Genomic DNA, 112321 nt, shown 5'->3' with positions numbered 1-112321 from the left:
CCGGCACGACGGCTCATCACCTGGGGCCTGACACTCGCCTTCGGTGGTCAGGCGTTCTCGTACTACGCCCTCACCGCGTGGATCCCGACGCTGCTGCACGACGAGATCGGGTTCTCGAAGGCGTCGTCGGGCGCGAGCTCGTCGGTGTTCCAGATCCTGGCCGTCGTCGGGGCGCTCGGTGTCCCGCTGCTCGCGACCCGGTGGCGTCCGGCGGCGATCATCGCCCTGGTCGGCACCCTGTGGCTGGCGATGCCGCTCGGGCTGCTGTTCGCCCCGCAGCTCTGGTTGCTGTGGTCGGTGCTCGGCGGTGCGGCCCAGGGCGGTGGCATCACCGTGATCTTCATCGTCATCGTGCGGATCGTCTCGAGCGACGCCGACGCCCGCCGGATGTCCGCGTTCGTGCAGGGCGGCGGGTACCTGCTCGGGTCGGCCGGGCCGCTCGTCGCCGGTGCCCTGCACGGTGCGACGGGGAACTGGACGGCACCGCTGCTCGTCGTGCTCGTCGCGGTGCTCACCCTCGGCGTCGTCGGGACGTTCGCCGCGCGACGGGTGTCCTGACCCCGAACCCGAACGCCGGCTGAGACCCCGCTCCGGCTCGACCCCCGAGGCGCTGACCGACGGGGGCCGCACCCGCACGACCCCTCAGCGCGCGGACCGGCTTCGCGGCCAGCTGGCGGCACGGTCCCGGCCGGTCGTCATCCCGGACGGCCAAGGTCCGGAGAGTGGACATCCGACGACCCGCCCGCTGGCGGGACCAGCCGCTCGCGGCACGGCTCACCCTGCTCGTGATCGCGGGCGGTACGACCGTGCTGCTCGCCTGGAACCTGGGCCGTGGCGGGGACTTCAGCTTCTACCAGGCGTCGGCGCAGTCGATGTCCGAGTCGTGGCCGGCGCTGTTCTCGGGCGCGTTCGACCCCTCGGCGACGGTGACGCTCGACAAGCTCAGCGGCTTCGCCGTCCCGCAGGCGCTGAGCCTCCGGCTGTTCGGGCACTCCACCGCCGCGCTCGCGTTCCCCCAGGTCGTCGAGGGCCTCGTCACCCTGTGGGCCTGCTCCCTGGTCGGACTCCGCTGGGCCGGCGTCGGGACGGGCCTCGTCGCCGCCGCAGCAGCCGGGTCGACGCCGGTCTTCGTGTCGATGTTCGCGCACCCGATGGAGGACGGCATGGTCACCGCCGCGCTGGCCGTCGCCCTGCTGTGCTGGCAGCACGCGGCACTGACCGGGCGCTGGTGGCCGCTCGTCACCGCGGGCCTGGCGGTCGGCGTCGGGTTCCAGGCGAAGATGGTGCAGGCCTGGTTCGTGCTGCCGGCACTGCTGCTCGGCACCCTGCTGGCCTCGGCCCGGCACGACGACGGCTCCTTCCGCTTCGGCACCCGGGTGATCCGCGCCGGGGTGCTCGGGATCGTCGCAGTCCTGGCGTCGGTGTCGTGGGTCACCGCGCTGGCACTCACCCCGTCGGGTTCGCGGCCGTGGGCGGACGGCTCCACCGACGACAGTCCGCTCGCGATGGTGTTCGGGTACAACGGCATCGACCGGTTCCTGCCCGGCGCGGTGCCCGGGTCCGTCCGGTCGTTCACGGTGCCGTTCGGCCCGCACACCTGGCGCGGTGGTCCGGCCGGGTTCGGCAAGCTGCTCGGACCGCACCTGGCGTCACAGGTGGCCTGGCTCCTGCCCGCGGCGGTGTTCGGCGTGGTGGTCGCGGCCGTGGTGCTCGTCCGCCGCCGTGCGGAGCGGCCCGGTGCCCTCGGCTCCCCGTTCGGGCACGCGTTCGACACCCGCGCCGGATCAGCCACCCTGGCCGTCCTGGTGGTCTGGTTCGGCACCGCGGCGGCCGTGCTCTCGGTGGCCGCCGTGCCGCACACCGCCTACGTCGCCGCGATCGGCGTGCAGCTCGCCCTGCTCGCAGCCCTCGGGTGGCGCGGTGCGGTCGGGCTCGTCCGGGCGCAGTCTCGAGGGCTCCGGGCGCTCCCGGTCGTCCTCGCCGCGGCACAGCTCGGCTGGGTGGTGTTCCTCGCCCGGGGAACGGCGATGCCGAGCGTGCTCGCCGTGCCCGCGATCGCCGTCTCGACGGTCGCCGTCGTCGCGACGCTGGTGGCGGTGTGGCGGCGACCCCGCTGGGAGGCGACGCGCGGACCGGACCGGCACCGGGCCTCCCGGACGGTCATCGCGCTGGCAGCCGGGCTCGCGCTCGTCGCCGGACCCGCCGCGTTCTCACTGCAGGCCCTCGACGCGACCCGCGACGGCAGCGGCGTCGACGCGTCGGTCGGGCCGTGGCCCGCGCGCTGGCCGATCCCGGTCGGCAGTCCGGACGTCTTCCACGTGTCGCGCCCGGACCCGTGGGGCGGGTCGACGCCCTACCCGCGTGCCCTCAGCCGACTCGTCGCGACCGCGCGACGCCTGGAGGGGTACCGGCACGACGAACCGCTCTTCATGACGGACACGTGGCACATCTCCGCACCCGTGATCGACGCGACCGGACTCCCCGTGCTGACGGACGGCGGGTTCTCGGGCACCGTGCCCGTCTTCACGACGCACCAGATCCGCCGGAGGATCGCCGACGGCCTGCGCGTCCTCGTCGTCGAGGCCCACGCGCCCCGCACCGACCCGGTCCTGCGCGCCGCACTGGCCGGAGGCTGCCGAGCACTCACCAGCGGCACCCGGCACGCACGCCTGCCGATGCAGCCGCGCCGGGCGGACGGCATCGCCTGGACCGTCTGGCACTGCGGGCTGCCCGGGCCGTCCGTCGGACCCGGAGCGCGTCGCCACCACGGGTCAGCTCGCGGCGAGCACCTCGCGCAGGGACATCGGCGGACGCCCGGTGATGCGTTCGACGTCGCCGGACACGTGCGCGAGCGCCCCCTCGGCGATGGCCGTGTAGGTGCTCACCCAGGCGTCCGCCTGCCACGGCTCCGGGTTCCACTGCGCACGTGATGCGTACGCCTCGTCGAGGGTCTCCGGGTGGTAGCTGACCGTGCGGCCGCGGACCTCGGACACGATCGCCGCCGCCTGGGCCAGGGTGATCGCCTCGGGGCCGGTCAGCTCGTAGGTCTGGTCGCGGTGCGCGTCCGGGTCGTGCAGCACCGCGGTCGCGACGCGGGCGACGTCGGCACGGGCCACCGCGGCCATGGCGCCGTCGCCGGCCGGTCCGCGGATCACGCCGTCCTCGCCGACCAGGTCCTCGACGAAGTCCAGGTAGAAGCTGTCGCGCAGGAACGTGAACGCCATCCCGCTCTCGCGGATCGCCTGCTCCGTTGCCCAGTGGTCGCGTCCGAGCGTGAAGGTCGCATCGGGAGCCGCGCCGAGGAACGACGTGTAGACGACGTGCCGCACGCCCGCGTCGGCAGCCGCGGCGACGAACGCCCGGTGCTGGTCGAGGCGGTCCTGGGCCTCGGCCGCCGAGACCATGAGCAGCACCTCGACGCCCTGCAGCGCCGCTCGGCTCGCGTCGGCGTCGGCGAAGGTCGCGACGGCGACCTCGGTGCCGGGCAGCTCCGGCGCACGCGAGGCGTCGCGCACGAGCATCCGGAACGGCACGGCGTCCGCGGCGAGCGCCGCGCTCACGGCGCCCCCGATGTTGCCGGTCGCTCCGGTGATGGCGATGGTCATGGTCGCTCCTCGTGTCGGTGTCGCGTGGTCGTCATCGGGGGTCACGTCGTTGTCGGGGTCGCCTGGTGGTCGTCGACGGTCGCGTCGGTCGGTGGTCACGTCCACACCGTCCTGGAGGCCCGGATCACCGTGGGCGCGACCCTCGCGGCGTTCACGCCGTCCACCTCCACCGCCCACGCGCGGGCGGCGTCGTGGTCGCGGCCGTGCCGCATGTGCCGGCCGACCAGGCGGTCGAGCCGCACGTCGTCGGCGACGGCGCAGAACCAGGTCTCGGTGAAGAGCGCCGGCAGCGCGGTCCACGGTGCGGTGTCGTCGAGCAGGTAGTTGCCCTCGGACACCACGAGTCGGGCTGCGCGAGGCACCGCGATGCTGCCGGCCACGGGTTCGTCGACGCGACGGTCGAAGTCCGGCGCCCACACCACGTCCTCGTCGGCGGCGACGAGTCGGCGGACGAGCGCGACGTACCCGTCGGCGTCGAAGGTGTCCGCCGCGCCCTTGCGGTCGTGCCGGCCGAGGGCGTCGAGCGCCGCGTTCGACAGGTGGAAGCCGTCCATCGGGACCTGCACCGCCGTGCCGGCACCCAGGCGGTCGTCGACGGCGGTGACGATGCGACGGGCGAGCGTGGACTTGCCGGCACCCGGTGCTCCGGCGATCCCGAGCACCGTGCGCTCGCTCGAACGGGCCAGTTCGACGGCGCGCTCGACGGCCTGGTCGACGGTCGTGCCGGAGTCGCTCACGGCTTCATCCTCGCAGAGCGCACCGACGCCGGGCCGCGGTGGTTCACTTGCCGCATGGTCGATGCGACGAAGGCGTTCAGCGGGTTCTCGGTGCGCGACGTGCCCGAGGCGAAGGCGTTCTACCAGGACGTCCTGGGGGTCGAGGTCACCGAGGACCACGGCATGCTCTTCCTGCAGCTCGGCGCTGGACACCAGGTGCTCGTCTACCCGAAGGGCCCGGGTCACGAACCGGCGGCCTTCACGGTGCTGAACTTCCCGGTGCCGGACATCGACGCCGCGGTCGACGAGCTCACCACGAAGGGCGTCGTGTTCCTGCAGTACGAGGGGATGACCGACGACCGGGGTGTGAACCGGAAGGGCGGGCCGCTCATCGCCTGGTTCACCGACCCGTCGGGCAACGTCCTCAGCGTCATCGAGGAGTGAAAATGTTGTATTCCGAAAGCTCGCGTCGGCGCTGCTGATCGTCCTACCGTCCTCTCACCGACGAGAGGACGGCCATGACGAAGGTGCTGGGACGGCAATGGACCCGCGGGGAACTCCTCGCCGAGCGCGAACGAGTCCGCGCAGAGTGGAACCTGGACGAGCGGGAGTTCGCGCCGACCGAGCAGTGGCGCGACCTGTTCACCGACGAGTACCTCACGCAGAACTGGCTCGACAGCATCTCCGCCCTGCTGGGTGAGCGATGAACGAGCAGGCCGCGTCGGCGGCGCGGCACCAGGCGACGATCGCGCAAGCGCTCCTGGACGGAGCCCTGCCCGAGCACGGTGCGTCGATCGACTACGCCCTCGACGAGCGCAGTGGAACCTTCATCATGCAGTCAGTCGCCGCGACCGGAAGGGGTACCCCGGTCCGTTTGACCGTGGGCGATGTCCACACCGCGGACCTTGCCCCGTGGATGCGGTTCCGATGGGTTGATCACCTCGATGCTCTCGTGGTCAGCGAGAGCAGGTACGCCGTTCTGCTCGCGGACGAACGGCAACCACTCGTCCGCTTCGAGTTCCAGGAGGCGTTGACGGCCACGCCCCAGTCGCACTGGCACTTGCACGCCGAGCGCGGAGCGTTCAGTTCACTGCTCGCCCGAGCGCGCGATCATGGCTCGGGCCGACGGGATGCGGCACGGTTGTCCTCGTTGCACTTCCCGCTCGGCGGCCCGCACTTCCGGCCGAGCCTCGCCGACCTGGTCGAGTTCGTCATCGTCGAGTGCGGCGTGGACGCACTGCCGACGTGGCGGGACGCGGTGCAGGGGTTCCGCAGTCGTTGGCGCCGCGCAGAAGCCGAGGCAACCGCTCGGCAGTTCCCGGCAGAGACCGCGCAGTCGCTCCGCAACCTCGGGTGGGGTGTCCAGCCCCCGGAACCCACCGCGGTCCCACCGCAGTTCGCGGTGCTGCGCGTGGGATGACGCCAGCCGTCAGCGGGACAGGGCGCCCGCCCAGCCGAGGGCGATCGGCACGAGCAGGCCGTGGCGGTGGTGCGGGAGCTCCGTGACGGGGATCCACCGCGACTCGTCGGTCGAGCCGTCGAGCTCGTGCCGCAGGGCTCCCCCGGTGATCGTCGCCCGGAACACCACCTGCACGGCCTTCATCGGGCGACCGTTGGCGTGGATGCGGCGTTCGGCGGGGACGATGTGGTGCCGGACCCCGAGCAGGGCACCGGCCTGGGCCTCGTACCCGGTCTCCTCGCGGATCTCCCGCACGACGGCCTGTTCGACGGTCTCGTCGAACTCGACCCCGCCGCCCGGCAACGTCCACGTGCCCGCGTCGGGGTGGCGCAGCTTCGCCAGGAGCACGCGGTCACCGTCCGTGATCACGCCGTAGGCGGCGAGCCGGGTGTCGTAGTCCGTGTACTCCATGGGCCGACCATGCCAGGTGGGTGCACCGACGTCTGCCAGCCGCGCCGGGCCTCCAGGCCGTGGACCGGGGTGGTGCGGACGCTCCACCAGCCCGCCACCGGTCACGACCCCCCGCGGCCCGCACTCCGAGCGGTCACAGACCGTCGGCCCCGCCGCCCGCAAACGACGGAACGTGACCACGCGACGCAGCACGTGCGGTGTGTCGCGACCGCTCGCCGCGCAAGGCCCCGGACCCGACGTGGTCGCCCGACCCGGATCAGGCGTCGACGCGTGCCGCTGCCCAGCCGACCCGCATCCGGGCGACCGCCCGGTCGAAGGCGCTGAGCGGTTCCCCGTCGTCGCGGATCACGGACTGCAGCTGGAGCCCCTCGTACAGCGCCATGAGCTGCTCGGCGGCGTGCCGGGGCGAGGCGCCACGGGATTCCCGGCCGGCGACGACGTCGCGGACCAGGGCGAGGGTGACGTCCTCGAACGCCCGCGTGTACTGCGTGCGGAACCACCCGGCGGCGGGGTGGTCGGGGTTCGAAGCGGCGCTGAGCACGGCGACCCGGAGGCGCACGAGGGCCGGATCCTCCACGCCCGCGGCGAGCCGGGCACGCAGGTAGGCGACCGTGCCGTCCCGCTCCGCGATCGGCCAGAGCTCGCGCCGGCTGCCGTTGTTCCACTTGTCCATGACCGCGACCACCAGCAGTTCCCACATCGGGTACGCCCGGTGGAACTCGTCGGCGGTGACCCCGGCGTGCTCGGCGACCTCGTCGGGCCCGACGCGGTGGAAGTCCCCGGCTCGGTAGGCACTGATCGCCCCGGCGACGATGCGTGCACGGAGGTCGACGTCGGTCGTGGGCATGCTGACGATTGTGCGGGGCCGGTCAGCGGCCCGCGACCGCCAGTTCAGGGGGCGCGGCCACCGTCGCCGGCTCCCGGTCAGCCGCGGTCGAACGTCAGTGTCTCGTCGTCGGGCGCCCGGACCTCGCCGGTGCGGGCGAAGTCGGCCCAGATCGCCCGGAAGGCCCGACCGCGGCGCTCGACCTCGGGCCAGTCGCGTTCGGGGACGAACCGGGTGCCGGCCCAGGCCTCGCGGCCTCCCAACAGCAGCGGCAGGTCGCTCATGTGCACGGCTCCGGTCGGGGCGCTCGTGACACCGCGGTGCAGTCGGTACGAGGTCGCCCGGCCGCCGGCGCGTCGGTGCCGTTCGGTGAACCGTCGGGCATCGCGGCCGTAGATGACGTCGGACAGCGGACGCACGACCCACCACCGCAGGGCCGACCGCAGCACCCGTGACCGGGTGACCCGACGCAGCCCGGGCACGAGCGGCACGTACATGCCGGCCTCGTCCGAACCGGCCCCGATCAGCACGTCCACGTCGAGGGCGACCCGGCTCCACGCGGTGTCGAGGTCACGCTCGGCGGGCAGCGGCGCGAAGCCGTACTGGGTGCCGAACGGCATGCCGGCGGCGAGCCCGTACGGCGCGGCGGCCCGGGTTCCGAGTGCCTGCCGGTCGAGCAGGTCCTCGAGCGGGGTATCGGCGTGCACGGCGCCGACCGCCCGGACCATCGCGCGGTTCATCCGTGCCCGACGGCGGGACAGCCCGAGCGGAGCGCTCTGGATGATCGCGCGGCGGAACAGCCCTTCGGCGCCGGCGCTGATCATCAGGTGCGCGGCCGCGTCCCCGCCGGCCGACTGCCCGAAGACGGTGACCAGGTCGGGGTCGCCGCCGAACGAAGCGATGTTCGCGCGCACCCAGCGCAGCGACTCGACCAGGTCGAGGAGCCCGAGGTTCGCCGGGATCGTCTCGCCGTCACCGAGGAACCCGAGCACGCCGAGCCGGAACGTGACCGACACCACGATCACGCGCTGCTCGGTCACCAGGTCGCGGGCGTCGTAGATCGGCAGGTCGCCGCCGCCGATGACGTACGAGCCACCGTGGATCCAGACCATCACGGGCAGCTGCTCGTCCGGCCGCACGTCGGCGGGCAGCGTGATCGAGAGCCGCTGGCAGTGCTCGTCGACCTCGATGCCCTGGATCGGGTTGAGCAGCAGGTCGACGAACTCCTCGTGCGGCTGCGGTGCGACCGGCGACGGGGTGGACGCGTGCAGCTCGCCACCGAACGGTGGCATCGGCTGCGGCGGGGCGAACCGTTCGGCCTGCGCGTACGGGATCCCGAGCACCCGCACCACGTCGCCGTCGAGCGTCCCGACGATGCGGCCGGCGGGGGTGTCGAACGGGGCAGGGGCGGCGGCGAGCATGTGGATCACGCTATCGGGGCCGGCTGACGCGACCAGGCAGACGGACGGGAGGCCCGTGGCGGCGTCGCCACGGGCCTCCAGACCGTCTGTTTGTCGCGTTGCGCGACGGGCGCTACCGCACCCGCTTGATGGGGATCACGACGAGTGCGCCGATGAGGGCGATCGCCCCGGCGGCCCAGCACATGAGCTCGTAGTTGTCGGCGGCTCCGTCGGACCCGACCTTCAGGAAGAACAGGGCGATCGCCGGCGCGAGTGACTGCGGCAGCGCGTTCGCGATGTTGATGACACCGAGGTCCTTGCCGGGCCGGTCGGCGTTCGGCAGCACGTCGACGACGAGCGCCGTGTCGATGGCCGAGTAGATGCCGTAGGCGAAGCCCATGATGACCTCGGCGACGTAGAAGCCGGTGACCGTGTCGGCGTGCGCGAGCGCGACGAGCCCGACCGCGAACATCGCCGTCGACCCGCCGACGAACACCTTGCGGCGACCGAGCTTGTCCGACGCCCAGCCGGACAGGGCCGCGCTGACCAGCAGCGCGATCGTGTAGAGCAGGACGCCGAAGGCGACGGCGGCCGTGGCGTCCTTCGGCTTCTCGATGCCGATGTGCTCCTGCATGTAGAGCAGGCGGTACGTCGTGAACATGAACGTCGCGAGGATGATGAGGAAGCGCGACCACCAGGCGAACGCGAAGTCCGGGTTCTTGACCGGGTTCGTCCAGAACGACGCGACGAGGTTCAGGAACGTGAACTTCTTGAGCGTGTAGGTCGGCAGGTCGTCCCGCGCGACGACGGCGTACACGGCGACCAGGATGATCGCCAGGATGCCGGGCGCGATGAAGAGCACGGGCAGGTTCGCGACGAAGAAGACCGACAGGTAGGTGCCGGCGAGCACGGCGATGTTCTGCGCGAGCGCGATGATGCTCGAGGACCGGCCGCGCTGCAGCTGCGGCACGTTGTCGGCGAAGCTCGCGAGCAGGGTGGCGAGCGTGGCGTTCGCGGCGAGCTGGGCGAGCAGCCAGGCCAGCGTCAGGTTGAGGACGTCGGGCGAGTAGGCGATCCAGGCGAGGGCGATCGCGAAGACCACGACACCGCTGAGCAGCCAGGGGCGACGACGGCCCCAGCGCGTGCGGGTGCGGTCGGACAGGGCGCCCGCGAGGGGGTTCATGATGAGCGCACCGAACGCGCCGATCGGCAGCACCGAGCCGATGACGTTCGCAGCGTCGTCGCCGACCAGGGCCTGCGCCTTGAGCTGCATGCTCACGTAGACGGGCGCCATGAGCGCGACGAAGAGGCCGAACTGCCCGAGGAACAGGGCGATCTGGTAGCCGATGCCCACCTTCACCGTGCTGACGGGCTGGGTGATGCCCTCTTCCGGGTTGAGCAGTGCCGGGCTGCCGGGTTCGGGTGTGCTCATGACGCCTCCTTGAGTCGATGAAAACCTTGCCTGACAAGGTTTTTCCGACGCGAGCATACATCGACACGTGTTGTCCGCAACACCGGGGTCGTCACACGGGGCAGCAAAAACTACACACCGGGTGGTTTTTGGGGTAGCGTCATCATCGATCTCGCCGCGGAGCATCGCTCCTCGACGGGCCGCGACACCCAGACAGGATCGAAGGAGCCTCTGCAATGCCCACCACTTCTGTGCAGCTGTACTCGCTGCGCGACGCCATCGCCGAAGACCTCGACAAGGCCATCGCCCGTGTCGCCGAGATCGGGTACGAGAACGTCGAGCCCTACGCGTTCGTCGAGCGCGCCACCGACCTCGAGCGTGCGTTCGCGGCCACCGGCCTCAAGGCTCCGTCCGGCCACGTCGCCGTGATCGACGCCGAGGACACCGCGCCGATCTGGGACGCCGCCGAGCGCCTCGGCATCCGCACCGTCATCGACCCGTTCATCCCGACCGACCGCTGGCAGACCGCCGACGACGTCGCGAAGATCGCCGAGCGCGTCAACGAGCTGACCGCCGAGGCCGCCGGCCGTGGCCTGCAGTTCGGGTACCACAACCACCAGTGGGAGTTCACGAACAAGGTCGACGGCCGCACCGTCTACGACCTGTTCGTGTCGCAGCTGTCGCCGGAGACCGTCCTCGAGGTCGACACCTTCTGGGCGACCGTCGGCGGCGCCGACGCTCCCGCCGTGCTCAAGGGCCTGGGCGACCGCGTCGTCGCCATCCACGTCAAGGACGGCAAGGTCGACGGTGACATCCGCACCGCGCTGCCCTCGTCCGAGAGCGCCCTCATCGTGCCCGAGGCACTGCAGCGCGCCTTCGAGAACCAGACGCCGGCCGGTCAGGGCGACGTCGACGTGACCGCGATCCTCGCCGCCGCACCGCAGGCGATCCGCGTGGTCGAGTTCGACGCGTACAAGGGTGACGTCTTCGAGGGCATCACCGAGTCCCTCACCTGGCTCAAGGACAACGACAAGTGAGCCGTGTCGGGATCGGCATCATCGGTGCCGGCAACATCTCCACCCAGTACCTCGAGAACCTGACCAAGTTCGCCGACGTCGAGGTCCGCTTCGTCGCCGACGTGCTGCTCGAGCGGGCCGCTGAGCAGGCGGCCACGTACGGGGTCGCCTCGTCGGGATCGGTCGAGGAACTCCTCGCCCGCGACGACATCTCGATCGTGATCAACCTGACGATCCCGGCCGCGCACGCCGAGGTCGACCAGCAGATCATCGACGCCGGCAAGCACGTGTGGAGCGAGAAGCCGATCGCGACCGACCACGCGTCGGCCGCCGCGGTGCTCGAGTCGGCGAAGGCCAAGGGCCTGCGCGTCGCGACCGCTCCGGACACCGTGCTCGGTGCGGGCATCCAGACGGCGCTCCGGGCGATCGCCCGCGGTGACATCGGCGAGCCGCTCTCCGCGACGACGCTGTTCCACGTCCCCGGGCCCGAGGCGTGGCACCCGAACCCGGACTTCCTGTTCGCCACCGGTGCCGGCCCCCTGTTCGACATGGGCCCGTACTACGTGACGACCCTGGTGCACGCGTTCGGCACCGCCTCGCGCGTGCAGGCCGTCTCGTCGAAGTCGCTCGACCGTCGCACGATCGCGTCCGGCCCCCGCGCCGGCGAGACGTTCCCGGTCGAGGTCCCGACGCACCACGCGGCCCTGATCGAGTTCGCCGGCGGGCAGTCCGCCCAGTCGACGTTCTCGTTCCAGCACGCCCTGCCGCGCATGGGCTTCGTCGAGATCAACGGCACGCTCGGCACGATCTCGCTGCCGGACCCGAACACGTTCGAGGGCTCGTCGCAGCTCTGGCGCTACGGGCAGGACGAGCCTGAGACGCTCGAGGCGGTCGGCTCCACCTGGGGTCGTGGCACCGGTGTCGTCGAGCTCGCCCGCGCCATCGCCGAGGACCGCCCCGAGCGTGCCTCCGGCGCCGTCGCGCTGCACGTGCTCGACGTGCTGCTCGGCATCCGTGACGCCGCCGAGTCGGGTTCCGCCGTCGACATCACGTCGACCGTGGACGCTGTCCCGCCGCTGCCCGAGGACTTCGACCCCGCGGCAGCCGTGCTGACCGCGGGCGCGAACGCCTAGGAGCGCCGCGAGCACCACGCGCACCACTTCGTGAGCAGCAATGGTCGGGTCCCGAACGGGGACCCGACCATTGCTGCTCACCACGGTGTGTGAGCGCCCGACCCTGCGCTCCGTGGACCGGACCGCGCGGTTCGGCCAACGGATCCGCGCTCGTCGACCATCTGGAACGGCCCGAAGTCGCACCCTCCTTCACTCGGGTGATGAGAACCATGGGTGTGGAAGAGGAGCTGCTCCTCATCGACCGGTCGACGGGTGTGCCCGTACCGGTCGCCGACGGTGTGCTGGCCGGCGCGAAGGCGACCCGGGTGCCCGATCCTGGCGGGGTCGTGGGTGAGATGCAGCGCGAGATGATCGAGGTCACCACCCGCCCGCACACCTCCCTGGCGGCGCTCGGCGGGCAGGTGCTCGACAACCGGGCACTCGTCGAACAGGTCGCGAACGGCTTCGGTGCACACGCCGCCCCGCTGGCGACGTCGCCGACTCCGGTGACCCCGCACGTGAGCGACGGCGACCGGTACCGCCGGATGATGCAGCGCTACGGGTCCATCCCCCGGCAGGGGCTGACCTGCGGCCTGCACGTCCACGTCGCGATCGACTCCCCCGCCGAGGGTGTCGCCGTGCTCGACCGGATCCGCACGTGGACACCGGTGCTCATCGCCCTGAGCGCGAACTCCCCCTTCCACGCCGGGGTCGACACGGGTCATGCGAGTTACCGTTCGATCGCGTGGAGCCAGTGGCCGTCGGCCGGCCCGATGGAGCGGTTCGGGTCGGAGGAGCGCTACCGCGCCGTCACCGAGGGCATGCTCCGCACCGGCGCCCTGCTCGACGCGGGGATGCTCTACCTCGACGCGCGGCTGTCCCGAGCGCACCCGACCGTCGAGGTGCGCGTGGCCGACGTCCCGCTCGACCCCGGTGTGACCGTGACCATCGCAGGACTCGTCCGGGCGATGGTCGACACCGCCGCGGAGGAGCGGCGCTCGGGATCGCTCGAGCGGGACACCCCCGCCTGCAGCGTCCGGCTCGCGAACTGGCGCGCTGCGCTCGAAGGCCTGGACGGCGACCTGGTCGACCCGTTGACGGGCCGCGCCGCACCCGCGCGCGAGGTCGTCACGCTCCTGCTCGCCCACGTGCTGCCGGCGCTCGTCGCGAACGGCGACGACCAGCTCGTCGAACGCGGCCTGGCCGACCTGTTCGCGCGGGGCACCGGCGCGTCGAGGCAACGTGCGGCCTACGCGGCGACCGGGGATCTCGGGCAGGTCGCGCTCGCCGCCGCGATGACGAACATGCGAGCCCGCACCGGTCGAGTCGCCGCAGGCCTGCGCTCCGCAGACACCGGGTCGGTCATCGGGGGGCACCTCCCTGCCTCCGACGTCAGCGGTGCGGCCGACTGATGGGGACCAGCTGGCAGCCGCGCCCCCGGATCGCACGTCGACACCGGGGCGTCATCGCGCTCGTGAACTCGATCTCGAACGCCTCGGCCCACCCGGTGTTCGCCGATTCGACGTCGAGCAGGAACTCGACGGGGGTCCACTCCGGGTCGTCGCAGCCGACGGGTCGGACGGGCAGGACCCGGGTGGAGAAGCCGGCCACCCAGGCACGGCGCAGCACCCCGGGCACGCTCTTCGCCCGGACCTCCCGGGGCAACACGACCCGTATCCACATCTCGCTGCCTTCCACCCGTTCCTTCGGACACTCTGCGCACCCGTTGGACAGAATCAACGCGACCGCACATCACGGTCACATCAGCCTCGCGCTTTCCGAACGATCCGATGGGAGCACCCCGTGACCGACCTCGAGAACCCGCCCGTCCTCGGCGAACACCCGGCGGACGTCGGCCCCGGACGTCCGGTGAAGCTCGGCGCGCGGTTCGTGCACTGGCACACCACCACCGACCACAAGACGATCGGCAACCTGTACCTGGTGACGTCGTTCGGGTACTTCTGTCTGGCCGGGGTGATGGCGGTGGTGATGCGGACGGAGCTCTTCACCCCCGGACTCGACGTGCTCGAGACGCGTGAGGAGTACAACCAGCTGCTCACCATGCACGGCACGGTCATGCTGCTGTTGTTCGCGACCCCGCTGTTCTCCGGGTTCGCCAACGCGATCATGCCGCTGCAGATCGGTGCCCCGGACGTCGCGTTCCCCCGGCTCAACGCGTTCTCGTACTGGCTGTACGCGATGGGCAGCCTGGTGACGATGGGCGGGTTCCTGACACCGGGCGGAGCGGCCGCGTTCGGGTGGACGGCCTACGCACCACTGTCGGACACCACCTTCGAACCGGGCATCGGCGGGCACCTCTGGGTCGCCGGCCTGAGCATGACCGGCTTCAGCACGATCCTCGGCGCCGTGAACTTCATCACGACCGTCATCACCATGCGCGCCCCGGGCATGACGATGTTCCGGATGCCGATCTTCACGTGGAACGTGCTGATCACGTCGATCCTCGTGCTGATGGCGTTCCCGGTGCTGGCGGTGGCGCTGTTCGGCCTGCTGCTCGACCGGGTCTTCGACGCGCAGATCTTCAACCCGGCCAACGGTGGCCCCCTGCTGTGGCAGCACCTGTTCTGGTTCTTCGGACACCCCGAGGTCTACGTGATCGCCCTGCCGTTCTTCGGCATCGTGTCCGAGGTGTTCCCGGCCTTCAGCCGGAAGCCGATCTTCGGCTACAAGACACTCGTGTACGCCACGATCTCGATCGCGGCGCTGTCCGTTTCGGTGTGGGCGCACCACATGTTCGCGACGGGTGGCGTCCTGCTGCCGTGGTTCTCACTCATGACGATGCTGATCGCCGTGCCGACAGGCGTGAAGATCTTCAACTGGGTCGGCACGATGTGGCGGGGGTCGGTGACCTTCGAGACGCCGATCCTGTGGGCGATCGGGTTCCTCGTGACCTTCACGTTCGGCGGGCTGACCGGCGTGATCCTGGCGTCGCCGCCGCTCGACTTCCACGTCCACGACACCTACTTCGTCGTGGCGCACTTCCACTACGTCGTCTTCGGAACCGTCGTCTTCGCGATGTTCTCGGGCTTCTACTTCTGGTGGCCGAAGTTCACGGGCAAGATGCTCGGCGAACGGCTCGGCAAGGTGCACTTCTGGATGCTGTTCATCGGGTTCCACATGACGTTCCTGATCCAGCACTGGCTCGGCGTCATCGCGATGCCCCGCCGCTACGCGAGCTACCTGCCCGAGGACGACATCACCTGGCTGCACCAGGTCTCCACGGTCGGAGCGGTCCTGACGGCGGCGTCGATGATCCCGTTCTTCCTGAACATCGTGCAGACGATGCGGAAGGGCCGCAAGGTGCTCGTCAACGACCCGTGGGGCTACGGCCGGTCACTCGAGTGGGCGACGAGCTGCCCGCCGCCCCGGCACAACTTCACCTCGGTACCGCGGATCCGGTCGGAGTCGCCGGCGTTCGACCTGAACCACCCCGAGGCCGGTGTCCCGGTCGGGGTGGGCCCGGCGATGGACGCCCCGGACGCGGCCACCCACGACCAGGCGACGGGCAAGACCCGGCACCCGAAGGAGACCGATCAGAAGTTCTGACGGCGCAGCCCCCGAACCCGTCAGACCAGCGCGGTGAAGGACGCGTCGCGCACGAGCAGCGTCGCCGCGTCGCCCTCCACGGCCTGGTCGGGGTCGCTCGACAGCCCGAGGGACCAGCTGCCCCCACCCGGCCGCTCCGGCAGCGTGAACTCCACCGTGGTGTCCGACGCGTTCAGCAGCACGGCCACGGTGTCGTCGCCCTGGTGCAGCACGAGCGTCACGGCCCGGTTGCCGCCGTCCGCCCAGTCGCCGTCCTCGAACCCGGCGGCGTCGGCACGGAGCACGGTCACCGTCGACTCCGAGTCACCCGGCGCGGTGCGGAACCACTCCGGACGCAGCGCCTGGTGCTGCCGACGGAACGCGATGGCGGCCGTGGTGAAGGCCAGAAGGTCCTGGTCGGCGGCGGCCCAATCGAACCACGAGATCTCGTCATCCTGGCAGTACGCGTTGTTGTTGCCGCCCTGTGACCGCGCGAGCTCGTCGCCACCCAGGATCATCGGCACGCCGGCGGAGAGCAGCAGGGTGCCGAGGAAGTTGCGGCGCTGCCGGTCTCGGTAGTCGTTCACCGCACCGTCGTCGGTCGGGCCCTCGATGCCGCCGTTGAACGAGGTGTTGTCGCTCTCGCCGTCGTTGTTGTCCTCGCCGTTCGCCTCGTTGTGCTTGTCGGCGTACATCGTCAGGTCGGCCAGGGTGAAACCGTCGTGGGCGGTCACGAAGTCGATCGAGCACAGCGGGGAACGCCGGCTGCCCTCGTAGACGTCCGGGCTGCCCAGGACCCGCTGCACGGCGTCGCCGAGCGCGCCCTCGTCGCCGCGCCAGAACGCGCGCAGGTCGTCGCGGAACTTGCCGTTCCACTCGGACCAGTCGGCCGGGAACCCGCCCACCTGGTAGCCGGCGGTGTCCCACGGCTCGGCGATCATCTTGATCTCGCGCAGCACGGGGTCCTGGTGGATGATGTCGAGGAACGCCGAGTGCTTCTCGGCCTCGCCGTCCTGGCGGGTGAGCGTCGTGGCCAGGTCGAACCGGAAGCCGTCGACGTGCATCTCCTCGACCCAGTAGCGGAGCGAGTCCATGATGAGTCCGAGGGCCGCCGGGTGCCCGACGTTCAGGCTGTTGCCGGTGCCGGTGGTGTCGAAGTAGTTCGCCTCGTCACCCTCGACCAGCCGGTAGTACGACTGGTTGTCGATCCCCTTGAACGACAGCGTCGGGCCCATGTGGTTGCCCTCGGCGGTGTGGTTGTAGACGACGTCCATGATGACCTCGAGCCCCGCGGCGTGCAGGGCCTTCACCATCTCCTTGAACTCGGCGACCTGCTGCCCGGCGGTACCGGAGGACGAGTACTCGTCGTGCGGCGCGAAGAAGCCGATGCTGTTGTAGCCCCAGTAGTTGCGGAGGCCCTTGTCGAGGAGCGTCGAGTCCTGCACGAACTGGTGCGTCGGCAGCAGCTCCACCGCGGTGACGCCGAGGTCGGTGAGGTGCTTGATCGCCGCCGGGTGGGCCATGCCGGCGTAGGTGCCGCGGATCTCCTCGGGGACGTCCGGGTGCTGCTTCGTGAAGCCCTTGACGTGCACCTCGTACACGACGGTGTCGGCGAGCGGGGTCCGCAGCAGGGTGTCACCGTCCCAGTCGAAGGACCGGTCGGCGACGACCGACTTGGGCATCGCGCTGGCCGAGTCGGTCTCATCGATCTGCTCGGGCTCGTCCATGTCGTGACCGAAGAGCGCCTGGCCCCACTCGTAGGTGCCGTCGACGGCGGTGGCGTACGGGTCGAGCAGGAGCTTCGCGCCGTTGTGGCGGAGGCCGTTCGCCGGGTCCCACGCACCGTGCACGCGGAAGCCGTAGCGGGTGCCGACCCTCACGCCGGGGACGACGTCGTGGAAGGTGTAGCCGGTGCGGTTGCGGAGCTCGGTGCGGTGCTCGGTGCCGTCGTCGTCGAAGGTGCAGAACTCGACCCGCTCGGCGGTGCTCGAGAACAGGGCGACGTTGGCGCCCCCGTCGACGAGCGTGACGCCGAGCGGGGTGCGCGTGGAAGTGGTCATGCTGCCCTTCTACCGGCCGGTCGCTGTGCCACCGGCAGCGAGGCGTACCCCGTGGCCGCTCAGCGCACCGGCGGGACCAGTTGCTCGAGCAGCCGCAGCACCCGCTCGCCGTCGACGGCGTCCGGGTCGAGCAGCCACTGGACCTGCAGTCCGTCGGATGCCGCGATGCTCAGGCTCGCCAGGTCGACCGGGTCCAGGTCGGCGCGGATCCGGCCACTCGCCTGGTCCGCCTCGATCAGCACGGCGAGTTCGGCGCGAAGGCGGGCGAAGCGTTCGCGCATGAAGTCGCGCGTGGCCGGGTGGCCCTCCTGCACGGCGTCGGCCGCGAGGGTCGTGTACAGCTGCACCAGCCCCGGCACGGCCCGGTTGCGCGATGCGCTCTCGCGCATGTCGCCGATCGCCGACTTCATCCGGTCGGGCGCGCCCTGCTCGCGGACCTCGTGCTCCCGGTACACGGCGAGCAGCAGTTCGTCGCGGCTCGGGAAGTAGTGGCGGAGCGCCGCGTGCGTGATCCCGAGAGCCTCGGCCACCGAGCGGAGCGACGACGCGTCGACCCCCTGCTCCGCGACCATGCGGATCATCTCGTCGAGGATCTGCGTGCGCCGCTCGGCGCCCTTGCGGTACCCGCCGCGGCGCGGCTGGGCCGCGTCGGCGTCGTCCGCGGGGTGGGTCATGCACCCAACTTACCGCTGGAAGGTTTTCTCGCCACCGTCCGGTCTGGAGGCCCGTGGCGGACGCACCACGGGCCTCCAGTCCGTATCGGGGTCGCGTCGCACCCGCCGGGTCGCGTCAGCCGCGCGCGCTCGCGTCAGTCCTGGTCGTCGACCGTGTACTCGTCGACCGGCGCGGGCGTGCCCGCGGCGAGCGCGTCGACGATCTTCGTGAGCGAGTCGGCGAGGACGGCGTTGTCCGCGTCGGGGAGTTGCTCGAGCACCTCGACGACGGCCGCGTGGAAGCGCGCGTACGAGGCGTCGATCTTGTCGGCGGCCCGGTCGGTCGGGGCGAGCACCTGCGCACGACGGTCGGTGGGGTGCGCCGTGCGCGACAGCAGACCCTTCTGCACGAGCCCGTCGACGATCTTGGTGACCGAGGCGTTCGAGACGGCGAGCATCACGGCGAGGTCCTTCGGGCCCATCGTGCGGCCGTCCCGGTGCGCCTGGAGCATGTACCGGACGGCGAGGAACTCGTTCTTCGACAGGCCGCTCTCGATGCGGGCGGACTCGATCTGCTGGTCCTCGGCGTGCTGCAGGCGGAGCAGCGCGTCGACAGCGGTCTTCGCGACCCCGGACTCGGGTTCGCGGGCGTAGAGGTGGACGTGCTCTCGACGGACGACGGTCAACGGCATGGGGTCATGCGCTCCTTGCTAAACGGCAGGCGTGCTGAAGAAGTCCGCGTAGGACGGTTCGGAACGACCGGCGAGCAGCGAGGGGTCCTGGATGCGACGCTCGACGTACGCGTCGATGATCGCCGGGTCGGTGAGACCGACGCGGGTGTGGCTGCCACCGATCCGTGCCGTCCGAGGCATCCCGGAGTACGTGCTGTGCATGTCGTGTCCCGCCCTTCTTGCTTGCCGTGTGTCCCCTGCGGACGGCTGAACTCTTTCACAAAGTGAACGGTCAGTTCAACGAACCATTCGCGCTGTGTACGTTTTGCGCGCCGAAGGGTTCAGCGGCATCCGTCAGGGTCGTGAGGAGCTGCAGGAGCGCCGCCCGTCGCGGCTCGTCGAGCGGTGCGAACAGGGAGTCGAGCACCCCCTCGGCGATGCGGTGCCCCTCGTCGAGCACCCGCCGACCGTCCTCGGTGATCGCGTGCTCGATCCGCCGACCCCGACCGGCGGTCCGGGTGATGAGCCCGCGGTCGAGCATCCGGTTCGCCAGGGTGCCGAAGGCCTGGTCGCTCTGGAACGTCGCGACGGCGAGGTCGTGTCCCGATGCGCGGGGCATCCGGTCGATCGCGCGCAGGGCGTCCCACTGCACGAGCGTCACGCCGAGGCCGCGCAGTGCGGCGTCCATCGTGCGGTGGTTGCGGTACTGCGCCCGCTTGACGGCGTGGCCCAGGGCTTCGAGGTCGGTCGGCATGGTGCTACGGTATCAACACTCGTACATAAGCATGTTGATATGGAGCACCCATGACCGACACCCGCACCCGCACCGCGCTCGTCCTGCACGGTGGCGGCGGCCCCCGGACCGTCTCACCGATCGTCGCGCACCTCGCACCCGCCTTCCACGTCGTCGCCCCGACGCACCCCGGGTGGGACGGCACCCCGCGCCCGGACGGCATCGACTCCGTCCCGGCCCTGGCGGCCGCGTACCTCGAGCAGCTCCTCGCCGCCGGGGAGCAGGACGTCGTGGTGGTCGGGTCCTCCATCGGCGGCTGGATCGCCCTCGAGATGGCCGTGCAGGCAGCTGCCGACGACCGGTTCGCCGGGGTCGTCGGTGCCGTCGTCGACATCGACGGCGTGGGTGCGGTGGTCGAGGGTGAACCGATCGCCGACTTCTTCGCCCTCGATGCCCGCGGGCTGGCCGAGGTCGCCTGGCACGATCCCGCGCGGGGCTACCAGGACCCGGCGTCCGTCACCGAGGAACAGCGGGCGGTGCAGCGCTCGAACGGGCAGACCATGGCGGTCGTCGCCGGCCGGTCGATGAGCGACCCGACGTTGCTCGATCGACTCGGGGCCGTGCGGGTGCCGACGCTCGTCGTGTTCGGCGCCAGCGACCGGGTCGCGACCCCGGCGTACGGTCGCGCGGTGGCGGCGGCCGTGCCGGGTGCGGTGTTCGCCGAGGTCCCGGCCGCAGGACACCTGCCCCACCTCGAGGCCCCCGACGCGACGTGGGCGGTCATCGATCCGTTCCTGGCGCCCCTGCTCGGCTGAGTTCTCGGCGTCCTCCGAGCGATCTCTTGGCACTCACCAGGGTCGAGTGCTAAAACGGTGACAGTTGAGTCGAGGGGACTCAACGAGAACCACGAAGGAGTTGATTTCGATGACGATGAACTTCGACCCGTTCCGCGAGCTCGACCGACTCGCGGGTTCGCTCCTCGGCACCGCAGCCGGTCCGCGCTCGATGCCGATGGACCTGTACCGCACCGGGGACCACTACGTCCTCGACGTCGACCTGCCCGGCATCGACCCGGGCTCCGTCGACATCGACGTGGACGGCTCCGTCCTGACCATCCGCGCCGAGCGCACCCTGGGCGCACCAGAGGGCTCGCAGTGGCTCACCCGTGAGCGCCAGCCCGGCACGTTCGTCCGGCAGCTGACGCTCGGCGACGGTCTGGACGCCGAGCGCATCACCGCCGGGTACGACAACGGCGTGCTGAGCGTCACGATCCCCGTCAAGGAGTCCGCGAAGCCGCGCAAGATCGCCGTCACCGTCGGTGGCGCGTCCGAGCAGCTCGCGGTCGGTTCCGGCGCAGCCGGTTCCGGCGCAGCCGGTTCCGGCGCAGCCGAGTGAGGAGTTGAGCGATGACGTCCGTCCTGCTGAACGCGGTGGTCGCGGTCCTCGTCGTCACCGCGGCGCTCGCGCTGACGAGCCTGGACCGGCGCACCGCCGTGCTCCTCGGGGCGACCGGCAGCCTGACCGGCACGTTCCTGACCTGGGTCGCCGCGCCCCGGCTGTTCGAGCAGTCGCTCCTGGCGCCCTGGGTCGCGGCGGTCCTCGGCACGGCCCTGCTGATCGCGGGGTGGAGCGCGGTCCGCGCCTACTCGGGCATCTTCGAGGCACCGCGCGACGAAGAACCCGAGACGGGGGCGCTGATGACCGTGGGCGGGTCCGCCCCGTCGGTGCGGTGACCACCTGACGGACAGGAGGCCCGGTGCACGTCGTGCGCCGGGCCTCCTGTCGTTCCGTCGGTCGCGTGGGCGACCGTCGGGACTACTCCTTGTTCAGCTTGTCCTGCACCAGGCCGGCCGTCTTCTCGACGACGTTCGGCAGCTCGGTGGTGCCGTAGAGCCGGACGTCGGGGTGCGTGGGCGGGGGCATCGGGACCGAGGTGGTCGGGCCGTCGTGGTACGAGTACTCGCCCTTGCCGTCGAACGAGGGGCCACTCGCCCACGGGCCGTTCTTCGCCTCGGCACCGTCGGAGAAGTTGAGGTACTGGTAGTTGACCTCCTGGTTCTCCTTCGACTGCGGGAAGTTGCTCGGCACGGGGAAGCCCTCGACGCCCTTCTCGCGCAGCTCGGCGGCAGCGGTCGCCCACATGTTCTGGTGCATGGTGTCGCGGGCGATGAGGAACGACAGCAGGTCCCGCACGCCGTGGTCGTCGGTCATGTGGTAGAGCCGGGCGGCCTGCACACGACCCTGCATCTCGGCGTTCTCGTTCGCCGTGAAGTCGGCGAGCAGGTTGCCGCTGGCGGTGATGTACGAGCCCTGCCAGGGGTTGCCGTTGCTGTCCACCGGGCGGGCACCCGCACCGGCGACGATCGCGTGCTGGACATCGGTGCCGCCGACGATCGCGGCGACCGTGGGGTCGTCCTGCAGCGCGTCCTCGGTGATGCCGAGCGGGGACTTCTCGAGCAGCTGCGCGATCATCGTCGCGAGCATCTCGACGTGGCCCATCTCCTCGGCGCCGATGCCGAACACCATGTCGCGGTACTTGCCGGGGATGTGCATGTTCCACGCCTGGAACTGGTACTGCATGGCGACGGAGATCTCTCCGTACTGGCCACCGAGCACCTCCTGCAGCTTGCGGGCGTAGATCGCGTCGGGCTTGTCGGGCGTTGCCTTGAACTGGAGTTCCTGCTTGTGGAAGTACAAATCGTGCTCCTTCGTCTCGATCGAGCGATTGCACGGTCGATGGTTCGCCGGGGGCACTGAGCGGCCGTCCAAGGTGGCCGGATCACGCAGAGGGTGTCCCGGATGCGCCGTTCCACGGTTCCGGTTCCACCGTCGGCTTCACCCGGCAGGACGAGGCCCTTCGGTCCCCCGCCCGATGCCGTCGGCCGTCCGGTTGCCCAGGCTGGGAGCATGCAGACCTCGACCAAGCACACGATCGCCACCCTGCTGCTCTGCGCGGCGATCGTGGTCGCCACCGTCATCGCACTCATGGCCATGGCCCCGCCCGCGTGACGCCGGTACGGCATGGGAGGATCGCTCTCGTGACCGAACGGGGCAGGTTCCTCCGGCCGCTCGCCACCCGGTCGATCGTCATCGACGTGGCCTGGGCGGTCCTGGCGGCGTTCGTCTTCCTGCTGCCCATCGACCTCGAGCTCGAGCACGCGAGCCTCGCCGCGGTCCTGTCGGCCTCGGTGGCGATCGCCCTGCGCCGCATCTCCCCGTCCGCCGCGATGGCCATGGTCGTCGTCCTCGGGGTGATCCAGGTCGGCGGCGGCGAGCGCCCGTCGCTGGTGGACCTCGCGCTGTTCGTCGTGATCGGCACCGCCGCGGTCGTGGGCACCCGCACCGAGGTCGTCGTCTCCGGCGTGCTCGCGGTCGTCGCCGGAGCGGGGGCCACGGTCTACCTGGCGTCGACCGGCTTCCGGTTCCTCGTGCTCATCAACGGCCCACGCGACCAGGCGTTCCTGGCGATGGCCGCCCCGGTGACCGCGCTGCTCGGGGTCTGGGCGGGCGGGGTCGCCGTCCGGGCCTTCCGCTCCCGCGACCGCGAGTCGGAGCGCCGTGCCGATGCCGAGGCCGCAGCCTCACGTGCCGAGGCCGTCGCCACCGAGGCCGAGGCCACCGCCACCCGCGCGATCGACGTCGCCGAGTCCGAACGCATCCGCGCGGACATCGCCCGCGACGTGCACGACGTCGTCGGCCACTCGCTCGCGGTCATCATCGCGCAGGCCGACTCGGTGCCGTTCCTCGACGACGAGGCGCGCATCCGAGCGGTCAGCGCCACCATCGCGAGCACCGCCCGCAGCTCCCTGGTCGAGGTCCGACAGGTCCTCGGGCACATCGACGGCTCCGCCGAGGCGACCGGCCCGGGTTCGCTCGAGGAGATCGTGCAGGGCATCCGCGACGCCGGGGTCGACGTCGACCGCACGGTGCGCGGGGTCCCGCTGGCCCTGCGCCCGGACACCGGCACCGCCGCCCGCCGCGTGCTGCAGGAGATGCTCACCAACGCCCTGCGCCACGGCGCCCCCGGCAACCCGGTCGTCGTGCGGGAGACGTGGCGGAACGCCGACCTGGTGCTCGAGGTCGAGAACGTCGCCGGCGACGGCACCACCGCCGGCTCGGGCCGCGGGATCGACGGCATGGACTCGCGCCTCGGCGCCCTCGGTGGGTCGTTCGACGCCGCCGTGCTGGACGACGTGTTCACGGCACGCGCCCGCATCCCGTTCGACGTCCAAGGGGGACCCGTCCGATGACCGAACCGATCAGGATCCTGCTCACCGACGACCAGGCGCTGTTCCGCGCCGGGCTCCGGGTGGTGCTCGACGCCCAGGACGACATGCGGGTGGTCGGTGAGGCCTCCGACGGTGCCGAAGCGCTCGCGCTCATCCCCGAGGTGCGGCCCGACGTGGTGCTGCTCGACATGCGGATGGCCGGCATGGACGGCGTGGAGACCGTCCGGCAGCTCTACTCCGGTGCCGTCGCGGGCCCGCTCCCCCGCGTCGTCGTGCTCACCACCTTCGGGCTCGACCCGGCGGCGGCGACCGCGATCCGGCTCGGCGCCAGCGGGTTCCTGCTCAAGGACACCACGCCGCCGTTCCTGTTCGCCGCGGTACGGGCCGTGCACGAGGGCAGCTCGGTCATCGCACCGAACGACCTCGCGCAGCTGTTCGGCACCGACGTGGCGCGGGCCCCGGCACCGCAGCCGCCGGAGTTCGCGACCCTGACCGAGCGGGAGCGCGTCGTGTTCGGGTGGGCGTCCCGCGGCCTTTCGAACGCCGAGATCGCCACCAGGGAGTACGTCACCGAGTCGACGGTGAAGACCCAGATCTCGAGCATCCTGGGCAAGTTGTCACTGCGCGACCGGGTGCAGCTCGTCGTCTACGCACACGACCACGGGCTGGCGGGCACCCGCGAGGACTAGTCCGCGGCGATCCGGTCGAGCCACTCCGCGAGTATCGTCCGCTCGGCTGCCGAAAGCCGATCGAGCCGGGGCGCTGCGGCACGGAGCGTGATCGCGGCGCTCGTCACGGCGTCACTCCCCCGACCGTGACCACCCGGGGCCGCGCCGCCGTCGTCCCTCGTCGGCCCGCTCGGCACGAGGATCCGCCCGAGCACGGCGTCGAGGACGTCATCGGCGAGCGACGGGTCCCGCTCGTCCGCCGGAGCAGCAAGGATCGCGAGCACCGCACCGGTGCCGGCCGCGTGCACGAGCTCGACCGCGCGGCGCTCCGGCACGGCCAGTCGTCCGGCCTCGGCCACCCGCCGGATGCGTTCGGCGAGCAGCGCGGTGCCGGCGCGGGCGGCTGCCGACCGACGGCCGCGCTCCGGGTCGCTCAACAGCACGAACAGGTCGGGGTTCGCCAGCCCGAAGCCGATCGTCATCGACCAACCGGCGCGGAGGTCCTCGATGGGGTCGGTCGCCTCGTCACGAGCAGCCCGCACGGCGTCGGCCTTCATCGCCGAGAACGTCGCCATCGCGTGCTCGGCGACCGCTTCGAGCAGACCGTCCTTGTCGCCGAACAGCCGGTAGATGGTCGGTGCCTGGACGCCTGCGCCGTCCGCGACCGCCCGCGTGGTCACCGCCGCGGCACCGCGTTCACGCAGCATGGTGCCGGCGACCTCGACGATGCGCGAACGCGTCTCGTCGCGCTGGCTTCCCTGCTCGATCACGGAACAACGATAACGGATCTGTGCTATCACTGTGTTACCAGCGCTACCGAAGCGCTGTTTCCACCGATACGGAGAAGTCATGATCGTCATCACCGGGGCCACCGGAGCCCTCAACGGCGCCACCGCCGACCACCTGCTCGAGCACCTTGCGCCGTCCGACCTGGCGGTGGTGACCCGTGATCCTGCCCGAGCACAGCGGTTCGCCGACCGCGGCGTCGAGGTCCGCCGCGGCGACTACGCCGAACCGGAGACCCTGCCGGCAGCCTTCGCGGGCGCCGATCAGCTCCTGCTCGTCTCCTCGAGCGACCCAGCCGCCGACGCCGTCGCGCTGCACCGTGCTGCGGTCGAGGCAGCCGTGGACGCCGGCGTCGGCCGGGTCCTGTACACGAGCCACCAGGGCGCCGCGCACGGTTCGCCCTTCGTGCCCGCCGCGCACCACGCCGCCACCGAGGACCTGCTCCGCGACTCCGGGCTGCCGTGGACGAGCCTGCGGAACGGCTTCTACGCGCACAGCGCCGCCTGGATGACGGGCCCGTGGCAGGAGACCGGCACGGTGTCCGTCCCCGTCGACGGCCCGGTGTCGTGGACCGCCCGCGAGGACGCCGCCGAGGCAGCCGCCGCGATCCTGCTCTCCGATCAGCCGTTCGACGGGCCGGTGACGCTCACCGCTCCGGACGCGCCGACCTTCGCCGACCTGGCTCGGCAGGCGTCCGAGGTGTCCGGTCGGACGATCGGGTTCGAGGCCCTGGGCGAGGACGAGTGGCGTGCCCGTGCGCTGGCCGCGGGGCAGGACCCGCACATGGTCGGGTTCCTGCTCGGCATGTACCAGGCCGCCGAGCGGGGCCTGTTCGCCGGCACCGATCCGCTGCTCGGCGAACTGCTCGGTCGCGCCCCACGGCCGGTGCGCGACCAGCTCAGCTGAGCGCCGCGACCTCGTCGAGGATCGCCTCGACCGCTGCGGGGTCGTGCGCGAACCGACCGAGGAACAGCCCGCCGATCCGCCCCTGCCCCCGGGTGAGCAGACCCGGTCCGGCGCTGCCCCCGTAGAGGACGGTGCTGCCGCGCAGCTCGGGCCGGGTGGCGAGGCGCTGCTCGATCCCGGCGAGCACCGCCACGATGTGGTCGTCCGGCGCGGGTGCCGGTGCGCCGATCGCCCACACCGGTTCGTAGGCGACGGTCAGGGGTCCGGCGAGACCGTCCGCGACGGCGGTCGAGACGGCCCGGTCGAGCTGCGCGGTCACCGCCGCCACCGCTTCCGTCGGATCGGAGGCCCGGTCCGGCTCCCCGACGCACACAAGCGGACGCAGGTGATTCCGGAAGGCCGCGTGCACCTTCCCCGCGATCGTCGCGTCGTCCTCGTGGAACAGGGAGCGCCGTTCGGCGTGCCCGATCTCGACCAGGTCGACACCGATCTCCCGCAGTTCGGCGCCGGAGACCTCGCCGGTGAACGCACCCGCGTCGGCCCACGACAGGTCCTGCGAGGCGAGGAGCACTCCCGACCCGGAGAGCAGGTCGCGGACGGGCACGAGCGCCGGGAACGTCGGCGCCACGAAGAGCGACGCCGCACCCGAGCGCACCGCGGGGTGTCGCCGGGCGATGTCCGCGACCTCGGCCGCCCACGACAGCGTCCGGGCGTGCGAGAAGTACGTCTTCAGCGACACCCCGACGGTGATCACGGGGCGACCGTCTCCACGACGAGGGCGAAGGACAGCGCACCGGGGTCCGCGGTGCCGACGGCCTGGTCGGCATGGGTGCGCGCCCGGCCCATCTTCGGCACGAGGGACTCCGTGGCGTCGGCGGCTTCGCGGGCGGCACGGACGGCGTCGCCCCAGGCCTCGGCGAGCGCCGCCCCGGCGTCGAGCCGGGTGCGGAGCACCTCGTCGAACGGCACCAGGGCGTCCACCATCGTCTTGTCACCGACGGTGGCGCCGAACGCGAGCACGGCCTCGGTGGCCGCGCGGACCCCCTGCGCGACGGTGGCACCCGACGGACGCGAGTCGTCCCCGACCACGCGACCCAGTGCCTCCAGGGCGGCACCCCAGATCGCACCGGACGTGCCGCCGGCCTTGTCGGACCAGGCATCCGCGGCGACCAGCAGGACGGTGCCGGCACCGGCACCGCGGCTGACCGCGTCGGCGGCTGCGACGTCGGCGGCGTGCGATCCGCGCTGCATCCCGATGCCGTGGTCACCGTCGCCGGCCACGGCGTCGATGCGCCCGAGTTCGTCGGCGTGCTCGTCGAGGACGGCGCGGACCGCGGCGAACCCGGCGGCGACCTGCTCGGCGACCGCACGGGACTCGTCGGTCGCCGGGCCGATGCCGACGCCCTCGGCGTCCGCCGCCACGGTCGACGGGTCGACCCGCTGTTCGGCGACGGCACCGCCCTTGCGGTAGGCGGGGGTGTCCGCGGGTGCTGCCCAGAGGTCCTCGAGCTCGTCGTCGAGCCAGAACAGCGTCAGGGAGACCCCGGCCATGTCGAAGCTCGTGACGAGTTCGCCGACCTCGGGCTCCACGATGACGACGCCGGCGTCCGCCAGGCGCCGCTGCACCGAGCGGTAGACGACGAAGAGCTCCTCGTACTTGACCGAACCCAGGCCGTTCAGGATGGGGACCACCCGCTGGCCCTCGAGCGTCACGCCGTCGGGCAGTTCGTCCAGCAGCCGGGACACCAGCAGCTCGGCCAGCCCGTCGGCGGTGGGCACGTCCGTCTCGTCGATGCCACGCTCGCCGTGGATGCCCATGCCGACCGCCATCCGGCCCTCGGGCACCGTGAACAGGGGTTCCTCGGCGCCCGGCAGCGAGCACCCGGAGAACGCGACGCCGAAGCTGCGTGTCCGGTCGTTCGCCCGTTCGGCGACGGCGGTGACCGTGTCGAGGTCGTCCCCGCGCTCTGCGGCGGCGCCGGCGACCTTGAAGACGCAGAGGTCACCCGCGATGCCGCGGCGCATCGCGCGGTCGTCGGCAGGGGCGCTCGTCACGTCGTCGGTGACGCGGACCGTCCGGACCGGGATGCCGTCGGCCTCGAGCGTGCGCGCCGCGGCGTCGAAGTTCAGGACGTCACCGGCGTAGTTGCCGTAGCTGAGCAGCACACCGCCACCGTGCTCCGCGGCCTTCGCGACCCCGGTGACCTGCTGGGCGCTGGGGCTGGCGAACAGGTTGCCCATCGCGGCACCAGCGGCCAAGCCGTGGCCGACCAGCCCGCCGAACGCGGGGTAGTGACCCGAGCCCCCGCCGATCACGACCGCGACCGTGCCGTCGGGGCTCGTGGTGGAGCGGGCGACCCCGCCGTGCACCTTCCGCACCCACCGCTCGTTCGCGGCGACGAAGCCGTCGGTCGCCTCGTCGGCGAAGTCCGCCGGGTCGTTGAACAGTCTGGTCATCGCTTGCTGCCCTTCGGGTCGGTGGTGCGGACGTGCGAGGTGTCGAGCAGTTCGTCGGCCTTGGCCCCGCGGAAGAACTTGGTGCAGAAGATCATCACCGCGGCGACGAACGCCAGGACGCCGAGCGAGACGATGCCGAACGCACCGCTGTCGGTGGGCACCACCTCGTTGATCGCGGTGCGCATGATCGGGGCGACGAACCCGCCGAGGTTGCCGAGCGAGTTGATCAGGCCGATGCCCGCGGCGGCTGCGGCACCGGTCAGGAACGCCGTCGGGTACGCCCAGGTGATCGGGCCGACGGCCAGGAAGCTCGCGACGGCCAGGGTGATGAACAGGATGCCGAGCACGGGCTGCCCGTTCGCACCCGCCCACGCCGAGCCGAGGATCGACAGGCCGGTCGTGACGTAGAACAGGGTGCCCCAGCGACGACGGCGTCCGACGGAGTCCGCACGCGACCCGATCAGGTAGCAGGCGACGAGTCCGACGAGCCACGGGATCGCGGACACCAGACCGACCTGCCAACCGACGTCCTGCCCGAGCAGCGAGGACACCTGCTGCGGCAGGTAGAACGTCGTGCCGTAGACGGCGACCTGCAGGCAGAAGTAGATGATCGTGAAGTACCAGACGCGCCCGCTCGCCATCGCGCGCCAGATGCCCTTCGGGCCGTCCTCGCTGCGGGCGGTGTCCTCGCGCTCCATGGCCGCGGTGAGCGACGCCTTCTCGCCCGGTTCGAGCCACTTCGCCTGCTGCGGACTGTTCGTCAGGAACACCAGGGCCGCGATGCCCGCCAGCACCGCGAGGATCCCCTCGCCAGCGAACATGACCTGCCAGCCGTGGAACGGGGTGACCTGGTCACCGACGCTGATGAGGCCGCCGGACAGCGGGGCGCCGATCATCTGCGAGAACGGCTGCGCCAGGTAGAAGATCGCGAACATGCGCACGCGCACCTTGTTCGGGAACCACTCGGACAGGTACATGATCACGCCCGGGAACAACCCGGCCTCGGTCACACCCAGGATGAACCGCAGGATGATGAACATCGTGTCGTTCGTCGTGAAGGCGAACAGCGCGGCGACGATGCCCCACGTGACGGCGATGCGGGCGAGCCAGAAGCGCGCACCGAACCGCTTGAGCAGCAGGTTCGACGGGATCTCGAAGATCGCGTAGCCGATGAAGAAGATGCCGGCGCCCAGGGCGAAGGCGGCGTCCGAGATGCCGCGGTCGACGCGCAGGGCCTCTTCGGCGAAGCCGACGTTCGTGCGGTCGAGGAACGCGACGAAGTACAGGATGACGAGCATCGGCATGAGGTGCTTCGTCGCCTTGCCGATGGCGGACTTCAGGCCGGGGTCGTTCGTCGACCCGAGCGCGGGGGCAGGGGGTAGTGACACGGGTTCGCTCCTTTGCGAGCACGGTGCGGTCGTTCTGGCGTCCGGCGGTCGGTTCGGTCGTCCGGACGGGAGGCACGGAGCGCGTCGCCCGGTCGGCGCGCGTTCCGTGGGCGGCTGGCCCTAGTGCATGTACAGGCCGCCGTCGACGTTGAGCGTCTGGCCCGTGACGAACCCGGCGTCCTCGCTGATCAGGTAGGCGATCGCTGCAGCGATGTCCCGCGGGGTGCCGATGCGCGGCAGCACGCCGTCGGCGGCCATCTCGGCCTTCCGCTCCTCGGACAGGGTGCCGCCCATGATGTCGGTGTCGATCGGACCGGGGGCGATCGCGTTGACCGTGACGCCGCGCGGGCCGAGCTCGCGCGCCAGGCCACGGGTCAGGCCGATCACGCCGGCCTTCGCCACCGTGTACGGGGTCTTGCTGAAGGTGCCGCCGCCGCGCTGGGCGGAGACCGACGACAGGTTCACGATGCGCCCGTAGCCGGACCGCACCATCGACTCCGCCGCCCGCAGGCTGGCGAAGTGCACGCCGTCGAGGTTGATCGACAGCACACGGTGCCACTCCCCCTCGGGCAGGTCGAGGTAGGCGTGCGCGGACGACACCCCGGCCAGGTTCACGAGTGCGGTGATCGGCCGGAGTTCGGCCTCGATCGTGTCGAAGGCCGCACGGACGGCGGACTCGTCGGCGACGTTCGCACCGACGCCGACGGCCCGCACGCCGTGCTGTTCCCGGATCTCGGCGGCGACCTGCTCGCTCGCCGTCTGGTCGAGGTCGATGATCCCGACGTCCCACCCGGCCTCGGCCAGGTGGTGGGCGGTGGCGCGGCCGATGCCCCGCGGTGAGGCGGCACCGGTGAGGACGACGGTGCGGTCTCGGTACTGGCCGGCTGACTGGTTCTGGTCGCTCATGGTGTCCCTCCCGCCTCAGTGGATCGGTGCCGGGCCGAGCTCGTCGAGGAGCTTCTGCATCGCCACGTACGCCTTGTTCCGGTAGGCCACGAGCTCGGGCGTGCGGTCGGCCGGCACCTCGAGGTACCCGGCGCCGGACTTCGTGCCGAGCTCACCGGCGTCGACGTGCTGCTGCAGCGACGGCGGGGTGGCGAAGCGCTCGGGCCAGCGGGTCTGCAGCGACTCGAAGCAGAACGCGTAGACGTCGAGCCCGGCCATGTCGGCGATCGCGAACGGGCCGAAGAACGGCAGGCGGAACCCGAACGTGGTCCGCACGATGGTGTCGATGTCGTCGGGGCTCGCGATGCCCTCGTCGGCGATCTTCGTGGCCTCCTCGAACAGCGCGTACTGCAGGCGGTTCAGGACGAACCCCGTGGAGTCCTTCACCCGCGCCGACTGCTTGCCGGTCGCGGCGACGACGGTCTCGCCGACCTCGATCGCGTGCTCGTTCGTGGTCGGGTGCGGGATGAGCTCGACGCCGGGGATGAACGGTGCCGGGTTCGAGAAGTGCACGCCGAGGAACCGCTCCGGGCCCACGACCGCCTCGGCCAGCGACTCGATCAGGATCGTCGAGGTGTTCGAGCCGATCACGGCGTCGGGGCGGGCGGCCTCGCTGATGCGGCGCAGCGTCGCGTGCTTGATCTCGAGCTTCTCGGGCACGGCCTCCTCGATGAAGTCCGCGTCGGCGACGGCGGCCTCGATCGACTCGGCAGCGCTCAGGTGTGCGCGGACCCGTTCGACGGCGTCCTCGGGGAACAGCCCGTCGGCGACGAACTGTGCGGTCTCGCCGAGCAGCCGTTCCAGGTTCTGCTCGGCGATCTCGGCCGAGACGTCGGCGATCCGGACGGTGTGGCCGGCGAGGGCGAGGACCTGGGCGATCCCGCCGCCCATGTAGCCGGACCCGACGACGGCGATGTCGAGGGTGCTCATCGGATTGCTCCTTCGGTGCTGGTTGCTGCAGTCGGGGTCGCCGTCGCGTCGAGCTTCGTCGTCGCGAGGACGGATCGGATGTACTGCTGGTTGGTGGCGCAGACGCCGAGGCTGTCCCCGCCGTACTGCTCGGTCATGACGATCCCGCGGAACCCGTCGGCGACGGCGTCGCGCAGGACCTGGCGGTAGTTGATGAGGCCCGTCTCCATGGTGCTCGGCGCACTCGTCGCCCAGCTGCCGTCGCCGGCCTCGTCACGCGTGTAGTTCTTCACGTGCAGGTAGTTGGTGTGCGGCATGGTCTTCGCGAAGAGCTCCCGCCAGTCCTCGACCGGACGGTGCAGGCGGATGAGGTTCGCGACGTCCGCGTTCAGGCCGACGTTGTCGAGCCCGATCTCCTCGACCAGGCGAACGGCGCTGTCGGCGGTGCCGAGGTACGTGTCCTCGTACAGCTCGAGCGCCATCGGCAGCCCGACGCTCGCAGCGTGCTCGCCGAGCTCCCGCAGGCGCTTCACCGCGGCGTTCCAGACCTCCGGGTCGTCGGGGTCCTTCGGCCCCGGTGCCGTCCAGAACCACAGCGCCCGCTTCTGGGCCTCGGTGAACGGCTGGTGCAGCCCGGTCGAGAAGACCTGCATGCCCCACTCGGCCGCCGCGTCGATGGTGCGGTGGGCGTAGGCCAGGTTCTCGTCCTCGTGCCCGGGCTGGATGACGCTCTTGCGCTGCAGGTGCACCGAGGGAATCCCGATGCCGTGCGCCTTCGCGACGGCGAACAGCTCGTCGCGGCGCGAGGCTTCGAGGTCTGCGGGCCGGATGTGACTGTCGGCGAGTTCGGCGAGCGAGAAGCCGACGGCCTCGATCTGCCCGAACACCTCGTCCCACACCTCGGCGGGGGCGTCGTGGAAGGCCGTCCCGTCGCGGGTGACCTGCGCGAACCCGTGCAGGCACGCGGCGATCGGCCAGGTCCCCGACGTCCAGGTGGTGGGGTCCCAATCCTGGTCGACCCAGTCCTGTGGAGTGGTCACGGAATGCTCCCTTGCATGTCGTGGTGGTTCAGCCTTGAACCTCTTTCCTATAGGAAAGATACTCGCACGACGACGGAACGCAACCCCTCCGCCTCAGCTCGTGTGGGACGCGTCCGCGCGCGAACGCAACCGGACGGCGTCGATGTGGAGCCGCATCGCGGCGACGGCCGACGTCGGGTCCGCAGCCAGCGCCTCCAGGATGGCCCGGTGTTCCTGGACCGCACGATCCGTGTCGTCCCCGCCACCCTCGACGATCTGCCGCATGCGGTGCACGCGCGTCGTGATGATCTCGGACATCTCCTCGAGGAACGGGTTCCGTGTCGCGTCGAAGATCAGCTGGTGGAACTGCCAGTCGCTGCGGAAGAAGCGGGCCATCAGCTCTTCCGGAGCGTGCGCAGCACCGACGGACGCGACCTCGGCGGCCACCGCAGCCTGCTCGTCGAGCGCTGCCGCCAGTCGCTCACGCAGGCCGTCGACGTCGCCGCGGGCCGCGAGCTCGACGGCACCGCTCTCCACGATGAGCCGGGCGTCGAACAGGGCCTCGAGCTGGTCGCCGGCCAGGGGCGGGGAGACCCGGTAGCCCTTGTTCGCTTCACGGGTGACGAGGCCGGTGCGTTCGAGTTGCACCAGGGCTTCGCGGACCGGGGTCGGCGAGACCCCGAGGGAGCGGGCCAGTCCGTCGATCGACAGCCGCATGCCCGGTTCGACGTCGTGGCCCATCAGGACCTCGAGCACCCGGTCGTAGACGCGGTCGCGCAGGCCGAGCTGCGTGATGCGCTCCGTCCCGAAGCCGGGCATGGTCGTGGACATGGGTCGATCCTAGAGAATCCACGACTCGGGCTCGGTGGGAGGGCTCCGAGCCGGTCCCGGCGCTGAAGTTCTGCGCTCGCGGGGCTCAGTTGAAGAGCGACGCTGCGCCAGGCTTCGCTGCCGAGCACTCCTCAACGGACACCGTCGTACTTCGACTACTACGCAACGCCCGACCCGCTTGTTGCGATTCCGGTCAGGACCGCGGCGGCGGCGAGCAAGAACCCTACGACCATCACGGCAATCTGCCACTTCCGCGGTAGGAATTCCCGACCCGGTCGGAAGTTGATCCCGCAGTAGATGACACCAGCCGCGAACGGCACTGCGCCCGCGGCAAACATCACTATGAGCAAGGTTTTCATGCGACTGCCAAACCTGTAGTCGCGCAGATATTCATTTGCGACGACCACGGAAGACTGCGAGAGCGCCACCCACTGCAACCAACGCGATCACAATGACAATCCAGACGCCAAACGGCATCCCTCCACCCGGGTTCATAATTGCGTCGTAGTGAACGATCAATTGCCGCATGTTGCTTCCGTTCGTGTCAGGTCAGCTGCCAGCTGGCGGTACCCGCCACGCTACAGTTCCCGCGAGATCGCCTCGGGCGCACGACGAGCTTCGATGACGGCAGACCGAAAGCGACGCGCCCTGATTTCGTCAGGAAACCCCGGAGCTGCAGGGATGCAGGGTCGGCAAGCTCGGCAGCTCGGGCTCGGCGTTCGAGAACCCCGACGAACGAGGCAAGGATGCCGAAGTACATACCGAGGAAAACGAGCGCGCCACCGAGCGGCCAGAGGAGGCCGGCCACACCGCCGCTGGGACTCAGCGCGCCGGTAACACCGAGTCCGATCCCTGTGAGGGCCAGGACGAGTTCCGTCGGGAATCTACGTCGATGCGTACTCAGATCTACGGACACTAGTGCTCGCCGCTCGGGTTCGAGAGACGACGAGACTTCAGGAGACGCAGCGCCGCCAGACTGAAAGTGTCCGTGAGTCGACGGCCGATTGGACGTTCTGGTTGATGACCTCCGACATCGCCCGCAGCGAAGTGAGGCCTACGGACCCGGCCCGGCTCGAACGGGCAGCCACCCTCGCCATGCTGCGGGCAGGACGCATCCTTACCGGGTAGATGCGCCTTGGGCGGGTTCACGTCGAGAATATCGCCGCAGCGCCCTAGCTCGGGTCTCGTCAGCCGATCGGTCATCGAGACGCCACCAGCGTTAGGTTGGCTCGGTGGACGTGATGAGCGCGAAGGTGTTGGGGTCGATCGCTCTCGCCTTCGGACTGGTGTTCATCACGACGTCGATTGTCCGCTTCATCCGCCCAGACCTTGACGTGGTGCTAGCGGTCCTGAACACAGTGCTTGGCATCGTTTGGCTCGGAGCGGGCATCGGGTTGTGGCGCTTCGCACTTCGGAAGGCGAAGCGCGGCCAGTAGAGGATCGGCTAGCGGGACACGATCTGCGGCATGCTTCAGGCATGGCCCAAGTGAAAGCACCTGCTCCAAGAGGTTTGGCGCTCGTTCAAGTCCTTGCAGTGTGCGCGCCGCTCGTTGGGGCGGCAGCAGTAATCTCGGGCATCGCGCAAGCTCGATCCGGAGACACCATCGGCTACCTACTTGTCGCGCTGGGCGCCCTAATGTTCCTGCCCACGTACTACTTCATCCGGATCACCCGGATCACCCGGATCGCTCGCCGCTGAGCCATCTTCAATCGAGTCTCACCACTCCCCCGGCACGGTGCATGATGGGGCCGTGAGTGAAGAACCTGACGAGAAGCCATCGTGGTCTCGTGGCACCACGATTCTCGTCGGGTCCTTGCTCGTTCTGTCTCAAGTACTCACGATCACGTCTCGCGTTCTCAACGGCGATAGCTTCCTCAGCCCGTGGGTCATTACCAGCGCCGCTCTCGCCGTCATCGGCGCCATCTTCGCCGGGATCGCATTGACCAGGACGAAGCGATCGCATTGATCGCTGGTGCCGCTCGCTGACGTCCGGTAGCCGATCCCCTATCGGACGCGCGTCAGGCTCCACCAACGACGCATAGGGGCTGGTGCAGTCCGCCGAGCGGTCTGAGCAGGCCCCGAGTGGTCTGAGGCTGTGTCACCGACGTGTCAGAGGGAGCAAGACCCAACTGAGACTCCGGCGTTCACAGCCGTAGAACAGAGCAGGCCCACACCAAGAAAGGCGCCACCCATGAAGAAGAAGAAGGTCTACGCGTTCAGCGTGGAGACAACCATCACCGGAACGCCGGGCCCCCGGCGGAGCCCGGCTGTATCGAGTCAGCTCGTCGCGGTCGCCGGCATCGTTACGACGCTGGCCGGCATCGCCACCACCGTGGCCGTGCCGCTGCTTATGCGCTGACTAACGGGGTACTCAACTGCACCCGGCCGTGGAGTTGAGTGTTCTGTCCACAGGCCGGCCGTGACATGCATGAGGCCCGGCCACCAACGGTGGCCGGGCCTCATCGCGAAAGGATGCTCGGGTCAGCCCTTCACGTTCTCGGGGTCGTTGCCCGGCGCGATCGTGTCCTTCGCTCGCACCTGTCCCTCCCGGTTGTGGATGGAGAGTTCACCGCCACCCTGGTTGCTGATGATCGTCCGCGCGCGGTCGATCGCCTCAGCCTGGGTTTCGGTGTGTGCGGAGGCTCGGCTTCCGCCGCCTCGCACGTCCCACCCGCCGTTCGCGTTGGGCACCACGTTCCTGTTGCTACTCATGTCACCTCCCTCGTCACGGACAACGTAACCCCGCACTCCGACATCCACATATGACACACAGCGTGTCGGAGTTACAGATCGGTCAGGCCGGGACTAGTCGTCGGGCCGGCTGGTAGCTCGGATGCCGGAGAAGGAGCGCGGCAGCTCGATGCCCGCCGCGCGTCGGGCATCGGTGCGTGCGCGGTCGCGAGCGCCGTCGGGCCCATATACGGTGCCGCACTCCGAGCATGATGTGCCGCCGGCGGGATCATCGTCGATCGGTTCGAACCAGATCACGGATTGATCGAAGCCGCAGCCCTCGCACGCACGCCCGAACACCATGCCGCTGTCGTAGTCGGTCATGTCGCCCCTCTCGTTGCGGGGACGGTACCGATGGGCGCCGACAATCGGGTACCTGCTCGAGCATCCGGTGCGAACCCGCGGTGAGTGGCCACCTCCAGGCGCGACCGACAAACCGAGCCGTGCGCTCAACTGGCTTGGCGATGAGGCTGTCACAAACGACCGTTTGTGGCACGTCTCTCGCGCCACCCTTCGAACTGCGGGGCGCGCGGATGCATTTTGTGACGAAACACAGTGCCGGTATCTATGTGCCGTTTCTATCTGCCGATGACGGGTTCCGTTTCACTTGAGCTATGGGTGAGCTCCTTGGGTATGCGCGAGTGTCGACGACGGACCAGGATGCGGCGCTGCAGCTCGACGCCTTGAATGCGGCCGGCTGTTACCGGGTGTGGGTCGACACGATTTCCGGGTCTCTTGAGCATCGTCCGGAGCTGACGAAGTTGCTTGATCAGCTTCGCCCGGGTGACACGCTCGTGGTGTGGCGACTCGACCGGCTCGGTCGATCGATCGATCAGGCATCTGATCGATCAGCTCCAAGCATTGGGGGAGCGGGGTGTTGTTTTTCGGTCGCTACAGGAGACGATCGACACCACCTCGCCAGGTGGTCGGCTTGTTTTCCATGTGTTTGCGGCGTTGGCAGAGTTCGAACGTGATCTCATCCGTGAGCGCACCCACGCGGGGCTCGCGGCTGCGCGCGCTCGTGGGCGCACCGGTGGGCGCACGCCGCGATTGTCGGCGGACCAGGTGCGGACCGCTCGTCGGTTGTATGAGCAGCAGGACATGACGGTGGCGCAGATCGGTGACGTGCTTGGTGTGAGTCGGACGACGGTGTATCGAGCGCTCCGACGCGAGAGCGAACCAATCGCTGGGAGGCGGCGGAAGCCTCCTGAGTGACTGTGTGCTGGCAACTGCGTCCGGGTCACCTCGCTCCGAGGCTGAGTGCTGCGGTGCTGAATCTGATGCTGCCAAGCGCGTTTGCCGATCGGCCTGTACCCGCCCCGTCGGAGTCCGCGAAGCTTCACTGGCTGAAGATGCATTAAGACCGCTGCGGTACTACCGCTGCTCATCTGGGGTTCTTCCGGAGACCCCCAAATGGGTGGGGGTATACGTGTTCAGCTTCCTCATATGCTTCGGGCGCTGACAGCAATTGGTGCCGTCACTCTGAACTAGGGGGTTTCGTGCGCTCATTGCTGCACGCTCCGCGCACGAGGGGGCGCAGCATCGCTGCTGCCGCCTTGGGCGCGCTCGCACTTGTTGGATCACTGCTGGTCGCCACGCCGGCGCAGGCAATCAACGACACCGGCACCGGTGGTGTGTTCGTCCCCGCATCGGGCCGTGTCCTGGACACCAAAGTTGGTACGGGCGGGTTCAGCACGCCGATGGAAGCCGGGAAGTACCGGACGATCAAGATCACCGGCACCGCGGGGATCCCCGATGACGGTACCGTCGGCGCTGTGTCGCTGAACGCGACCGTCAGCGGCTCGCCGGACAACGGCATCCTCTACGGCCGGCCTGATGCGGACACGTCGCGCACGACGATGCTGATCTACAACGACAACGCGGGTGAGTACGTCTCCAACACTGCGATCGTCGCCGTGAGTGCGGCTGGCACCATTCAGGTGTCGACCGAGACGGCTGCGCGGCTGATCCTCGACGTGCAGGGCTACTACACCGCCAATACCGACGGTACCGCCGCTGGCGGGTTTGTCCCCGTCGCGGGCAAGCGCATCGTCGACACCCGCTCCGGGCTCGGCGCTCCAAAGGCGCTCCTCGCGCCGGGGACGAGCGTCGACATTCAGGTCACCGGCGCCAATGGTGTCCCGGACGGGGCGTCCGGCGCGGTCGTGAACCTCATCCCGATCAACTCCACTGCCTCGGACGGCTACCTCACCCCGTATGCCACCGGTGCCACCCGTCCCAGCAACGCGCTGCACTACGCCCCGTCGGTGAACACCTCGATCCAGGCGCAGGTACAGCTGTCATCGAGCGGCAAGATGACGATCTACAACGGCTCGTCGACCATCAGCCTCGTCATCGACCTGCAGGGCTACTTCACCGCCGCCGGCACCACTGGCGCGACCTTCACCCCCGGTGTCGGTCGGGTGTTCGACTCCCGAGCATCGGGTAGCAGCATCCTCTCCAAGAACGAGACCCGCGCGATCCCGGTCGCCGGCCAGGCCGGCGTCCCCGTTACGGGCTCCGGCATCACCGCGGTCGTCCTCACGCTGACCGCCGTGCATGGTGGCAGCGATGGCCGCGCGTCCGTGTGGGCCGGCGGAACGACGCAGCCGGACACGACATCGATCAACTTCCAGACCGACGAGATCCGTACCAACACCGTAACCGTTGCCCTTGGCGCGAACGGCGATATCAATCTCAATAACGTTGCCGCCCCCACGAACTACGTCATCGATATCCAGGGTTGGTACATCAATCTCGTCAGGCCGACGATCACTTGTCCGTACACGAATGGCAGTACGGATCTCACGATCCCCGAAAGTGACTTCCAGTGCGACGTGTCCGCACCGCCCAGCGGTGGGACCGGCCAGGAGTTGCGTGTCACTGCGGACGGTGACGAAACTTCTCAAGTCCTCAAATCCTCAGCGTCGGGCACGAATGCGAAGGTCACTGTTCCGGCCCGTGGCGGCGACCATCAGGTGGACGCCGAGATCGTTGACAGCGCGGGCAACGTTGTTGCTGGCTCGTCCTTGGGCTTCCACCTGGGTGGCGATTGGGCCAACGAGGCAATGACTGTACTTCCGTCACAGGATGCTTACGCCTCGGTAGGTACGTGGCTTGCTGTTGAGTCCGAACGCGATATCTTCCCCGAAGACACGACGCAGGTTTATACCATCAGCGCCAACCCAGACGGGGTCTCGACTCCTCTGGCTGTTAGCGAACCTATCAATGGGTCGTACTTGGTTCCGTCCGGAATTCTCCAGGACGGACAGCGGTATTATTGGACAGCAACTACCACAGGAACGTCAGCGGGGGCCGCGGCAACTGTTCGGACGCCGGTGCACGCTTTCACCGCAACAACAGCGAAGATCAACAACAGATGCGCGGCGGCGCTCCAAGGAGTCGCAGAGGCCTCTTCGCTCTCGCGGGCGGACTATGAATCCACGTGTCAGGGCGATGACTCGCAAGACCCTGGCGTTGTAGCCGACACCGATGACCTCGGGGTTGACTTCAGTGATGACACAGCAGCTACCGCAAGCCTTGCTGTGGCACGATCGGCAGGTGCCATTCATTCCACCTACGGAACAGCTACCGGGCACGCTCCGGCCTACAACTGGAAGAGCGTGATGCGGGGTAAGTTCTACTACGATGGAACGAGTGCTTGGTCCAAAAAGAAGCACCGCGGCAAAGTTGGCTATCAGCGCTGTGACGATGACGGATCGTACGGATTGGGCGTCGCCGTGGGTGTCAAGGCCTGCGGGAATTATTCGCCAAAGGGCAAGGATATTCTGTACGAAACTGTGAAAGTGGACTACGTATTCAGAGGCTCACCAGTTTCCTATACACAATCATTCCACCTTACCGTTACAAAGTCCGGCAAGAAAACGGGCGGAAAGGGGGTCGGTTTCTAATGGAAATGGCATTTAAGCGAAATCAACTTGTGGTTCGAATATCGGTTTCGGTAATTATTGTTGTGGTTGTGTTGCTCGCAACGGCTATATTTCCGGGGCTTGGGACGATCGTTGCAATGGTGGCGCTTCTCATTGCGCCACTTCGGCGCGATAAGGTCCTCCTGCGCGTGACAATCGCTGCAGGTATCTTTGCGCTTGTAATTAGTTTGTTCGTGCTCTATTCAGTGTTTGCTCCAATGGGAGTTAGTTATACATTCAACTGAGTAGGAAACTAAGAGGGAGGGGCTTGCCCCTCCCTCTTAGTTTGCAGCCGCAGGCGAGCTGAATTGGCTAGTTTTGAAAAAGTGGGTGCTGTGCCATCGTGAGAATGTGTACGTGGACAGTGACGTTTGGCATCGGGCTTGCGGCACACGAAGAACCCGCGTCTCCCGCCGAACTCGGAGCGGTCAGCGGGTGAATTCGATGATGAAGTTACGTTCGTCCGCCCCGCTGCAGGTGAGTGGAGCGGGTTCCTGGAAGCCAAGTTCGTCGACTGCAGGGCAACTGGCATAAGAGTCCAGTATCGGCGCGAATGAGAACAGCCGGCCACCTCGAGGGGTGGCCGGCTGTTCTGCGTGGGGGAGTGGCGTCAGTGCGCGGCGTCGTACGCTTCGCGGACTGCCTGGCTGATGCGGCCGCGGGAGGAGACCTCGTGGCCGTTCGCCCTGGCCCACTCGCGGATCTTCGCGAGCTCTTCGGAGTCCCCACGCTTCGGCGCGCCCCCGGAGCTGGTACGCCCGGCGCGGCCGCTGACCTTCCGCGCGGCAGCGATGTAGTCAGAGAATGCCTCGCGGAGCGCGTCAGCGTTGTCATCGGTGAGATCGATCTCGTAGTGCCCGCCATCGAAGGAGAAGGACACCGTGCGCCCCTTGCCTTCCTCGATGGTGTCGCCGGTGAGGTCATCGACCAGGTGAGTGGTGACTTTCTGCGACATGGGATATACCTTTCGATTGGGAGCTGCCTCTACTGTGTCAGATATCTCGTCGGGCGCGCGTCTTTGCAGACTCAGGGCGAAGTCAGATTCGGGTGAGCCGGGGACAGGGCTGCTGGACCGGGCGCCTAACCCATGCTCGTTGTCACGCTGTCTGCAGTTGGGTGAGGCCGCTCAATCGTCCAGGCACGGTAGCCGAGACCGCGTCGGATCCCGAGGCTCTCGTCCTTGTACGTGCCGAGGTTCACTCGTCGGAGCTCAGCGCCGATCGATGCTGCAAAACGCTCGCTCATGCGTCGCGCTGCCAGATTGTCGTCCTGGGTGGCGAAGGCAATCGTCCGGCACCTGGTCTGCTCTGCCACGGCGTTCATCAGTGCAGTGCCGATGCCACGTCCACGTACTGCCCCCACCACCCCCACGAGCTGGACGAATACCGGATCCAATCCGGTGGTTCCGGACATCGACACGCAGAACCCGACAGCTGTCTCCTCGATCATCGCGAAGAGCACCCGCTGGGCAGCGATCGTTTTGTCGTTGCTGGCTGCTGATTGGACCGTGATTCGTTCGCAGGCGCCCTGCAGATATTTCATCCAACGAGCGTCCCCGGAATCTGCTGTTGCCTGCCGGATTGTGAACTCGGATGAGGTGAGTTCCTCCAGCGAAGTGAGCCACGCCGCGAGGTCGGGGTCGAAGGCTGGATGCAACGGGTAGCTGTCAGATCGGATATCGTCCACGGCTTCACGCTACGGCTGGCGTGCTTGAACGTGGGTCGCTGTGGCTCTTGGAGGTTTCAATATTCCCAAGGGTGGCCTCGTCCTGCAGGACCCGGCAGCCGTGCCCGAATGGTCCACCGCTACGCCCGTTCGGCGTGCGCTCGAAGGCGCTACCCAGCGCAGGTCACGAACCGTTGAGGAGAAGCTGGAACTCGTCGCCGGCGGTGCCGGCATCGCGATCCTGCCGCTATCAACGGCCCGGTTCTACCGCCGCCCAGACGTGGCGTTCTGCGTCATCACCGACCTGGCACCCACCGCCGTGCACATCCTGGGAAGCTAGCCGCTTCTCGGAGCGCATCACGGCATTCGTCGACGGCGCACAGTCCATCGCTGCTCAACGCTGACGTCAGGCATCGCAAAGTCTGCCCGCTTGAGAATCGGCTACCGGACGCTCGGCTGCGTGGAGCAGGGGCGCGAGGTGCCTTGTCCGCGAGGGACGACCGTTCCGGACGAGGACGGGCCAGCGTCGAACTGTGGCAAAAGGTCCGGCGGCGCGGACTCACCCCCTCGACATCACCGCGTACCTCACGGCAGAAGAAGAAGGCGATGGGGCCGACCACCGGCCCCGCGCTCAACTCGATGCCGGACCGCCCTGTTGAACGTCGAAGCAGCGCGCACAAGTGCAGGTCGAGCAGCGCGGCGGAAAGCTGGCGGTAGGGGGAGGCGGTATGCCGTCGCCTCACGGCGCGTACCTGCCTGAGTGCGGAGTAATGTTCATTTGCCGCTCTACCCGGGAGCGTGCTCCGGGACAGAACGGACTACGCAATGCGGCGCATCGCCCGCTCAGCAGCCATCGGTGCTGTTGCACTTCTCACCGCAGGACTCTTCACCACCGTCGGCACGTCGGAGGCGAACGCTGCCACGGCGAGCGGGGGCGTCTTGCAGATCTTGTCCCCGTGGTACCAGACGAAGGGCGAACCCGAGTTCGCTGACGGGGACAGCGTCGTCCTGACCGACGCCGACACCACTCGAGGGATCAACGCTCGCACGACCGGCACGGGTCGCGGTTCGTTCACGCTGAGCCCTCCAGAAGGGAAGCCACTGACGACGGGGGTTTACTGGCTCGACGGCAACCACCCGCACAGCGAGAAGCAGCCGACGCTCGAGATCGACGGAACGTACATCTACGGCGAGTTCTCGATCCTCGACCTCGCGTCCGACCCGACGAACGGTCAGATCACCAGGTTCGACGCGGTCGTCCCGGGCGTCGGCGAATTCCGGTTCGGCGAGGACGCTGCCGGCTCTGTGATCCTGGGCGCACGGAACGTCGTGTTCACGAAGACGTTCATCGGGTTGCCGAAGACAACCCAGGTCGAGACTGTGCACAACACCGGCGCAGCACCGGTCACTATGGGGAAGCCGGCTGTCACGGGGGTGAACGCGAGGTCGTTCTCGGTCAGCAACAGCACCTGCGAAGCCACCCTCGCAGCCGACGCGACCTGCACGTTCAACATCAACTTCCGACCGAGGACCGCTGGTCCCGCCACCGCTGTGGTGAACGTGCCGGTCGGCGGAGCAACGCAGACGGTGGCGTTGACCGGTTCGGCGTTCCTCGGGAAGACGATGATCACCTCCTCCGGGAAGGACATGGTCAACAAGGGCAAGACGACGAAGGCAACCTCCGGCTCAACGGCGATGTCGATCTCGTACAGCGCACTCGCTTGGTGGTTCAAGGCGGATGACCTCGACGGCAGCGGCGGCATCGTCAGCGTCCGCCTCGAAGGCCCGTACGGCAAGGTGTTTCCCCTCGGTACGACGAAGACGACGATCAGTGGGAAGTACTCGATCGTCACAACCGTCGACGGGTACGGATGCGACACCAACGGCACGATGACGGTGAAGCAGTTCAAGCTCGACCCCGTCAGCGGGTTGCCGGACACGGTCGACATGTCGTTCACGCAGTACTGCGTCGACAAGATCGCACAGCACGGCACGCTGCAGTGGCAAGCACGGTCCGACGTCACGGCACCGGCAGCCCCGACCGGGATCCGGGTCGGTTCAGCAACACCGACGAAGGTGAAGTGGACGTCGTCCACATCGAAGGACGCAACGTCGGTCGTCGCTCGTCTCGTGCAGGGCGACGGTGCTGGCGCGACCGTCCAGAGCGGTGTGCCGCTGGTGGTCACCGGCGCTTCCGCGGCGGTGCCGCGGCTCCCGACCGGCCAGCGGTACACCATCGCGGTGTTCGCCGTAGACGCAACGGGAAACGTCAGCAAGGCGGGAACGACGTCCTTCGGGACCGCGCCGATGACCGTGATGGCTCCAGGGCGTCCCACCATCACCGGGACGACGACCGGGCCCGGTTCCGTCACCGTGTCGTTCGACGCGCCAGCAAGTGATGGGGGCCTGCCCATCACGAGCTACATCCTCTCCGATTACCGAGACAGTGTGACTGGAACGTCGAGCCCTCTGACGCTCACAGGGTTGTCCGCCGGGAGCAACATGGTCTCCGTCACCCCGGTGAACGCAGCAGGCAAGGGCATGCCGTCGTACAGCAGGCAGGTCACCATCGGATAGCAGTGTCGATGGCTCACTGAAACGGGGACTACGGCCGTCCGATCCCGACTGCCGCGACGGCAAGGTGCGGCGATCTACGTGTTCGTCGCCGCCTTGAGGATGACGACGGCGAGCGCGGTCAGCAGGAGCGCGCCGCCGAGGCCGGCGAGCGGGTACCAGACGCCGCCGGCGCGGTGGTGGCGGCGGAGGCCGAACGCTCCGCCGGTGATGACTGCCGCGAAACCGCCGAAGAAGGTGAGGCCCATGCTGCTGTACCAGCCGGCATCCCCGCAGGAAACGGTGCGGGCGGCGCAAGTGCTGTACGAGATGAGGCTCTCGTTCAGGATGTAGCCGACGCAGCCGATCGCGGCGAGCAGCCCGACGACGATGACGACCCAGATGAGGACGAGGTTCCACAGCGCGCCGCGGTCGCCGAGCGGTGCGCGTTGGATGCGGGACGCCATCGGGCTCCTGTTCTGGTCCGTCTCTCGGATGTCATCAGAGTGCCATGCGGGCGGCGAGGATCGATGCCGTCGCCGCTGGCCACAGCGCATCCAGCCGCGGTCCCCATGGTTCTGCCATCACCCCACTCTGGCGAAGCGCTGTCACCTCCGACAGGGAGACCCAGCGCCAATCCATCACCTCGGTCGGATCCGCTAGCACCGCTGAACCACTCGGCTCCTGCACGACGAAGAGGTCCACGAGCGCCGTGTCCTCGGTGAAGCGGCCGACGCGGCGCAGAGTTTCGGGCTCGACTGTGACGTTAGTCTCCTCGAGCAGCTCTCGGCACGCAGCTGCAGGACCAGTCTCGCCTGCCAACGCGCTCCCACCGGGGAACTCCCACCCGAAGGCGAACTCCTTCGTCGGAGCCCGCTGCGTGAGCAGGACGGTTCCGTCGGCTCGGTAGACGCACACCGTGACCACCAGATGGAACGCCCCACCCGGCCAACCCGCGTCACCGTCCCGGAACGTCCCACCCATCGGCGCCCCGGCCGCGTCAACAAGATCCCACCACTCGTCCACACCGCCAGCGTAGGACGAACCGGCACGCGGAACGTCAACATGCGGTGGCAGCGGATCGGCGGCCGAGACGTGGTCGAGGGGTTCCAGTGGTCGGAGCAGGACGGTAACGTGCCGCCATGCACTGGGGGGACACCGGACTCGACGACGAGCAGATCGCGTTCGTGCAGCAGACACTCCCCGATGCCGTCATCGTGGCCGATGACTCCTGGGGGCTCCTCGACACGAAGGTCCTGCACGTCCGCGCTGGCGACGACGGCTTCACCGTGAAGGCCTCCGGCCCGACCAACACGCACTTCCCCCGCGAGCTCGACGCTCACCGCACCGCCACCGCTGCACTCCGAGCCAGCGGGGACGCCGGTGCCCTCGTCGCCGCGAACGAGGAGCACCGCGTCCTCGTGCTGGAACGCGTCCCCGGGCACCTCGCCCTCGGGACCCCGGACGAGCACGACACCGACGTCCACCGTCAGGCCGGGGCAGTGCTCCGACGGCTGCACGACCAGGACACCCGCCACGACCCGACGTTCCTGCAGCACGAGCAGGCGAAGGCACTGGCGGCGCTCGACGCCCCGCACCGGATCCCGGACGAAGTGGTCGCCCGGGCACGAGCGGCACTGCGCGCACTCCCGACCGACCACACGACGCAGTCCCTCGTCCCGACCCACGGCGACTTCCACCCGCGCAACTGGATCGTGGACGACGACGCCCGCGACGACCGCAACGACCACGACCGCAGGCTGCGCGTCATCGACTTCGGCCGGTTCGGCTGGCGCCCCGCGTCCTTCGACCTCACCCGCCTCGCGGTGCTCCACTGGCAGCACGATCCCGCCCTCGAGGAGGCGTTCTTCGACGGGTACGGCGACGATCCGCGCACTCCGGACGCGTGGCGCTGGCTCCAACTCCGCGAAGCAGTGGGCACCGCGACCTGGGCATACGCGGTCGGCGACGAGGGCTTCGAGGCCCAGGGCCACGACATGCTCCACCGCGCCCTCGCCGCGTTCTGACCCGTCAGACCGGAACGCAGCTCACGGCACCCGCACGAACCGCGGCGCCCCACGGTCCCGCAGTCGGAAGCCGAGGTGCTGGTACAGCCCGATCGCCCCGGTGTTCCCGGCGGCCGCGTGCATCAGAGGGGTCTCCCCACGCTCCCGGATCCCGTGCGCGACGGCGAGCACGAGCCGCCGCCCGAACCCCTGCCCCCGGTACGCCTCGTCCGTGCACACCGCGCTGATCTCGGTCCACCCGGCGGGTGCAGGCGCTCCCCCGCCATGGCGACGAGCCGCCCGTCCCGCCGGATGCCCAGGTACGTGCCGAGCTCGATCGTCCGCGGCAGGAACGGCCCCGGCTTCGTCCGCTCCACCAGGGCGGTCATCTCCTGCACGTCGTCGGGCGTCAGCACGACGGCTTCGTCGTCCGGTGCACCCTCGATCGCCTCACCGGTCAACTGCACGCCGCCGGCACCCTCGACGAGTTCCCACCCCTCGGGCAGGACGGCAGCCGCACCGACGCCGAGCATCCCGCCCGACCCGAGCAGCGCCCGGACGTCCTCCCAGTCCTGCGCGGTGGGCTGCGCGGGGATCCCCGTCCACACCGACACGTCGGTCTGGTAGCGGACGACGTCGCCGCGCCGCTCGGCGAACCGCGCATGGTGGCTGTTCAGCGCGGCCATGGCGGGTGCGTCGAGCATGCGTGTCGGGGTGCCGTCGTCGGCGATCGTCAGGTCGAGCGTCCGGAGCGCCTCGCCGCGGGAGTCTCCGCCGCGGAACCCGAGGTCCTCGATCCGCCGTCGATCGCCGTCCGCCCACCCGGCGGTGTCCGCGACGACACCGGAGGCGTAGTGGTTCGTGGCACGGTGGACGACCAGTTCGACGTCCGCTGCCGAGGCCACGAGGACCTCTCCGGGTCGGGGCAGCGCGGTCGAGGTCGGCGCAGTCGTCGTCATCCCACCATTCTCCGCCCGCGGCGAGCGCCGCCGGCGCATCGTTGCACCCGGTGACGCCGTGCCGCGGCTCGCACGGTGCGAGGGGGCCCACGGCCCGTGCGAGGTTCCGTGCTCGGTGCGGGGGCACGTGCGCCGCACGGAGTACGGAACCTCGCACCAGGCCGAGCACCCCGCCCCGCCTCACCCCAGCCGCGCCGCCACGAACTCGACCATCCGCCGCACGAGCAGCGCCTGCGACGACGCCCGCCGGTACTCGTGCCCCTCACCCTCGAGCTCCAGGTACTCCACGTCGTGCGACCGCTCCCGCAGCGCCGTGACGACCTGGTGCGCCTCACCGATGGGCACGTTCGTGTCGAGCTCCCCGTGCACGACGAGCAACGGCGCCGTGACGTCGTCGATCGCCCGCATCGGTGACAGTGCCTCGAGCAGGGCTTCGTCCTCGACAGGGTGGCCGTACTTCGTCGCGGCAGCGGCCGCGATCCACGGTTCGGTGTCCCGGTAGAAGGTCGCGAAGTCGCTCATCCCGCACACCGCGACCCCGGCCGCGAACACCTCGGGTGTGAACGCCAACGACGCGAGGGTCGCGTACCCGCCGTACGAGCGCCCCTCGACGGCGACGCGGGAACGCTCGGCGTACCCGTTGGTCACCAGGAACCGCGCGCAGTCCACGACGTCGGCGAGCGCGTTCCACCGCAGCGCCAGGTCGTCGGCGTGCACGAACTCGTGGCCGTACCCGGAGGACCCGCGGATGTTCGGCGCGAACACGGTCACCCCGGCGGCGGCGAGCGCCTGGTGCTGCGGCGAGAACGTGGGTCGTTCCTGCGACTCCGGTCCGCCGTGCAGGTGGACGAGCGCTGCGCGGCCGGGAGGCACGACATGCGTTCCGACGTCGGCTCCCGTCCCCGACGCGGTCGGCTCCACGGCCCGGTACAGCCACCCGGTCAGCTCCAGTCCGTCGCGGGCGGCGAACCGCTCGAGCGTCGGCTCGACCAGCTGCACGTCCGGCAGCACCGGCACGTCGGTGACCCGGCTCCAGGTCAGCGCGTTCGTGTCGAGCCGCCACAGTTCGCGCGGCCGGGTCGGTCCCTCGACGGCGAGCAGCACGCTCCGGCCGTCACGGCTGAGCACGGGGTCGGTCACGACGTACCCGGGCAGGTCCGGCACGGGGGTGCGCGAGGCGTCGTGCGTGTTGATGAGGTCGAGTTCGCTGCGACCGTCGACGTTCCAGACGAGCAGCAGGGTACGGCCGGCGTCGTCGGCGTCCAGGTACTCGAGCTCGGCGTCGTCGCGCTCGACGATCCGCCGCGGTGTGCCGCGCCAGCCGTGCGGCCCGACCGGCTGCGCGACGAGTCCGCGGCGGGGCAGTCCGGCCTCGGTGGCGACGTAGGCGACGAGCGGGCTGGTCTCGCTCGCGGGCGAGGGCCGGAGGAACGCGATCTCGGCGGACCCGTCGGGGTCGTCGGCGAACAGGGCGTGGCTCTCGTCGGTCAGCCGGTCGACCACGACGACGAACTCCTGACCGCGCTGCCCGTCGCTCAGCACGACGAGCCGTTCCTCCACCGACAGGTCGAGGATGTGGATGAGTTCCCCGACGGCCAGGTCGTCGCGGTCCCCGGTGACCGGGTCGACCAGGTACGCACGGGCCGGCTGCTCGGGCTCGGTCGAGGGCAGCGTGATGACGACCCGGTGCCCGCTGCGGCTCCACGGTCCGAGTTCGGCGTGCTGGTACCGCGAGCCGGCGATCTGCGCGGCGTCGGAGCCGTCCGGCCGCACCACCCAGACCTGCTGCTTCACGCCGCCGTCGGTCGCGATGGCCACGGCGAGCCACTCCCCGTCGGACGACCACGACACCCGGATCACCGGGTCGTCGGACAGCGCGATCCGGACGGGTTCGGGCACCTCGCCGTCGACGACGACGTCCTGCACGAACACCTCGGGGGTGCCGTGCCGGTCGGAGACGAACGCCACGCGCCGGGCGTTCCGGGTCATGGTGGGGCCCCACGACCCCCAGGCGGCGGCGAGCCGCTCACCCAGGTCGGCCGCGGCCCTGGTGGTGACCGAGGGGCGGACGTCGGCCGACGCCGCGACGCTCGCCGCGCCTCCCGGCTGCATCACCGCACCCCCTGCTGCTGCAACCACATCTCGATCAGGCCGAGCTGCCAGAGCGCGTTCGCGCCGATCTCGGTCCGCGTGCTGTTCGGGTCCTGGAGCATCCGCTCGACCGTACCCGGGTCGAAGAGCCCGCGCTCCCGCGCCTCGGGTGCGTGCAGCGCGTCACGGACGCGCTCCAGGTACGGACCCTCGAGCTGGCGGATCGCGGGCACCGGGAACGACCCCTTGCTGCGGTCGATGACGCTGTCGGGGACGATGCCGCGGGACGCTCGCTTCATGACGCCCTTGCCGCCGTCCGACAGCTTGAGCCCGGGTGGGATCGCACCGGCGAGCTCGACGAACTCGTGGTCCAGGAACGGCACGCGGGCCTCGAGCCCCCACGCCATCGTCATGTTGTCGACGCGCTTCACCGGGTCGTCGACGAGCATGATCGTGGTGTCGCTGCGGAGCGCGGCGTCGACGCTCGTCTCCGCTCCGGAACGCGCGAACTCGCGGTCGACGAACGCCGACGGGGTGTCGTCGTCGCTCTTCCACCGCTCCCCGAGCAGCCCCTGCAGTGCCGGCCAGCGGCGGTCCATGAACACGGAACGGTAGGCCTCGGCGGCCTGGTCGCGGGGGACGTCGGCGAGCGGCGGGTACCAGTCGTAGCCGGCGAGCACCTCGTCGGCACCCTGGCCGGACTGCACGACCTTGACGTGCTGCGAGACCTCCTGCGACAGCAGGTAGAACGCGACGCAGTCGTGGCTGACCATCGGCTCGCTCATCGCGGCGACCGCACCGTCGATGCCGTCGAGCAGGCGCGACGACGGGATGTGGATGCGGTGGTGGTCGGTGCCGAAGTGCTCCGCGACCTGGTCCGAGTACTCGAACTCGTCGCCGGACTCACCGCCCGCCGCCTCGAACCCGATGCTGAACGTGGCGAGGTCCTGCTGCCCTGCCTCGGCGAGCAGCCCGACCACGAGCGAGGAGTCGATCCCACCGGAGAGCAGCACCCCGACCGGCACGTCGGCGACCATCCGGCGCTCGACGGCGGTGCGGAGCGAGCCGATGAACGCCTGCTCCCAGTCCCGCTCGGACCAGTCGGCCCTGGCGGGGTCACGCTCGAAACGGGGCTCCCAGTAGACGGTGTCGTGCGCGGTGCCGTCGGGGTCGATCACCCGGACTGTCGCGGGCGGGAGCTTGCCGACGCCGGCCAGGATCGTGCGGGGTGCGGGGACGATCGAGTGGAAGCTCATGTACGAGGCGAAGGCGACGGGGTCGATGGACGTGTCGACGCCGCCAGCGCCCGTGCCGCCGCCGGCGCTCGTGCCGCCGCTGCCGCTCGTGCTGCCGTTGCCTCCGCTGCCGGCGTCGCCGGCCAGGATCGCCGGCAGGGAGCTCGCGAACCGGAGGCCGCCCGGGACGGGCGCGACGTAGAGCGGCTTGATACCGAGCCGGTCCCGCGCCAGCACCAGCCGGCCGCTGCCGTGCTCCCAGATGGCGATGGCGAACATCCCGATCAGGTGGTCGACGAACGCGGTGCCCCACTCGGCGTACGCCAGGGCGATGACCTCGGTGTCCGACGTCGACGCGAACCGGTGCCCCTTGCCGTGCAGCTCGTCGCGGAGCTGCCGGTAGTTGTAGACCATCCCGTTGTAGGCGATCGTCAGCCCGGCCTCGGCCAGCACCATCGGCTGCGCGCCCGCGGTGGACAGGTCGACAATGGACAGCCGTCGGTGCCCGAGCGCGACCGGTCCGCGAGCCCACAGGCCGTCGCCGTCCGGGCCGCGGTGCGTCATGCAGCCGGTCATCCGGGCGACCGCCCCGACGTCCGGCGCTCGGCCGTCGAACCGGATCTCACCCGCGAGTCCACACATCAGCGCTCTCCCTCGGTGTCCGCCGGGGCGGAGTCGGTGTCCGCCGGGGCGTTCCCGACGATCCACGTGTCCTTCGCGCCGCCGCCCTGCGACGAGTTGACGACCATGCTGCCCTCGGGCGCGACGCGCGTCAGGGCCACGTCGGCCAGGTGCACGTCGTCCGGTCCGGTCCCCGTCGCGTACACGAAGGCCCGCAGGTCCACGTGCCGAGGGTCGAGACCGGCGGGTCCGATCGTCGGGTGCGAGGACAGCTGCACCACCTCCTGCCCCACCCATCCGGCGGGGTCAGCGGCGATCTCGCGCCGTCGTTCCGCGACCTCGGGGGCGCTCGCGCTCGGTCCGATCAGGACCCCGCGGCCGCCCTCACCGTCGACCGGCTTCGTGACGAGTTCCCCGACGCGGTCCAGGACCGACAGCCGTTCGACCTCGATGCTCGTGCGGTACGTCGGCACCGATGCCAGCAGGGGTTTCTCGTCCAGGTAGTACCAGATCAGGTCCGGCACGGTGACGTACATCGCCTTGTCGTCGACCAGCGCGTTGCCCGGCGCGTTCGCCAGGTAAACGCGTCCTGCCTCCGCCGCGTCGATTATCCGCGCACCCAGGTCGGGAGCGTGCTCCGCGGTCAGCGCACTGACGTCGCGGTCGATCCGCAGGTACAGCCCGTCGAGCACGTCACCCGTCGTCACGTCGACCACGCGTCCGTCACGGACGTCCAGGTCCGACGCGGACAGGAGGCGCAACCCGGCACCGTCAGCCAGCCTGCGGTGCTCGAACCACGCGCCGGCGGCGGGGCCGTCGCTGACCAGTGCGATCACGGGATCGGTCGCGCCCGTCACCGCGGTGGTGTTCGCGCAGAGGGTCCGGCGCAGCCGGTCGATCACGCCGTGCGGGTCGCGCAGGTGCGCCGGCCGCGGGGCGTCCGGCACGACGTCGTCCATCAGCTCGCGCAGAGCGATGCCGTACGCGACGCCCGAGGGCGAGCGGACGTTGTCCTCGAGCACCCGCCAGCCGCCGAACTCGTTGCGCACCAGGTCGAACCCGAGCACCGGCGCACGGACCGCGGTCGCCGGCAACCGGGTGGCGTCCGGGTCCCAGCCCTTCGCGCCGACGAAGTGGTCCGCGTCCAGCACGCCGTCGGCCACGATCCGCCGGTCGCCGTACGCGTCACGCAGGAACAGCTCGATCGCGCGGGCACGCTGCCCCAGGCCACGCTCGAGCTGCGACCACTCGTACGCGCTGATCGTCCGGGGCACCAGGTCGCAGCCGAACGCCTGCGCACCGCCGTCCACCACGAAGCCGACGTGGTGCTCGCGGGTCCAGACGTCGCGGGCGGTGCAGCGCTCGATCGCGGTCTCGGCGTCCCACCCGTCGAAGAACGCCGCCAGGTCACGGAACGCCGGACGGGGGCGTGCCCCGGGGCCGACCGCCTCGTCGCCGGCGCGGACGCGGTACCCGGGGATCGGGACCACCGGGTCCTCGTCGCGTCCGGACGGGAGCCCCGCGGTGTCCTCCACCACCAGGGCGACGACGTCGTCCATCTCCCCGCGCTCGGCGTAGGCGGTGCGCTGCCGGTCGGTGGAGTTGCCGCGGGCGAGGGTCGCGTCGAGGAGCTCCGTCACCGTGCCCCAGTCGCCGAGCTCCTCGAGCTCGGGGCGCAGGCGGGACACGAGCTGGCGCACCGCGACCTCTGCAGGCAGCCGTTCGGGGTGCTGCCCGAGGCCGACGAGTTCCCCGCTCAACCCGGAGCGGGCGGCCTGCCACATCGCTGCACGGTGCAGGGGTTCACTGCGCGGGTGCCACTCGGCGCCGGACACGACCGACTTCTCGGCCTTGCGCACCGCGGCGCGGAAGAGTCCGGCGATGAGCACGGCGTCGTCCACCACCGGCGTCGCGTCGCAGACCCGGAGCTCGAGCGTCGGCGCGTGCGACGACGGCCGCACGTCGAAGTAGGCCATCTTCTTGTCGGCGATCACACCCGAGGCGATCAGGTCGTCGAGCACCCGGTCGTACTCGGCGGCGTCCTCCACCGGGCCGAAGCTGCCGGCCGACGGCCACCGCTGCCAGATGATGCTCCGGAACGAGGCGTACCCGGTGTCCTGCCCGTTCCAGAACGGACTCGACGCGCTCAGGGCGAGCAGCACCGGGAGCACCGGCGCCACCCGCTGGGCGATCAGCACCGCCAGGTCGCGGTCGCTCACCCCGACGTGCACCTGCAGGCCGCAGATGAGCTGTTCGTCGACGAGCATCCGGTACTGCTCCTGCATCCGGCCGTACCGACCGCCGGAGCTCAGTTCGAAGTCGGCGTACTCCGACCTCGGCGCGGTGCCGACGGCGGCGATGGTGACCCCGGCCGGAGCGATCGCGGCGCTGAGCTCACTGCGCAGGTCGACGATCACCCGCCGCAGGTCGTCGAGGGTCCGCACCACCGGGGTGTTCGTCTCGATCGTCGTGCGCTGCAGCTCGGCGCCGAAGCGGTCGGTGGGCAGTTTGGGCAGAAGGCGCGGGGCCTTCGCGGAAAGTCGGCCGGACTCGAGGTCGATGAGGTGCAGCTCTTCCTCGGCGCCGAGCGTCAGCTCTGCACTCATGGCTGGAACCTACGCGTGTGCCCTGTGGCGTGTCCGCCGCCGCTCCGCCCGACTCACGCTCGTAACATATGTCATATATTGGCTCGATGACCTTTCTCATCTCCGCCGTCGGGCTGTGCCGGGCGTTCCGCGGCCCCGGCGAACGGGAAGCCATCGTCCTCGACGACATCACGGTGTCCGTCCCCCGTGGGGAGTTCGTGACCATCGTCGGACCCAGCGGGTCGGGCAAGTCCACCCTGCTGCAGTGCCTGTCCGGACTGGACTCCCCCACATCCGGCTCGGTCCGCATCGACGGCACCGACCTGGCGACGCTCCGCGGGGACGCCCTCGCACGGTTCCGTCGCGACCACCTCGGATTCGTGTTCCAGTCGTACAACCTCATCCCGGCGCTGACGGCGTTCGACAACGTCGCCCTGCCGCTGCGTCTGGCATCCGGATCGGTCGACCGGGCCGCCGTCCGCGACGCACTCGCCGCGGTCGGCCTGTCCGACGTGGCCCGCCAGCGACCAGGGCAGCTCTCCGGCGGGCAGCAGCAGCGGGTTGCGATCGCCCGCACGATCGCCACGGCCCCCGACGTGGTGTTCGCGGACGAGCCGACCGGTGCCCTCGACTCCGAGTCCGGCGCGCGAGTGCTCGATCTCCTGCAGGGCGCTGCCACCGGATCACGCTCCGTGGTGATGGTCACGCACGACCTCGAGGCGGCGGCGCGCGGTGACCGGGTGCTCGTCCTGCGCGACAGCCGCCTGCACCGCGAACTCGTCGCACCGACCGCGTCCGACGTGCTGCGGGCGGTGTCCCGGTGATCACCCGACTCGTCCTCTCCGAGGTGGCACGGTCCTGGCGTCTGTGGACCGCGTCCTTCGTCGTGATGGTCCTCGCCGCCGTCGTCGCCCTGGTCTGCGCGGGTGACGTCTCGACCGCAGCTGCGATCAGCGACCCCGTCGACGCAGCCGGACTCCGCAACCACGCGCTGGTGTTCGGGGCGATGAACGCGATCGTGGTGATCGGTGCCCTCAACGTGCTCGTCAGCTTCTCGATCCGGACCCAGCGCCGGGACCACGCACTCTGGCAGTTGGCCGGCATCGGCCCCGGGTCGGTCGAGCGCGTGGTGCTCGCCCAGGTCGCCGCGCTCTCCTGCATCGCGTTCGCCACGGCCCTCGCACTGATGCCGCCCGTGCTCGGTGCGCTGATGGCGTTCCTGTCGGCCCCCACGCGGAACCCCGGCACACCGGCGCTCGACGCACGACTCGGTCTCGTCGAGACCGTGATCGCGTTCGCGGTGTTCGTCCTCGTGGTCCTGCTGAGCGCCCTCGGGGCGGCACGTGCGGCCGCGAAGACCCCCGCGCTCCTCGCCGTCCGGGAGCCCGAGATCGAGCCGACGTCCCCCGGCCGCGCCCGCCTCGTCACCGCGTGGTCCCTCGGCGTCCTCGCCGTCGCGATGTACGCCGCCACCCTCTTCGGGGAGCGCGGGATGTCGATGCTCTCCCTCGTCCCGGCGATGGGCCTGGTCGTCACATCGGCACCGTGGCTGTGCCGCCGGCTGGTCTCGGCGTGGACCGCCGCAGTGCCCGCGTCGACGGCCCCCTGGTTCCTCGCCCGCGAGTCACTGCGCTTCCACGCTGCACGGAGCCACGCGGCGATCGCACTGCTCGCCCTGGCCGTGATGCTCGCCGCACTCACCGGTCTTGCCGGCGTCTGGGACTCCCCGGCGTACTACCTCGGCGGCCTGGCGATCTTCGGCGGGCCGGTCCTGATCGTCCTGTTCACCGGGGCCGCGACCGTCGTGATGACCACGTCGGGTCGGCGGCGCGATGTGGCCCTGCTCGTCGTCGCTGGCGGGACGTTCCGGACCGCACTCGTCGGGGCCGTCCTCGAGGCCGTCGCCCTCGTCCTGACCTCGGTGCTCATCGCCCTGCCGTTCGCACTCGCGAGCATCCCCACCGCCCTGACGAGCTGGACCGACCCACTCCGGCCGGTGCCGTTCGTGATCGCGATCGGCCTGGTGATCATGCTCGTCGCGACCGTCAACCCCGTGTTGCAGGCCCGACGCCGGGCACTCGGCCCCCAGCTCGCCGACACCGCCCCCTGATCACGGTGGACGTCTGAAATACCACATATGCTTGCCGTACGGGTCGCATCTCCGCCGGAAAGCGACCCCAGGGCAACGATGAAGCCCACCACCGGTAGGACGGTGATGGGCTTCGAGTTGCTCTCCGAGTGGAAAGCCGGGACGGGCAACAGCCGTTCCCGAGTCGTAACGCTCTGGTCCAGTGTAATCGAGCTCCGGCTCGATTGCACGCCCATCCCGGTCCACCGCTCCTCGTGTCCGCCGGCGCTGACACCGGAGGTGGTCTCGATGTCGAACGACACCGATCCCAAGCCCAGGCGTCGGGTGTTCTGGCTGGGGGTCGCGGGCTTGCTCGTGAACCTCACCAGGCTCCTGGTCGACCTGGCCCGGAAGGACTGAGACAAGGACGTGCCGCACCGACCGCGATCGGTGCGGCACGTTCAGGGACGATGGCTCAGCCGCGGGTCCGGGCCAACCGCCGGTTCAGCGCCCCGTTCAGCAGCGCGACGAGCAGCCCCACCGCGAACACGAGCGTCCCGAAGCACAGCACCTGCGGCGGCATCCCGGCCTTCGCGGCGCCGTAGACGAACAGCGGGAAGGTGACCGCGGGCCCGGCGACGAACGAGGTGATCACGTAGTCGTCGATCGACATGGCGAGCGCCAGCAGCCCGGCGGCGAGCATCCCCGGCGCCAGCAGCGGCAGGGTGACGAGCCGGAAGGCCTGGAACGGTGTCGCCCCGAGGTCACCTGCGGCCTCTTCGAGTGCCCGCGAGGTCCCCGCGATCCGGGCCCGCAGCACCACGACCACGTAGGCGACGTCGAACGCCACGTGCGTGATGAGCACGGTCAGGAACCCGGTGCCGAGCCCCACCGACAGGAAGAACGAGAGCGACGCGGAACCGACGACGATCGACGGCGCCGCGATGTCGGCGAACACGACGGTGTTCACGACGCCGCGACCCGGGAACCGGTACCGCTCCAGGGCCAGCGCAAGGGGCAACCCGATCGCGACGGAGATGATCGCGGCGAGGAACGCGACGAGCACCGAGGTGACGAACGCCGCCCCGAGCCCGGACACGTTCACCAGGTTCGCGTACCAGTAGGTCGTAAAACCGTTCCAGGCGAACGACAGCCGGTTGGTGGGGGCGTCGTTGAACGAGTACACGATCATGTACACGATCGGCACCAGGGTGATCGCGATCGTCACCCAGTACACGATGGCGAGCCAGGGCCCACGGCGGTTCACCCCGTGACGACGCGGGCGGCCAGCGACCGAGCCGGTCACGGGCGAGGCCGGAGCGGCGGCGGATCGGGACGGTGCGACGGCGGTCATACGAGGTCCTCGAGGTCGTCGGTGCCGGAGACGCGGGCGTAGATGAACAGGATGATGCCGAGCACGACCATGAGCACGGTCGACAGGGCCGCGGCGACGTTGTACTGCTGGTTGCCCGAGTAGGCGTCCTGGATCGCCTGACCGATCGTGTACGTGTTCGTGCCGCCGAGCAGGGCCGAGTTCACCGGGTCGCCGACGCTGTCGATGAAGACGAGCAGCACCCCGGCGAAGATGCCCGAGCGGGACAGCGGCAGCGTGGTGTGCCAGAACGCCCGGAACTTGCCGGCGTACAGGTCGTTTGCGGCCTCGCCGAGTCGTGGGTCGATGCGCTCGAGGGCGGCGTAGATCGGCAGGACCATGAAGGCCAGGTCGTTGTAGGCGTCACCGAAGATCACCGCGCCGCCGGTGCCGAGGATGTGGAAGTCCTTGCCGGCCAGCCCGAGCGCCTGCAGCGTCGTGACGACCGGCCCCTGCGACGCGAGCACGAACGCCCACATGTCGGTCCGGATGATGAACGACACCAGGAAGCTGATGAAGACGAGCATGAGCAGCGGGTTCTTCCACCGCGGGGACACCCGGAACGCGATGAAGTACGCCACGGGGTACCCGACGACGATGCAGGCGATCGTGGCTGCGGCGCCGTACCAGAGCGACCGGAGCAGGAACGTCAGGTAGGGCACCTGCGGGTCGACGAACAGCGAGCCGTAGATCCCGAAGTTCCAGGTGAACGTGTAGCCGTCGTCCGGGTTGCCGGTCATGAGCGAGACGATCAGCCCGGACACCAGCGGGATGACGAAGAACACACAGAGGTACGCGGTGCCGACGAGCGCCAGGAAGAACGGTGTGCTCCGACGGCGTCCCCGCCGCACCGGCGCGGAACCGGACGGACCGGCGGAACCACCGGAACCACCGGGACCACCGGGACCGAGCCCCGGCGCCACCCCGACCGCGCTCACGACTGCACCACCGCGTTGAAGATGCCGTTCCACTCCGAGTACTCGTCGTAGTTCTCGAACACCCGGAACTCGTGCGACTGCTCCAGCACGTCCGCAGAGGGGAACACGAGCGGGCTGTCCGCCACGGTGGCGTCGTCGAGTTCGTCCCGCACGTAGTCCTCGGCAGCGGGCACCGGGCAGACGTAGTTGACCCAGTCCTCGACGATCCCGGCGATCTTCGGCGTGTAGTAGAAGTTCATCCACTCGAGCGCCGACACCGGGTTCTCGGCCTGCCGTGGGATGAGCATGTTGTCGTGCCAGGTCATCTGCCCCTCTTCCGGCGTGACGAACTCCAGGTCGGGGAACCCGGACTGCTGCGCCTGGAACACGTCGCCCGACCACGCCTGGGTGATCCAGGTGTCGCCGTTCTCCAACCGGTTGATGTAGCTCTGGTCGTAGAAGCCGGTGACGCTCGGCCGCAGTTCGCGCAGCCAGGCCTGGGCCTTCCGCCAGTCGGCGGGCGTCGAGGTCTCCGGGTCGATGCCGAGCGCGAGCAGTCCGAGCGACCCGAGTTCGGTGTTGTCGCTCATCAGCCCGATGCGCCCCTTGAACGCCGGGTCCTGCAGGTCCTTGAGCGAGGTGATCTTCCGCCCGGTGTACTTCGGGTTGTAGGCAAGCCCGGTGAACCCGGTCTGCCACACGACGGAGTGCTTGTTGCCCGGGTCGTAGATGGGGTCCTTCACGGAGTCCGAGGCGTTCGCGGCGAAGTTCGGCAGCCGCGAGTGGTCGAGCTCGCACACGAACCCGTTCTTGATCATCTGGGTCAGCTCGAACCCGTTCGTCATGACGACGAGGTCGTAGCCGGTCGCACCGTGCGCCCGCAGGATCGGTGAGACGGTCGCGTAGAAGGTCGCGTTGTCCTGGATCACCGCCTGGTAGTCGACCGCGATGCCGGTCTCTTTCTTGAACAGCGCCAGGGACTCGGACTTGCCGTGGTCGGAGTCGATGTACAGCGGCCAGTTCGCGAAGTTCAAGGCGCCGGTCGCCTTCGCGTCCTTCCAGAACGCCGCCCAGTCGACGGTGTCCTCGGCGCCGGCGGCGGCGGAGCCCTTGATGCTGCAACCGGTGAGCAGGGCGGCCAGCGCGGCGGCCCCGCCGCCGGCCAGCAGGCCGCGTCGGCTGACGCGGGCCGACGTCAGCCCGCGCAGCAGGTCCGGACCGGGCACCGCGCCGGTCACGCGAGCGATCCTGCCGTGGCGGGGACGGCCTGGAGGCCCGGGTCGTCCTGGGTGGTGACGGTCGCGTCGGACGCGGGGTGCGCCTCCAGACCGAAACCGTGGTCGACGCCCCACGTGAGCCAGACCTCGGTGCCGGTCGCGATCCGGGGCCCGCCCTTCGAGTTCTGCGCGAACACCGAGACACGACCGGCGCCCGGCACGTCGACCAGGTACTGGGTGCTGACGCCGGAGAACGAGACGTCCACGACCCGGCCCGGGCCGAGGATGTTCCGTCCGGCCTCGGGGGTCGGTTCGGCGGTGCGGATCTTGAGCTTCTCGGGCCGGACGCCGACGACGACGCGACCGGTGGTGGCGACGGCTCGGTCGGCCGGCACCGCGATGGAGCCGGCCACGGTGGCGACGACGAGCAGGCCGGCATCGGTGCCGCGGACCTCACCCTCGAGCAGGTTCGACTGGCCGAGGAAGTTCGCGACGAACGCCGTGCGCGGCAGCTCGTACAGGTCCTGCGGGCTGCCCATCTGCTCGATCCGACCGCCGTTCATGACGGCGACGGTGTCCGCCATCGTCATCGCCTCTTCCTGGTCGTGGGTGACGTGCAGGAACGTGAGCCCGACCTCGGCCTGGATCGTCTTCAGCTCGAGCTGCATCTGGTGGCGGAGCTTCAGGTCGAGCGCGCCGAGGGGCTCGTCGAGCAGCAGCAGGGCCGGCCGGTTCACGATCGCGCGGGCCAGGGCGACACGCTGCTGCATGCCGCCGGACAGCTGGGCGGGGCGCTTCGACGCCGACCCCTCGAGCTCGACGAGCCGCAGCGCTTCCGTGGCCTTCGTCATCGGGTCCGGGATCCGGCGCCGCTTCAGCCCGAACGCCACGTTGTCGAGCACGCTCATGTGCGGGAACAGCGCGTAGTTCTGGAACACCGTGTTGACGGGCCGCTGGTACGGCTTCGTGTCGGTGACGTCCTGACCGCCGATGGTGATGGTGCCGCTCGTGGGTTCCTCGAGCCCGGCGACGAGCCGCAGGGTCGTCGTCTTGCCGCAGCCCGATGGACCGAGCAACGCGAAGAACGAGCCGGCGGGCACCGTCAGGTCGAGGCTGTCCACCGCGGTGTGGCCGGGGAAGGACTTCGTGATCTGGTCGAGCCGGAGATCGGCTCCCGATTCGGCGAACGTTCCGGTCATTGCCATGGTGCCTCCAGGGGGTGGTCGGCCTCAGCCGATGTAGGACATGACGTGCTTGATGCGGGTGTAGTCGTCGAAGCCGTACTGGGACAGGTCCTTGCCGTACCCGCTGTGCTTGAACCCGCCGTGCGGCATCTCGGCGACGATCGGGATGTGCGTGTTGATCCACACGCAGCCGAAGTCCAGGTCACGGGCGAAGCGCATCGCCCGCGCGTGGTCGGTCGTCCACACCGAACTCGCCAGGCCGTACTCGACGCCGTTCGCCCACGTCAGGGCCTGCTCTTCCGTCGAGAACCGCTGCACCGTCTGCACGGGGCCGAAGATCTCCTGCTGCACGGCCCGGTCGTCCTGGCGCAGACCGGCGACGATCGTGGCCTCGTGGAAGTACCCGCGGTCGCCCTGTCGTGCGCCGCCGAGCTCGATCGTCGCGTGGTCGGGCAGCGTGTCCAGGAACGACTGCACGTGCGCGAGCTGGTTCGCGTTGTTGACGGGGCCGTAGTAACCGTCCGACCCGGTTCTCGCGTTGAGCCGTGCCTCTGCGGCGAGCGCCGCCACGAACTCGTCGTGGATGCCGTCCTGCACGAGCAGCCGGGTGGCGGCGGTGCAGTCCTGTCCGGCGTTGAAGAACCCGGCGGCGACGATGCCGGCCACCGCCGCGGGGATGTCCGCGTCGTCGAACACGATCACGGGTGCCTTGCCGCCGAGCTCCAGGTGGGTGCGCTTGAGGTCACCGGCGGCGGCGCGCGCGACTTCCATGCCGGCACGGACGGACCCGGTGATGGACACGAGCTGCGGGATGGGGTGGTCGATCATCGCTGCGCCGGTGGTGCGGTCCCCCACGACGACGTTCAGGACCCCCGGCGGCAGGAACTCGGCGGCGACCTCGGCGAGCAGCAGGGTCGACAGGGGCGTCGTGTCGCTCGGCTTGAGCACGGTGGTGTTCCCCGCGGCGAGCGCCGGAGCGAACTTCCACACCGCCATGTTGAGCGGGTAGTTCCACGGGGTGACCTGGGCGACGACGCCGATGGGTTCACGCCGGACGAACGAGGTGTGGTCGGTCATGTACTCGCCCGCGCTCCGGCCCTCGAGGTTCCGGGCGGCCCCGGCGAAGAAGCGGATCTGGTCGACGGAGAGCAGGATCTCGTCCTCGACCAGGGTGGCGCGGGGCTTCCCGGTGTCGAGCGACTCGAGGTCGGCGAACTCCGACGCCCGCTGCTCCATCGCGTCGGCGATCCGGAACAGGGCGAGCTGCCGTTCGCCGGGGGTGGTGCGGCGCCAGGTCTCGAACGCGGTCGCGGCCGCACCGAAGGCGGCGTCGACGTCGGCGGGGGTGGACACCGGGGACGTGCCGTAGACGTGCTCGTCGGTCGGGTCGACCAGGTCGAACGTGGTGTCGGCGGTCGACTCGACGGAGGCGCCCCCGACGAAGTTCCGCAGGACCCGGGTGTCGGTGTCCGCCGTCGCCGTGCTCTGTGCGTCCAGCATGGCGGTGATACTGACACGGATTCCGGCGGTGCGGAAGAAGGATCCGGAGGTTGTGGAGAACTGTAACAACGGAAATCGTCGCGAAACACGGAGTTCACAACGGAATCCCTTGCGCCCCCCCGAACCTCGCTGCCATGCTGTCCGGCATGGCGGCAGCACCACGACGTCCGGGACCGATCGACGACACCTCGAAGCGGATCATCGAACAACTCCAGGCGGACGGGCGCCGCCCGTACGGCGAGATCGGCAAGGCCGTCGGTCTCAGTGAAGCGGCGGTCCGGCAGCGCGTGCAGAAGCTGACCGAGACCGGCGTCATGCAGATCGTCGCGGTCACCGACCCGATGCAACTGGGCTTCCACCGCCAGGCGATGATCGGCATCCGGGTCAGCGGCGACACCCGAACCGTCGCCGATGCCCTGGAGCAGCTGCCGGCGGTCGACTACCTCGTGATGACCGCCGGCAGCTTCGACCTGATGGTCGAGGTCGTGTGCGAGGACGACGACGACCTGATCGAACTGCTCAACGGCACCATCCGGGCCATCCCGGGCGTCGCCGGCACCGAGACCTTCGTCTACCTGCAACTCCGCAAACAGCTCTACGACTGGGGAACGCGATGACCATCTCCGAAGAGGCCACAGGCCGGACCACGATGGGCGCGGCCGCCCGCCTCCACTCCTACGACCCGTTCGCACCGGTCGACGACGCCGACCTGCAGCGGAAGTCCCGGGACCACCTGTGGATGCACTTCGCCCGGCACGGTGCGAACCAGGCCGGCGCCGACGTGCCGATCATGGTGCGCGGCGAGGGCCACCACGTCTACGACAGCCACGGCAAGGAGTACATCGACGGGCTGTCCGGCCTGTTCGTCGTCGCCGCCGGGCACGGGCGGAAGCGCCTGGCCGAGATGGCCGCGAAGCAGGCGGAGACGCTGAGCTTCTTCCCGATCTGGTCGTACGCGCACCCCGCGGCGATCGAGCTCGCCGACCGGCTGGCCGAGCACGCCCCCGGTGACCTCAACAAGGTCTTCTACTCCACGGGCGGCGGCGAGGCGGTGGAGACCGCCTTCAAGCTCGCGAAGTACTACTGGAAGCTCCAGGGCAAGCCGATGAAGCACAAGGTGATCTCCCGTGCGGTCGCCTACCACGGCACCCCGCAGGGCGCCCTGGCGATCACCGGCATCCCGGCGATGAAGGAGATGTTCGAGCCCCTGACCCCCGGCGGCTTCCGGGTGCCGAACACGAACTCGTACCGCGCCGAGGAGATGGGCTTCCCCGGGGGCACCGAGGAGCAGTTCGGCTTCTGGGCGGCGGAGCGGATCCGCGAGATGATCGAGTTCGAGGGCCCCGACACCGTCGCCGCGGTGTTCCTCGAGCCGGTGCAGAACTCCGGCGGCTGCTTCACTCCGCCGCCCGGGTACTTCCAGCGGGTGCGCGAGATCTGCGACGAGTACGACGTGCTGCTCGTCTCGGACGAGGTCATCTGCGCCTTCGGCCGGATCGGCACGATGTTCGCCTGCGACACCTACGGCTTCGTGCCGGACATGATCACGTGCGCCAAGGCGATGACCTCCGGGTACTCCCCGATCGGCGCGACGATCATCAGCGACCGGCTGTTCGAACCGTTCTCCAAGGGGGACACGACCTTCTACCACGGCTACACGTTCGGCGGGCACCCGGTGTCGGCCGCCGTCGCGATGGAGAACCTCGACATCTTCGAGGAAGAAGGACTGCTCGCCAACGTGCAGCAGAACGCCCCGCTCTTCCGCGCCGAGCTCGACACCCTGCTCGACCTGCCGATCGTCGGGGACGTCCGCGGTGACGGCTACTTCTACGGCATCGAGCTCGTCAAGGACAAGGCCACCAAGACGACCTTCGACGACGACGAGTCCGAGCGGCTGCTGCGCGGGTTCCTGTCGAAGGCGCTGTTCGACGCGGGGCTGTACTGCCGGGCCGACGACCGCGGTGACCCGGTCGTGCAGCTCGCACCGCCGCTGACCATCGGGCAGCCGGAGTTCCGCGAGATGACGTCGATCCTGCGGAGCGTCCTGTCCGAGGCCTGGACGAAGATCTGACCGTGAGCGGCTACCGGGGCGTCTCGTTCTGGCTCGACCAGCTCGCGTCCACCGGACGCGACGACCTGACGCCCCGGCCGCCGCTCGACGGCGACACGACGGCCGACGTCGCGATCGTGGGCGGTGGACTGACGGGTCTCTGGACCGCGTGGTACCTGCACCAGGCCGACCCGGGCCTCCAGATCGTCGTCCTGGAACGCGAGATCGCCGGCTTCGGCGCGTCCGGTCGCAACGGCGGCTGGTGCTCGGCGCTGTTCCCGCGGTCCGCCTCGGCGATCGCCGAGGAGCACGGGCGCGACGCCGCGCTGGCACTGCGGGCCGCGATGCGTGACACCGTCGACGAGGTCGGCCGCGCAGCGTCAGAAGCCGAGATCGACTGCGACTACGTGAAGGGCGGGAACGTCCTGTACGCACGCTCCGCCGTGCAGGAACGCGCCGCCCACGACGAGGTCGCGTCCTCTGCGACATGGGGCGACGACATGACGTGGCGGGCCGCTCGACCGGGTGACGCCGCCGGATCGGCGGGGGTCGCGTGGACCCCGGACTGCGCGCGCGTGCAGCCCGCCGCGTTGGTGCGTGGCCTCGCGGCCGCCCTGGAGGCCCGTGGCGTCCGGATCGCGGAGCACACGCCCGTCTCGTCCTGGGATCGCGGGCGTGTGGTCACGTCGCGCGGCACCGTCACGGCAGGCGCCGTGGTGATCGCGGTCGAGGGGTACGGCGCCCAGCTGGAGCAGACGAAGCGGCGGATCCTGCCGCTGTACTCGCTCATGATCGCGACGGCCCCGCTGCCGGCGTCCGCGTGGGAACGCATCGGACTCGAGCACGGGCAGACGTTCTCCGACTACCGGCACCTGCTCGTGTACGGGCAGCGCACGGCCGACGACCGGCTGGCGTTCGGCGGCCGCGGAGCCCGCTACCACTGGGGATCCTCGATCACACCCGGGTACGACCGCGTGCCGCGGGTGTTCGAGCACCTGCGGAGGGCCCTGGTCGACCTGTTCCCCGTCGTCGCAGACGCCCCGGTCACCCACACGTGGGGCGGCCCGCTCGGGGTGCCGCGCGACTGGTGCGCCTCGGTGACCTGGGACGGACACGTCGGCAGCGCCGGCGGGTACGTCGGGGACGGCCTGTCGACGACGAACCTGGCCGGACGGACCCTCGCCGACCTCGTGCGCGGGGAGTCGACGTCGCTGACCGCACTGCCCTGGGTGAACCACCGATCGCCCGACTGGGAGCCCGAGCCGCTGCGGTTCCTCGGCGCGAACGCGGGACTCGTCGCGACCGACCTGGCCGACCGCGAGGAAGCACTGACCGGGCGGCCGAGTCTGGCGGCCCGGCTGATGGCACCGCTGACCGGAGGGCACTGATGGCTGCTGGTCTCGACGCCGACGTCGTGGTCGTCGGGGCGGGGGTCGCCGGGCTCGCCGCCGCCCGGGCGCTCGCACTGGGCGGGCAGCGGGTCGTCGTGCTCGAGGCGCGCGACCGGATCGGCGGGCGCACCTGGACCGATTCGTCACTCGGGGTTCCGGTCGACCTCGGCGCCTCGTGGATCCACGGGGTCGACGGCAACCCGCTCTGGGCCCTGGCACCCCGGTTCGGCATCGAGACCGTGGAGTTCACGGTCGGCAGCTTCCAGTTCGACGGCCGGCCGATCGCCTGGCACGACCCGTCCGGCGCCGCGCTCTCCGCCGAGGACACGTCGGCGTTCGTCGCGGACCTCCACACCGTCGACGCGGCCCTCGACGCCGTCGTCGCGCACGCTCCCCCGCCCTCGACCTACGCGGCCGCCGTCGACACCGTGCTCCGTTCGCTGCGGTGGCAGGGCGACCGGGCCGCACGCGTCCGCGAGTACACGGCCCACCGCTCCGAGGACCTCTGCGGTGCCCCCGTGACCGTCCTCGACGCGCACGGTCTCGACGAGGAGCACGTCCCCGGTGACGAGGTGGTGTTCCCCGGCGGCTACGCCCAGTACGCCCGCGCGCTGGCCGAGGGTCTCGACGTCCGGCTGTCGTCGGTCGTGCGGTCGGTGACCCAGGCCGGCGACTCGGTGACCGTGGGGCTCGCCGACGGAACCACCGTCGCCGCCCCGCAGGTGGTCGTCACCGTGCCGCTCGGGGTGCTGCAGGCCGGCGACGTGGTCTTCGACCCGCCCCTGTCCACGCCGGTGACCGGAGCGCTCGACCGGCTCGGGATGGGCACCTACGACAAGGTGTTCCTGCAGTTCCCCACACGGTTCTGGGGCGACTCGTGGGTGGTCCGGCAGCAGGGGTCCGCCGGCGTCGACTGGCACTCCTGGTACGACATGTCCCGGGTGACCGGTGCGCCGGTGCTCGCCGCCCTGGTCGGTGGTGCCGGAGCCCGTCGGCTCGAGACCCTGCCGGACGCCATGGTCGTCGACGAGGGGGTGGCGGCGCTGCGGAAGATGTTCGGCCCGTCCGTCCCCCGGCCCGAGGCGTTCCGGATAACCCGGTGGGCCGAGGACCCGTTCTCACGGGGCTCGTACTCGTACCTGCACGTCGGGGCGTCACCCGACGACCACGACCTGCTCGGTACCCCGTCCGGCCGGCTGCAGCTCGCCGGCGAGGCCACGTGGAGCGACGACCCGGCGACGGTGCACGGTGCGCTGCTGTCCGGGCTGCGGGCGGCCGGGCGGTTGCTCGGCACCGAGGTCGAACCGCTCTCGCTCGCCGACCCGCTGTCCTCGGTGTCGGCCCGTGCGACACTCGCTCCGTGACACCGACGAGGACCCGACCGCGACACGAACACCGGGCACCGGTCGCCGTCGCGGTCCTGGTGAACCTGGCGCTGAGCCTGTTCCTGCCCGACGAGGTGCTGTTCTTCCCGTCGTGGGTGGTGCCCGTCCTGGGCGTCCTGCTGCTCACGCCGCTCATCGTCTTCAACCCGCGGCGTCTGACGCGCGAGACCACGTGGTCACGGTGGCTGTCGTTCGCCCTGGCGGCCCTGCTCACCGTCGCCAGTCAGCTCACCGTCATCCGGACCATCACCGAGCTGCTCGGCGGCCACGCGGACGGTGCGGCGGTGCTGCTCACCGCACTGCAGGTCTGGGTGAGCACGATCATCATGTTCGGGCTCGTCTACTGGGAGCTCGACCGCGGGGGTCCGGTGGCACGGCGGCGCCCCGAACTGTGGTCGACGGCCGAGGCGGACTTCCAGTTCCCGCAGGAGACCGACCCGAGGACCGCGGACTGGCGGCCGGTCTACCTCGACTACCTCTACGTGGCGATGACGAACATGATGGCGTTCAGCCCGACGGACACGATGCCGATGACCGTCCGGGCGAAGATGATCATGGCGTACCAGGCGCTCAGCGGGTTCATCCTGCTGGCGTTGGTCATCTCGCGCGCGGTCAACATCATCAGCTGACCCACCCGACGGGCACCCCGCGCGAGATGCGCGGGGTGCCCTGGGGCTCAGCCCTTGCGCCACAGCTCGACCAGGAACCGGGCCACGGTCACGAGCAAGCTCGCGATCCCCAGCCACGGCACCGGACGGCCGCGACGCGGTTCGGTGTCGTTCGACATCGGACCACCTTCGTGTCAGCGCCGGCGGACACGAGAAGTGCAGGCCGAGGGATGCAACTCGCTCGACGAGCGCGTTACACTGGCTCCGAGTTTCAGGCTCGGGACCCAGTTCGTCCCTCGTTCTCCACTCGGAGGACAAATCGAAGCCCACCACTGTTGCTGCAGTGGTGGGCTTCTTCTCTGCCCGGGCCCACGTCCCGGCGACGACACGAACCCGGGACCAGCATACTGATATCCGACAGCCGAGCCGGGGTCTTGCTTCAATTGACCGCGTGATCAACAATGGCGGCATGGACGTCGTCACCGCACCCTCGCTTCCGTCGCCGCTGCACGCCGACACCGGCGCACCCCGCCGGTCCCTCCGCGTCGCCCTCGTGCAGATGCGGTGGCTCCCCGACCCGGACGAGCACCTGGCCCAGCTCGCCGACGGCATCGCGACCGCCGCAGCGCACGGAGCCACCGCGGTGTTCCTGCCCGAACTCACGCTGCGCCGCTACCCGGGCGACTCCCCGGCGAGCGGGACCCCGAAGGACCTCGCCGAGTCGCTGCAGGACGGTCCGACCGTCACCTTCGCCCGTGCCCAGGCGATCGAGCACGGGGTGTTCGTGCACGCCTCGCTGTACGAGCGACCGGACGTCGACGACCAGCCCGACGACCCGCGCGGGTACAACACCGCCGTCCTCGTCGCGCCCGACGGCACCCTGGTCGGCCGGACCCGGAAGACCCACATCCCGATCAGTGCCGGCTACCACGAGGACACGTACTTCCGCCCGGGGACCGACGACGATGCCTTCCCGGTGTACGAGGCCGCCGGACTCGGCGCGCGCCTCGGACTGCCGACGTGCTGGGACGAGTGGTTCCCCGAGGTGGCCCGGTCCTACGGCCTCGCCGGGTCCGAGGTGCTCGTGTACCCGACGGCGATCGGCTCCGAACCGACCTTCCCCGACTTCGACACCGCACCGATCTGGCAGCGGGTGATCGTGGCGAACGGCATCACGGCCGGACAGTTCATGGTCGTGCCGAACCGGTGGGCCGACGAGGGCGACATCACCTTCTACGGCTCGTCGTTCATCTCGGACCCGTTCGGCCGTGTGCTCGTCGAGGCTCCCCGTGACGCGAGCGTGGTGCTCGTCGCCGACCTCGACCTCGACGCCCGCACGGAGTGGCTCCGGCTGTTCCCCTTCTACGTGACCCGGCGCCCCGACCTGTACGCCGGACTCGTCGAACCCGTCGACGAGGAACGCCACGCGTACGGCGCTCGCGACGCGATCGACGCAGCCCTGGCCGTGGAACCGGCCACCACCGGGCGCGAGGCGAGCGCATGACGTGGGTGATGCCTCCCGAGACGGCTCCGCAGGAACGCACCTGGATGGCGTTCCCACGCCCCGGCCTGACGCTCGGCGACGACGCGGCGAGCGCCGACGCCGCGCGTCTGGCATGGGCGACCACGGCCAACACGATCAGCGAGCACCAGCCGGTGACCGTCGTCGTGGACCCGGTCGCCCGCGCGGATGCCGGTCGCCTGCTGTCGTCCGGCGTGGACGTGCTCGATGCGCCCCTCGACGACTTCTGGATGCGCGACACCGGGCCGACGTTCGTCGTCGACGACGTGACCGGTGCGCTCGGCGCCGTCGACTGGGTCTTCAACGGCTGGGGCGCGAACCCGTGGTCGACCTGGACCCGTGACGCCGCGGTCGCCGCCACGATCGCCAGTGCTGCGGGAGCCAGGCGGATCCCGTCGCTGCTCGTCAACGAGGGCGGGGCGATCCACGTCGACGGCGCCGGCACCGTCCTGGTGACGGAGACGGTGCAGCTCGACCCGCGACGGAACCCGCACGCCGACCGGGAACGCGTCGAGCTGGAGCTGGCGCGCACGATCGGCGCCACGCGGGTGGTCTGGCTGCCCCGCGGCCTGACGCGCGACTACGACGGCTTCGGCACCCGGGGCCACGTCGACATGGTGGCGACCTTCGCCGACCCGGGCACCGTCCTGCTGCACGCCCAGCCGGATGCCGGCCACCCGGACCACCTGGTGATGCCGCAGATCCGGCGAGCGCTCGAGCAGGCGACCGACGCGACGATCATCGAGTTGCCGGCACCCTCGACGCTGTCGGATGACGGTGGACCGGTGGACTGGAACTACGTGAACCACGTCGTGGTGAACGGCGCGGTGATCGCCTGCTCGTTCGGCGATCCGGTCGCTGACGACCGCGCCAGGGGCATCCTCGCCGAGGCGTACCCGGGCCGACAGGTCCGCTCGATCGACGCGCGACAGGTGTTCGCGCGGGGTGGTGGGCTGCACTGCATCACGCAGCAGCAGCCTTCCCCTGCCGAAAACTAACGGTCAGTAAAACAACCAGTAAAGCGATTGCTGGATATGATGCTGACCATGGAAGAGCAGCGGAACAACCCGGTTCGCTCGATGCCCGCTGCCATCACACGGTCCGCGCGCGCGATCGGCGAAGACTTCACCGGGTGGCGGAAGGTCCTCGGCCTCACCGCCGAACAGGTTGCCGACCGAGCCGACATCACCCGCGCAACTCTGCGGAAGCTCGAACACGGGGATCCGACCGTCGGCTTCCACGTCGTGCTGCGAGTTGCTCGCGCGCTCGGGGTGCTCGACGCGCTCACCGAGGCGGTCGATCCACTGCAGACCGACCTCGGACGCGCCCGCGCGGACATGCTCCTGCGGAAGCGGATCCGGTGACCGGACGCGATGACCTCGAGGTCCACATCGAGCTCGACGGCGCCACGGTGCTGGCCGGGCACGCGCAGTTCCAGCGCAGTCGGGGTCGGTTCCAAGGCACCACGTTCCAGTACGAAACCGGCTACCTCGCGCGGCCGTCCGCCTACGAGATCGACCCAGCGCTGCGCCTGACATCCGGAACTCAGTACACGCAGGGACTACCGGGGGCCTTCAGCGACTCCGCGCCGGACCGATGGGGCCGCAACCTCATCCAGAAGCAGGAGCGCGCGATCTCCCGCCAGGACTCGCGAGCTGCGCGCACGCTCGACGACGTCGACTACCTCATCGGCGTGAGCGACGTCACCCGCCAGGGCGCTCTGCGATTCCGCACCGACGCGGATGCTCCGTTCCTCGACGCCGACCACCGGGTACCGAAGCTGGTGCACCTCCCCGAACTCCTGCGGGCCGCCGACAGCGCCGTGGGTGACGCGGACGACTACGCGGCGGTGAAGGCGCTCCTGGCGGCCGGCACCGGTTCGCTCGGCGGGGCCCGGCCGAAGGCGTCGGTGCTCGGCACGGACGGACGGCAGCTGATCGCGAAGTTCCCGCACCACACCGATGCGTGGGACGTGATGGCTTGGGAAGCAACCGCCCTTGACCTCGCGGCCGAAGCGGGCGTCACCGTTCCCGCGCACCGTCTCTCGCGAGTCGACGGCCGGCACCTGCTGCTCCTCGAACGATTCGACCGCTCGCCCGGTGGCCGGATCGGGTACATGAGCGCCATGACGGTCCTGGGGCTCCACGACGGCGACGCTGCGGACTACGCGGACATCGTCGAGCGGCTGCCCGAGATGAGCAGCCGACCGACCCGCGACTCACACGAACTGTTCCGCCGGGTCGCGGTGAGTGTCGGCATCAACAACACGGACGACCACCTCAGGAACCACGGGTTCCTCCGGGATCGCGCGGGATGGTCGCTCAGTCCGGCATTCGACCTGAACCCCAACCCGGAGCCGACCCTCCGCCAGACGACCATCGCGGGTTCCGACATGATCGACGACGAAGCCGACGGCCTCCGAGCCCTGGCGGCATCGTGCAGACTCTCGTCCGCGGGTGCCCGGGACCAGCTGCGGCTCGTCATCGCGGCACTGGAGACCTGGCCAGACGTCGCTCGCCGGAACGGTGTCGCAGCCCCCGAGCTGGCACGTTTCGAGGACTCGTTCGCCGCCGGTGTCGACTCCCTGCGGCGAGCCGCACGCTGAACCGAGCGGACCCTGCGGCTGTCCACGACTCAGGTGCGGATGCCGGTCGCCACGGCGTACAGCAACCAGGCATTACCTGTACACCGCGGCCGGTCCGCCCACTGCCGACCCGTCGGTATGGTGCTCCGAACTGATCCGGGCGACGCTGCCCGGCCCCGAAGAGCAGGGAAGTCACATGGCATCACCGATCGCGGTCACCGCGCCGGCAGCACCGGCGGGCGGCGGGTCGCTGAAGCGGAGCCTCGGGCTCTGGGCGATCGTCGGACTCGGCCTCGGCTACATGACCCCGACGGTCGTGTTCGACACCTTCGGCATCGTCTCCGACCAGACCGACGGCGCGGTGCCGAGCGCGTACCTGATCGCCCTGGTCATCATGGCGCTCACCGCGATCAGCTACGGGAAGATGCTGCGCGTCTACCCCGCAGCAGGGTCGGCGTACACGTACGTCCGGGAGTCGATGCACCCGAACCTCGGCTTCATGGTCGGCTGGACGTCACTGCTCGACTACCTGCTGCTGCCGATGGTGAACGCCCTGATCATCCGGCTCTACCTGGAGCAGGTGTTCCCGGGGCTGCCCCCGTGGGTGACCGTCGTCGTGTACACGGTGTTCGTGACGACGGTGATCTGCCTGTCGATGCGCGGCACGTCGAACCTCAACATGGTGCTGCTCATCGGTGCGGTCCTGGCGATGATCGCGTTCGTCGTCTTCACCGTCATCGAGCTCTCCCAGGGCGCGGGTGCGGGCACGATCATCAGCGCCGAACCCTTCGTCCACGACGGCGTGACGATGTCGGCCCTGCTCACCGGGGCGACGGTGGTGTGCTTCTCGTTCATCGGCTTCGACGCCGTGACGATGTACACGGAAGAGGCGAAGTCGATCCGCATCATGCCGAAGGCGATCATGCTGACCGTCCTGCTCGGCGGCGCGATCTTCCTGGTCTCCGCCTACTTCGCCCAGCTCCGCTTCCCCACCAACGCACCGTTCGGCGAGTTCACCGACGACCCGCTCCCCCAGATCGGCCTGCTCGTCGGCGGTCCGGTGTTCCAGGCGGTCCTCGTGTCGGCCGGGTTCGTCGCCGCGCTCGCCTCGGGTCTCGCGTCGCACGCCAGCGTCGCCCGCATGCTCATGGTGATGGGCCGGAACAACGTGCTGCCGAAGCGGGTCTTCGGCTACGTGCACCCCCGCACGCACACCCCGGTGTTCAACGTCGTCTTCGTCGGCGCGGTCACCCTGCTGGCGATGAGCTTCTCGCTCGACACGATCGCGGCCTACATCAACTTCGGCGCCCTCATCGCGTTCACCTTCGTCAACGCCACCGTGATCGTGCACTTCGCGACCCGGAACGGACGCCGTCACACGGCGGGCGACCGCTGGCGCTACGTCGTGCTGCCCGGGGTCGCGATGCTCCTGACCGGGGTGCTCTGGTCACAGCTCCATGCCGACGCCCTGATCGCAGGAGGAGTGTGGGCGGCGATCGGGTTCGTCTACCTGCTCGTCATCACGAAGGGCTTCCGGGTCGCACCGAAGGGCTTCGACGAGAACCAGCCCGTCACCGGTGTGAACAAGCAGCTGACCGACCAGGCCTGACCGGCCACCACGAGAGGACGCCATGTACGCCGTCACCGACCCCACCACGGGCACGACCCTCGAGACCTACCCGACCATCACGGAAGCCGAGCTGCACGACGCCGTCGCAGTCGCCGACCGCACGCACACCGAGTGGTCACGGACGACGACGGTCGCCGACCGTGCAGCCCTGCTCCACCGGGTCGCGGACCTGTACCGGGAGCGGCACGCCGAACTCGCCGCCACGATCGTGCGCGAGATGGCGAAGCCGATCGACCAGGCCGAGGGCGAGGTCGACTTCTGCGCCGACATCTACGACTACTACGCGGATCACGCGTCGGAGTTCCTGGCGGACCAGCCGATCACCCTGGCGGACGGGTCCGAGGGGTCCGCGTTCATCCGCAAGGCCTCGATCGGCGTCGTGCTCGGCATCATGCCGTGGAACTTCCCCGCGTACCAGATCGCCCGGTTCGCCGGCCCGAACCTGGTCATCGGCAACACCGTCCTGCTCAAGCACGCACCGCAGTGCCCGGAGTCCGCCCTGGCCATCGAGCGGATCTTCCACGACGCTGGCTTCCCGGCCGGGGCCTACACGAACGTGTTCGCGACGAACGACCAGGTCGCCGACGTCATCGCCGACCCGCGCGTGCAGGGCGTCTCGCTCACCGGTTCGGCGCGCGCCGGTGCCGCGGTCGCCGAGATCGCCGGCCGGAACCTGACGAAGGTGGTGCTCGAACTGGGCGGCTCGGACCCCTTCATCGTGCTGTCCACCGACGACCTGGACGCCGTCGTCGAGTCCGCCGTCACCACCCGGCTCGAGGGCAACGGCCAGGTCTGCAACGCCCCGAAGCGCTTCCTGGTGGTCGACGGCCTGTACGACGAGTTCCTGGCGAAGTTCACCGCGGCGATGTCGGCGGTCGAACCGACGGACCCGAGCGTGCCCGGTGCCGAACTCGGTCCGTTGTCGTCCCCGGCCGCGGCCGACCGGCTGCAGGAACAGCTCGCTGCCGCCGTCGCGCAGGGTGCGACCGTCGTCACGGGAGGCGACCGCCAGGGCAACGCCGTCCTGCCGACGATCCTGACCGACGTCACGCCGGACAACGACGCCTACCGCGAGGAGTTCTTCGGCCCCGTCGCCGCCGTGTACCGCGTCGCCGACGAGGACCAGGCGATCGCCCTGGCCAACGACACCCCGTACGGCCTCGGCTCGTATCTGTTCACCACCGACGCCGACCAGGCACTCCGGGTCGCCGATCGGATCGAGGCCGGCATGGTCTACGTGAACATCGTCGGCGCGGACAGCCCGGAGCTGCCGTTCGGTGGCGTCAAGGGCAGCGGCTTCGGCCGCGAGCTCGGCCCCCTGGGGGCCGACGAGTTCGTGAACAAGAAGCTGATCCGCATCGGCTGACCGACGCGGAGACGCCGGTGTCTGCGCAAGACGCCGCCGAACATGGCGGCGTCTCGCTGACGGGACGGCGTCCGATCAAGACGCCGGTGTGTTGCAGCCGGCCCACGACGGACGGGAGGCGCGGTGCCAGCTGGCACCGCGCCTCCCGTCCGTCCGTCGGTCGCCGCTCCCACGTCGCCACCGGAAAACGCCGTCGTCATGCTTCGACGCCGCGGAACGCGCGAGACGCCGCGGATCCGGCGGCGTCTCGCTGACGTGGAGGCGTCGAGCGAACACGCCGGCGTCTCACGCCGCCGCGCCTCCCGTCCGTCGGTCGCCGCTACTGCTGCGGGTCGGCGGGCTCGCCGCCGGAGTCCGTGTCGCTGTCCTGCTGCGGGTCCTCCGTCGCGTCGCCCGTGGGCGAACCGTCCGGCAGGTCCTCGGTGTACTGCTCCTGGTCCTTGGTGGGGTCGCTGGACCCGTTCGCTGCATCACTCATGGCCCGGACGGTACGCGCGAGCGCCTGAGCACAGCACACAGAAGTGACTGGTCGAGGTGGTTACCGCGTCGCAGCGGCCTGCGGAACGACCGCCAGGATCTCCTCGGCGACCTCCCGCCCGATGCGCACGGCACCGTCGACGTGCTGGTAGCCCTGCCCGGCCAGGTCGCTCGAGGCGAAGCGGATCGGACCGACCGCGGCACGCTGGTCGGCGCCGTAGCGGACGAGCCCGCCCAGGTCGAAGCTCGCTGCGTAGGCGCCGCGCGTCCACTCCTCGGTGCCCCAGTCGCTCTCGTAGTAGACGACCGGCGACAGGGCCTCGTCGCCGTAGTAGTGCGCCAGCGAGGCGAGCACCCGGGCCCGGCGTTCCTCGGTCGACAGCGCGAACAGGTCGTCGGCGTGCTGGTCGGAGACGAACCCGACCAGGGTCCCCTGCTCCGAACCGTGCGAGGTGTTGTCGTACGCCTCGTGCACCACCTCGTACGGGCTGAACGCGGTGCCGGACAGGCCCGCCGCACGCCAGAAGGGACGGTCGTAGACGGCGTGCACCTTGATCACGAAGCCCATCGACAGGTGCTGGTGCAGCTGGTGCTGGCGTCGGGGCAGCGGCGGCTCGTACGAGATCCGCGAGTACAGGGGCGGCGGGACCGCGACGAGGGCCTGTCGGGCGTGCACCTCGATCCCACCGTCGGCGAGGGCGACGACCCCGTCGTCGCCCCAGCGCAGCGTCCGGACCGGTGCGTTCAGGTGCACGTCGTCGCCGAGGCGCGCGGCGAGCCGCTCGGACACCTGCTGCATGCCGCCGACGACCCGCTTGTCGAGGATGAAGTCGGCGTCGACCAGGTTGGTGAAGCTCCCGGCGGACGCCGCCATCAGCAGGGCCTGCAGTGCGGAGAACGCGTGCGCGGGCTTCGTGAGCATGGCGCCGGCGATGAACAGCTCGACGTTGTCGGTCGCGACCCGGTCGGGGCTCAGGTCGTGCAGCCAGGCGCGGAACGAGACCTCGTCGAGGGCGGCCGCGTCCGGGGTCTCCCAGGGGCGCGCCGGGTCGACCTCCGCGACGTACTCGTCGACGACGGCGACGAGCCGTTCGATCTCGTTCGCCGTGGCCTCGGGCAGGGGGAAGATGTCGCCGGTGTACTCGGTCCGGGTGCCGTCGGCGTCGATGTAGACGCTGGAGCCCTCGCGGTACCGGTCGTACGTCTGCAGCCCGAGCTCGTCGAGGGTCTCGAGCAGTGCGGTCTGGTCGGGCGAGACCCACTGCCCGCCGATCTCCAGGGTCACCCCGTCGATGTCGTTCGTCCAGGTGCGACCCCCCACGCGGTCGCGGGCCTCGAGCACGGCGACCCGCAGGCCGGCGCCCCGCAGGCGGTTCGCGGCGGTGAGACCGGCGACACCGGCTCCGATGACGACGACGTCCTTCTCGATCATCGAGCTGCTCCTTGTGCGGTCGTGGTGCTGTCGGTGTGCCGGAACGGGTCCGGGGTCAGCGTGTACATGGTCTCGAGGTACTCGGCGATGCCCTCGCCGCCACCCTCGCGACCGAGGCCGGACTGCTTCACGCCGCCGAACGGTGCCGAGGCGTTCGACACGACCCCGGTGTTCAGCCCCAGCATGCCGGTCTCGAGCCGCTCCATCAGGCGCTGCCCGCGTGCCGGGTCCTCGGTGAACGCGTAGCCGACCAGACCGTACTCGGTGTCGTTCGCGGCGGCCACGGCCTCGTCCTCCGTGCGGAACGTGCGGATCGCGAGCACCGGCCCGAAGATCTCGTCGTCGAGGATCGCGCTGCCCGGCTGCACGTCGGTCAGGACGGTCGGCGCGTAGAAGGTGCCGGGCCCGTCGAACGGGTGCCCGCCGGTCCGGAGGGTCGCCCCGCGCTCGACCGCATCGGTGACCAGGCGGTGGGCCTTGTCCACGGCGCGGGCGTCGATGAGCGGCCCGATCGCGACGCCGTCCTCGGTCCCCCGGCCGACCCGCATCGCGGCGACCCGTTCGGTGACCCGGCGGGTGAACTCGTCGGCGACGTCCTCGTGCACCAGGAACCGGTTCGCGGCGGTGCAGGCCTGGCCCGTGTTCCGGAACTTCGCGGCGAGCGCGCCCTCCACCGCCAGGTCGAGGTCGGCGTCGGCGAACACCAGGAACGGGGCGTTGCCCCCGAGCTCCATGCTCGTCCGGAGCACGTTCTGCGCCGCCTGGCCGAGCAGCGTCCGTCCGACCGGCGTGGAACCCGTGAAGGACAGCTTCCGCAGGCGGCGGTCGGCGATCACCGGCGCGGAGACGTCGGCGGCGTGCGTGGTCGGGACGACGTTGACGACGCCGGCGGGCACGCCGGCCTCGACGAGCAGGTCGGCGAACAGCAGGGTGGTCAGCGGCGTCAGTTCGGCCGGCTTCACGACGACGGTGCAGCCGGCGGCGAGCGCCGGTGCGATCTTCCGGGTCGCCATCGCCAACGGGAAGTTCCACGGCGTGATCAGGAACGCGGGCCCGACGGGCTTGTGCGAGACGGTGGCGCGGCCGGTCCCCTCGGGGTTGGTGCCGTACGAACCGCCGATCCGGACCGCTTCCTCGGAGAACCAGCGGAGGAACTCGCCGCCGTACGCGACCTCGCCGCGGGCCTCGGCCAGGGGCTTGCCCATCTCCAGCGTCATCAGGAGCGCGAACTCCTCGCGTCGCTCCTGCAGCAGGTCGAAGGCGCGGCGCAGCACCTCGGCGCGCTGCCGCGGGGGCGTGGTCGCCCAGCCGTGCCGTGCGGCGACGGCGGCGTCGAGCGCCTTCCGGCCGTCCTCGGGTGAGGCGTCGGCGATGCGCAGCAGTGTTTCGCCGGTCGCGGGGTCGACGACGGCGAAGGTCGCGTCGTCGGCCGCCGGCTGCCAGACACCGTCGACCAGGAGGCCCGTGGGGACGCGGTCGAGCACCGCCTGTTCGGCGGCTGGTCCGGTGGCGTCGGGGACGCTGGGCCAGGCTGTCGCGGGGATGGTCGCGCTCACGACGCGGCCAGCCCGTCGAGGACGACGGTCAGGCCGTCGCGGAGCAGGTCGTCGTCGATCGACAGCGGCGGCAGGAAGCGCACGACGTTGCCGTACGTGCCGGCCGTGAGGGCGATGACGCCGTGCTCGAACGCGTACCGCACCACCCGTCCGGTCAGCCCGGGGTCGGGATCACCGGTGGCGGGGTCGACGAGCTCCATCGCGACCATCGCACCGCGGCCGCGGACGTCGCCGATGCGGGGGTCGTCGGCCTGGGCGCTGCGCAGGGCGTCGAGCAGGACCGTACCGATGGCTCCGGCGCGCTCGACGAGTCCGTCGTGCTCGAAGGCGTCGATGGCCGCGAGGGCTGCGGCGCAGGCGATCGGGTTGCCGCCGTACGTCCCGCCGAGGCCGCCGACGTGGGCGGAGTCCATGATCGCCGCACGCCCGGTGACGCCGGACAGCGGGAGTCCGCCGGCCATCCCCTTGGCGGTCGTGACGACGTCGGGCACGATCCCCTCGTGCTCGCTGGCGAACATCGCGCCGGTGCGGGCGAACCCGGTCTGCACCTCGTCGGCGATGAACACGACGCCGTTGGCGGCGGTCCACTCGGACAGCGCGGTCAGGAACCCCGGTGCCGGGACGACGAAGCCGCCCTCGCCCTGGATCGGTTCGATCAGGACCGCGGCGGTGTTCTCGGCGCCGACCTGCTTCTCGATCTGGCTGATCGCACGCTTCGCCGCTTCGGGCCCCGACAGCCCGTCGTGGAACGGGTACGACATCGGGACGCGGTAGACCTCGGGTGCGAACGGCCCGAAGCCGTTCTTGTAGGGCTGGTTCTTCGCGGTCAGCGCCATCGTCAGGTTCGTGCGGCCGTGGTAGGCGTGGTCGAAGACGACGACGGCCTGCCGACCGGTGTGCTTCCGGGCGATCTTGACGGCGTTCTCGACGGCCTCGGCCCCGGAGTTGAACAGCGCCGTCCGCTTCTCGTGGTCGCCGGGGGTCAGACGGTTGAGTGCCTCGGCCACGGCGACGTACCCGTCGTAGGCGGCGATGGTGAAGCACGTGTGCGTGAAGGCGGCGACCTGCTCGGTGACGGCGGCGACCACGCCGGGGTGGGCGTTGCCGACCGACGTCACGGCGATCCCGGACCCGAGGTCGACGAACGAGTTGCCGTCGGCGTCGACCACGACACCGCCACCCGCCGCGACGACGGCGATGGGCACGGCGACGCCGACCCCGGCCGCGACGGCGCCGGCCTTCCGGGCGAGCAGCTCCTGCGATCGCGGGCCGGGGACGGCGGTGACGAGCCGTCGTTCCTGGGGCAGCGACGGGCCGCCGGTGGTCGCTCGGGTCGCGGACGCTGCGGTGGAGGACATGCCGCGATGGTAGGAGCCACCACCGCACACTCGTACTGTCCACGGCGTACATCGACCCCCGGGCGGATCGACCCGGTGGATAGGGTGACCGCATGCCCGCAACGCTGCGCTCCCTGCTGCACCGGCGTGAACTCCACCTGCGCCCGCTCACCGACGCGGACGAGCACGCCCTCGATGCCCCGCTGTCCTGGCTGCACAGCTCGGACCTCGAGGACCCGACCCCGTTCCTCGCCGAAGGCCAGGGGCTGCTCACGACCGGCACGCAGTTCGGTGCCGAGGCCGACGTCCGCGACGACGTCGCCGAGGCCTACGTCCGGCGGCTCGTGGACCGCGGTGTCGTGGCGCTCGGGTTCGGCACCGAGGTCGTCCGCGCCGGCACCCCCGACGTCCTGGTCACCGCTTGCACCCGGCACGGACTGCCGCTGTTCGAGGTGCCCTACGAGACGTCCTTCATCGCGGTCGCGCAGGCCAACGCCGAAGCGGTCGCGCGGGACGCCAACGCGCGCGGTGCCTGGGCCCTCGCCGCGCAGCGCGCCATCTCGCTCGCCGCGATGCGACCGGACGGACTCGGCGCGACCATCGCCGAGCTCTCCCGCCAGCTCGACGGGTGGGTCGGCCTGTTCGACGTCTCCGGGCGGCTCGACCGCGGACACCCCGCCGACGGGCTGCCCGCCGCCGACCTCGACCTCCTGCGCACCGAGGCGCTGCGGCTGCTGCGCTCCGGGCAGCGGGCGAGCCTGCCGGTCGCCACGGAGCGGGGCCTCGGGTACACCCTGCAGACGCTCGGCAGCGGCGGGCACCTGAGCGGCGTGCTGGCGATCGCGAACGGCGGAGCACTCGACCGGGCCGGACGCGAGGTCGTCACGGCCGTCATCGCCCTGGCCGGCCTCGCCCTGCAGCAGAACCGTGAACTCGCCCGTGCCCGCGGACTCCTGCGCACCGGACTCCTGACCATGCTGTCCGTCGGCGAACCCGAGGTGGTGCAGGCGACGTCTCGCGAGGTGTGGGGGCCGCTGCCCGCCGAACCCGTTCGGATCGCCGCTGTCGACGTCCCCGACCACGACCTCGACACCGTGGTGGACCTGCTCGAACTGTGGGTGCAGGACCGTCCGGGGCACCTGTTCTTCGCAGTGGACGACGCCCTGTTCCTCTGCGTGAACGCGGACGACACCGGGATCGTCGGCGAACTCGTCGACCGCTTCGACCTGCGCGCCGGCCTGTCCGACGGCGCCGCGTACCGGTCCTTCGGACGCGCCCGCACCGAGGCCGTGCAGGCACTCGACCGACGCCGTGAAGGACGCCCGGGCACCACCGAGTTCGGCGACCTCGCACGAGAAGGGGTGCTCGCCCACCTCGCCCACGTCGACGTGGACGCCGGTGCGGTCGCCCGCGCGTTCCTCGCCCCGCTGCTCGACCACGACCGCACCGCCGGCACCGAGCTCACGGGCACCGTCCGGACCTGGCTGCAGGAGAACTGCGAGTACGACCGCACCGCACGGGTCCTCGGCATCCACCGGCACACCGCCCGCGCCCGGGTGGAGCACGCCGGTCGGCTCCTCGACCGTGACCTCTCCGTCTTCTCGACCCGCGCCGACCTCTGGGCAGCCTTCGTGGTCGAGGGCGCGTGACGCGCGGCTACGGTGGGAAGATGCCGTCGACACCGGCCCGCCGGCGCCTGAGCCCGGCCGAACGCGGATCCCAGATCACGGCAGCCGCCGTCGACCTGGCGCGTGCCGAGGGCCTCGCGGCGGTGACGCTCCGCGGGGTCGCCGCCGTGATCGGGGTCGCGCCCTCGCTCGTCGCCCACTACCGCCCGAACATGGAGGACCTGGTCGGCGAGACGTTCCGCACCGTCGCGGACGCCGAGGTCGCCGAGGTCCGCGCGATCGTCGCCGCGGCGCCCGACCCCGTCTCCGGCCTCCGCACCCTGCTCGGTTGCATCGCCGATCCCGCCCGCGACGACGTCGCCACCCTGTGGGCGGACGCTTGGAGCATCGGCCGCACGAACGCGGCACTGGCGACCGCGGCATGGGACGTCATGGACGACTGGCAGCTCCTCGCCACCACGGTCGTCGCCGACGGGGTGCGCGCGGGTGTGCTGCACACCGACGACCCGGACGGCGTCGGACGCCTGCTCTTCGCGCTCGTCGACGCCACCAACGGGTACGCCCTGGTCGACTACCTCGACCGCCCGACCCGCGAGGGCCTGGTCCGCACGACGATCGCACGAGCGGTGGGCCTGGACGGGTCAGCCCTGTCGGGGTGACACCCGACGCAGCGCCACCCACTGCAGCAGCATGATCGTCTTGCCGTCGGCGATCCGACCGTCCGCCACCATCGCGAGCGCCTCGTCGAGCTGCACCTCGAGCACCTCGATGTCCTCACCCTCGTCCTCGACGCCGCCGCCGGCCTCGACCCGGTCGGTCGGCGTGTACGCGCCGAGGTAGAAGTGGACCCGCTCGGTGACCGAACCGGGGCTCATGAACACGTCGCCCAGGTGCTCGAGCGCGCCGAGCCGGATGCCGAGCTCCTCGGCGGCTTCACGCCGGACCGCGGTCTCGGGGTCGTCCTCGTCGAGCAGTCCCGCCGCGGCCTCGATCAACATGCCGTCCGGGTGTCCGTTCACGTACGCGGGCCACCGGAACTGCCGCGTGAGCAGGACGGTGCCCCGCTCGGCGTCGTACGGCAGCACCGTCGCGCTGTTCCCGCGGTCGTAGGTCTCGCGCTGCTGCCGGTCCCACCGACCGTCACGGCGCCGGACGTCGAGGGTCGTGCGACGGAGCACGTGCCACCCGTTCGACACCACCTCGACGTCCCGCACGACGACGTCGGGGTTGCGGTCGAGGGCACGGCCCACGGCGTCGAGGCCCGTCCGACCACGGTCGTCGGGGACGTCCACTCCGGCGCGCTGGACGGTGGTGCGTTCGTCGGTCACCCGGTCACCGTAGCGGGGCACCTCGGCAGGACCCCGTCCGCTCGGTACGCTCGACGTGCCGCACCAGGGAGCGGCAGAGGACGGTGCAGCATGACCAGGACGTTCATCCTCCGACGACCGGACCGACCGCAGGTGGTCACCGTGTCCTTCGTGCTGTGGTTGGTGTGGGTGGCAGCCTGCGTCGCCGCCACGGTGCTCCAGTTCTCCGTGACGGACGCGGCGGTCGGCCAGGCGCCGGTCCTCGCCGGGATCGTCGCCCTGGTGCTCTGGGCCCTGGTGACGTGGGCGGTGTTCCGGATGGCCGCGGGCTCCCGCGTCGCGCGCATCGTGCTCGTCGTCGTCGCGGCCTTCCGCGCGCTCCTGAGCATCACCGGCGGCGAACTCGCGGTCCTGACGATCGCACTGTCGGTCGTCGCAGCGGTCCTGCTCTTCCTGCCCAGCGCGCGCCCGTTCTTCGCCCCGCAGCAGGCGCGGAGAGCCGACCACGGGTTCGACGGAACCGGCGTGTCGGGGCCGAGCCGTGCCTCCAGGCCGGATGCCGACCACACGACGGACGCCGACCGGGCCTGAGGCCGGACGCGTCGACGGCCGTCCCCGGCCCGCGCCCGAGAAACAGGAAAGGCCCCGGATTCCTCCGGGGCCTTTCCTGTTTTCGCCTGGTGCGCGAGGGGGGACTTGAACCCCCACGCCGTTTCCAGCACACGGACCTGAACCGTGCGCGTCTACCAATTCCGCCACTCGCGCCAGCCCCGAAACACTACCACGCACAGACGGGTGTCAACGCCAACCACTACCATGCAGTGGTTGACGACCGACGACACGGGAGACGCATGGGCCTGCTGGACAACTTCGAGCGAGGGTTGGAACGCGCCGTCAACGGCGCCTTCGCGAAGACCTTCCGCTCCGGGGTGCAGCCCGTCGAGATCTCGAGCGCCCTGCGGCGCGAGCTCGACACGAAGGCCGCGGTGGTCTCGCGCGAGCGCATCCTCGTGCCGAACGAGTTCACCGTGCGCCTGGCGCCGCCCGACTGCACGCGCATGAACGACGTCGGTCGCCCGCTCATCGACGAACTGACCCAGATGGTGCACCAACACGCCGTCGCGCAGAACTACTCGTTCTCCGGCCCGGTCACCATCCGGCTCCAACAGGACGGCACGCTCTCGACGGGCATCCTGCAGGTCGACTCCACCACCGTCCAGCGCGACGTGGCCTGGATCCCGGTGCTCGACATCGGCTCGCAGCGACACCGACTGCACCGCGGGCGCACGGTGATCGGGCGCGGCAGTGACGCGGACATCACCATCGCGGACACCGGGACGAGCCGGAAGCACGTCGAGGTGCTGTGGGACGGCAAGCACGCCCAGGCCACCGATCTCGGCTCCACGAACGGCTCGAAACTGAACGGTCAGCACTTCCAGCAGGCGATCGTTGAGCCGGACTCCACCATCGAGATCGGTCGTACCCGTATGGTGTTCCGGGTGATCCCGGAGAACGACGGAGGTGCTCGATGACCACAGGCCTGACCCTGCTCGTCCTGCGCTTCGCGTTCCTGGCGGTGCTCTGGCTGTTCGTCTTCGTGATCGTGTTCGCCCTGCGCAGCGATCTCTTCGGACAGCGCGTCCGCACCATCCCGACCGATCCCAAGTCGGCGCCGTCCGGGCCCAGCACCCCCACCGTCCCCGCTGCGGCGGCCCCCGGGCCCGCCTCGAGCGGTGCCTTCACCGACGTGATCGGTCAACCGGGTGGTGGGCAGCGGCCCGCCTCGCCGGCCGCGGCCCGACTCGTCATCACCGAGGGTGCGCGTGAGGGCATGGAGATGCCGCTGGGTGGCGGCCCCATCACGATCGGGCGTTCGAGCGAGTCGAACGTCGTGATCCGTGACGACTACACCTCGACCAACCACGCCCGCCTCGACCTCCGCGCCGACGGCTGGCTCCTCACCGACCTCGAGTCCACGAACGGCACCTTCGTCAACGGTCAGAAGGTGAGCGCTCCCGTCCTCGTGGCAGAGGGCACGCCCATCACGATCGGGACGACGACGTTCGAGCTGCGGCGGTAACCCGGCATGACCGCTCGCACGCTGAGCGCCGCTGTGTCCCACGTGGGGCGCATCCGCGCGAACAACCAGGACTCCGGCTACGCCGGGGCGCACCTGTTCGCGGTGGCGGACGGCATGGGCGGCCACGCCGGCGGTGACGTCGCCTCGGCGATCGCGATCCGACGCATCCGCGAGGTCGACCGCGAGTTCCCGTCGGCGCACGACGCCGAGTTCGCGCTGCAGTCGGCGCTCATCGCGGCGAACCAGCTGATCACCGAGACCGTGTTCGAGCACCAGGAGCTCACCGGTATGGGCACCACGGTGTCCGCGATGATCCGCGTCGGCGAGCAGATCGCGATCGCGCACATCGGCGACTCCCGCATCTACCGTCACCGCGACGGTGAGCTGCAGCAGATCACGTCCGACCACACCTTCGTCCAGCGGCTGGTCGACAGCGGCCGGATCACACCGGAGGAAGCCGCGGTCCACCCGCGTCGCTCCGTGCTGATGCGCGTGCTCGGCGACGTCGACGCTGCTCCAGAGGTCGACACGGCGATAATGGACATCCAGCCGGGCGACCGCTGGCTGCTCTGCTCCGACGGCCTGTCCTCGTACCTGGCCGAAGAGCGCATCCGCCACGCCCTGGCCTCGAACATGGACGCCAACCAGGTCACGCAGCGCCTGGTGAAGGAGACGCTCGACCACGGCGCCCCCGACAACGTCACCGTCGTGGTGATGGACGTCACGGACACCGAACCCGAGGACGACGACGACGCGGCCACCACGGTCGGTTCCGCCGCGGCACCGCTCACCTTTGAGGCGTCGACCGGCCGCAAGCCGATCCGCCTCCCCACGATCCTGCTGCACCCGCTCAAGGTCACCACCGCCCCCGAGGACTCGCACTTCGAACCCGAGTCCGACCAGTTCTTCGCCGAGCTCATCGCCGAGGACCGCCGACGCCGCATCCGCCGTCGGGTGTCCTGGACCGTCGCGCTCGTGGTCGCCGTCGCCGTGCTCGTCGGCGCGGTGTTCGTCGGCTGGCGGATCACGCAGGACCACTACTACGTCGGCACCGACCGGGGCACCGTCGCGATCTACAAGGGCGTGCAGCAGTCGATCGGGCCGTTGGCGCTGTCGGACGTGTACGAGGACAGCGACATCACGGTCTCGTCGCTGCCGGACTACACCCGCGAGAACGTCCGCTCCACGATCAACGCGCAGTCGCTCTCCGACGCCCGTGACATCGTCGAGCGCCTGCGCAAGGCCGCCGCGACCGGTGAGGACCAGGCCGGCACCGGTGGGGACGGCGACGCCAGCTCGTCCCCGTCGCCCTCGCCGACCCGATCGCCGTCGCCGAGCCCCACGCGGAGCGCGCGATGAGCAACGCCACGGCCGCCCAGTCCTTCACCCAGGCGATCACGATCAAGCTCCGGGAGCCCGCCCGCGCGCGGAACCTCGAGCTCTTCCTGCTCGTCATCGCGTGCGGCATCTGCGCGGGTGCGATGGTGCTCGTGCAGCTCGGCACCAAGGGCCGGCTGTTCGACCAGTCGGTGCTCTGGGTCGGCGGCGGCATCCTCGGCCTCGCGCTGGTCATGCACGTGGTGCTGCGGGTCGTGGCCAAGAACGCCGACCCGTTCATCCTGCCGATCGCGCTCGTCCTGAACGGCATCGGCATCGCCGAGATCTACCGCATCGACGTCCACAACGGCCTGTCCGGCTGGGACGCCATCGGCGTGAAGCAGATCGTCTGGACGATGCTCGCGATGGTCCTGGCGATCATCACGCTCGTCGCCGTCCGGAACCACCGGTTCCTGCAGCGGTACCGCTACATCTTCATGGCGCTGACGATCGTCCTGCTGCTCCTGCCGATGCTGCCGGGGATCGGCACGAACATCGGTGGCGCGCGGGTCTGGATCAAGATCGGCCCGTTCTCGTTCCAGCCCGGTGAGCTCGCGAAGATCACCATGGCGCTGTTCTTCGCCGGGTACCTCGTCACCGCCCGTGACTCGCTGTCGATCGTCGGCAAGAAGTTCCTCGGCATGACGTTCCCGCGTGCCCGTGACCTCGGCCCGATCCTGGTCATGTGGGGCGCCGCGATGGCCGTCCTGGTGTTCCAGCGCGACCTCGGCACCGCCCTGCTCTACTTCGGCCTGTTCCTCGTGATGATCTACGTCGCCACGGCACGCATCAGCTGGGTCGCGATCGGTCTGACGCTGTTCATCGGTGGTGCCCTCGTCGCGCAGAGCGTCCTGGAGTACGTCCGCGGCCGCTTCGAACAGTGGCTCGACCCGTTCAACCAAGAGGTCTTCAGCCGCGACACCCAGGCGAGCTACCAGCTCGTGCAGGGCCTGTTCGGCTTCGCGAACGGCGGTATCACCGGCACGGGGCTCGGGCAGGGCCGGCCGTACATCACGCCGGTCGCCAACGCCGACTACATCGTCGCGTCGCTCGGTGAAGAGCTCGGCCTGATCGGCGTCTTCGCGATCCTCGCCCTCTTCATCGTGTTCGCCTCGCGTGGCATCCGCGTCGGGTTCATGGCGCAGGACGACTTCGGCAAGCTGCTCGGGGTCGGCTTCGGCTTCATCATCGCCCTGCAGGTGTTCGTCGTCGTCGGCGGCATCACCCGGATCATCCCGGTGACCGGTCTGACCACGCCGTTCATGGCCGCCGGTGGTTCCTCGCTCATCGCCAACTGGATCATCGCCGCGATGTTGCTGCGACTCACCGATTCCATCCCAGCCGAACAACGCGTCCAGCAGGGCGCGATCCCCGCCGCGAGCGGGCGGTCTGCGCGCGCGACCAGGAAGGAGCGTCGTCGATGAACCGACAGCTCCGCGGTGTCTCGACCGTCATCGTGCTCATGTTCGTCGCACTCTTCGTGTCGACGACGTCGATCCAGTTCTTCGCGGCCGACTCGTTGCGCGCCGACTCCCGGAACTCCCGAACCATCTTGGACAGTTACTCCACCAAGCGTGGCGCGATCCTCGTCGACGGCAGCCCGATCGCCGAGTCGACCCCGGTGGACGACCAGTACCAGTACCAGCGGAAGTACACGAACGGTGACCTGTACTCCGCGGTCACCGGGTACTTCACGATCGGGCAGGGCAACACCGGCATCGAGAGCGCGGAGAACACCGTGCTCTCGGGCAACTCGGACGCCTCGTTCTTCCAGAACCTCAACTCGATCCTCACCGGCCAGGACGTCCAGGGCGACAACGTCAACCTGACCATCGACCCGGACGTGCAGCAGGCCGCGTACGACGCGCTCGGCACCAACAGCGGCGCCGTCGTCGCGATCCAGCCGAAGACCGGCAAGATCCTCGCGATGGTGTCGAAGCCGAGCTACGACCCGAACTCGCTCACCTCGCACGACACGGCCGAGGTCAAGCGGCAGTACGACGCGCTGCTCGGGGCCGACACCGCTCCGCTGCAGAACCGTGCCATCGGCGGCGACCTGTACACCCCCGGCTCGGTGTTCAAGCTCGTGGTGGCCTCGGCGGCACTCGAGGGCGGCAAGTACAACCTCGACTCCACGTTCCCGAACCCGTCGCGACTGCAGCTGCCCGGCACGAGCTCGTACATCAACAACGCCGAGGGCGGCACCTGCGGTGGCGGCGACAAGGTCAAGCTCCGCACGGCGATCCAGTACTCGTGCAACATCCCCTTCGCCGAACTCGGCCAGAAGCTCGGGTACGACGCGATCAAGAGCATGGCCGACAAGTACGGCTTCGACGACGCGATCGAGATCCCGATGGCGGCGACCGCCAGCCAGTACCCCGACGTCGACTCGACGGCCCAGCTCATGCTGAGCGCCTTCGGCCAGGCGAGCGTCCGGGTCTCCCCGCTGCAGATGGCGATGGTGTCGGCCGGGATCGCGAACGGCGGCAAGGTCATGCAGCCCTCACTCGTCGACTCGATCACCACGAGCGACCTGAAGACGGTCGAGTCCTTCTCCCCGAAGCAGTACAGTGATCCGCTGTCGTCCTCCGAGTCCGCTGACCTCACCGAGGCCATGCAGAGCGTCGTGAGCGCGGGGACCGGTACCAATGCCAAGATCGACGGTGTCGACGTTGCCGGCAAGACCGGCACGGCCGAAGGTGGCACCGGCGATCCCTACACGCTCTGGTTCACGGGGTTCGCCCCCGCCAAGGACCCGGAGGTGGCCGTCGCGGTCGTCGTCGGCAACGGCGGCGGGCTCGGGCAGTCCGGAGTCGGCAACACGGTCGCGGCCCCGGTCGCGAAGAAAGTCATGGAGGCGGTGCTGAACAAATGAGACCCACCAGCGGACTCACCTTCGGTGGGCGGTACCAGCTCTCCTCCCGGGTCGCCATCGGCGGCATGGGCGAGGTGTGGCAGGCGACCGACCTCGTCATCGGCCGAACCGTCGCACTCAAGATCCTCAAGGACGAGTACCTCGGTGACCCCGGCTTCCTCGAGCGCTTCCGCGCCGAGGCCCGGCACGCCGCGCTCGTCAACCACGAGGGCATCGCCAACGTCTTCGACTACGGCGAGGAGGACGGCAGCGCCTACCTCGTGATGGAGCTCGTCCCCGGCGAAGCCCTGTCGACCATGATCGAGCGCGAGCACACGCTCCCGGTCGACAAGGTGCTCGACATCGTCGCGCAGACCGCGAACGCCCTGCAGGCCGCACACGCGGTCGGCCTGGTGCACCGCGACATCAAGCCCGGCAACCTGCTCATCACGCCCGACGGCCGCGTCAAGATCACCGACTTCGGCATCGCCCGCATCGCCGATCAGGTCCCGCTCACCGCGACCGGTCAGGTGATGGGCACGGTGCAGTACCTGTCGCCCGAGCAGGCGAGCGGCCACCCCGCTTCGCCGTCGACCGACATCTACTCGCTCGGCATCGTCGCGTACGAGGCCCTGGCGGGTCGTCGTCCGTTCACCGGTGAGTCGCAGGTCGCGATCGCGATGGCGCACATCAACGAGCAGCCGCCGCCGCTGCCCGGGGACATCCCCGAGCCCGTCTCGGCCCTGGTCATCTCGTGCATCGCGAAGAAGCCGGCCGACCGTCCTGCGACGGCCGCGAACCTCGCACGCGCCGCACAGGCGCTCCGTCGTGGTGACGTCGCCGCAGCCACCGTGGCCGTCCCCGCGATCGCGCAGAACGGCACCGTCGCGTTCAACCCGCCCCAGGGCCAGGGGAACGACGCCGCGACCGCACTCCTCGGTACCCAGGCCGGAGCGATGGCCGGCGGACCGGGCACCCCCCGCTCGCCCGTCTCCGACGAGCCCGAGGAACCGAAGAAGAAGCGCGCCTGGATCTGGTGGGTCGTCGGCATCATCGTCGTGCTCGCCATCGCCGCCGGCGCCGCGTACGCCCTGAACGCGAACAACGCCCCGGAACCCGAGCCCGCGAAGTCCTCGAGCACGCCGAAGGCGACCCGCACGCCCACGCAGACCCCGTCCCCCGAACCGACCGAGACCCGCGTCACGGTCTCGGCGGCGGACTACCAGGGGCAGAACGCGGAGCAGGTCGCGAACCAGCTCCGCGCCCGGGGCCTGCAGGCCGAGGTCGTCGCCGGGTCGAACGCGACGTCGTCCGACCAGGTCGGCACCGTCGAGTCGCTCAGCCCCGAGGGCAGTCTGGCCCCCGGCACGCTCGTCACCGTCAAGGCGTTCGGCGACGTGCTGACCGCAGCGGCACCCGAGCGTGCCACCGGCGGGACCGTCAGCGAGTCCGGTCGTGTGACCTTCAGCTGGCCCGCGTACACGAGCTGCCCCGCCGGGTACTCGGACGTCAGCTACACGTACACGATCGACAACGGCACTGTCCCCTCGAACGGCAGCAGCTCCGGCTCCACCTCCGGTACCGCGGTGACCGTCGCCGGCGCCCAGTACGGCAAGGTGACCCTGTCGTACAAGGTGACCTGCAAGTCGCCGCAGTCCGATTCCTCGGTGGTCTCCGCGTCCTCGCCGGGCGCGCAGGTCGAGTGGACCGAGCCCACGGACCAGGAGACGACGAACCCGGACGAGGGGATCGACCCCAGCGAGGGCACGAACCCGAGCCAGGCCGGACCGCAGGACTGACCCCCTTACGGGGACTGTCGACACCGTTCGGTAACGGTTCGGTCGACCCCTCCCTGACCAGCGTCTCACCAGGTGGTGCTGCCGTACACTAGCCCGGACGAACAGACGGAGGAGTACGTGCCAGAAGGTGTGACCGCGGGGATCACGCTCCTCGCCAATCGCTACGAGATCGGTGACGTCATCGGTCGGGGCGGCATGGCGACCGTGCACCTCGGCAACGACACCCGCCTCGGCCGCAAGGTCGCGGTGAAGCTCCTCAAGCCGAGCCTCGCCAACGACCCGGCCTTCCGCACGCGGTTCCGGCAGGAAGCCCAGGCCGCTGCACGCATGGCGCACCCCACCGTCGTCCGCGTGTACGACGCCGGCGAAGAGACGGTGTCGGAGCCGTCGGGCGCCGAGGTGCAGGTCCCCTTCATCGTCATGGAGTACGTCGAGGGCCGTCCGCTCTCCGACATCATCGCCGAGGGCGCCGTCGCCCCGGACGAAGCCGTGCGCATCACCGAGGGCATCCTCACCGCGCTCGAGTACTCGCACCGTGCCGGCGTTGTCCACCGCGACATCAAGCCCGCCAACGTCATGGTCACCCACACCGGCCAGGTCAAGGTCATGGACTTCGGCATCGCCCGAGCCATCACGGACACCTCGGCGACGGTCGCGCAGACCACGTCGATCCTCGGCACCGCCTCGTACTTCTCACCGGAGCAGGCCCGCGGCGAGACCGTCGACGCCCGCACCGACCTCTACTCCACCGGCGTCGTGCTCTTCGAGCTCCTCACCGGTCGCGCACCGTTCCTCGGGGACACCCCGGTGGCGGTCGCCTACCAGCACGTCAGTGAGCAGCCGGTCGCACCGTCGACGATCTCGCCCGATGTGTCACCTGCCCTCGACGCAGTGACCCTCCACGCCCTGGTCAAGGACCGCACGCGCCGGTTCCAGAACGCGGCCGAGTTCCGCTCGGACCTGCAGCAGGCCGCAGCCGGCCGGGTGCCCGCGTCCACGAAGAAGCAGCAGCAGAACGCGGCGAACGACGCCTCGACCGTGCTCTTCGGCGTCGACCCGCGCACGACGACCAACGCCGCATCGGCGTTCCGCGAACTCGACGACGACACCGCCGAGCACCGACCGCAGCGCACGCAGAACCGTCCCCCGGTCGCGTGGATCTGGGTCGGCATCCTGCTCACCGTCGCGGTCATCGTCGCCGTGGTGTTCTTCGTCGCGAACCTGCAGCCGGGCAAGCCGCCGGTGTCGTCCTCGGTCAGCGTGCCCAACGTGGCGGGTTCGACCTACAGCGCGGCGGCCAGCGCCCTCGACAAGAAGGACCTCAAGCCCGTCAAGGTCGAGGAGAACTCCGACAGCGTCGACAAGGGCACGGTCATCCGGACGGACCCGGGCTCCGGCGTGAACGTCGGGCGCAACCAGAACGTCAACGTCGTGGTCTCCCTCGGGCCGGAACGCGTCCCTGTGCCCGAACTCAACGGGCAGTCGCAAGCGGCAGCGCAACAGTCCCTGGACGACGCCGGATTCCGTCTCGGAGCGATCTCGAGTGACTACTCGGCCGACGTCCCCGAGGGCACCGTGCTGAGCTCCGACCCCGAGTCGGGTTCCCTGCACACCAAGGGCATCGTGATCAACCTCACGATCTCCAACGGGAAGGTGCAGCTGCCCGACGTCACGCAGCAGCAGTACTCGGCGGCGAAGGCCACCGTCGAGCAGCTCGGGCTCACCGTGAACCCGGCGCCGTCCTACTCGTGCACCGGCGGACTCGTGACCCAGCAGGACACCCCTGCCGGAGACGTCGCCCAGGGCAGCGCCGTCACGCTCACCTACTGCGCGCGAGCTGCGGCGCCACCGAAGGCACCGTCGTCGAACAACGACAACAACGACAGCGGCGGCAACAGCGGGAACAACGATCGCGGTGACGACCAGGGTGACGACGGCCGCTGAGCCGACCGTCTCCTGACGCGACCGTCCTGACGGACGGGTGACGAACCTCCAGTCCGTCCTTCGTCCCTGCGCTGCGTCTGCTCATCGCCTCCGGTTGCCATGCTGGTTCTACGGCCTGGAGGCACGGCGCACGCCCGCAACCGACGGCACGTCACGCAGACGGTGCGGTCCAGTGCCGGAAGACGCCGTCGTGTCGGCACGACGGCCCGGAACGCACGAGACGCCGCCGGATCCGGCGGCGTCTCGATGACACGACGGCGTCTGCCGCCACGGGGCGTTCGTCAGGCGCGGTGCGTCGCGATGAGCGGCCCGAGGTCGGCGGCGCGTTCGGCGGCTCCCGACAGCCCGGTGGTCTCGAGCCAGTTGCCGACCATGCGGTACCCGCCCTCGGTCAGGACCGACTCCGGGTGGAACTGCACGCCGAACACGGGGTGCGCGCGGTGCTGCACGCCCATGATGACCCCGCCCTCGGTCCGCGCGGTCACGGTGAGCTCGTCGGGGACGGTGCCGTCGACGATCGCGAGCGAGTGGTACCGCGTGGCCGTGAAGGGGTGCGGGACACCGGCGAAGAGCGCGCTGTCGTCGTGGTCGACCTCGGAGGTCTTGCCGTGCATGAGCTCCTCGGCGTGCGTGACCGTGGCGCCGAGCGCCTCCGCGATGGCCTGGTGTCCGAGGCAGACACCGAGCAGCGGGGTCTCGGCAGCGATGGCCGCGTGCACCGTGGGGATCGAGACGCCGGCAGCCGCCGGTGTTCCCGGACCGGGCGACAGGAGCACGCCGTCGTACTCGGCGATGCGGTCGGCGATCTCGGACTCGGGGAAGGCATCGTTGCGCACGACGTCCGTCTCAGCGCCGAGCTGCTGCACGTACCCGTTGAGCGTGTAGACGAAGCTGTCGTAGTTGTCGACGACGAGGATCCTGGTCATGGCGGTTCACCGTACTCGTGGGGGATGTGTGCGGCGGTCCGCGGGCCGATCCACACACGTGGTCACGGTAGGATACCGGCCATGGCCAAGGACAAGGACCGCACCAAGCCCGCCCGGACGACCCGAGCTGACTCGGTCGACACCGCGGGGGACGCCCCGAACCCGGTGTGGTTCAAGCCGGTCATGTTCGGCTTCATGCTCATCGGTCTGGTGTGGGTGATCGTCTTCTACATCTCGAACGCCACGCTGCCGGTTCCGAGCCTCGGCTCGTGGAACATCGTCGTGGGCTTCGGCATCATGTTCGTCGGCTTCCTCATGACCACCCGCTGGCGCTGACCCTCAGCCCGCTGTTCTCCCGACGCCCGTCGCACCGCAAGGTGCGGCGGGCGTCGTCGTTCTCCACAAGCTCGAGCGCTGCTGGAACGCACATCCTCGAGGATCCCGGCGTTCTCCACACTTTTCCCCACTCTCCACACCGTCATCCACACCTCCACCCCGGAGTTATCCACAACCGATTCCACAGTGGGGATAATCACACTGGTGTAACTCACCGACTTCTCCACACCTGTGGATAACTCGCAGCAGCGCTGTGGACAGCTGTGGACGAGCAGGACACGGACAGCCCTGGGAACGACGAACGCCCCGCCGAAGTGCGACGGGGCGTTCGGGGAGCGTTGTGGCGGTGTCAGCCGATCGTGACCGCGTACCCCACAGCGGTGAGCGCGATGCCGAGGACCGCCGCGCCGATGATCAGCGCGATCTGCAGCGGACGCTTCCGGATGTTGCGCGTCTGTGCGAAGACGAAGCCCATCAGGAAGCCGCCGATGATCCCGCCCACGTGCGCCTGCCACGAGATGTTGACGCCGGGCAGGAACCCGATGACGAGGTTCAGTCCCATGAGGACGAGGAGCTGCACGGCGTTGTTCCCCAGGCTGCGCTGCAGCACGAAGAACGCGGCGAACAGCCCGAAGATGGCACCCGAAGCACCCAGCACGGTCGTCCCCGGCGCCAGGAAGGTGACGAGCATGGACCCGAAGATCCCCGTGATGAAGTACAGCGCCACGAACCGCCAGGTGCCGAGCATGTTCTCGAGCATCCGACCGAAGATCCAGAGCGCCCACATGTTGAACAGGATGTGGAAGATGCCCGAGTGCACGAACAGTGAAGTCACCACACGCCAGGGCTGCGTCGGCAGCAGGAACGAGTTGTAGGCGAGCAAGCTCGTGAAGAACCGCCCGCTGACCTGGTCGAGCAACCAGATCGCCACCGTGATCGCCACGATGACGGTGGTGCCCTTCTGGTCGAGCATGGCGAAGCGCCGCCGAGCGACCGTGAACCCACTGGGGGCTCCGGACGCTCGGCGGTTCGCTGCGAACTGTGCTCGCTGTTCACGCACGCACTCCGGGCAGTGCACCCCGACCGCCGCCGGCGTCTGGCACTCCGGGCAGATCGTCCGCCCACAGCGCTGGCAGAGCACGAAGCTCTGCCGGTCCGGATGCCGGTAGCAGGTGTTGTTCGGGTTGTACGCCTGGTCGGTCACGTGCGGGTCAGACGCCTTCGACGTCGATGCTCTGGATGACGACGTCCTCGACGGGCTTGTCGCGACCGTCGGTCGGGACGCCCTCGATCGCGTCGACGACCGCGCGGGACTCGTCGTCGGCGACCTCACCGAAGATGGTGTGCTTGCCCTGCAGCCACGGCGTCGCCACCGTGGTGATGAAGAACTGCGAGCCGTTGGTGCCGCGGCCGCCCTGGATGCCGGCGTTCGCCATGGCGAAGATGTAGGGGTTCTGGAACGTGAGCTCCGGGGAGATCTCGTCGTCGAAGCGGTACCCGGGGCCACCGATGCCCTGGCCGAGGGGGTCGCCGCCCTGGATCATGAAGTCCTTGATGATGCGGTGGAAGATCACGCCGTCGTAGAGCTTGTCGGTCGAGACCTTGCCCGTGCCGGGGTGGGTCCACTCCTGCTGGCCCGTGGCGAGGTCGACGAAGTTCTTGACGGTCTTCGGTGCGTGGTTGCCGAACAGGTTGACGCGGATGTCGCCCTTGTTGGTGTGGATCGTTGCGACAGCGGTGTGCAGAGACATGTTCCGATTCTCGCATGTACTCCTGACCGCGGACGGATTGCACAGCTGCGGTTCCGTGACCTGTCAGGCAGTGTGGTGGCAGGATGGGGTCACGCCGATCCGATGGAGGTACCAGATGACGACGATCGAGATCCCGCGAAAGCGTCGGAAGCAGATCAAGAAGCTCAAGGGCCAGACCGCCTCGCTCCTCGGCGAGCAGCGCAAGGTCCTCGAGCACGCGAACGCGATCCTGGCTGAGGCCCGGTCGAACGCCGCGGACGCAGCTCGCAAGGACATCGCGCCCCGCGTGCAGAACGCGATCGACAACGGGATCCGTCCCGCGTTCGCCACCGGCGTACACGCTGCCACCTCGGCAGCGCAGAGCGCTTCGCACAAGTTCCAGTCCGAGGTGGTCCCCGGACTGGTCTCGACCGCTGGCTCCGTGCTGAGCGTGACCGACCTCGCGAAGGACCCCCGGGTCAAGAAGATCGTGAAGAACGCACAGAAGAAGAGCAAGAGCGCGAAGAAGGCCGCTGCGAAGTACGTCCCGTCGCAGCAAAAGAAGGGTCTCGGCTTCGGCGGAGTAGCACTCATCATCGTCGGCGTCGTCGCCGTCGCCGGTGCTGCGTACGCCGCGTACCAGACGCTCCGCGCCGACGACGACCTGTGGGTCGCCGACGACGCTGACACGGCGGAGAAGCCCGCCGCCTGACCTCCCGGTTCGTACGAAGGGCCCCGGCTGCTGCCGGGGCCCTTCGTCGTTCCCCGGGCCTGGCGTCCACAGACCCGCGCACGACGACCGGCCTGAAGCGCGCCCACCTACCTGCCTGGAGGCGCAGACCGGCCTGACCCCGCGCCTCCCGTCCGCCATGCGCTTGCGCAACACGCCCCGGGGCGGCCGCCGAAAGGTCGCAACCTGTCGCTCGGACGACGCGCAGACGACAGTTCCAACCACCTCGGCGAACCGCACACGGCATGTCGCGACCACTCGACAAGATGCCGGCCGCAGGCAGATTGGCCGACCGAGCCGCCCACGACGACCGAGCCGCCCGCGACGACCGCGCCGCAGGGGCGGCGGCGCGCATGGGCACAGAACGAAGCCCCTGGGCAGACGACGGAGTCGGCAACCAGGGGCTGATGCGAGTGGAGCCTGGGAGAATCGAACTCCCGACATCCTGCTTGCAAAGCAGGCGCTCTACCAACTGAGCTAAGGCCCCGAGTGCCACCGAGGTGATCGGCGACGGGATGGAATTGTCGTGCTGTTCCGGAGAACTGGTGGGGCTACAAGGACTTGAACCTTGGACCTCTTCGTTATCAGCGAAGCGCTCTAACCGCCTGAGCTATAGCCCCTCAGACCGGATGAAAGCCTACCGTACGATCCCGCCGGAACGAAATCGAGCAGTGGGCCCATCCGGCCCGGGTGTGTCAGTTGTTCGTGAAGCCCACGAGCAGACCGCCCGTGATCCGAACACTGAGGTTGTAGAGCACGCTCACGATGGCGCCGAGCACGGTGCCGACGACCACGTTGAGGATGCCCACGACGATGGAGAACCCGAGGACCTGGCCCAGCGAGAACTGGTCCATGATCGAGTAACTGTTCTGCCCGGTGACGTCCTTCAACAGGGCGTCGACCTGGGTGAACACACCCGTCTGGTTGAGGATGACCCACACCAGTGCCGTGGCGACCACGATCACGATGCTGCCGGCCAGGGCGATGAGGAAGCTCAGCTTCACCATCGACCAGAAGTCGACGTAGACCAGTCGCAACCGCACCTGGCGGGTGCCGACGGGTCGCTTCGCCTTCTTCTGGAGCTTCTCGGCGACACTACTCATTGCTTGACTGGTCCTCTCCGGCCTCGTCTGCGACGGGCTCGGTGTCGATGGGATCAGTGGAATCCGGGGCCGCTTCGGCTGGGCTGACCGTCTCCACCGGGCCCGCGGGCTCGATCTCGGCGTCGTCCTGGTCGTCCAGGTTCCGCTCGGTGTTCCGGGCCACCGCGATGATCCGGTCGTTCTCCGCGAACCTCGCGAAGACGACGCCCATCGTGTCACGGCCCTTGGCAGGGACCTCGGCCACGGCAGACCTTACCACCTTGCCCGATTGCAGCACGACGAGCACCTCGTCGTCCTCGCCGACGATGAGAGCGCCCACAAGATCGCCTCGGTCGAGCGCCAACTTGGCCACCTTGATGCCCAGACCACCACGGCCCTGCACCCGGTACTGGTCGACCGCGGTGCGCTTGGCGTAGCCACCCTCGGTCATCACCCAGACGAAGCCGTCGTCGGAGACGACCCGGGCCGCGAGCAGCGAGTCGCCGTCGCGGAAGGACATGCCCTTCACACCCGAGGTCGAGCGACCCATCGGACGCAGGGTGTCGTTCGTCGCCGTGAACCGGAGCGACATGCCCTGGCGGGACACCAGGAGCAGGTCGTCGTGCTCGTCGACGAGCAGCGCCTGCCGGAGCTTGTCGCCGTCGCGCAGGTTGATCGCGATGATGCCGCCGGTGCGGTTCGTGTCGTACTCCGTGAGCGCGGTCTTCTTCACCAGACCGTGCTCGGTCGCGAGGACGAGGTACTGCGCCACCTCGTAGTCGCGGATGTCGAGCACCTGCTGGATCTGCTCGTCGGGCTGCATCGCGAGCAGGTTCGCGACGTGCTGGCCCTTCGCGTCGCGGCCGGCCTCCTGCAGCTCGTACGCCTTGGCACGGTAGACCCGGCCCTGGTCGGTGAGGAACAGGAGCCAGTGGTGCGTCGTCGTGACGAAGAAGTGCTCGACGATGTCGTCGGCGCGGAGCTGGGCCCCGCGGACACCTCGGCCGCCACGGTGCTGCGAGCGGTACTGGTCGCTGCGCGTGCGCTTGACGTAGCCACCGCGGGTGATGGTGACGACCATCTCCTCTTCGGGGATCAGGTCTTCCATCGACATGTCGCCGTCGTAGCCGAACATGATCTCGGTCCGGCGGTCGTCGCCGAAGCGGTCGACGATCTCGCTCAGCTCGTCGCGGATGATCGAGCGCTGGCGGCTCTCCGACCCGAGGATGTCCTGGAAGTCGGCGATCTTGCGCTCGAGCTCTTCGGCCTCGTCGTGGATCTTCTGACGCTCGAGGGCGGCGAGACGACGGAGCTGCAGCTCGAGGATCGCGCGCGCCTGGATCTCGTCGACGGACAGCAGGTCCATCAGGCCGGTGCGGGCCTCTTCGACGTCGGGCGAGCGGCGGATGAGCGCGATGACCTCGTCGAGGGCGTCGAGCGCAGCCAGGTAGCCACGCAGGATGTGGGCGCGCTTCTCGGCCTCGCGCAGCCGGAACTGCGTGCGGCGGACGATGACGTCGACCTGGTGGGCGACCCACGCCGAGATGAAGCCGTCGAGCGGCAGTGTGCGGGGCACCCCGTCGACGATCGCGAGCATGTTCGCGCCGAAGTTCTCCTGCAGCTGGGTGTGCTTGTACAGGTTGTTCAGCACGACCTTGGCGACGGCGTCACGCTTCAGCACGATGACCAGGCGCTGCCCGGTACGGCCGGAGGTCTCGTCACGGATGTCGGCGACACCGGCGAGCTTGCCGTCCTTGACCAGCTCGGCGATCTTGATCGCCAGGTTGTCCGGGTTGACCTGGTACGGCAGCTCGGTGACGACGAGGCAGGTGCGACCCTGGATCTCCTCCACCGAGACCACGGCCCGCATCGTGATCGAGCCACGGCCGGTGCGGTAAGCGTCCTGGATGCCCTTGGTACCGAGCACCTGCGCACCCGTCGGGAAGTCCGGGCCCTTGATGCGCTGCATGAGCGCGGCGAGCAGCTCTTCGCGGGTTGCGTCGGGGTTGTCGAGCGCCCACTTGGCGCCCTCGGCGACCTCGCGCAGGTTGTGCGGCGGGATGTTCGTGGCCATGCCGACCGCGATGCCGACCGAGCCGTTGACGAGCAGGTTCGGGAACCGGGCCGGCAGGATCGCCGGCTCCTGGGTGCGGCCGTCGTAGTTGTCCTGGAAGTCGACGGTGTCCTCGTCGATGTCGCGGACCATCTCGAGCGCGAGCGGCGCCATCTTCGTCTCGGTGTACCGCGGGGCGGCGGCGCCGTCGTTGCCCGGCGAACCGAAGTTGCCCTGGCCGAGCGCGAGCGGGTACCGGAGCGACCACGGCTGCACCAGGCGGACGAGGGCGTCGTAGATCGCCGAGTCACCGTGCGGGTGGAACTGGCCCATGACGTCACCGACGACACGGGAGCACTTCGAGAACGCACGGTCCGGGCGGTAGCCGCCGTCGAACATCGCGTAGATCACACGGCGGTGCACCGGCTTGAGACCGTCGCGGACCTCCGGCAGGGCGCGACCGACGATGACCGACATCGCGTAGTCGAGGTACGAGCGCTGCATCTCGAGCTGCAGGTCGACCTGCGAGATGCGGTCACCGGAGACGACGATGTCCCCACTGTCGCCGTGGACGATCTCGGGCAGCTCGTCGGCGCCGTTCTCGTTGTCGTCAGCCATGTGGCTTCGTTCCCTTTCTGGACAGCCTGGAGGCTGTGGTTCCGTTGGTCGCGCCGGGCGCGACCACAGGTGGTCAGGACTGGTCGACGCGGCTCACGCCGCGCCTCCTGGCCGTTAGATGTCGAGGAAGCGGACGTCCTTGGCGTTCTGCTGGATGAACTGGCGACGTGCGTCGACGTCTTCACCCATCAGCGTCGAGAAGGTGCTGTCGACCGCAGCCGCGTCCTCCAGCGTGACCTGCAGGAGCGTGCGGGTGTCCGGGTTCATCGTGGTGTCCCAGAGCTCCTTGTAGTCCATCTCGCCGAGGCCCTTGTAGCGCTGGATCCCGTTGTCCTTCGGGATGCGCTTGCCGGCTGCGAGGCCGGCCTGCATCAGGGCGTCGCGCTCCCGGTCGCTGAACACGTACTCGTGCGCCGAGTTCGACCACTTCAGGCGGTACAGCGGCGGCTGCGCGAGGTACACGTAGCCGTGCTCGATGAGCGGACGCATGTAGCGGAACAGCAGCGTCAGCAGCAGCGTGGTGATGTGCTGGCCGTCGACGTCGGCATCGGCCATCAGCACGATCTTGTGGTACCGGGCCTTGTCCGGGTCGAAGTCCTCACCGATGCCGGCACCGAACGCCGTGATCATCGACTGGATCTCCTGGTTGGCGAGGGCGCGGTCGAGCCGGGCCTTCTCGACGTTCAGGATCTTGCCGCGCAGGGGCAGGATCGCCTGGGTCATCGGGTTGCGGCCCTGCACGGCGGAACCGCCGGCGGAGTCGCCCTCGACCATGAAGATCTCCGACACGGTCGGGTCCTTCGACTGGCAGTCCTTGAGCTTGCCGGGCATGCCGCCAGACTCGAGCAGCCCCTTGCGGCGGGTGGTCTCGCGCGCCTTGCGGGCAGCGAGCCGCGCCTGCGACGCCTGGATCGCCTTGCGGACGACGTCGCGTGCCTGCGTCGGGTTGCTCTCGAACCAGTGGGTCAGCTCGGTGCCGACGACGCGCTGCACGAACGACTTCGCCTCGGTGTTGCCGAGCTTGGTCTTCGTCTGCCCCTCGAACTGCGGCTCGCCGAGCTTCACGGAGATGACGGCCGTCAGCCCTTCGCGGATGTCGTCACCCGTGAGGTTGTCGTCCTTCTCCTTGATGATCTTCGTGTCGCGCGCGTAGCGGTTGACGAGGGTCGTCAGCGCGGCGCGGAAGCCCTCTTCGTGGGTGCCGCCCTCGTGCGTGTTGATCGTGTTCGCGAAGGTGTGGACGCTCTCCTGGTACGAGGTGTTCCACTGCATCGCGACCTCGAGCGCGATCTTGCGCTCCGGGTCCTCGGACTCGAAGCCGATGACGTCCGGGTGGACGAGGTCGGCCTTCTTCTGCGCGTTGATGTACTCGACGTAGTCGGCGAGACCACGCTCGTACATGAAGGTGTCGTTGCGGGCCTCTTCCCCTTCTTCCGGGGCGCGCTCGTCGCGGAGGTTGATCCGCAGGCCCTTGTTCAGGAAGGCCATCTGCTGGAACCGGGTGCGCAGGGTCTCGTAGTCGAAGACGACGGACTCGAAGATCTCGGCGTTCGGCCAGAACGTGATCGTCGTGCCGGTCTCGTCGGTCTCTTCGTCCTTGGAGACGGGCGCGACGGGGACACCGTCGGTGTAGCTCTGGCGCCAGACGTGGCCCTGGCGACGGACCTCGACGTCGAGCTCGGAGCTCAGCGCGTTCACGACCGACGAACCGACGCCGTGCAGACCGCCCGAGACGGCGTAGCCGCCACCACCGAACTTGCCGCCGGCGTGCAGGACGGTGAGGACGACCTGCAGGGTCGAGACCCCCTCGGCCGCGTGGACGTCGACCGGGATGCCACGGCCGTTGTCGACGACGCGGACGCCACCGTCTTCACGGATGCTCACGTCGATGGTGTCGCAGTACCCAGCGAGGGCTTCGTCGACGGAGTTGTCGACGATCTCCTGGACCAGGTGGTGCAGACCGCGGGGGCCGGTCGAACCGATGTACATACCGGGGCGCTTGCGGACGGCCTCGAGCCCCTCGAGCACCTGAATCTGGTCTGCGCCGTAGGACGGTTCGCTCTGCGGGGTCTCCGCGCCGAGCGGGTTCTGCCGGTCGTCTTCAGATTCTGCTGCCATGTCGAGCGTGCTCCTGCCTGCGCGCGGAACGCCCGCGCACTGCACCTCCCAGTCTACCGCAGAGCCCCCTCTTTCGAGGGCTCATCTGCCCCGCAGACGGGCTTTTCTGGCACTCCAGGATGATTTCGTCGCCTCAACCGTAGGTGTCGCGAGGACCGCGCCCCTGGACCGTCCTGGGGCCGCGTTTCCACGTGGGGGCGTCCGGGCCGGAAACCCTGATCGACTCGACCCCGGCTTCTGGGTGCCGTTCCGCGATGGTCGTCGTGACCGTCGCACGCATCAGTCGGAGCTGGGTCGCCCAGGCCGTCGAGTCGCACCGGATGACGAGTGCGCCGTCCTCGATGGTCACCGGTCGGGAGTGCTTCGCCAGCTCCTCGCCGACGACGCTCGGCCAGTCCACGAAGAGCTCGGAGCGGGCGAGGGGTTCGGTCCAACCGAGTTCCTGGGCGAGCGAACCGACGATGTCCGCGAGGCCCTTCGGCTCGCGGCCGCGCCCGTACGGCACGGTGTCGGCGTCGAACTCGCGGGCACGGCGGCGGCGGGCATCGGTGCCGCGCTTGGACGGGTCGCCGAACACCGCGCGCAGGTGGCGGTAGACCTGCGAGGGTTCGGTGGGCTTGCGGGGCTTCGGCATCAGGCTTCGGCTTCGGTCGGGTCCGTCTTGCTGTCCGCGACGGTCGCGTCCGCCGCGTCGATCGCGTCGGTCCCGTCCGTCGCGTCCGTCGCCGGACTGGAGGCCCGGGTCGCGTCCGCCTCGTCGGTCACGATCGTGCCCGCCTCGATCCGCACGGTGTGCGCCGCCAGCTTCCCGGGCACGTCACCGAAGACCGCGGCCGTGATGAGCACCTGCTCGTAGTCGGCGACGGCGTTCGCCAACCGTTCCCGCCGCGATTCGTCGAGTTCGGCGAAGACGTCGTCGAGGATGATGATCGGGTCGCCCAGGTTCGACTCGGCGCGCAGGATCGAGGCGCTCGCGAGCTGGATGGCCAGCGCGAAGGACCAGGATTCGCCGTGACTCGCGTACCCGCGGGCCGGTAATCCGTTGAGCTGGAACAGAACGTCGTCCCGGTGCGGCCCCACAAGGGTGAGCCCGCGGTCGAGTTCGTCACGGCGACGACGCTCGAGGGCGGCCGCGAACGCTTCGGCAGCCGACGCGACCGTGACGGGCTCGTCCGGGGTCCCGAGCACGGGGTCGGTCGCCGCCGCGGACTCGGGGTCGCCACCGCGGATGGACAGGACGCCGGTGATCGAGGCGTCGTGGTGTTCACCGGCGACGGTCGCGTAGGCCTCGGCCACGAAGGGTGCGAGCCGCCGGGTCAGGTGGTCACGGGCCCCGACGATCTCGGCGCCGAGTCCGACGAGCCGGTCGTCCCAGACGTCGAGCGTCGACAGGGCGTTCGCCTTCGCGCCGGTGGCACGGGCCGACTTCAGCAGGGTGTTCCGCTGGCGGAGCGTGCGGTCGTAGTCGGCGAGCACGCCCTGCATCCGCGGTGCGATCTGGCCGAGCAGCTCGTCGAGCATCCGGCGTCGCCCGGCCGGCTCGCCCCGCACGAGGGCGAGGTCCTCCGGGGCGAAGAGCACGCTCGTGCAGTAGCGCGGCAGCTCCCGCGGCTTGATCGCCGACCGGTTCACCTGCGCACGGTTGGCACCGGTGCGGTTGATCTGCACCTCGGCGAGGATGCTGCGGTCCTCGTGCGCGAGACGAGCCCGGACGATCGCGGCGTCGCATCCTTGACGGACGAGCGCTGCGTCGGTGGGGACGCGGTGCGAGCCGAGGGTGGAAAGGTAGCCGATCGCCTCGACCAGGTTGGTCTTGCCCTGTCCGTTGCGCCCGACGAACAGGTTCGGCCCGCGTGCGAGGTCGACGTCCGCCTCCCGGTAGTTCCGGAAGTCGGTCAGTTGGAGATGGTCGACGTGCACGCGGGCCGAGTCCGGGTTCCCCCGGGAAGTCCTAGGACTTCTTGACGGCGTGACCGCCGAACTGGTTGCGGAGCGCCGCGACGGCCTTCATCGTCGGCGAGGCGCTGCCCTGGCGCGAGACGAAGCGCGCGAAGATCGACGCCGAGAGCGCCGGCATCGGCACGGCGAGCTCGATGCCCTCTTCGAGCGTCCAGCGGCCCTCACCCGAGTCCTCGACGTAGCCCTCGAGCTCGTCGAGCTTCGGGTCCTCGTTCAGCGCGAGCACCATCAGGTCGAGCAGCCAGGAACGGACGACCGTTCCGCGCTGCCAGCCGGCGAACACGGCGGGGACGTCGGTGATCAGGTCCTTGGCCTCGAGGAGCTCGTAGCCCTCGCCGTACGCCTGCATGATCGCGTACTCGATGCCGTTGTGGACCATCTTCGCGTAGTGGCCGGCGCCGATCGGGCCGGCGTGCGAGAAGCCCTCTTCACGGGGACCCTCGGGGCGCAGCGCGTCGAACACGGGCATCGCGAACTCGACGTCCGCGGCGTCACCGCCGACCATGAGGCCGTAGCCGTTGTCCTTGCCCCAGACGCCACCGGAGACGCCGACGTCCATGTAGCGGATGCCGCGCGCAGCGAGCTGCTCGGCGTGCGTGGTGTCGTCCAGCCACTTCGAGTTGCCACCGTCGATGACCAGGTCGCCCTCGCCGAGGACGCCGGCCAGGTCGGTGATCACGTCGTCGGTGATCTTGCCGTGCGGGACCATGACCCACACGAGACGCTTGCCCTCCGGGAGGGCAGCGGCGAGGGCGCCGAGGTCGGCGACGTCCGAGACGGCGGGGTTGGCGTCGTACCCGGTGACCTCGATCCCTGCGTTGCGGAGACGGGCACGCATGTTGTTGCCCATGCGACCAAGGCCGACAAGACCGATGTGCATGATTTCCTCTTCTGTTCGTCGTCGCGCTGATGCTGCCGGTGGTGTGCGCCAGCGCAGGTTGCCTGTTGCGCCTATCGCAGCAGCAGGTTCGGCTGCAGCAGGTACCGGTATCCATCGGTCGCTGCGGCCTCTTGCGAAGTCTGGCCGGTGATCAGCACCGGGCCCGGCTTGTTGGGGTTCTCCGTCTTGGTGAAGGAGATGCGGACGAACTCGGAGTGCACCGCGTTCAGCCCGTCCAGGAGGAAGGCGGGCTTCAACGAGACCACCGTTTCCTCGCCGGTCAACAACGCACTGATCGACTCTGACGCCTGCGCTTGTTCGGATCCGATCGCCTCGAGCGTGAGCCCGTCGACCGTGAAGGAGAACCGGAGCGCCGCTTCGCGCTCCAGGACGAGAGAGACCCGTCGGACCGCCTCGACGAGCTCCGCGGTGTTGATCACCGCGTGGTCGTTGACGGTCTCGGGGAAGAGCCGGCGGACCGGCGGGTAGTTGCCCTTGATGAGCAACGACGTCACGGTCTTGTCGTCGGCGTGGAACGCGATGAGCTCGCGGTCGGAGTTGCCGCTGATCGACACCGACACCGTGGACGCCGAACCGAACGTGCGGCCGACCTCCTGCAGGGTGCGGGCCGGGACCAGTGCGTGCAGGGGGTCCGAGCCGACTCGGCCGGAGTCCCACGCGATGGTGCGGACGGCGACGCGGTAGCGGTCCGTCGCGATGAGGGAGAGGTCGTTGTCGCCGACCTCGAGCTGCACGCCCGTGATGACGGGGGTGACGTCGTCGCGGCTGGCGGCGACGGCGACCTGGGACACCGCTTCGGAGAACGCGTCGCCGGGGATCACACCGGTCTGCGGCCCGATCTCCGGCAGCGTCGGGTACTCCTCGACCGGCATGGACAGCAGCGTGAAGTGCGCGGACCCGCAGGAGACGGAGATCTTGGCGTCCTCGGTGGTGAACGACACGGGGGCGTTCGGCAGCCGGCTCGCGATGTCGTTCAGCAGCCGACCGGAGACCAGGACCGTGCCCGGCTCGTCGATCTGGGCCGAGATGGACGTCTGCGCCGACACCTCGTAGTCGAACGACGAGAGCGTCAGACGATCTCCGTCGGCGTGGATCAGGACGCCCGACAGGATCGGGAGGGTCGTGCGCTGCGGGAGGAGCTTCACTGCGAAGGAGACGGCTTCGGAGAAGACGTCCCGGTTGACCTCGAACTTCACAGCTGGAACCCCTGTCGATCGGCTTGGACTGTCCGGCCGCCCCATTCTGGCACAGGCGGACGGGAGCCGGATTTCTTGTCATCCCGCCGTCCACAAGGTTGTCCCGCGGAGATTGATCGTTAACCAGGAGTAATGGTGTTAACGCCTGTGCACACTGTGGATAACCCTGTGCATCCCGCTCCGCAGTAGGGAACTACACGCTTGTGACTTGTGAGCGGTGTGTGAGCGTTAACGGGATGAATGAATCTCATCTATCCACTTCCATCCCCAGTCTCCACAGGTGACCCCCCACCTGTGTACAACCGGGCGGCGTGTCCTCCACAGTTATCCACAGGCTATCCACACTGTGAGAACTCCGGCCCATGGAACCGTCTCAGATGGTGGATGGGGCCGGGAACGGGCCGATCTCAGCGGTAGCGGCGGTCCTGCTTGATGCGGCTGGTGAGCTCGGTGACCTGGTTGTAGATCGACCGACGCTCCTTCATCAGCTCGGTGATCTTCTTGTTCGCGTACATCACCGTGGTGTGGTCCCGGTTGCCGAACAGCTGCCCGATCTTGGGCAGGGACAGGCTCGTGAGCTCACGGCACAGGTACATCGCGATCTGGCGTGCCGTGGCGATCGCCTGGGAGCGGGACGACCCGTACAGGTCGTCGACGGAGAGCTTGAAGTACTCCGCGGTGTGGTTGATGATGTCCGTCGGCGCGACGACGTTGTCCTCGTCGAGGGTGATCAGGTCCTTGAGGACCGTCTGAACCAGGGCCATGTCCACCGCCGTCCGGTTCAAGCTGGCGAACGCGGTGACCCGGATCAGGGTGCCCTCGAGCTCGCGGATGTTGCTCGACACCTTCGATGCCATGAACTCGAGGATGTCGTCGGGCACCTGCAGGTGGTCGGACTGTGCCTTCTTGCGGAGGATCGCGATGCGCGTCTCGAGCTCGGGCGCCTGCACGTCGGTGATCAGGCCCCACTCGAAGCGCGATCGCATCCGGTCCTCGAACCCGGTCAGGTGCTTCGGCGCGACGTCGGACGTGATGACGACCTGCTTGTTGTGGTCGTGCAGCGTGTTGAACGTGTGGAAGAAGGCCTCCTGCGTGGAGTCCTTCCCCTGCAGGAACTGGATGTCGTCGATCAGCAGGATGTCGATGTCGCGGTACCGCTGCTGGAACTGGTTCGAGCGGTTGTTCGCGATCGAGTTGATGAAGTCGTTGGTGAACTCCTCGCTCGACACGTACCGGACGCGGATCCCCGGGTAGAGGCTCTCGGCGTAGTGCCCGATGGCGTGGAGCAGGTGGGTCTTGCCCAGCCCGGAGTCCCCGTAGATGAAGAGCGGGTTGTAGGCCTTGGCCGGTGCTTCGGCCACGGCGACCGCTGCCGCGTGCGCGAACCGGTTCGACGAGCCGATGACGAAGTTGTCGAAGTTGTACTTCGGGTTGAGTCGCGACTCGGGCCGACCGCTGGTGCCGGGAGAGTCGATCTGGCTCGGGACGAACGGCGCCTCGATGTACTGGCGCGGAGCGGCACTCTGCTCGACGGCTTCCTGCACGGGCTCGGCGTACTCGGGGACGTTCGGGTCCACCCGCGGCTCCGACGCCATGTCGGGGTTGACCGTGATCGCGAAGTTCGCGACCGAGTCGTCACCGATGCGACCGACCGCCTCCGTGATCGGGATCCTGATGCGCTGTTCGAGCATGCCCCGGGTCAGGTCGTTCGGGACCTCGAGGTACAGGGTGCCGGCGAGCACGCCCTTCGGCTCGACCAGGTTCAGGAACCCGTGGAGCTGCGGCGTGATGCGGGGGTCCTCGGCGAGGAGTCCGAGTACGGATGACCAGAGGTCCTCGACGGGGTCGGCCGGCATCGTCATGTCGCGCTCGTCTCCAGGGGTCGTGTCGTGCGTTCACTGCCGAACGAGGGTGCGTCCTGCGGGGTCGGACATGCCGTGGCGTCCTCGGCGACCGCACTCGGGACCAGGTCGTCGCCGGCGGATCGTCGGTGGCTCCGGGGGCTTCGTCGACGCCTCGTTGCCGCGGAGGTTCCCACAGGGTTGTCCACAGTGTTGTCCACGACCACCTCGAGCCGTCCGACAGGAGTACTTCCCTGTCGTACCGGCCATCGGGGCGATCGATCACACCACTGTAAAGGACCGGACCGAGTCCCACCGAACGGAAGTTGTCCCCAATGTGGAGAATGGGCTCGAGCGACGGCAGACCCGACGGCGCCGACGCAACCGGTCCGGGCGGGGTTTGACCTGCTCGCCGCTGTCACGTACCGTTAACCAGTTGACTGCGGCCCTTTGGTCGCGCCCATCTGCGTCGTTCGACACCCGGACGGCTACACATACGTGACGGCTCGCCGCGAGCAGCCGTGTGGAGAACATCATGAGCAAGCGCACCTTCCAGCCGAACAACCGCCGCCGCGCCAAGAAGCACGGCTTCCGCCTCCGCATGCGGACGCGTGCTGGCCGCGCCATCCTGTCGGCGCGCCGCGCCAAGGGCCGCACCGAGCTCTCGGCCTGATCAGGCTCATCGCCTGATCCGGTCCTCGGTCTGACCCCGGCGTCGCAGTGTTGGCCAGCGCCAACCGCATCGTGCGCGGAGATGACTACCGGAACGTCGTGCGTCGTGGTCGCAAGAGCGCCACGGCGCACGTCGTCGTGTCCGTGGTCCGTCAGCCGGCAGACCGCAACGGACCGACGCGGTTCGGCTTCATCGTCGCGAAGACGGTGGGGAACGCCGTGACCCGGAACCTGATCAGGCGGCGGCTGAAGGCGATCGCGCACGACCTGCTCGCCGAGACCCCCCAGGGCTTCGACGTGGTGGTCCGTGTACTGCCAGCCGCATCGCAGGCCGGATGGCCTACCCTGCTCGAAGACGTCACGCGCTCCTTCGCGCGCGGGGTGGAGAAGGCAGCATGAACCGCACTCTGTGGACCCGGCTTGCCTGGGTCATCGCGTTGCTCCCACGCAACGCGTGCGTCGTCGTGCTCCGGGCCTACCGTGCGGTGATCTCCCCGCTGTACGGCAACGTCTGCCGCTACCACCCGTCGTGCTCCCGGTACGCCCTCGACGCGATCCAGCAGTACGGCGTCGTCCGCGGATCCGCCATGGGCGCCTGGCGCATCGCCCGTTGCAACCCCTGGGCTGCTGGTGGCATCGACGACGTCAAGGAACGTCGTCACCCGTTCCTCGTCAACCGGTTCGGGTTCGTCCTCGCGCCGATCCCGCAGCAGCCGCACCCCGCGGTCGGAACGGCCCGGCCGGTCCTGCTCCCCCAGCGCACTCGAAAGGCGTAGCCGTCCCCATGGACATCATCGGATTCGTCCTCTGGCCGCTCAAATGGGTGGTCTCGGCCATCCTCGTCGGCTTCCACTGGATCTTCGAGAGCATCGGCATGGACCCGAACGAGGGCATCACGTGGGTGCTCTCGATCATCTTCCTGACGTTCGTGGTGCGCGCAGCGCTGATCCCGATCTTCGTCCGGCAGATCAAGTCGCAGCGCCGCATGCTCGAGGTCGCGCCGCAGCTCAAGAAGATCCAGGACAAGTACAAGGGCAAGAAGGACCAGTTCTCGCGTGAGGCCATGAGCCGCGAGACGATGGCGCTCTACAAGGAGACCGGGACCAACCCGCTCAGCTCCTGCCTGCCGCTGCTGCTGCAGATGCCGATCTTCTTCTCGCTGTACTCGGTGCTGCACGAGGCCCAGATCAACAAGACGGGCATCGGCCTGCTGACCAACGACCTCGCGGCGTCGTTCGGCAACGCGGCCCTGTTCGGCGCTCCGCTCCACGAGACCTTCACGAACGCCTCCGGGTGGGAGGTCCGTGCGATCGCGGGCTTCATGATCGTCGTGATGACAGCGTCGCAGTTCATCACGCAGCTGCAGCTCGTCGCCAAGAACATGTCGCCGGAGACCAAGGAGTCTCCGATGTACCGCCAGCAGAAGATGATGCTGTACATCCTCCCGCTGGTCTTCGTGATCTCCGGCCTGAGCTTCCCCCTCGGCGTCATGTTCTACTGGCTCGCTTCGAACCTCTGGACGATGGCGCAGCAGTACTTCGTCATCCGCAGCATGCCTACTCCCGGCTCCGAAGCCGCTCTGGCTCGTGAAGCCCGTCTGGCCAAGAAGGCACAGCGTCGCGGAACGGCCACCCCGGTCCTCGCCGAGGCTGGTGCCGGCGCCGGTGCGACGGAGATCGAGCCCGTGCGCGTCACCACCCAGCGTCAGCAGCCGGTCGGCAAGCAGCGCCAGAAGAAGAACGGGAAGAAGTAAGTGACCGAGCAGGACACCGCAGGCGCCGTCGAGGCGACGGAGACCGAGACCGAGGACGCCCGCGACGAAGCGGACATCGCAGCGGACTACATCGAGGAGCTCCTCGACATCTGCGACCTCGACGGCGACATCGAGATCGAGGAACGCGCCGGTCGTGTGTACCTGTCGGTCACCGATGACGGCGAGGCACTCCGCGTGCTGTCGAAGCCCGACACCGTGACGGCGCTGCAGGAGCTCACGCGGATCGCCGTGCAGGCGGAGACCGGAGAGTTCAGCCGGCTCATCCTCGACGTCGGTGGCTCGCGGGACGCCCGTGCTGACGAGCTGCAGCGGCTGGTTGACACCGCTGTCGAGCGCATCGAAGCCGGTTCGTCGTCGGCTGCGCTCCCCCCGATGTCGTCGTACGAGCGCAAGCTCGTGCACGACCTGGTCGCTGAGAAGGGCTTCCACTCGGAGTCCGAGGGTGAGGGTCGGGACCGCCACACGGTCGTCACGCGATGACGGACGCACCCGTCCCGACCGATGCAGCGCCCGTGCTCGAAGTTGAGCCCGCGGCGGCTGCAGCACTCTTCGGTGACCAGATCGAGGTTGCGCGCTCGTTCACCAACGAGCTCGCGCGGCGGGGTGAGGAGCTGGGCCTGATCGGCCCGCTCGAGCTGCCTCGCTTATGGACGCGACACATCCTCAATTCTGCGTTGCTCGCACCCCTCCTGGAGGCCCGGGGTCGCGTTGCCGACGTCGGTTCGGGTGCAGGGTTGCCGGGTCTCGTGCTCGCGATCGCCCGTCCGGACGTCGAGTTCGTCCTCATCGAGCCGATGGAGCGCCGGACGGATTGGCTCCGGGCTGAGTCTGACCGGCTCGGTTTGCAGAACGTCACGGTGCTCCGTGGCCGTGCCGAGGACGTAGCGGACGACGTCGTGGTCGACCAGGTCACTGCACGCGCCGTCAGCGCCCTGTCGAAGCTCATCCCCCTCACCGTGCCGCTGGTCCGCTCCGGCGGCCAGCTCATCCTGATGAAGGGTGCGCGTGTCGACGAAGAGATCGAGAAGGCCCGCAAGGTCATCCTTCGGAAGCGCCTCTCTGATGTCGAGGTGCTCGAGCTCGGAGAAGGTGTTGTCGACGAGACCACCCGCGTCTTCCGGGCTACAGTTGACTGACGCTGCGGCTCGGGCCGGGTCATCCGGCCGCCAGTGGCTCCGCGTTCCACGTGAAACATCGAACCGGGGAAGAGGCACTCGTTGAGTTCATCGACCGACTACGACGCGTCGACACCGCTCGCTCGCGAGATCGCCGACCTGAACCGTCGCCGGCGCGCGATCGCCACGCAGCAGTTTCCGCTCCCTTCCGAGACACGGATCATCACCGTCTCCAACCAGAAGGGTGGCGTCGGCAAGACGACGACGACCGTCAACCTGGCAGCGGGTCTCGCCCATGGCGGCGCCCGTGTGCTCGTCATCGACCTGGACCCGCAGGGCAACGCCTCGACCGCGCTGGGTGTCGATCACCAGGCCGAGGTCGCGAGCATCTACGACGTGATCGTCGACGAGGCACCGATGGCCGACACCGTGCAGGCCTCCCCCGAGTCGGACACGCTCTGGTGTGTGCCGGCCACCATTCACCTCGCCGGCGCCGAGATCGAGCTCGTGTCACTGGTGGCACGTGAGCAGCGTCTCCGGACGGCGCTCGACA

The 112321-nt window shown here is 69.6% G+C and carries 106 protein-coding genes, 3 tRNA genes and 2 pseudogenes (2 of these 111 cut by a window edge); 55 read left to right on the top strand and 56 right to left on the bottom strand.

All coding sequences use genetic code 11. From position 1 onward, the window contains the following. Window positions 1-558, top strand: partial view of a CynX/NimT family MFS transporter gene (locus DEJ21_RS01400; protein WP_110863619.1) — the 3' portion only. It extends 723 nt beyond the left edge of the window; only the last 558 of its 1281 coding nucleotides appear in the window; the start codon falls outside the window, past its left edge; the stop codon is at window positions 556-558. A gap of 314 nt (window positions 559-872) precedes the next feature. Then, window positions 873-1418, top strand: a pseudogene (locus DEJ21_RS18520) (ArnT family glycosyltransferase); the annotation flags it as partial. A 1353-nt stretch (window positions 1419-2771) separates the two neighbouring features. Here DEJ21_RS18520 and DEJ21_RS01390 read toward each other — a convergent pair. Together DEJ21_RS01390 and DEJ21_RS01385 are read right to left on the bottom strand one after the other, a co-directional pair. Next, complete coding sequence (locus DEJ21_RS01390; protein WP_111099740.1) at window positions 2772-3605, bottom strand: SDR family oxidoreductase; 834 nt, start codon at window positions 3603-3605, stop codon at window positions 2772-2774. A 95-nt stretch (window positions 3606-3700) separates the two neighbouring features. Beyond that, the gene (locus DEJ21_RS01385; RefSeq protein ID WP_111223474.1) at window positions 3701-4342 is read right to left on the bottom strand and encodes a nucleoside/nucleotide kinase family protein; all 642 of its coding nucleotides are present in this window, start codon (window positions 4340-4342) and stop codon (window positions 3701-3703) included. A gap of 54 nt (window positions 4343-4396) precedes the next feature. Here DEJ21_RS01385 and DEJ21_RS01380 point away from each other — a divergent pair, with 54 nt between their 5' ends. The 3 genes from DEJ21_RS01380 to DEJ21_RS01370 all read left to right on the top strand — a co-directional run bounded on the left by DEJ21_RS01380 (window position 4397) and on the right by DEJ21_RS01370 (window position 5741). Then, entirely contained in the window at window positions 4397-4765 is a 369-nt protein-coding gene (locus DEJ21_RS01380; protein ID WP_111223473.1) for a VOC family protein, read from the top strand. Between the two features lie 74 nt (window positions 4766-4839). After that, window positions 4840-5028: a hypothetical protein gene (locus DEJ21_RS01375; protein WP_111223472.1), complete on the top strand. Its 189-nt coding sequence runs from the start codon at window positions 4840-4842 to the stop codon at window positions 5026-5028. After that, complete coding sequence (locus DEJ21_RS01370) at window positions 5025-5741, top strand: hypothetical protein (protein WP_111223471.1); 717 nt, start codon at window positions 5025-5027, stop codon at window positions 5739-5741. Before DEJ21_RS01375 ends, DEJ21_RS01370 begins: the two co-directional genes overlap by 4 nt. Before the next feature lie 9 nt (window positions 5742-5750). Here the strand turns inward: DEJ21_RS01370 and DEJ21_RS01365 are convergent, their stop codons facing one another. The 4 genes from DEJ21_RS01365 to DEJ21_RS01350 form a co-directional block, all read right to left on the bottom strand. Continuing rightward, the gene (locus DEJ21_RS01365) at window positions 5751-6191 is read right to left on the bottom strand and encodes an NUDIX hydrolase (RefSeq protein ID WP_111088833.1); all 441 of its coding nucleotides are present in this window, start codon (window positions 6189-6191) and stop codon (window positions 5751-5753) included. A gap of 256 nt (window positions 6192-6447) precedes the next feature. Next, entirely contained in the window at window positions 6448-7038 is a 591-nt protein-coding gene (locus DEJ21_RS01360; RefSeq protein ID WP_071404439.1) for a TetR/AcrR family transcriptional regulator, read from the bottom strand. Between the two features lie 77 nt (window positions 7039-7115). Next, window positions 7116-8438 (bottom strand): carboxylesterase family protein, encoded by a 1323-nt coding sequence (locus DEJ21_RS01355; RefSeq protein ID WP_111223470.1) that lies wholly within the window; start codon window positions 8436-8438, stop codon window positions 7116-7118. Between the two features lie 112 nt (window positions 8439-8550). Continuing rightward, the gene (locus DEJ21_RS01350; protein ID WP_111032468.1) at window positions 8551-9849 is read right to left on the bottom strand and encodes an MFS transporter; all 1299 of its coding nucleotides are present in this window, start codon (window positions 9847-9849) and stop codon (window positions 8551-8553) included. Between the two features lie 215 nt (window positions 9850-10064). Here DEJ21_RS01350 and DEJ21_RS01345 point away from each other — a divergent pair, with 215 nt between their 5' ends. The 3 genes from DEJ21_RS01345 (at window position 10065) to DEJ21_RS01335 (ending at window position 13368) form a co-directional block, all read left to right on the top strand. After that, window positions 10065-10865: a sugar phosphate isomerase/epimerase gene (locus tag DEJ21_RS01345; RefSeq protein WP_171907779.1), complete on the top strand. Its 801-nt coding sequence runs from the start codon at window positions 10065-10067 to the stop codon at window positions 10863-10865. Then, window positions 10862-11977 (top strand): Gfo/Idh/MocA family protein, encoded by a 1116-nt coding sequence (locus DEJ21_RS01340; protein WP_111223469.1) that lies wholly within the window; start codon window positions 10862-10864, stop codon window positions 11975-11977. The genes DEJ21_RS01345 and DEJ21_RS01340 overlap by 4 nt, the downstream gene beginning before the upstream one ends. 200 nt (window positions 11978-12177) lie before the next feature. Continuing rightward, window positions 12178-13368: a glutamate--cysteine ligase gene (locus DEJ21_RS01335; RefSeq protein WP_220036541.1), complete on the top strand. Its 1191-nt coding sequence runs from the start codon at window positions 12178-12180 to the stop codon at window positions 13366-13368. Here DEJ21_RS01335 and DEJ21_RS01330 read toward each other — a convergent pair. Continuing rightward, window positions 13349-13624, bottom strand: coding sequence for a hypothetical protein (locus DEJ21_RS01330; protein WP_146247675.1), 276 nt, complete (start codon window positions 13622-13624; stop codon window positions 13349-13351). The two genes, DEJ21_RS01335 and DEJ21_RS01330, sit on opposite strands and share 20 nt — an antisense overlap. Window positions 13625-13825: 201 nt before the next feature. Between DEJ21_RS01330 and ctaD the strand changes: the two genes are divergently transcribed. Continuing rightward, window positions 13826-15523, top strand: a complete 1698-nt coding sequence (gene ctaD / locus DEJ21_RS01325) for a cytochrome c oxidase subunit I (protein WP_258374841.1) — start codon at window positions 13826-13828, stop codon at window positions 15521-15523. A gap of 20 nt (window positions 15524-15543) precedes the next feature. Here the strand turns inward: ctaD and glgX are convergent, their stop codons facing one another. From glgX to DEJ21_RS01300, 5 genes are all read right to left on the bottom strand, one after another. After that, window positions 15544-17562 carry a glycogen debranching protein GlgX gene (gene glgX / locus DEJ21_RS01320; RefSeq protein WP_111223466.1) on the bottom strand — a complete coding sequence of 673 codons (2019 nt, stop codon included), beginning with the start codon at window positions 17560-17562 and terminating at the stop codon, window positions 15544-15546. A gap of 59 nt (window positions 17563-17621) precedes the next feature. After that, entirely contained in the window at window positions 17622-18236 is a 615-nt protein-coding gene (locus DEJ21_RS01315) for a TetR/AcrR family transcriptional regulator (protein ID WP_042538020.1), read from the bottom strand. A gap of 134 nt (window positions 18237-18370) precedes the next feature. Beyond that, window positions 18371-18907 (bottom strand): MarR family winged helix-turn-helix transcriptional regulator, encoded by a 537-nt coding sequence (locus DEJ21_RS01310; RefSeq protein WP_111223465.1) that lies wholly within the window; start codon window positions 18905-18907, stop codon window positions 18371-18373. A gap of 18 nt (window positions 18908-18925) precedes the next feature. After that, on the bottom strand, window positions 18926-19108 hold the full coding sequence (locus DEJ21_RS01305) for a hypothetical protein (protein WP_071248776.1): 183 nt from the start codon (window positions 19106-19108) through the stop codon (window positions 18926-18928). Between the two features lie 70 nt (window positions 19109-19178). After that, the gene (locus DEJ21_RS01300; RefSeq protein WP_111223464.1) at window positions 19179-19640 is read right to left on the bottom strand and encodes a MarR family winged helix-turn-helix transcriptional regulator; all 462 of its coding nucleotides are present in this window, start codon (window positions 19638-19640) and stop codon (window positions 19179-19181) included. Between the two features lie 50 nt (window positions 19641-19690). Here DEJ21_RS01300 and DEJ21_RS01295 point away from each other — a divergent pair, with 50 nt between their 5' ends. The 3 genes from DEJ21_RS01295 to DEJ21_RS01285 all read left to right on the top strand — a co-directional run bounded on the left by DEJ21_RS01295 (window position 19691) and on the right by DEJ21_RS01285 (window position 21352). Next, on the top strand, window positions 19691-20434 hold the full coding sequence (locus tag DEJ21_RS01295; RefSeq protein ID WP_111223463.1) for an alpha/beta fold hydrolase: 744 nt from the start codon (window positions 19691-19693) through the stop codon (window positions 20432-20434). A gap of 109 nt (window positions 20435-20543) precedes the next feature. Further along, the gene (locus tag DEJ21_RS01290; RefSeq protein WP_111223462.1) at window positions 20544-21014 is read left to right on the top strand and encodes an Hsp20/alpha crystallin family protein; all 471 of its coding nucleotides are present in this window, start codon (window positions 20544-20546) and stop codon (window positions 21012-21014) included. Between the two features lie 11 nt (window positions 21015-21025). After that, a complete protein-coding gene (locus DEJ21_RS01285) occupies window positions 21026-21352 on the top strand; it encodes a hypothetical protein (RefSeq protein WP_071248763.1) in 327 nt (108 codons plus the stop codon). 82 nt (window positions 21353-21434) lie between these two features. Here the strand turns inward: DEJ21_RS01285 and DEJ21_RS01280 are convergent, their stop codons facing one another. After that, a complete protein-coding gene (locus DEJ21_RS01280) occupies window positions 21435-22316 on the bottom strand; it encodes a manganese catalase family protein (RefSeq protein WP_111022461.1) in 882 nt (293 codons plus the stop codon). Between the two features lie 341 nt (window positions 22317-22657). Here DEJ21_RS01280 and DEJ21_RS01275 point away from each other — a divergent pair, with 341 nt between their 5' ends. After that, the gene (locus DEJ21_RS01275) at window positions 22658-23869 is read left to right on the top strand and encodes a sensor histidine kinase (RefSeq protein ID WP_244993310.1); all 1212 of its coding nucleotides are present in this window, start codon (window positions 22658-22660) and stop codon (window positions 23867-23869) included. After that, the gene (locus DEJ21_RS01270) at window positions 23866-24537 is read left to right on the top strand and encodes a response regulator transcription factor (RefSeq protein WP_111022462.1); all 672 of its coding nucleotides are present in this window, start codon (window positions 23866-23868) and stop codon (window positions 24535-24537) included. Before DEJ21_RS01275 ends, DEJ21_RS01270 begins: the two co-directional genes overlap by 4 nt. Here the strand turns inward: DEJ21_RS01270 and DEJ21_RS01265 are convergent. Further along, window positions 24534-25286 carry a TetR/AcrR family transcriptional regulator gene (locus DEJ21_RS01265; protein WP_258374813.1) on the bottom strand — a complete coding sequence of 251 codons (753 nt, stop codon included), beginning with the start codon at window positions 25284-25286 and terminating at the stop codon, window positions 24534-24536. The two genes, DEJ21_RS01270 and DEJ21_RS01265, sit on opposite strands and share 4 nt — an antisense overlap. Before the next feature lie 79 nt (window positions 25287-25365). Here DEJ21_RS01265 and DEJ21_RS01260 point away from each other — a divergent pair, with 79 nt between their 5' ends. Beyond that, window positions 25366-26208: an NAD(P)H-binding protein gene (locus tag DEJ21_RS01260; RefSeq protein ID WP_111223460.1), complete on the top strand. Its 843-nt coding sequence runs from the start codon at window positions 25366-25368 to the stop codon at window positions 26206-26208. Here DEJ21_RS01260 and DEJ21_RS01255 read toward each other — a convergent pair. From DEJ21_RS01255 to DEJ21_RS01225, 7 genes are all read right to left on the bottom strand, one after another. Continuing rightward, window positions 26201-26962, bottom strand: a complete 762-nt coding sequence (locus tag DEJ21_RS01255; protein WP_111223459.1) for a triose-phosphate isomerase family protein — start codon at window positions 26960-26962, stop codon at window positions 26201-26203. The two genes, DEJ21_RS01260 and DEJ21_RS01255, sit on opposite strands and share 8 nt — an antisense overlap. After that, a complete protein-coding gene (locus DEJ21_RS01250) occupies window positions 26959-28665 on the bottom strand; it encodes a dihydroxyacetone kinase family protein (protein ID WP_111223458.1) in 1707 nt (568 codons plus the stop codon). The genes DEJ21_RS01255 and DEJ21_RS01250 overlap by 4 nt, the downstream gene beginning before the upstream one ends. Continuing rightward, window positions 28662-30053 carry an MFS transporter gene (locus DEJ21_RS01245; protein WP_035809316.1) on the bottom strand — a complete coding sequence of 464 codons (1392 nt, stop codon included), beginning with the start codon at window positions 30051-30053 and terminating at the stop codon, window positions 28662-28664. Before DEJ21_RS01245 ends, DEJ21_RS01250 begins: the two co-directional genes overlap by 4 nt. 120 nt (window positions 30054-30173) lie before the next feature. Continuing rightward, window positions 30174-30959 carry an SDR family NAD(P)-dependent oxidoreductase gene (locus DEJ21_RS01240; protein ID WP_111223457.1) on the bottom strand — a complete coding sequence of 262 codons (786 nt, stop codon included), beginning with the start codon at window positions 30957-30959 and terminating at the stop codon, window positions 30174-30176. Window positions 30960-30974: 15 nt separating this feature from the next. Continuing rightward, a complete protein-coding gene (locus DEJ21_RS01235; RefSeq protein ID WP_071404415.1) occupies window positions 30975-31928 on the bottom strand; it encodes a 3-hydroxyacyl-CoA dehydrogenase family protein in 954 nt (317 codons plus the stop codon). Continuing rightward, window positions 31925-32947 carry a sugar phosphate isomerase/epimerase gene (locus DEJ21_RS01230; protein WP_111223456.1) on the bottom strand — a complete coding sequence of 341 codons (1023 nt, stop codon included), beginning with the start codon at window positions 32945-32947 and terminating at the stop codon, window positions 31925-31927. The genes DEJ21_RS01235 and DEJ21_RS01230 overlap by 4 nt, the downstream gene beginning before the upstream one ends. A 93-nt stretch (window positions 32948-33040) precedes the next feature. Then, on the bottom strand, window positions 33041-33757 hold the full coding sequence (locus tag DEJ21_RS01225) for a GntR family transcriptional regulator (protein ID WP_017887786.1): 717 nt from the start codon (window positions 33755-33757) through the stop codon (window positions 33041-33043). 1232 nt (window positions 33758-34989) lie between these two features. Here DEJ21_RS01225 and DEJ21_RS01210 point away from each other — a divergent pair. The 3 genes from DEJ21_RS01210 (at window position 34990) to DEJ21_RS18070 (ending at window position 36117) form a co-directional block, all read left to right on the top strand. Further along, complete coding sequence (locus DEJ21_RS01210) at window positions 34990-35193, top strand: hypothetical protein (RefSeq protein WP_111223453.1); 204 nt, start codon at window positions 34990-34992, stop codon at window positions 35191-35193. A gap of 315 nt (window positions 35194-35508) precedes the next feature. Then, window positions 35509-35724, top strand: a complete 216-nt coding sequence (locus DEJ21_RS17905; protein WP_146247673.1) for a DUF1129 domain-containing protein — start codon at window positions 35509-35511, stop codon at window positions 35722-35724. Window positions 35725-35949: 225 nt separating this feature from the next. Further along, a complete protein-coding gene (locus DEJ21_RS18070) occupies window positions 35950-36117 on the top strand; it encodes a hypothetical protein (RefSeq protein WP_181435746.1) in 168 nt (55 codons plus the stop codon). Window positions 36118-36239: 122 nt separating this feature from the next. Here the strand turns inward: DEJ21_RS18070 and DEJ21_RS01205 are convergent, their stop codons facing one another. Both DEJ21_RS01205 and DEJ21_RS01200 read right to left on the bottom strand, forming a co-directional pair. Further along, window positions 36240-36449 carry a DUF2188 domain-containing protein gene (locus DEJ21_RS01205; RefSeq protein WP_258374811.1) on the bottom strand — a complete coding sequence of 70 codons (210 nt, stop codon included), beginning with the start codon at window positions 36447-36449 and terminating at the stop codon, window positions 36240-36242. Between the two features lie 114 nt (window positions 36450-36563). Next, the gene (locus tag DEJ21_RS01200) at window positions 36564-36812 is read right to left on the bottom strand and encodes a hypothetical protein (protein ID WP_111223451.1); all 249 of its coding nucleotides are present in this window, start codon (window positions 36810-36812) and stop codon (window positions 36564-36566) included. Window positions 36813-37102: 290 nt separating this feature from the next. Between DEJ21_RS01200 and DEJ21_RS01195 the strand changes: the two are divergent. Both DEJ21_RS01195 and DEJ21_RS01190 read left to right on the top strand, forming a co-directional pair. Continuing rightward, window positions 37103-37703 (top strand): annotated as a pseudogene (locus tag DEJ21_RS01195) (recombinase family protein). Window positions 37704-37987: 284 nt separating this feature from the next. Next, complete coding sequence (locus DEJ21_RS01190; protein ID WP_146247672.1) at window positions 37988-40399, top strand: hypothetical protein; 2412 nt, start codon at window positions 37988-37990, stop codon at window positions 40397-40399. A gap of 628 nt (window positions 40400-41027) precedes the next feature. On the opposite strand, the gene DEJ21_RS01185 is transcribed toward DEJ21_RS01190, so the two are convergent. Further along, window positions 41028-41372, bottom strand: a complete 345-nt coding sequence (locus DEJ21_RS01185; protein WP_111223449.1) for an Lsr2 family protein — start codon at window positions 41370-41372, stop codon at window positions 41028-41030. 125 nt (window positions 41373-41497) lie between these two features. Continuing rightward, a complete protein-coding gene (locus DEJ21_RS01180; protein WP_111223448.1) occupies window positions 41498-42103 on the bottom strand; it encodes a GNAT family N-acetyltransferase in 606 nt (201 codons plus the stop codon). Between the two features lie 100 nt (window positions 42104-42203). Here DEJ21_RS01180 and DEJ21_RS18455 point away from each other — a divergent pair, with 100 nt between their 5' ends. Together DEJ21_RS18455 and DEJ21_RS01170 are read left to right on the top strand one after the other, a co-directional pair. Beyond that, window positions 42204-42422, top strand: a complete 219-nt coding sequence (locus DEJ21_RS18455) for a hypothetical protein (RefSeq protein ID WP_220036540.1) — start codon at window positions 42204-42206, stop codon at window positions 42420-42422. 599 nt (window positions 42423-43021) lie between these two features. Beyond that, window positions 43022-44659, top strand: coding sequence for a choice-of-anchor D domain-containing protein (locus DEJ21_RS01170; protein ID WP_181435745.1), 1638 nt, complete (start codon window positions 43022-43024; stop codon window positions 44657-44659). A gap of 74 nt (window positions 44660-44733) precedes the next feature. Here the strand turns inward: DEJ21_RS01170 and DEJ21_RS01165 are convergent, their stop codons facing one another. Further along, window positions 44734-45102, bottom strand: a complete 369-nt coding sequence (locus DEJ21_RS01165) for a hypothetical protein (protein WP_111223447.1) — start codon at window positions 45100-45102, stop codon at window positions 44734-44736. Window positions 45103-45136: 34 nt separating this feature from the next. After that, window positions 45137-45661: an NUDIX domain-containing protein gene (locus DEJ21_RS01160; protein WP_111223446.1), complete on the bottom strand. Its 525-nt coding sequence runs from the start codon at window positions 45659-45661 to the stop codon at window positions 45137-45139. 116 nt (window positions 45662-45777) lie between these two features. Here DEJ21_RS01160 and DEJ21_RS01155 point away from each other — a divergent pair, with 116 nt between their 5' ends. After that, window positions 45778-46662, top strand: coding sequence for an aminoglycoside phosphotransferase family protein (locus tag DEJ21_RS01155; protein WP_111223445.1), 885 nt, complete (start codon window positions 45778-45780; stop codon window positions 46660-46662). A 21-nt stretch (window positions 46663-46683) separates the two neighbouring features. Here the strand turns inward: DEJ21_RS01155 and DEJ21_RS18515 are convergent, their stop codons facing one another. The 5 genes from DEJ21_RS18515 to DEJ21_RS01135 form a co-directional block, all read right to left on the bottom strand. Continuing rightward, the gene (locus DEJ21_RS18515) at window positions 46684-46881 is read right to left on the bottom strand and encodes a GNAT family N-acetyltransferase (protein ID WP_258374807.1); all 198 of its coding nucleotides are present in this window, start codon (window positions 46879-46881) and stop codon (window positions 46684-46686) included. Continuing rightward, complete coding sequence (locus tag DEJ21_RS01150) at window positions 46785-47600, bottom strand: GNAT family N-acetyltransferase (RefSeq protein ID WP_258374806.1); 816 nt, start codon at window positions 47598-47600, stop codon at window positions 46785-46787. The genes DEJ21_RS18515 and DEJ21_RS01150 overlap by 97 nt, the downstream gene beginning before the upstream one ends. 180 nt (window positions 47601-47780) lie before the next feature. Further along, window positions 47781-49712, bottom strand: coding sequence for a prolyl oligopeptidase family serine peptidase (locus DEJ21_RS01145; protein WP_111223571.1), 1932 nt, complete (start codon window positions 49710-49712; stop codon window positions 47781-47783). Continuing rightward, window positions 49712-51568, bottom strand: a complete 1857-nt coding sequence (locus DEJ21_RS01140) for an N-acetylglutaminylglutamine amidotransferase (RefSeq protein ID WP_111223444.1) — start codon at window positions 51566-51568, stop codon at window positions 49712-49714. Before DEJ21_RS01140 ends, DEJ21_RS01145 begins: the two co-directional genes overlap by 1 nt. Continuing rightward, a complete protein-coding gene (locus DEJ21_RS01135; RefSeq protein ID WP_111223443.1) occupies window positions 51568-54153 on the bottom strand; it encodes a carboxylate--amine ligase/circularly permuted type 2 ATP-grasp protein in 2586 nt (861 codons plus the stop codon). Before DEJ21_RS01135 ends, DEJ21_RS01140 begins: the two co-directional genes overlap by 1 nt. A gap of 86 nt (window positions 54154-54239) precedes the next feature. Between DEJ21_RS01135 and DEJ21_RS01130 the strand changes: the two genes are divergently transcribed. Both DEJ21_RS01130 and DEJ21_RS18065 read left to right on the top strand, forming a co-directional pair. After that, window positions 54240-54956 (top strand): ABC transporter ATP-binding protein, encoded by a 717-nt coding sequence (locus tag DEJ21_RS01130; RefSeq protein WP_111223442.1) that lies wholly within the window; start codon window positions 54240-54242, stop codon window positions 54954-54956. Next, window positions 54953-56242 (top strand): hypothetical protein, encoded by a 1290-nt coding sequence (locus DEJ21_RS18065; RefSeq protein WP_181435744.1) that lies wholly within the window; start codon window positions 54953-54955, stop codon window positions 56240-56242. Before DEJ21_RS01130 ends, DEJ21_RS18065 begins: the two co-directional genes overlap by 4 nt. A 433-nt stretch (window positions 56243-56675) precedes the next feature. On the opposite strand, the gene DEJ21_RS01120 is transcribed toward DEJ21_RS18065, so the two are convergent. Genes DEJ21_RS01120 through DEJ21_RS01100 form a run of 5 tightly spaced genes read right to left on the bottom strand, consistent with a single transcriptional unit; the run spans window position 56676 to window position 62390 of the window. Then, entirely contained in the window at window positions 56676-57554 is an 879-nt protein-coding gene (locus DEJ21_RS01120; protein WP_027466954.1) for an ABC transporter permease, read from the bottom strand. Continuing rightward, window positions 57551-58510 (bottom strand): ABC transporter permease, encoded by a 960-nt coding sequence (locus DEJ21_RS01115; RefSeq protein ID WP_111223440.1) that lies wholly within the window; start codon window positions 58508-58510, stop codon window positions 57551-57553. Before DEJ21_RS01115 ends, DEJ21_RS01120 begins: the two co-directional genes overlap by 4 nt. Beyond that, complete coding sequence (locus DEJ21_RS01110) at window positions 58507-59727, bottom strand: PotD/PotF family extracellular solute-binding protein (RefSeq protein WP_220036538.1); 1221 nt, start codon at window positions 59725-59727, stop codon at window positions 58507-58509. Before DEJ21_RS01110 ends, DEJ21_RS01115 begins: the two co-directional genes overlap by 4 nt. Further along, window positions 59724-60905: an ABC transporter ATP-binding protein gene (locus DEJ21_RS01105; protein WP_375342389.1), complete on the bottom strand. Its 1182-nt coding sequence runs from the start codon at window positions 60903-60905 to the stop codon at window positions 59724-59726. Before DEJ21_RS01105 ends, DEJ21_RS01110 begins: the two co-directional genes overlap by 4 nt. A gap of 30 nt (window positions 60906-60935) precedes the next feature. Next, complete coding sequence (locus DEJ21_RS01100) at window positions 60936-62390, bottom strand: gamma-aminobutyraldehyde dehydrogenase (protein ID WP_111223438.1); 1455 nt, start codon at window positions 62388-62390, stop codon at window positions 60936-60938. 134 nt (window positions 62391-62524) lie between these two features. Here DEJ21_RS01100 and DEJ21_RS01095 point away from each other — a divergent pair, with 134 nt between their 5' ends. From DEJ21_RS01095 to DEJ21_RS01045, 11 genes are all read left to right on the top strand, one after another. Next, a complete protein-coding gene (locus DEJ21_RS01095; RefSeq protein WP_035809531.1) occupies window positions 62525-63007 on the top strand; it encodes an Lrp/AsnC family transcriptional regulator in 483 nt (160 codons plus the stop codon). 32 nt (window positions 63008-63039) lie between these two features. After that, window positions 63040-64461: an aspartate aminotransferase family protein gene (locus DEJ21_RS01090; protein WP_220036549.1), complete on the top strand. Its 1422-nt coding sequence runs from the start codon at window positions 63040-63042 to the stop codon at window positions 64459-64461. Between the two features lie 2 nt (window positions 64462-64463). Further along, window positions 64464-65828 carry an FAD-binding oxidoreductase gene (locus DEJ21_RS01085; protein WP_111223436.1) on the top strand — a complete coding sequence of 455 codons (1365 nt, stop codon included), beginning with the start codon at window positions 64464-64466 and terminating at the stop codon, window positions 65826-65828. Beyond that, window positions 65828-67195: an NAD(P)/FAD-dependent oxidoreductase gene (locus DEJ21_RS01080; RefSeq protein ID WP_111223435.1), complete on the top strand. Its 1368-nt coding sequence runs from the start codon at window positions 65828-65830 to the stop codon at window positions 67193-67195. The genes DEJ21_RS01085 and DEJ21_RS01080 overlap by 1 nt, the downstream gene beginning before the upstream one ends. Beyond that, a complete protein-coding gene (locus DEJ21_RS01075; RefSeq protein ID WP_111223434.1) occupies window positions 67192-67845 on the top strand; it encodes a DUF1345 domain-containing protein in 654 nt (217 codons plus the stop codon). The genes DEJ21_RS01080 and DEJ21_RS01075 overlap by 4 nt, the downstream gene beginning before the upstream one ends. 448 nt (window positions 67846-68293) lie before the next feature. Further along, window positions 68294-69328 carry a nitrilase-related carbon-nitrogen hydrolase gene (locus tag DEJ21_RS01070; RefSeq protein WP_111223433.1) on the top strand — a complete coding sequence of 345 codons (1035 nt, stop codon included), beginning with the start codon at window positions 68294-68296 and terminating at the stop codon, window positions 69326-69328. Beyond that, window positions 69325-70344: an agmatine/peptidylarginine deiminase gene (locus tag DEJ21_RS01065; RefSeq protein WP_111223432.1), complete on the top strand. Its 1020-nt coding sequence runs from the start codon at window positions 69325-69327 to the stop codon at window positions 70342-70344. The genes DEJ21_RS01070 and DEJ21_RS01065 overlap by 4 nt, the downstream gene beginning before the upstream one ends. A 48-nt stretch (window positions 70345-70392) precedes the next feature. Further along, window positions 70393-70710, top strand: a complete 318-nt coding sequence (locus tag DEJ21_RS01060; RefSeq protein WP_309146974.1) for a helix-turn-helix transcriptional regulator — start codon at window positions 70393-70395, stop codon at window positions 70708-70710. Beyond that, window positions 70707-71951: a type II toxin-antitoxin system HipA family toxin gene (locus tag DEJ21_RS01055; protein WP_111223431.1), complete on the top strand. Its 1245-nt coding sequence runs from the start codon at window positions 70707-70709 to the stop codon at window positions 71949-71951. The genes DEJ21_RS01060 and DEJ21_RS01055 overlap by 4 nt, the downstream gene beginning before the upstream one ends. 175 nt (window positions 71952-72126) lie before the next feature. Next, window positions 72127-73539: an APC family permease gene (locus tag DEJ21_RS01050; protein ID WP_111223430.1), complete on the top strand. Its 1413-nt coding sequence runs from the start codon at window positions 72127-72129 to the stop codon at window positions 73537-73539. A 22-nt stretch (window positions 73540-73561) separates the two neighbouring features. Further along, on the top strand, window positions 73562-74926 hold the full coding sequence (locus tag DEJ21_RS01045) for an NAD-dependent succinate-semialdehyde dehydrogenase (RefSeq protein ID WP_111223429.1): 1365 nt from the start codon (window positions 73562-73564) through the stop codon (window positions 74924-74926). Between the two features lie 319 nt (window positions 74927-75245). On the opposite strand, the gene DEJ21_RS18060 is transcribed toward DEJ21_RS01045, so the two are convergent. The 4 genes from DEJ21_RS18060 to gabT form a co-directional block, all read right to left on the bottom strand. Further along, window positions 75246-75404, bottom strand: a complete 159-nt coding sequence (locus DEJ21_RS18060) for a hypothetical protein (RefSeq protein WP_155896911.1) — start codon at window positions 75402-75404, stop codon at window positions 75246-75248. Between the two features lie 60 nt (window positions 75405-75464). Continuing rightward, window positions 75465-76835 (bottom strand): NAD(P)/FAD-dependent oxidoreductase, encoded by a 1371-nt coding sequence (locus tag DEJ21_RS01040; RefSeq protein ID WP_111223428.1) that lies wholly within the window; start codon window positions 76833-76835, stop codon window positions 75465-75467. Next, window positions 76832-78319, bottom strand: coding sequence for an NAD-dependent succinate-semialdehyde dehydrogenase (locus tag DEJ21_RS01035; protein WP_111223568.1), 1488 nt, complete (start codon window positions 78317-78319; stop codon window positions 76832-76834). The genes DEJ21_RS01040 and DEJ21_RS01035 overlap by 4 nt, the downstream gene beginning before the upstream one ends. Before the next feature lie 68 nt (window positions 78320-78387). After that, the gene (gabT, locus tag DEJ21_RS01030) at window positions 78388-79749 is read right to left on the bottom strand and encodes a 4-aminobutyrate--2-oxoglutarate transaminase (RefSeq protein WP_111223427.1); all 1362 of its coding nucleotides are present in this window, start codon (window positions 79747-79749) and stop codon (window positions 78388-78390) included. A 92-nt stretch (window positions 79750-79841) separates the two neighbouring features. On the opposite strand from gabT, the gene DEJ21_RS01025 reads away from it, so the two are divergent. Together DEJ21_RS01025 and DEJ21_RS01020 are read left to right on the top strand one after the other, a co-directional pair. Continuing rightward, the gene (locus DEJ21_RS01025) at window positions 79842-81377 is read left to right on the top strand and encodes a PucR family transcriptional regulator (RefSeq protein WP_111223426.1); all 1536 of its coding nucleotides are present in this window, start codon (window positions 79842-79844) and stop codon (window positions 81375-81377) included. Between the two features lie 20 nt (window positions 81378-81397). Beyond that, window positions 81398-82015, top strand: a complete 618-nt coding sequence (locus DEJ21_RS01020) for a TetR/AcrR family transcriptional regulator (protein ID WP_146247671.1) — start codon at window positions 81398-81400, stop codon at window positions 82013-82015. Here DEJ21_RS01020 and DEJ21_RS01015 read toward each other — a convergent pair. Further along, window positions 81998-82684, bottom strand: coding sequence for an NUDIX domain-containing protein (locus DEJ21_RS01015; protein ID WP_111223567.1), 687 nt, complete (start codon window positions 82682-82684; stop codon window positions 81998-82000). The genes DEJ21_RS01020 and DEJ21_RS01015 overlap by 18 nt on opposite strands. Before the next feature lie 90 nt (window positions 82685-82774). On the opposite strand from DEJ21_RS01015, the gene DEJ21_RS01010 reads away from it, so the two are divergent. Beyond that, window positions 82775-83254 (top strand): hypothetical protein, encoded by a 480-nt coding sequence (locus tag DEJ21_RS01010; RefSeq protein WP_111223424.1) that lies wholly within the window; start codon window positions 82775-82777, stop codon window positions 83252-83254. 87 nt (window positions 83255-83341) lie between these two features. On the opposite strand, the gene DEJ21_RS01005 is transcribed toward DEJ21_RS01010, so the two are convergent. After that, window positions 83342-83428 (bottom strand) — tRNA-Leu (locus DEJ21_RS01005). 86 nt (window positions 83429-83514) lie between these two features. On the opposite strand from DEJ21_RS01005, the gene DEJ21_RS01000 reads away from it, so the two are divergent. The 7 genes from DEJ21_RS01000 to pknB all read left to right on the top strand — a co-directional run bounded on the left by DEJ21_RS01000 (window position 83515) and on the right by pknB (window position 92717). Beyond that, the gene (locus tag DEJ21_RS01000; RefSeq protein ID WP_017887797.1) at window positions 83515-84195 is read left to right on the top strand and encodes a DUF3662 and FHA domain-containing protein; all 681 of its coding nucleotides are present in this window, start codon (window positions 83515-83517) and stop codon (window positions 84193-84195) included. Next, a complete protein-coding gene (locus DEJ21_RS00995; RefSeq protein ID WP_111022491.1) occupies window positions 84192-84743 on the top strand; it encodes an FHA domain-containing protein in 552 nt (183 codons plus the stop codon). Before DEJ21_RS01000 ends, DEJ21_RS00995 begins: the two co-directional genes overlap by 4 nt. Window positions 84744-84749: 6 nt before the next feature. Beyond that, window positions 84750-86102, top strand: a complete 1353-nt coding sequence (locus DEJ21_RS00990; RefSeq protein ID WP_111032512.1) for a Stp1/IreP family PP2C-type Ser/Thr phosphatase — start codon at window positions 84750-84752, stop codon at window positions 86100-86102. After that, window positions 86099-87544 carry an FtsW/RodA/SpoVE family cell cycle protein gene (locus DEJ21_RS00985; protein ID WP_071404142.1) on the top strand — a complete coding sequence of 482 codons (1446 nt, stop codon included), beginning with the start codon at window positions 86099-86101 and terminating at the stop codon, window positions 87542-87544. The genes DEJ21_RS00990 and DEJ21_RS00985 overlap by 4 nt, the downstream gene beginning before the upstream one ends. Further along, the gene (locus DEJ21_RS00980) at window positions 87541-88995 is read left to right on the top strand and encodes a penicillin-binding protein 2 (protein ID WP_111223423.1); all 1455 of its coding nucleotides are present in this window, start codon (window positions 87541-87543) and stop codon (window positions 88993-88995) included. The genes DEJ21_RS00985 and DEJ21_RS00980 overlap by 4 nt, the downstream gene beginning before the upstream one ends. Continuing rightward, on the top strand, window positions 88992-90773 hold the full coding sequence (locus DEJ21_RS00975; protein ID WP_111223422.1) for a serine/threonine-protein kinase: 1782 nt from the start codon (window positions 88992-88994) through the stop codon (window positions 90771-90773). Before DEJ21_RS00980 ends, DEJ21_RS00975 begins: the two co-directional genes overlap by 4 nt. Before the next feature lie 117 nt (window positions 90774-90890). Beyond that, window positions 90891-92717, top strand: coding sequence for a Stk1 family PASTA domain-containing Ser/Thr kinase (pknB, locus tag DEJ21_RS00970; protein WP_258366971.1), 1827 nt, complete (start codon window positions 90891-90893; stop codon window positions 92715-92717). Between the two features lie 281 nt (window positions 92718-92998). Here pknB and DEJ21_RS00965 read toward each other — a convergent pair whose 3' ends face one another. Beyond that, complete coding sequence (locus tag DEJ21_RS00965) at window positions 92999-93643, bottom strand: aminodeoxychorismate/anthranilate synthase component II (protein WP_111022494.1); 645 nt, start codon at window positions 93641-93643, stop codon at window positions 92999-93001. 81 nt (window positions 93644-93724) lie between these two features. Between DEJ21_RS00965 and DEJ21_RS00960 the strand changes: the two genes are divergently transcribed. Beyond that, window positions 93725-93979: a cell division protein CrgA gene (locus tag DEJ21_RS00960; RefSeq protein WP_071404137.1), complete on the top strand. Its 255-nt coding sequence runs from the start codon at window positions 93725-93727 to the stop codon at window positions 93977-93979. Between the two features lie 349 nt (window positions 93980-94328). Here DEJ21_RS00960 and DEJ21_RS00955 read toward each other — a convergent pair whose 3' ends face one another. Next, window positions 94329-95183 carry a rhomboid family intramembrane serine protease gene (locus DEJ21_RS00955; protein ID WP_111028834.1) on the bottom strand — a complete coding sequence of 285 codons (855 nt, stop codon included), beginning with the start codon at window positions 95181-95183 and terminating at the stop codon, window positions 94329-94331. Between the two features lie 7 nt (window positions 95184-95190). Next, complete coding sequence (locus tag DEJ21_RS00950; RefSeq protein ID WP_027466924.1) at window positions 95191-95730, bottom strand: peptidylprolyl isomerase; 540 nt, start codon at window positions 95728-95730, stop codon at window positions 95191-95193. A 115-nt stretch (window positions 95731-95845) separates the two neighbouring features. Between DEJ21_RS00950 and DEJ21_RS00945 the strand changes: the two genes are divergently transcribed. Further along, window positions 95846-96421: a hypothetical protein gene (locus DEJ21_RS00945; protein WP_051597033.1), complete on the top strand. Its 576-nt coding sequence runs from the start codon at window positions 95846-95848 to the stop codon at window positions 96419-96421. A gap of 432 nt (window positions 96422-96853) precedes the next feature. On the opposite strand, the gene DEJ21_RS00940 is transcribed toward DEJ21_RS00945, so the two are convergent. From DEJ21_RS00940 to dnaA, 10 genes are all read right to left on the bottom strand, one after another. Next, window positions 96854-96926, bottom strand: a tRNA-Ala gene (locus DEJ21_RS00940). A gap of 56 nt (window positions 96927-96982) precedes the next feature. Continuing rightward, window positions 96983-97059 (bottom strand) — tRNA-Ile (locus tag DEJ21_RS00935). Window positions 97060-97134: 75 nt separating this feature from the next. Beyond that, window positions 97135-97542, bottom strand: coding sequence for a DUF3566 domain-containing protein (locus DEJ21_RS00930; RefSeq protein ID WP_027466922.1), 408 nt, complete (start codon window positions 97540-97542; stop codon window positions 97135-97137). Further along, a complete protein-coding gene (gene gyrA, locus DEJ21_RS00925) occupies window positions 97535-100192 on the bottom strand; it encodes a DNA gyrase subunit A (RefSeq protein ID WP_111022497.1) in 2658 nt (885 codons plus the stop codon). Before gyrA ends, DEJ21_RS00930 begins: the two co-directional genes overlap by 8 nt. A 114-nt stretch (window positions 100193-100306) precedes the next feature. Continuing rightward, a complete protein-coding gene (gene gyrB, locus DEJ21_RS00920) occupies window positions 100307-102310 on the bottom strand; it encodes a DNA topoisomerase (ATP-hydrolyzing) subunit B (protein WP_111022498.1) in 2004 nt (667 codons plus the stop codon). Between the two features lie 133 nt (window positions 102311-102443). After that, window positions 102444-102944 (bottom strand): DUF721 domain-containing protein, encoded by a 501-nt coding sequence (locus tag DEJ21_RS00915; RefSeq protein WP_027466919.1) that lies wholly within the window; start codon window positions 102942-102944, stop codon window positions 102444-102446. Further along, on the bottom strand, window positions 102944-104230 hold the full coding sequence (gene recF, locus DEJ21_RS00910) for a DNA replication/repair protein RecF (RefSeq protein ID WP_111223421.1): 1287 nt from the start codon (window positions 104228-104230) through the stop codon (window positions 102944-102946). The genes DEJ21_RS00915 and recF overlap by 1 nt, the downstream gene beginning before the upstream one ends. Window positions 104231-104261: 31 nt before the next feature. Further along, window positions 104262-105149, bottom strand: a complete 888-nt coding sequence (gene gnd / locus DEJ21_RS00905; protein WP_071404132.1) for a phosphogluconate dehydrogenase (NAD(+)-dependent, decarboxylating) — start codon at window positions 105147-105149, stop codon at window positions 104262-104264. 71 nt (window positions 105150-105220) lie between these two features. After that, a complete protein-coding gene (gene dnaN / locus DEJ21_RS00900) occupies window positions 105221-106366 on the bottom strand; it encodes a DNA polymerase III subunit beta (RefSeq protein WP_027466916.1) in 1146 nt (381 codons plus the stop codon). Window positions 106367-106773: 407 nt separating this feature from the next. Continuing rightward, window positions 106774-108228, bottom strand: a complete 1455-nt coding sequence (dnaA, locus tag DEJ21_RS00895) for a chromosomal replication initiator protein DnaA (RefSeq protein WP_071404155.1) — start codon at window positions 108226-108228, stop codon at window positions 106774-106776. Window positions 108229-108742: 514 nt separating this feature from the next. On the opposite strand from dnaA, the gene rpmH reads away from it, so the two are divergent. From rpmH to DEJ21_RS00860, 7 genes are all read left to right on the top strand, one after another. After that, a complete protein-coding gene (gene rpmH / locus DEJ21_RS00890) occupies window positions 108743-108880 on the top strand; it encodes a 50S ribosomal protein L34 (protein ID WP_022889115.1) in 138 nt (45 codons plus the stop codon). Between the two features lie 47 nt (window positions 108881-108927). Next, window positions 108928-109278 (top strand): ribonuclease P protein component, encoded by a 351-nt coding sequence (gene rnpA / locus DEJ21_RS00885; protein WP_111028837.1) that lies wholly within the window; start codon window positions 108928-108930, stop codon window positions 109276-109278. Then, window positions 109275-109655 carry a membrane protein insertion efficiency factor YidD gene (gene yidD / locus DEJ21_RS00880; RefSeq protein WP_111223420.1) on the top strand — a complete coding sequence of 127 codons (381 nt, stop codon included), beginning with the start codon at window positions 109275-109277 and terminating at the stop codon, window positions 109653-109655. Before rnpA ends, yidD begins: the two co-directional genes overlap by 4 nt. Before the next feature lie 8 nt (window positions 109656-109663). Beyond that, on the top strand, window positions 109664-110632 hold the full coding sequence (yidC, locus tag DEJ21_RS00875; RefSeq protein ID WP_111223419.1) for a membrane protein insertase YidC: 969 nt from the start codon (window positions 109664-109666) through the stop codon (window positions 110630-110632). Further along, on the top strand, window positions 110633-111133 hold the full coding sequence (locus DEJ21_RS00870; protein ID WP_111223418.1) for a R3H domain-containing nucleic acid-binding protein: 501 nt from the start codon (window positions 110633-110635) through the stop codon (window positions 111131-111133). Further along, a complete protein-coding gene (rsmG, locus tag DEJ21_RS00865; RefSeq protein ID WP_111223417.1) occupies window positions 111130-111789 on the top strand; it encodes a 16S rRNA (guanine(527)-N(7))-methyltransferase RsmG in 660 nt (219 codons plus the stop codon). The genes DEJ21_RS00870 and rsmG overlap by 4 nt, the downstream gene beginning before the upstream one ends. An 81-nt stretch (window positions 111790-111870) precedes the next feature. Next, window positions 111871-112321, top strand: partial view of a ParA family protein gene (locus DEJ21_RS00860; RefSeq protein ID WP_269149421.1) — the 5' portion only. The gene runs 443 nt beyond the window's last position; the window shows 451 of its 894 coding nt (coding positions 1-451); the start codon lies at window positions 111871-111873; its stop codon lies beyond the right edge, outside the window.

It is taken from the genome of Curtobacterium sp. MCSS17_006 (assembly GCF_003234215.1).
Lineage (GTDB): Bacteria > Actinomycetota > Actinomycetes > Actinomycetales > Microbacteriaceae > Curtobacterium > Curtobacterium flaccumfaciens.
Note: the sequence above shows the minus strand (reverse complement) of the source record. Positions and strands in the feature narration are given on the sequence as shown.

What these genes read in the sequence shown, in the direction of transcription:
- DEJ21_RS01350 (WP_111032468.1), bottom strand. Translation starts at nt 9,849, where the DNA reads ATGAGCACACCCGAACCCGGCAGCCCGGCACTGCTCAACCCGGAAGAG.
- DEJ21_RS01100 (WP_111223438.1), bottom strand. Translation starts at nt 62,390, where the DNA reads ATGCTGGACGCACAGAGCACGGCGACGGCGGACACCGACACCCGGGTC.
- DEJ21_RS01355 (WP_111223470.1), bottom strand. Translation starts at nt 8,438, where the DNA reads ATGCTCGCCGCCGCCCCTGCCCCGTTCGACACCCCCGCCGGCCGCATC.
- DEJ21_RS01140 (WP_111223444.1), bottom strand. Translation starts at nt 51,568, where the DNA reads ATGTGTGGACTCGCGGGTGAGATCCGGTTCGACGGCCGAGCGCCGGAC.
- DEJ21_RS01150 (WP_258374806.1), bottom strand. Translation starts at nt 47,600, where the DNA reads ATGACGACGACTGCGCCGACCTCGACCGCGCTGCCCCGACCCGGAGAG.
- DEJ21_RS01155 (WP_111223445.1), top strand. Translation starts at nt 45,778, where the DNA reads ATGCACTGGGGGGACACCGGACTCGACGACGAGCAGATCGCGTTCGTG.
- DEJ21_RS01090 (WP_220036549.1), top strand. Translation starts at nt 63,040, where the DNA reads ATGGGCGCGGCCGCCCGCCTCCACTCCTACGACCCGTTCGCACCGGTC.
- DEJ21_RS01310 (WP_111223465.1), bottom strand. Translation starts at nt 18,907, where the DNA reads ATGCCGTTGACCGTCGTCCGTCGAGAGCACGTCCACCTCTACGCCCGC.
- DEJ21_RS01380 (WP_111223473.1), top strand. Translation starts at nt 4,397, where the DNA reads ATGGTCGATGCGACGAAGGCGTTCAGCGGGTTCTCGGTGCGCGACGTG.
- DEJ21_RS00990 (WP_111032512.1), top strand. Translation starts at nt 84,750, where the DNA reads ATGACCGCTCGCACGCTGAGCGCCGCTGTGTCCCACGTGGGGCGCATC.
- DEJ21_RS18060 (WP_155896911.1), bottom strand. Translation starts at nt 75,404, where the DNA reads ATGAGTGATGCAGCGAACGGGTCCAGCGACCCCACCAAGGACCAGGAG.
- DEJ21_RS01080 (WP_111223435.1), top strand. Translation starts at nt 65,828, where the DNA reads ATGGCTGCTGGTCTCGACGCCGACGTCGTGGTCGTCGGGGCGGGGGTC.
- DEJ21_RS01000 (WP_017887797.1), top strand. Translation starts at nt 83,515, where the DNA reads ATGGGCCTGCTGGACAACTTCGAGCGAGGGTTGGAACGCGCCGTCAAC.
- DEJ21_RS01095 (WP_035809531.1), top strand. Translation starts at nt 62,525, where the DNA reads ATGCTGTCCGGCATGGCGGCAGCACCACGACGTCCGGGACCGATCGAC.
- DEJ21_RS00950 (WP_027466924.1), bottom strand. Translation starts at nt 95,730, where the DNA reads ATGTCTCTGCACACCGCTGTCGCAACGATCCACACCAACAAGGGCGAC.
- DEJ21_RS00980 (WP_111223423.1), top strand. Translation starts at nt 87,541, where the DNA reads ATGAACCGACAGCTCCGCGGTGTCTCGACCGTCATCGTGCTCATGTTC.
- DEJ21_RS00930 (WP_027466922.1), bottom strand. Translation starts at nt 97,542, where the DNA reads ATGAGTAGTGTCGCCGAGAAGCTCCAGAAGAAGGCGAAGCGACCCGTC.
- DEJ21_RS01225 (WP_017887786.1), bottom strand. Translation starts at nt 33,757, where the DNA reads ATGTCCACGACCATGCCCGGCTTCGGGACGGAGCGCATCACGCAGCTC.
- DEJ21_RS01060 (WP_309146974.1), top strand. Translation starts at nt 70,393, where the DNA reads ATGGAAGAGCAGCGGAACAACCCGGTTCGCTCGATGCCCGCTGCCATC.
- DEJ21_RS01305 (WP_071248776.1), bottom strand. Translation starts at nt 19,108, where the DNA reads ATGCACAGCACGTACTCCGGGATGCCTCGGACGGCACGGATCGGTGGC.
- glgX (WP_111223466.1), bottom strand. Translation starts at nt 17,562, where the DNA reads ATGACCACTTCCACGCGCACCCCGCTCGGCGTCACGCTCGTCGACGGG.
- DEJ21_RS01260 (WP_111223460.1), top strand. Translation starts at nt 25,366, where the DNA reads ATGATCGTCATCACCGGGGCCACCGGAGCCCTCAACGGCGCCACCGCC.
- rpmH (WP_022889115.1), top strand. Translation starts at nt 108,743, where the DNA reads ATGAGCAAGCGCACCTTCCAGCCGAACAACCGCCGCCGCGCCAAGAAG.
- DEJ21_RS01105 (WP_375342389.1), bottom strand. Translation starts at nt 60,905, where the DNA reads ATGACCGGAACGTTCGCCGAATCGGGAGCCGATCTCCGGCTCGACCAG.
- DEJ21_RS01185 (WP_111223449.1), bottom strand. Translation starts at nt 41,372, where the DNA reads ATGTCGCAGAAAGTCACCACTCACCTGGTCGATGACCTCACCGGCGAC.
- DEJ21_RS00915 (WP_027466919.1), bottom strand. Translation starts at nt 102,944, where the DNA reads ATGCCGAAGCCCCGCAAGCCCACCGAACCCTCGCAGGTCTACCGCCAC.
- DEJ21_RS01145 (WP_111223571.1), bottom strand. Translation starts at nt 49,712, where the DNA reads ATGCAGCCGGGAGGCGCGGCGAGCGTCGCGGCGTCGGCCGACGTCCGC.
- gyrB (WP_111022498.1), bottom strand. Translation starts at nt 102,310, where the DNA reads ATGGCAGCAGAATCTGAAGACGACCGGCAGAACCCGCTCGGCGCGGAG.
- DEJ21_RS01040 (WP_111223428.1), bottom strand. Translation starts at nt 76,835, where the DNA reads ATGATCGAGAAGGACGTCGTCGTCATCGGAGCCGGTGTCGCCGGTCTC.
- rsmG (WP_111223417.1), top strand. Translation starts at nt 111,130, where the DNA reads ATGACGGACGCACCCGTCCCGACCGATGCAGCGCCCGTGCTCGAAGTT.
- DEJ21_RS01240 (WP_111223457.1), bottom strand. Translation starts at nt 30,959, where the DNA reads ATGAGCGACCAGAACCAGTCAGCCGGCCAGTACCGAGACCGCACCGTC.
- DEJ21_RS00985 (WP_071404142.1), top strand. Translation starts at nt 86,099, where the DNA reads ATGAGCAACGCCACGGCCGCCCAGTCCTTCACCCAGGCGATCACGATC.
- DEJ21_RS00975 (WP_111223422.1), top strand. Translation starts at nt 88,992, where the DNA reads ATGAGACCCACCAGCGGACTCACCTTCGGTGGGCGGTACCAGCTCTCC.
- DEJ21_RS01025 (WP_111223426.1), top strand. Translation starts at nt 79,842, where the DNA reads ATGCCCGCAACGCTGCGCTCCCTGCTGCACCGGCGTGAACTCCACCTG.
- DEJ21_RS01065 (WP_111223432.1), top strand. Translation starts at nt 69,325, where the DNA reads ATGACGTGGGTGATGCCTCCCGAGACGGCTCCGCAGGAACGCACCTGG.
- DEJ21_RS01295 (WP_111223463.1), top strand. Translation starts at nt 19,691, where the DNA reads ATGACCGACACCCGCACCCGCACCGCGCTCGTCCTGCACGGTGGCGGC.
- DEJ21_RS00995 (WP_111022491.1), top strand. Translation starts at nt 84,192, where the DNA reads ATGACCACAGGCCTGACCCTGCTCGTCCTGCGCTTCGCGTTCCTGGCG.
- DEJ21_RS01285 (WP_071248763.1), top strand. Translation starts at nt 21,026, where the DNA reads ATGACGTCCGTCCTGCTGAACGCGGTGGTCGCGGTCCTCGTCGTCACC.
- DEJ21_RS01135 (WP_111223443.1), bottom strand. Translation starts at nt 54,153, where the DNA reads ATGAGTGCAGAGCTGACGCTCGGCGCCGAGGAAGAGCTGCACCTCATC.
- DEJ21_RS01120 (WP_027466954.1), bottom strand. Translation starts at nt 57,554, where the DNA reads ATGACCGCCGTCGCACCGTCCCGATCCGCCGCCGCTCCGGCCTCGCCC.
- DEJ21_RS01270 (WP_111022462.1), top strand. Translation starts at nt 23,866, where the DNA reads ATGACCGAACCGATCAGGATCCTGCTCACCGACGACCAGGCGCTGTTC.
- DEJ21_RS01010 (WP_111223424.1), top strand. Translation starts at nt 82,775, where the DNA reads ATGACCAGGACGTTCATCCTCCGACGACCGGACCGACCGCAGGTGGTC.
- DEJ21_RS01165 (WP_111223447.1), bottom strand. Translation starts at nt 45,102, where the DNA reads ATGGCGTCCCGCATCCAACGCGCACCGCTCGGCGACCGCGGCGCGCTG.
- DEJ21_RS01365 (WP_111088833.1), bottom strand. Translation starts at nt 6,191, where the DNA reads ATGGAGTACACGGACTACGACACCCGGCTCGCCGCCTACGGCGTGATC.
- DEJ21_RS01020 (WP_146247671.1), top strand. Translation starts at nt 81,398, where the DNA reads ATGCCGTCGACACCGGCCCGCCGGCGCCTGAGCCCGGCCGAACGCGGA.
- DEJ21_RS01300 (WP_111223464.1), bottom strand. Translation starts at nt 19,640, where the DNA reads ATGCCGACCGACCTCGAAGCCCTGGGCCACGCCGTCAAGCGGGCGCAG.
- DEJ21_RS01375 (WP_111223472.1), top strand. Translation starts at nt 4,840, where the DNA reads ATGACGAAGGTGCTGGGACGGCAATGGACCCGCGGGGAACTCCTCGCC.
- DEJ21_RS00965 (WP_111022494.1), bottom strand. Translation starts at nt 93,643, where the DNA reads ATGACCAGGATCCTCGTCGTCGACAACTACGACAGCTTCGTCTACACG.
- DEJ21_RS01050 (WP_111223430.1), top strand. Translation starts at nt 72,127, where the DNA reads ATGGCATCACCGATCGCGGTCACCGCGCCGGCAGCACCGGCGGGCGGC.
- DEJ21_RS01200 (WP_111223451.1), bottom strand. Translation starts at nt 36,812, where the DNA reads ATGACCGACTACGACAGCGGCATGGTGTTCGGGCGTGCGTGCGAGGGC.
- DEJ21_RS01335 (WP_220036541.1), top strand. Translation starts at nt 12,178, where the DNA reads ATGAGAACCATGGGTGTGGAAGAGGAGCTGCTCCTCATCGACCGGTCG.
- DEJ21_RS00960 (WP_071404137.1), top strand. Translation starts at nt 93,725, where the DNA reads ATGGCCAAGGACAAGGACCGCACCAAGCCCGCCCGGACGACCCGAGCT.
- DEJ21_RS01290 (WP_111223462.1), top strand. Translation starts at nt 20,544, where the DNA reads ATGACGATGAACTTCGACCCGTTCCGCGAGCTCGACCGACTCGCGGGT.
- DEJ21_RS01045 (WP_111223429.1), top strand. Translation starts at nt 73,562, where the DNA reads ATGTACGCCGTCACCGACCCCACCACGGGCACGACCCTCGAGACCTAC.
- DEJ21_RS01250 (WP_111223458.1), bottom strand. Translation starts at nt 28,665, where the DNA reads ATGACCAGACTGTTCAACGACCCGGCGGACTTCGCCGACGAGGCGACC.
- gyrA (WP_111022497.1), bottom strand. Translation starts at nt 100,192, where the DNA reads ATGGCTGACGACAACGAGAACGGCGCCGACGAGCTGCCCGAGATCGTC.
- DEJ21_RS18070 (WP_181435746.1), top strand. Translation starts at nt 35,950, where the DNA reads ATGAAGAAGAAGAAGGTCTACGCGTTCAGCGTGGAGACAACCATCACC.
- dnaA (WP_071404155.1), bottom strand. Translation starts at nt 108,228, where the DNA reads ATGACGATGCCGGCCGACCCCGTCGAGGACCTCTGGTCATCCGTACTC.
- DEJ21_RS01345 (WP_171907779.1), top strand. Translation starts at nt 10,065, where the DNA reads ATGCCCACCACTTCTGTGCAGCTGTACTCGCTGCGCGACGCCATCGCC.
- DEJ21_RS01315 (WP_042538020.1), bottom strand. Translation starts at nt 18,236, where the DNA reads ATGACCCACCCCGCGGACGACGCCGACGCGGCCCAGCCGCGCCGCGGC.
- gnd (WP_071404132.1), bottom strand. Translation starts at nt 105,149, where the DNA reads ATGCACATCGGTCTTGTCGGCCTTGGTCGCATGGGCAACAACATGCGT.
- DEJ21_RS01370 (WP_111223471.1), top strand. Translation starts at nt 5,025, where the DNA reads ATGAACGAGCAGGCCGCGTCGGCGGCGCGGCACCAGGCGACGATCGCG.
- DEJ21_RS01070 (WP_111223433.1), top strand. Translation starts at nt 68,294, where the DNA reads ATGGACGTCGTCACCGCACCCTCGCTTCCGTCGCCGCTGCACGCCGAC.
- yidD (WP_111223420.1), top strand. Translation starts at nt 109,275, where the DNA reads ATGAACCGCACTCTGTGGACCCGGCTTGCCTGGGTCATCGCGTTGCTC.
- gabT (WP_111223427.1), bottom strand. Translation starts at nt 79,749, where the DNA reads ATGTCCTCCACCGCAGCGTCCGCGACCCGAGCGACCACCGGCGGCCCG.
- DEJ21_RS01390 (WP_111099740.1), bottom strand. Translation starts at nt 3,605, where the DNA reads ATGACCATCGCCATCACCGGAGCGACCGGCAACATCGGGGGCGCCGTG.
- DEJ21_RS01235 (WP_071404415.1), bottom strand. Translation starts at nt 31,928, where the DNA reads ATGAGCACCCTCGACATCGCCGTCGTCGGGTCCGGCTACATGGGCGGC.
- DEJ21_RS01130 (WP_111223442.1), top strand. Translation starts at nt 54,240, where the DNA reads ATGACCTTTCTCATCTCCGCCGTCGGGCTGTGCCGGGCGTTCCGCGGC.
- yidC (WP_111223419.1), top strand. Translation starts at nt 109,664, where the DNA reads ATGGACATCATCGGATTCGTCCTCTGGCCGCTCAAATGGGTGGTCTCG.
- DEJ21_RS00945 (WP_051597033.1), top strand. Translation starts at nt 95,846, where the DNA reads ATGACGACGATCGAGATCCCGCGAAAGCGTCGGAAGCAGATCAAGAAG.
- DEJ21_RS01360 (WP_071404439.1), bottom strand. Translation starts at nt 7,038, where the DNA reads ATGCCCACGACCGACGTCGACCTCCGTGCACGCATCGTCGCCGGGGCG.